We start from the raw sequence: 115,343 nt of genomic DNA on the forward strand, positions 1-115,343 counted from the left end.
TTTCCATGGTTTTAAGTGTACGGCTCAAGTTACTGGTGTGTCGCCCACTTAAGCGAGCAAGTTCACCAAGAGTTTCTGGGTGATGCTCGTTGATTAGTTTTAATAATCGGATATTGTTATCACTTAATACTTCTCCAAGTGATTTCATAGAGCTAAACCATATTTTTGGATCCTCACGCTTGGGTGTGATTTTTCCTGCCGCAATATCAAGAATCCTGCGTTGAAATTCATCTCTGGGCATAATGCCAATTTTTAACTTACTCATTGTGCAACCTCGCTTAAAATTCGGTTAACCTCGGTGAAAAAATCATTTAACAATTGTTGTGCACTGGAAAATATATAAGGCGTACCTTTGTCGACCGCTGATTTATGTAGGTGATCGTATGCGATAATCCGCCCCTTAAATCTACCTTTCTTTCTTGATTTTACAGCATGCGCGTTATCGAACCCCATAATCCGCTTATTATGATTATTGTGTAGCGTCAGGTTATAGCGGATCCCGTGAGGAATTTCCTTACTAGGCTCAACCTCCCACGCTTCTATTTTGTACCAATAGCTATTATCTTCGGTATATTCTGTGCCATGAAGCTCCAACAATACATCCGGCCCAGGATCTTTTTCCATATGTTATTTTTTCTCTGCTTTCTATTATCACCTGATGATAATAAGCTTATCAGGCTAATAGCAATTTGTCATCTCTATTACAGTAATTAAAACGGTCGTTTTCTTGGTTCATTATATTTTGACGATAATATGCCGAAAAACAACCAATAAACCCATTGTTTTAAACTATGCAAGATTGTAGTATGAATTTTATCTTTATTGGCTCAAGTTTGTCTTATGTTTATCGGTTATGCTCGCGTTTCAAAATCAGACGGCTCTCAAGTGCCGGATTTACAGATAGATGCACTTATTCAAGCAGGAGTAGATAATAATAGGATTTATCACGATCATGCATCCAGTCGCAAGGATTCACGCCCTGGATTAGAAGCTTGTCTTAAAGCACTGCAACCAGGCAACACTCTTATTGTCTGGAAGCCGGATCGATTAGGGAGAGATATGAAAGATCTTGTCTCTTTAGTTGATGACTTGGAAAGCAAAAAAATAAATTTTAAAGTGCTTACGGGAACTGGTGCAGAAATTGACACTACAACGGCCAATGGACGACTAATTTTTGGTATTTTCGCTGCATTAGCAGAATATGAACGCGAATTAATACGTGAACGTACAAATGCAGGTTTAGCTGCGGCTCGTGCGAGAGGTCGTAAGGGAGGACGTCCGCCAAAAATGGATAAATCTACATTAAAGATGGCAATGACTGCAATGTCAGATAAAAATGCAGTCTCATTGGATATTGCCAAACGCCTAGGCATGACCACAACTACCTTATATAAATATGTTAACGGTGACGGAACATTAAAAGCTGAAGGTGAGCATTTAATGAATAAATAAAGGAGTATGTACTTTGGCCATCAACAACAGCCTTAACATTTTAACGAGTGAAGAAATTGATGAACTTTACGAAATTCCCAAAATAGATGCGGAAGATAGAGAGCTGCTCTTTGAGATCACAGTAGAAGATGAAGTTTATCTTGAGCAACAGAAGAGTATTTATAATAAAATTAACTATATTCTCCAATCAGGATATTTTCGAGCATCCCGACAATTTTATAACTTTGCATTTTCAGATGTTCGAGATGATACCTGGTTTATCATTAATCGTTATTTCCCACACACTCACTTTCCAAAAAAGCTAACATCCAAAGGTAAGCATTACGCAGCCCAAAAAGCGATTTTAAGTATCTACAGTTATAAGCGTTACGAGGCATCATTTGGCATAGAGGTGAGCCGACAAGCTAAACGCTTATCAAAAAGAGATATATCCCCACGCTTTATATTTGATGAATTATTAAATTTTTTCGAAAAGCATCAAATTGTACGACCTAAATATTCGACTTTACAAGACCTGGTATCATTGGCTATACAGCGTGAAGAAAAACGTTTAGCGAAAAAACTTGGCACTTTACTAGATAAAACATCTCGGGATACATTAGATGGACTGTTGGCAGATGAACAAACAATCACTGGTTTGACGCTCTTAAAACAAGATCCTAAGAGTTTTGCCACAAATGAAATGCGTAAAGAACTCAAAAAGCAGCAAAAAATAGTTGAGATTTTTCAACAGTCAAAATCTATTATTTCCAAGTGGCAATATCCCGACAAAATATCCAGTATTATGCCGACATATGTGATTTTTATGATGTCTATCAACTCAAACGATTCGAACTCATGAAGTCCCGATTATGTATGATGTGTTTTGTTTGGCAGCGATTCATCAAATTGAATGATCATTTAACAACGTATTTGGTACATAAAATTCAAGGCTACGAAAAGCATGCCGAAGTTGATGCAGGAGAAAAAATACTTGAGGCAAAATTGGGTGTAGGTGAAGATCGAAAATTAGCAAGTCAAATGCTCAAAGTTGTTAATAATCAAAATATACACCAAGATCAAATTCGGCCAAAATGTTATGCGATCATCAAAAAAGACAACTTTGATGAATTCACTAATAAATTGGCTGAGCCTGAAGTTAATAACAAAAAATATGAGTGGGAATATTACAGCAAAGAGCATAATGCAATAAAAACCAATTTGCGTAGTACCTTTATGGCGATTGATTTTAGCTGTGGTAATAATCATCACCTTAACAATGCCATTAATTTTATTAAGAAATTAATGTTATCCAAAGATAAAATGGATGATAGGTTAGCTTCAGAAGTACCTACCGACTTCATTTCTACCGCGCAACTAAAGTATATTACCTATAAAGGCTCAGTAAAATTCACGCAGGGATCTAAAGATGATGACCACGATGTAAAGTTTGTTAATATCAAGCGATATGAAGTCATGTTATACCGCTCTCTTGCACAAACAATTAAATCAGGAAGCACTTTTATTTCAGACAGTGTCAATTATCGTCATTTGGAGGATGATTTGATTTCCCTTGAAAGATGGAATAAGGATAAAGCTAAAATATTAAATGAGCTTTCTGACTGCCTTAATCTCAAATCAATTGTGGAATTACTCCAGGAGAAAGAGATTGAATTAGAATCTCTATATAAGATGGTTAATGCACGTATAAAGTCAAAAGAAAATAAAGAAATAAAAATCAATGAAAACAACCTATCCTGGACACTGCCGTACAAAAGGGCAGAAGATAAAGCTAACAATCCTTTTTACCAGGATATTGAAACGAAAAGTATCTCAAAAGTTATCGATTACACAGCTAAACATACAGGTTTTTTTGATAGTTTCACCCACATACTCAATAAAGGATCTAAATCAAAAGCCCAACCTGATTACCTGAAAGCATATTTTGTTGCACAAGGCACATCAATAGGGAACAAGCGTATCGCTGAATCATCAGATGTAAGCTTGGAAAACTTAAAAAATATTGCGGGTAAATTTATCCGAATTGATTCTATGATTGATGCCAGTGATCAAATCATTAATAAAACAGCCCAACTTCCGATATTCAATAATTATAATTTGTCTGATTATGGCATTCATGCCAGTTTAGATGGACAAAAGCTCGAAACAAGATATCAAACAGTACAGTCAAGATACTCAACAAAATATTTTGGCTATGGTAAAGGTGTTGTATCTTATAGTTTAATTGCTAATCATTTGCCTGTTAATACCAAGATAATTGGTGCTAATGAACACGAGAGTCACTATGTATTAGATATCGTATATAATAATACTAGCGATCTTAATATCACGTCAGTTTCTGGAGACATGCATTCGATCAATCGCGTTAATTTTGCTTTGATGAATTTATTTGGCTATGACTTCATGCCAAGATTTACTCAATTAAATATGAAAGCTGAGAAAAATTTAGTTGCATTCAATAAACCAAGTGAATACTCAGAATTGTTGATTAAACCATCGAGCCAGGTTAATAAACAACTTATTATTGATGAATGGGACAACATATTACGAATCCTTGCCTCATTAGCGCTAAAAGAAACCGGCCCAAAGTACCATCATCAGAAAATTATCATCATATTCAAAGAAAAACCCTACGTTAAAGGCACTTATCGAGTTTGATAAAATGACTATGAGCATATATATGCTTAACTACATTAATGATATCGATTTGAGAAGACGAGTAAGTAGAGCATTAAACAGAGGTGAGGCATTTCATCAATTACGAGCCGGAATTCTTCAAATTAGCGGCAAAAAACTATTAGGTAAAACTGACAAGGCGTATGAGATAAGCAATCAATGCAACAAAATATTAGCTTGCTGTATTATTTACTACAACACATCGATACTTTCCGAGTTATTAGCAAAGGCTGAAGCTGCTAATGATGAAGTGTTATGTAGTCAAATTAAGCGTTTTTCACCTGTAGCTTGGCAGCACATTAACTTACTCGGAAATTTTGAATTTAGGCATACAGATAATGTTATTGATATTCAAGATGTTACTAAATTTGCAGTTGAAAACAGTATAAACACAAAAACGACTGAAAGCCCTTTAAATTAAGGGCTGTAGACTTTCATGAATACAAACCAGTGCTATGTGGAATTACCCCCTAACAAGAATAATTAGGCTTTAAATCCATTGCACGGAATAAATCGATACCGTGATTAAGCCCATGTTCTTTTTGTGCTGCCGGCTCATTAATTAATGTTGGGTAACTCAAGTGATAACCTTGCAAGTAATCGGCACCGCTTTTTTTAGCTATCGCTAACAAGTCTTCGTTTTCCACACCTTCAACGATGCACTTTGCGCCAATTTCATGAACGAATGAAACGATACTATTTAGAATATGATTATTACGCTTGGTATGACTCGATAAGTTTAATATGCTTCGGTCTAACTTCACAATATGAGGACGGAGCATGATAATACGCTCAAAATTGGAATAACCAGATCCGAAATCGTCAATAGCAATTAAATGTCCCTTGCGTCGTGCAAGCGCAACATTATGTAAAAAGGCTTCATTGTTTTCTTTTTCAAAAGCTAATTCAGTTACTTCAATGATCACGGTATTGGCGCTGATAGCGTTGTCGTCAAACCATCTAAGCGCATGAATAAAATCAGGTGATGCTATTTGAGAGGGCGTAAAGTTAACGAAATACATTGAATATTCGTAAGTGTCATAGAGTGACTTAATAGCTAACGCTTTATCTTTAACCAGTGCATCTAAATGTAAAACAAATAAATGGGGTTCTTCCAAGAAGTTATTAAGTGTTTTTTCTTTCATTCCTCTAAATAATATCTCACAAGCGACTGGTTTTAAGCATTGGTTGTCACAAATTGATTGATGGGCAAATGCCGCCTGAGTGCCTGCAGTGTTTTGTAAGTTCATAAAGTCGATCTTAATAGTGGATGATAGAACATGAGGTGATTATATTATTTCTCAAAAAAGAGCAGGGTAGTTAGAGGCGGTTAATATTCGCCTCTAATCTTTAATGATGATTATTTTTACAATAAAACCTCTTTAATTAAGGCGACTTCCATGTCTTTGACTTTTTCATAACCTTCGGTTATCTGGGTGTTAAATTCTTCTTTGGATGTTTTGATAATAAGCGTACCTATTCTACGGTCACGTTCAATATCAAACATCGGTTTATCAAACACTAAACACCATGGCTCGCCAGGTATGTTTGAATGGTACATTAGTTTTTTCGTTACGGTATCAACGCGAATACTGCGCTTAAAAAGTGGTAACACTAAAGCTAAAACAACAAAAACATGAAAGAAAGCCGGCGTAACACCTCCGTACAAAAAAAGTGTCGAAGCGTCATAGATATATCAATCACAGCCCAAAATAGCGCAAAATAATACCCACCTTTATAAACAGGGTGGTGTATAGCAGGTCTATAATTAAAAATACTCATAAAATAATAAATAACCGTGTTTTAGATTAAAAGTAAGCTTACCTGTCTTCTTGTGTAAAAGTATTTATTAGAGGAGCTAAAATTGCCTTTCTAACAAATCACGATTAATAAAGTTATTGCTTAAGTAAAGAATTTTATCAGTATCCCCTCTTGTTTTACTATATAACGTGCATGTGGTATAATTTTTTTGTTACCAACTGAACTAAACAACATTACTCTATATAGACAACATTAAATAACGGTATTTACTTATGATTATTAATGATATGTCAGCAAAATACTCTCGCGGTGCTCCAAAGTTAGATTTTGAAGATGCTGCAGCAAAATTATACCTAATGGGAGTAACTAAGCGGCAGCATTTTAAAAATTTGAGTCGAGAAAAAAACGACCTAAAGATATCCCCTCTTCACCTCATACGTATTATGCTGAATTCACGACATGGCCAGAAATGGTAGCGATAGGAAGAGAAGCAGCTAAACGTGGCAAAGGTAAAACCGAATTGTTACCTCCGTATAAAGAGTTAAAAGCACTAGCTCGTAGATATTCGATCACGACACAGCAAAAATATAAGGAAGTGCTAAATACTGGAAAGTTAGGGGAATTTGCACCAAAAAATCCTGAACTTTGTTATGAAGATGAATTTGAGGGATGGGATAATTTTCTTGCACCCAAAAACCGTTTTGTTGATTTTGAAACAGCGAGGTCGCTCTGTCGCGGTTATGGTTTGAAGACATCAACTGACTGGGTTGTTTTTTGCCGTGAAGGTTGTCGTCCTAGCTTTATTCCTGCTATGCCTAACCGTGATTACCCTGAATTTATATCGTGGAAAGATTTTCTCATTGGTCCTGATAGCGAGTAACTAAAACAAAAAAGACAGTGCGTAACGCCTGTCTTTTTTTGCTTTAAAACCCTGTTATTTTTTCGGTTTGATGTAGCACAAAACTGGGTGAATCATCTTGTGGGGTTCAGTCACAAATCGTTCATCATTGTGGTGCTCGATAAAGAAGTCTTTTTTGTAATCATTAAGCAATAAATACTTTGGCGACATTCCATTAGGAAAGCAAATAGTAGGTATCTTCTCTTTGTAGGCGGCTTTACGGTCGGGGCTGTTTTCCCAATAATCCCTCATTTCCTTTGCTAACGCGCGGTCTTTTTTGACAAACACAGAAAAATATACTTTTTCATCATCCAAAGAAGTTACTTCAATCTCAACACGTTCAAGCAACGGTTCTAGGTAACGTTTATTATAATATCGATAACTATTTGCTAAAAATTCTTGTTTGGCCAATACAGATGAAGCAATACTATCTCTAATTAACGCGCCGCCTTTTACACTCATAATACGATCATAGACATCAGAAAAGTCACTACTCGATACGCTTTTATCGTTAGCTAGCTTATCTAGTGCTAAATAGAGATTTTTCAGCTTTTTTTGTAGGGCCAAGTTATTACGGATGCCATCAACCATTTCTAGTGAGGCTTTTGGTTAAGGCTCACTTGAGCGGTCAAGGTAAAAACCCCTTTTTTTCTATCCCACTCTTCACGCAACGTTAGCACATCAACTTCACCGACCAGATACGCTTTAATATTAGTCGTAAAGTCTTTATCAATTAATTGCTCATGCCCTGACATTACGACAGGTAATCGCTCTATACCGTATTGCGCCTTAATACGGGCGTTTTGACGTACAACACTGTCACGTTGCTCTGCAATATCTTCAGTCACCGTCACGGTAACAGGAGAGGCGACCGTAAGAAAAGCTGTAAGGGTGAATACTGCTACCACTATAATTCGGTTAAACATTGAAATGCCTTTTTTAGTAAATGATAATACGTTATATCAGTTAAATTATTTCTCGCAACAAAGTAAAAACCCGACAATTGCCGGGTTTTTTCCTCACACTACGAGTTAGAATATTTTCCTCATCGTACTAAATTGGTCGAGATAATATTCTTCACCAGTAAATGAATTAGTGTATCCCATGCCCATTGTTTCACCTTCTTCGTTGGTGTACATATTGGTTTCCTGGAAACTTTCATTTCCTATATCTATTTTACCATCGGCTCCTGTATCGAGGCGAGGGAAATCATCTATGTTAGATCCTAGATAATTAGCCGGTACTGTTTGGCTACTATTTGCGCTGTAGTCTCCCAGTGATGCATTACCGGTATTGCTACTGTTAGAGCCGAAAACACCGCCGCAAAGTTTGTTGCATCCTCGACAACATGACCGGCTGCACTAGCAATCGTACTGCCAACTATAGGTGAAAGAAAAGATGTGGTCGCTTCATTATTGTTGTCAGCTACGGTGTTGTAAGCTGAGTTTTCTGTTCCTGTTCGCGCTATAAAATCACTACCACTTGGTTGCGTGTATGATATTCCCTGGCTATCTGTGTAGGTGTTGTAGTTTGAATTAGCGTTACCATCATTGCTTAATGTGTATGTTTCACCACCCGCACTAAAACTTTGCCCTAAAGAGCCATCGTCTTGAACTGAACTGTAAACAGGATCAGGACTGATAATGTTACCGTCCTGTGTACCTTGCCTCATGGCTTCCACATTTGCGATAGTATGCGGGTCTTGAGCAGCGCTTGAGAATACATCACCATACTTAGCGCCGCCTAAAGCAAGCTCGTTATCGCTAGACAAGCTAAGCACACCTGCAAGCATAGCAAACGGCGAATCACCTCCTCGCCCTAAATCGTATGCTTCCTCCGGCGTTGTTGATGGGTTAGACAATTTAGCTGCCAAGTTTGCAGCATCGGTGAGAGAACCGCCATTAGCAGAGCCGTTATAATTTAGATCTGGATTCGTACTGTCAGTATTAGCTAAATTAATAGCCGTCACTTGATCGGCTACGCGTTTGGCGTAAGGGTCAGATATAGCATAAGCACTAAATGAATCATCCACCCCTGCCATAATGCCATCCGAACGAGATTGTGAACCGTTATATATACCATTAGCATGGCTTCTTTCTTCATCGGTTGCGTTAACTGCTAAGTAGGCCATATTTTTTGCCATGTGATCTTTTTGGGTTTCACCTATACCGTTATAAAGTTCAGGGTTATCTTTAAGGTATTTTTCTGCCACAAGTGCATCAGTTCTATCTTGTGAAGACATACCTTTATAGTCACTATTAATCAACGCATCCATACCGTGATAAATTGACGGCAAATTAGTACCGTTATTAACTGCATGTTCATTAGTTGAATGAGGAATATTTCCATCATCCCAACCATGATTTTTATCAAGAAAAGCGGTAAGAGACTGACCTTTTTCAAGCATTTCAGTGCTTATTGAATTATCCATTAAATCTCTCTGTGCTTGTATTTGTTCAGCATTAGGACCAACAAAACCTTGTGCATCTTTTTGGTTTTTAAGCGCTATATTATCGGTATTGTCGTCTAACTCAGCGCTTTGAGCAGCCATAATAGCGCCTTGAGCATTGTTTTGTATTTGTTGAGATTTATCTTCTGATAAGCCATAGTTAGCATTATCAATCTGTTTCACATCATTTGCTAATTTATCGTAAGTATTAGCCGCCACCATAAATCCAGTGGCACGATCTACATCCCCTATTGAGTTACCAATAGAGCGCATTAGGCCGGCCGCAATACCCTTATCCTGAGCATCCAATCCAAGGTTTTTATCTCCACCTTTAAGTGTTTCTTCAATATTTCTCGCTGTTTTGAACGCGCTAGAGGAATCATGATACTCGGTAGGAGAACCCAACCTTTCTTTATCCGATGCGGATAACTTATCATACCACGCATCGTAATGACCCCAAGTAAACATCTTATCAGCAGTCGCATTATCGAGCTGTAATGTGTCTGTCTTAGAATCTATATTACTCATAGAGTTGCCAAGCGCCATTGATTTAGCTTCAGCTAACTGGTAAGCCTCCAATGCTGTTTTCGCTTTTTGTGATGATTCATTGTCACTAAACATTTTTGTATCGCTCGTTTTTTCTGATGAACCACTAGAGCTACCGTTGGATGTTACTGTGCCACCAGACTCTTGAAAACCTCTAGCTTTGTCTACCATTTCTTGATAGGTCGTGCTTTCTAGTTGAGCTGTATTAAGGTCAATCCCCGCAGATACTTTTCCTACCGGAAGGCCGGCTGGCAGCGCCGCCTTTAATTGCCATCTGTGCTCTTTCTTCATTAGAAAAGCTTTCATTGGCTCTTGTTGTGTTTGCAAGTGTTGATAGTTTAGTGTCGGTATTCATTTCGCTCCAATTTTGAGCGTTTACCTTGTCAACACTGCTTGCTGATCCCATTCCGCTTACTACCGCTTGGCTAAGTGCTTGGCTATATGAACCTTGTGAAGAGGTCACTTCACTTTGAACAGTTTGCATAGATGCACTTCTACCAGAGGATTGTATGTCACTTATTGACGAGGAGCCTACAGATAGGTTACTAGATAGTGTATGGTTAGTAGTATAAGCACCTGTTGACGTACCAAATATCTTTCCTTCGTCACCCATTTTTAGTGCGCCACCGTTCATGTTAGAGCTAATAGTCGGCGCTCCCATATTTCCATCAACACTACCTGACGCTACATTTCGCATCACGCCCATCATAGAATGAACACCACCGTACAATAAGAACATGGCCAACATAGGAATAGAGGCAGTCAGTGCGGCTGCAGTAGCTAAAAAGCCTTCAACCTCAAGAATTGTGTCGGGCAGGGAATCAAAGCTGAAAGGGTCAAATCCAGATGCAGCACCAAGCGCGTTTTCAACCGATATTGCGGTATACAAATTGACAAAAATACTAATAAAACTCCAGAGATTAACAAATAAAATCAGCATCATGTATTTTTTTATCATGGCAAATCCAAGACCACCTAGTACGGCAAGCAACATCATAATTGGAGCCATATAAAACGCAAAACATTCAAGAGCTGTAATCACGGGTATAGCTATTTGGTTGAATAACGCACGTTCGCCCGCTTTTTCATAGACACGCTTACGCATACCTTGGAATACCATTTGATCGGTGTAATTTTCTAATGAGGTATTTTTAAGTCCATCTCTGATCATGTAACTTTGGAACATACCTAGTTGAATGTCATAAGGACTTGGGCCAATACCATAAGAACCATAAATCATCGCTGAAGCATTTCGTAATGCCTCTCTTGAAACCCCTTTTTTCTCATAAAAGTCAGTTAAATTATTTTCTAATGTTGTATTGTTAAGCGCACTCATTATTGCTGAATGAGCATCAGGGCAGGCCATTTGTGTACCAAAATGACTACCGCCTGCGGTTAAATACACATCGGTTTGCAGAAAATCATAAGTTACCTTAAGTGCTTGAAACAAGCTTTGGCTGATAGTTGTTGTACGTAGTAATTCAATAGACATTGTTGGATCACGACCAGTAAGTTCATGGTCAACAACATAACAATTTTGAACATACTCTGTTATCGTTTTCCCTAAATCATATCCTTTATTATTGCTTTTAAACTGCATAGAAGTTGGTGGCCTTTGATCGTACATTTTAACTAAAGCACTTAAAGGGTCTGCCTCTTTGTCGCCGGAAGAGAATGTTACCGGGGCGAAACTAACCTCCATAATCTCTCGAATACCCGAGAAAAAATTCGACGCAATAGCGCTTGGCACTGCCGCGATAAAGGGAACATCATTAATAACAGTAAATCGGTGTGCATCACGAATAGACGTTAATTCCACATCGTATTTTGGTGACATGGGGGAGGCGAATACTATCCACCCAATAAGGCCCATTAAAAATTCCCTAAATGGGAAGGGCGCTTTATCGGGGTTCATGATATGACCAATAGATGCCCACAAAAGCAGTAGCATTAACAAAATACCGCTTGCTGTATTAAAAACACCATCTTGATTATAGACTCGCGCTACGCCATGTATTATTTGTTCGATAAAGTCAAAGTCACCTAGTACTCTAATTTCAACTGACGACATAATTATTACCCTTTATTCTGTTCAGATAGATCTTTATTAGCATTGATGATTTGAAGAGCTGACTTATATGCTAACCTTCTCTTGTCTATTTTTTCATTTAGGGCTTTTAATCTCACATCGAAAGTGTTTATTAATGCTTCACCTTGAGGTTTTAATGTTTGTTTGGTAGATGATGATGCCGCAAGTAGTGAGTGGGCAATAACGCCACGCATAGCAATACCAATATCATTAATTTGTTGTTGAGCGATAGTGAGCGCAAGCCATTCAGCAAGCCCGTCAGATGCCGAGCCTTTAAAAGCCACAGCCATTTTGACCCAAGGGTAGCGGTAACTGTTAATAAATTTCACCTGCTCAGTGTCGTTTAACATATCTTTTCGCTGAATTTTTTGAAACACACCATTAACGCCCTTTAAATAACCCGTATAAATTTCAAAAAGTCCTTTAAAATTTGCCTGGGCGACTGGTGCGACAGATGTACAATCAGGATCGACGCTTTCTGTTTTAGTGCAAGTTAATATTTTGCCATCTTTATGGCTGCTTGATGTGCCTGCAGGGACACCGAAAACAAAAGACTCCAACTTCATGGTTGCTTCTTCATGTATTGTCGTTAAGCATTCTTTGTCGTTAGCTTTACTTGTACTACATTCAGAGCCAGTAGTTGCTTGTGTTATTACAGTACCAAAAATGGATTGGATTAATTCAGCAGAGTCCCTTATCCCGGTTATGTCTAACGTTGGTAGGGTTATGTTTGAATAAGAGCCTTTTAAAGCGGTATAAACAAGGTTTTGATCTGCGATGAGTTTTGCTGTGCTTACAGATAAGCCGGCAGTACTGCCACCAGTTCCCCAGTCACCTAAATTGTTATCAAACCAACTATCAATGTTACCCGCTTTTGCTTCAATCGACATACCCATTGAACTGGACCAAACTTTTAACTTTTGCTGAGGCATCTACTGTATCATCCGCAAATTTAATCGCGTTCTCACACGAATTACGCCCCCATTGGTTAAGTTGCTCGATTTTTTTTGATATGTTATCCATCACCTCTTTACACGATGGACAAACTGAGCTCATAGCTAAGTTGAAAAAATATAACGACGCCCCTTGAGCTGCACCACGCGCCACTTGCACTAGTTCATCTCCTGACACCAAACCAAACGAACCCGCAAACATATCAATACCATTGCAGCCAGATTTCATTGAAGGGGGCTAAACCTTGTTATATCCACCCCTGTTTGTTGTACTCTTCCTGTGAACGAGCCACCATGCCAATAACGACCTTGAGAGGTATCGTAAGCTCCAGAAGATCCTTGACTGTAGCTATTAAAGATATCTTTTGGGTCAACGGCTTGTGCTGACTGTTGTATGTAGGGCATAGCAAGAATGCCGATTAAGGCTAATTTTGATAGTCGGTTCATAAGTTTAGTCCTGGTTTTCAGAAGGTTGGTTAGGTGTAGAGCCAAAATTAGCGACTCCTTTAAGCTTTGCACGAAGCAGATCAGCTAAATGGCCGGGGTCATTTTCAAGGCGTTCTTTGTTAGCTGTGATTTCGCCATCGCTATTTTTAAACACGTTAACTTCACGTACAGATTGTGCGCGTTGATATTCTTCAGTAGTAATAATTTCAGCATCACGCGAAACCAATAAGAGTCGTTTTTCAATTTCAGGTAAAGTATGTAGTCCTTGTGTCAGAGGGATAAACCTTTTCCCATCATTTTGAGCAACAAACATAGTTGGTGTAACCGTCACATTAAACTGCTTTGTCACATTACCGCTGTTATCATAAACCACGTCAAAATCTTCCATGCCTGGTAATGTTCCACCGTCCATAGAAATGGCGAGTATTTTTACGCCATATCGATAAGAAAATTCTTTTAATACTGGGATTTGTTTCATGCAGTAAGAACACGTTGTTTTATAGAAAAACCACACATGGTTGTTTTCTTTTACCTTGTCCATAATATTGGTAAGGGCATTTCGTGTTTCATGAGAAAAAGACGCTAAGGCCATTGAAGTTGTCGGACGACGTTTGGATTCATCAAGCAGAGTTTCAATTTCCATAAACTCCATCATTTTGCTTGAAAAACGCGTACTCAAATCCAAGATAAGACGCTGTGCATAAGCGTAAGCAGCTAAGTTCTCAGGGGTAGGCTTGTTAATGGCATCATCGCGGATACCATCTAAGTTTTTTCTAAGCCAGTCAACATCGAGCGTAACGCGCTCCTCAGACTTTTCACTATTAACCGTGTTGTTTTTTGGTATTCAGTTTCTTCAGGTTGCTCGGGTTCTGTTTCATGCCAAAACCAACCACGCTGTTTGTCGGAATAGAAGTCAGGCTGTTCAGATTGAGCTGATGCAAAAAAACAAATAGAAGCAAGGGCGGCAATAAATAAGCGCATAGTACACCTCAATAAAATTATAGAAGCGTATTATGGAATGATAAGAGGGTTGTTTTATTTGTTAGAGGGCTGTTTTTCACCCCTCTAACATTTAGAAGAGATTTATTTTTTTTATTATTTTTAGAAACTTTTGCTGTGCGATAAGCTCATACGTATCCACATCAAGAGAATACGTCAAATAATTTTCTTTTGAGTATTCAGAGTTGGTACATTTAAACATAACCGACTCGTCTGAATTTTGAATAGATTGAACCATTCCAAAGAAAAGGAATAGAAGAAGTTTTATCGTTTAACGTTCCAAACTCAATCGCAAAAGAGTCACCCGAAAGAGATAGGTTTTTAAGGTAGTTTCTAGGGCCGCCAACTGAGATCATTAGCGTGTATTTATTTTGTTTTTTTTGTATAACGATAATATTTTCAAGGTGGCCATCACAGATACCTTGAAGTTCTCTTTCAACAATTTCTGCTGATAAAGTTACTGTAGATGAAAGGGCTAACAAAGCCAAAGTCATTAATTTTGATTTTACATTTTTCATAAAAGTCACCTTTGTTTTATTGCGGTGACAACAAATAGCAAAAGAGATAATACAATAACCATATCATACTGTCAATCGTACAGTGTATGGTAGTTATATTAACCACCAACTGCCTTTTGTTTGATGTTGTTTTTTTCTTTCAAAGAAAGTGATTCACGCTCTATCGCTACGCATAGATTGCATACTTTCTTTATATCATATGGATGAAAAACAAACGGTTGATTGCAACATTTACATGAAGGGGCTACAAAAACTTGCTCAGAACGCATATCTTTCACCCAGTAATGGATGCGATTTACTGACATGATATCTCGTGGATAAAGCATTTTGTAAGTAGTGAAAAAATCGTGTAACTCTAAAATACCGAACTTTCTTGAACAAAAGCTTGGGTTGTCGGAAAACATACGTGTGTATAATCGGTATAATCTATCTGCAGTGTAAGCGAGCGGAGATGATGAACGTAGCCAAGCGTTACCATCTCTATGCTTATATTCTGGGCCGCGAGGGTCGCTTGCAAAATGAGGGTTGATGGTGGCTGTATTAGAATAATAGCAAGCTATGACGGATTTCTGTGCGCCATAACTTGCAAGTTCGATTGCGGCATTGAGATACTTAACTTTGGGTAAAACATTCATATCCATGCACTCTTTTTAAGCAGCGGTTACTCTATCCAACTCAAGATCAGATAGTAGAGAAGACGATGGTAATGAATCAAGTAGTCGCTTAAATCCATCATTTTTTGAACGAATAGTTAAAATTGGTAGATTGTTTGGTGTGTCATTTAATTGCAGCAACTCAGTGTGAGTAATTGAACTTAATGTCTCAACTGTCTTGTCACTGTAACCAAACACCCCTTTAAGTATTCTTGGAGAAGACATTGCTATATCTCTTTTCAACATCAGGATGGCAATTTCCATCCTCCTAAGTTCTTTTAGATTTTTTTCTATGTCTATATGTGAATTCATTTTAACCTACCTAATTATTATGAAGTAGGTAATTATAAACACTCGCTGACAATACAGTCAAATTTTTTAACAAAATTTTATGTTATTTTACCTTTTTTTATTTATCGTTTTGCGTGAAGGAAATTGAGTGATGAATCAAAAGCCATCGCCTTACTGAATAGCGAGACGATGTTTTACTGAGTTACATTTGTGTAATATCCATACCAAAATCAACAGGTTTTATATCTTCCTTTTTTTCATTAGTAACGCTATTTTCGTTGGAAGCTATATTGCTATGAGAAACATTTATATCGCTATTAACGCTTGACACATTGAGATTAAAAACGCCTTTCTCCATCAGTAATCCATTCGTGGCCAAACGAACAAGTTCAAAATTTCTAGCTTTAGGGGAAAGATCTTTGAGATATTCACACAAAATAGTATCGGGTATTTTAATTTTAAAACTATTCATACATTAAGCTGCCGTGTTTTTGAGTTGGGTAGCTGCGTAGTATTGAAGCCCACCGTAATACATTCCAGTACAAATGGCGGTAAGGGGGTTTTTGACTACGGTGATTTCGTGTGCAGGATAAGCTTCTTTAACCGCGTTCAAAAATACTTCATGAGGACCACCCATAAGTAAAATTAAATCTATATCACCACCAAGACCCACCTTATTTTGAGTGCTAGTTAACGCTGAGCCTGTTACGTTTGAAATAGCAGAGCGAACATCAAAATGAATATCAACATCTTTACCACTCATATCTTTACCAACACAAACAGGAAACGGGTATTTTCTACCTGCAATACGAATGTGATCTTTGTGTTTGTAAAATGCTTCATCAATTTGCTCTATTGGGATAGAGCCAAGATCAGGAAAGGCAACCTTTAAAACACGTGCAACCGAAGCAAGTACAGCACTCATTCCTTGATCTACACCACCACTTCTACTGTTGTTTATGATAAGCCCTTTGCTACATATGAAATCCCAAGTCCCGAACCCCGGATCTAATGATAAGATAGTTTTTTCGCGCATCTCACTGAATGCCGCTTGGCCTGAGTCATTTGCATGAGACAAAAGACCGCCCATTGGTTGCACAATAACCCAACAATCTTTTATATTATATTTTTTCCCGTTTACTTCATGACAACCAATAACTAGATCTTTCAGCTCTTGTTTACGGTGCCAGTTCTCGACCGGAAGACCCAAAACCAACAAATCTATTTCAGTTTCATTCATATAAACAAGTGATCCAAAAAGGAGAGCTTGGTATTGATCAGAAGTAATATATTTATTATTTAGGACGCGGCCATTTGTTTTGTCTGAGCCAAGAGATGCATCAATACCGATCTCATATTTTGAACCTTTAATATCAACCAAAACAGTATTTCTATCATTTAGTCCCGCACCAAGATCACTTTTACTTGGGTCAACCTGCGAAACAATGGAAGGAAATGTAAGAATTTTTGGCGAACCATTTTCATTAACGCCTGTAACAAGGCTAGTCGAACCAAAGCCCAATTCTAATGCTCTTATTGTTGCCACTGTTATTACCTCTATTATGTTGTGAACATCTTTTTGAGAAAACCCCAAAACTATAAAACGTATAATAAACCTGTTCAAAAAGAAGTGATTTATTAGACACGAGTATTTTGCCTGTCTAACAATAAATAATTAAAAAGTTCGTCATGACACCCAATAGTTACCCGAACGGAACTAAAAAGTGTAGTTGGAAATTTGTACGTAAATAACTTGTTATACAGTCACCCTATTGGTGCCATAAAAGCCCCAGAAAGACACTTGTACTCTCCTGTACACTCCTTTTGTTACGGAAGTGATCCTAAAAGTTCCTAAAGGTTCCTGAAGTAGATAGCAAGGTCATTGGCAATCAAAGTAAATGGATTGGATTAAATAGCGCCTTTGAATACCACCTCTAAGGAAAAACCCGAATAAACTGCTGCACCACGCACCAATTGCAACAAATAATACTGCATCACAACAAATAACCTGTATTTTATTTGTAAAAAAACCAATGGTATCTATGTTAATCCCAAGCAAAACCTCAACAACGCAGAAAAATATAAAATATTGCACACGCAGTTATAATGAAAATAAAATACTGCAAAATAGGTAATATAACGAAGCAAAAACAGAATTATACAAGTCAACATAACTAACCTACAAATCACCACCCTTCAAGCTCTTGGGAAAAAGATCTTTCTAGCCTGGTAATTGCAACTAAAGGCTCGCTTCGTGCAAAAAACAGGCGACATTTACTGATTCAAGATCGGCAGAGTCAAATATAATCGTTTTTTTACTGCCCTCACTTAATAAAGTGCGGTAAAGATAATTTATACCCTACTTTGTGTATATGTTCTTTTTCTAAAAAAAAGTTGCAGCGTGCAAACGGATGTAATTTTGCGGAATGTATATTTACAGTCGTTGATAAATAAAATCACTAGAGAGGCAAATTCAGGGCCTCTAATAAAACATGGTTCAAAAAATAGCGATAGAATTCCTTAACCAATAAAGGAGGTTTAGTCATGGCGGTAGTAGAGCTAGACATGAGTGATTGGTCTGACGGTGATATCCGTATCTTTAATACTGTTGTCAATGCAGAAATAGAAGAGATTGATAGAGCCAGGCGAATAGTTGATAAGTACTGGGTTGGCTTTGAGCGTTCAAACAGAGCCATCTTAAATGACAAAAAAATAGGTGTAGATAGTAAAAGGAAGACGAGTGTTTTAGCTCCTGTAATAGAAAAGGTTGAAACATCTGGTCGCAATTCAGCAAGAATTATTTGGTGTTTGTTTGAGTGGAAAGGATTTCAAAAACGAAATAGAAACGCGTGGAAGCGGGTGCCTTTTTCTAAAGGGCATTACGAATATACGTACAACCCTTCGGTTTTAGTAAAGCATTCCGTTGGGTGGGATTCTATCTCAATACTTGAAACTGAGGCTCAACTTGAACCCATACGATTAACACTTAAAAACTATCAAAGAATGATTGTATCAATGTCGGCTAAATACCGACGCGTTAGTAAATTAACCCAAAAGAGAGAGTTTATTTATGGCTAATAATAAAGTAACGAGAAAAAGAGAAGCACAACTAAACCCAACAACACGACTAGTGGATAAAGTTGTGACTATGAAGTTACCTGTCAGTTATGAGAGTACTATTCTTCACGAATATCTTACTTACTCACAAGGCACAATGCTTGCCATGTTCGAGCGTTTAGGTGGTCTTCTGAGAATGTTAAGTAAAGATGCAAAACTCACCGAGTCTGTTCGTGTTTGGCAGACGTTAAATTTAGACATCTGTAAAAAGCAGTTGTCGGAAATCACCACTAGACGCGAAATGCCGGTAATGGGTATGGATATAGAATTACCTGAAATAAACACGCCTGACAGTTACAAGGTAGATTTTATTGCATCTCACCCGATTGCTCATGACATGGTTAAATTAATTAAATCAGTTAGTGATGAGTTAAGGGAAAACGAAGCTCTTTACATGGGTGGGGTTATTGATGATTCGGATTACGAAAGCTTAAAAGCGCAAGCTGTGAAGGTGTTAAGTGGTGTTGTTGATAGGATTGCAAAAGCCACATTCCCTGGCAAGCGCGATGGTGGCGGTTACAGTCCAGAGTTATTGGCTAAATATATTCGCAATGGAAACAGACTTGAGTTTGCAGACGTTCCGCCGAATGTAAGAGATATTATTTCCGAGTATGCGCAGGCAACGAACCAGGCAGAGAGCAGTCCTGATACACAAAAGGTTATTGAGAGTGGTCCTGATACACAAAAGGTTGTTGAGAGCAGTCCTGATACACAAAAGGTTATTGAGAGCAGTCCTGATACACAAAAGGTTATTGAGAGCAGTCCTGATAAACAAAAGGTTGTTGAAGAACCCAAAACTAAAAAAGCTGTAGTGAAAAAATCATCAGCAAAAGGTAAAAGCGAAACCCCTAAAGTGGAGGCTGCTTAGATGGCATCGTCCGTTGCGTCAAGAATCAAGGCCGCACTTGCGGTCTTGGTAAAAGGTGATAACAAAAGCAAAGAGCTATCGGTTAAAAGTGGTGTGCTGTACGACATATACGGACGAGAAATACTAGATGGGAGTGACTATTTTCATCCAAACCAAGTAAAGGGTATCCCGGTGTTCGATACTGACTCAGTGTTAGAGCAGCACAGAGGGTACGTAAAAGAAATAGAGCGTATTTGTGGTGTTGGGGATCACAGAAAAACAAATGATGGTAAAGAGTTAAGAAAAGAGTTGTTTGAGATGGTTGTTAGGCGTTTCATAGAATACGTTCATCTTCTTCCTGCTTCAGAGTCACATCATCATAGTGTACCAGGTGGGATGTTAATACATGCCCTTGAAACAAGTTCTTGGTCATTGCGCTCCGCTAAAAATGTAAGACCGGCAACATCAGGAAGGCTTGATGTAGATAAGATGCTTGAGCCATCTTATCGATATGCTGCTTGGGTGGGTGGTTTAATGCACGACATAGGTAAATTAACATCAGACATGAATGTGTTTGCGGTATCAACCTATGACAAGGAAACCAAAACCAACAAGAAAGTTTCTGACATTATTCCACATTGGCACCCTGAGAAGGAGTCGTTAATTACTTGGGCGAAGCGCTATGACATTGCGACTTATTCAGTGTCATTCAAGGGAGATAGAATACATAATCAACATAACTCAGTAACATCGTCTTTGATGTCTCCGATATTGGGAGACGGCGTTGCCTTGGACAGATTACTAACTTCCCTATTAACGTTCACCATGAGTTAAGTAAGGTGTTAAACGGCACTGACAGTAAGTGTGACTATCTGAGAAAAGCAATTCGCGTTGGTGACAATAAGAGCACAGGCGAAAATCTAAAAGTATTTCAGCATTTAAAAATGGGACCAGGCAAATTATCCAGAGCAGCGATGATATTCAGAGCTATTCAGTGGAGCCGGCCAAATTGGTTGATCAACAAGCCTAACGGTCACGCGTGGGTAATAGGTGATGATATATATCTAAGATATACCAGTGCTTTCGACATCATCCAAAAAGAAGCAGAAAAAAACAGCTATCAAGTGACAAGTGAAAGTCAAGGACTGTTAGAGGTCATGGTAGAAAACAACATGATTGAAAAATACAGCGAAAGCAGTTGGTCGGTGAAATATCTTTGGCGGAATCTTTACAGAGAATGACATTTCAGAAATACGTTCAGGTAAAAAGACAATAGGTTGGGAGTCAGTAGTAAAAGTGATATGGAGAGGGGTTGTGTTTGGCTCGGACCCAGTACCAGATTGCGCACCAGGAGTAATGTTATTACCTGACAATGAGCTAATGATATTAGTAAGGACTGACGGCACAACACAAGAATTTCGGCGCCAAACACAAAGGATGTAAATAAAAGCCCTCAACAAACTAAAGCTAAAGTCAGCGACACACAACAGAAGCAAGGCGTTATTATCGAACATGAAAAGCCACTTCCTACGGATGTAAAATCACTTAATGCCAATACGGAAGCTGAGAAAAAAGTAAAAAACAAAACAAAATCTAAGGCCAAAAAAAAGAATCCAAAGACTAGATAAAAAGGAAGATAAAACAAAAGAGAATCCAGTTAAATCTAATAAAGGACTTGTGTTTAAGAATGCACCTAAAAAATCGCCGACTACTGCAGTCGAGTCGTTACCATCAGAAGTTGTTGAGTTTTGGTGTCAGGCTGTGTTTGTCAAGAGGCCACCCAAGGGAATGAACTTAATCAACCTTAATGATAGTGCAAAAGTGTTTGGTATGTCGGCACCCGAGCCGGCAACCAAAGCAAAGAATGATGGTGTTGTTATCCCTAATCCATCAGCACCATTGAAGGTAGTCACCATCTATGAAAATGAGCCATGTTTGAATGTTCTAGTGTCTGCGGCAGTTATTGAAAGCGAAGGTGAAGCTGAAGTTAAAAAGATAGACCCTCTGTTATCCACTGCGCCCATTCAAGATGATAAAAGTAAAAAAGAAGATGATGTCAATGAATGTGATAGTAACGACATATGGGTAACGGCAAAGGCCAATGAAAGTGATCATGAATTAAAAATACTTACGAGTGCAGCGACCAAAAAACACAGTTTGGGTTATGCATTGTCAGTTGTCATAGAAGCAGGTTCAGAGAGTGATTGCTTGATTCAAACAGAGAATGGTTTGTTGTTAGATGTCGGCTTAGTTGCTAAAGCAATACAAGATTCAGGTAAGTATGTGACACGAGCTAGAACAATTTGTACAGCATTAGTTTCATCGGGGTTAGTAGGTAAAGGTAGGTATGAGGAATTATTTCTTGTTCCTTACGAGCAAATAAACGAGATTAAATTAAGAATGAGAGCGTGTAATGGAAAGAACTAATCCGAGTTATACAGAGCATTTATTTAGACCTGTCTATGAGTTGAATACAGCGGTTACTTGGGTAGGGGGCGCGATAGGTACTCCATTTTTAAGTTACTGGCATTCAGGTTCAGGTGTATTAGGGGTTTCATTGGCAATTTCAGGTGTTATGGCTACGGTCGGCTGTTATTTTGCAGGCCAAGCTTACCCACTATTATCAAGACAGTTGAGATTAACGAGTAACAAAAAGACTTTTATGGATGTAAATGAGTTACGTGACATTAACCAATTAAGAATACGTCATGAAAAGCCAAAGAAAGATAAAAGACGTACCTATATTGGTGAGGGTTTTGTTTGGGGTTCAGAGCACGCTCAACGAGCCTATCAAGTAATGGATATGGACTCGACGCTATCTGACGTTAAGCTGCCGTTTTTTTTAAAGCCAAGCAGAAATGATGATGCGCGAAGAGACAGAAAAGCTCGGTGGAGCTCCTTGGATTCATGGTATGGGTAAAGACAAGCCGATTACAACCTCAGAAGAGGCTTGGTATGGGCATACTTTAATCACAGGGAATGTTGGTACAGGTAAAACGACCTTGTTGCGTTTGATGTCATTGAACGCGCTTCATTTAGGTAACGTATTAGTTGTTGTTGACCCAAAGGACGATGAAGATTGGCAAAAATCAATTAAAGAAGAAATGAATTACTTAGGGATTGGTGATAAATTTTTTCATTTACATCCGGCTAAACAAAACACATCTGCTCGCATCCCGTTGTTAAAGAATTTTACGCGAATTACAGAGATAGCCGACAGGGTGGCTCCGTTAATGGGTTCTGGCGGCTCAAGTAAGCCATTCCAAGATTTTGCATACGGGATAATTTATCACACAGCCAATGCGTTGGATTTTTTGGGTGAGCCTATACGTTTAACATCAATACAAAAGATTATTGCTAGTGATCGTAAAGGGTCGGCGTTGAGAGTCTTGCGTAAACATTTCACTGACACGATTGGTGAGGAGTGGGAGGTTAAGTATGCCAATGCACTTGATAAGTTAGACCCTGATCCTTTAACTGCAATAGCTATGTTCTACAACAATGGTAGCAGAGTGAAGAGCAAGGTTGTTGAAGGTATGATTGAATTTGCGTTACATGATGAAGGTCACTACGCCAAAATGGTTGTGAGTTTACGCCCTGTATTAACGGCACTGACAGCAGCACCACTTGATGATTTATTATCACCGCTTGACGATGAAGTTGACGAAGATGAAAGGCCAATGGTGGATTTGGCAGACATTATGGAATCAGGTGGTTGTATTTATGTGTCATTGGATTCATTAACTGACTCTACATCTGCAGGTTTTATATCAAGGTTGCTGTTGGCAGAGATGGCAGCGATAGCGGGTGAGCGCTATAACAATGGTGTAGGTGATTCACGCAGAGTAACAATAGCAAATGACGAAGTACACGCATCACTGGAGAACAATGATGCGTTGTTAAATATCTTAGCGCAAGGCCGTGCAGCCAAAATGCAAATGCTACTGGCCACTCAAACTGTTGCGGATTTAGAGGCTAAATCAGACGCGGCAACCGCAAGCAGGTTCTTAGGTTTGTGTAACAACTTTATGAGTATGCGAACGACCGACCCTAAAACACAGGAGTATGTTGCAAGCCAATTTTCTAAAAGCTCGGTAGCACAATCACAAGTGCAAACAGCAACGAGCAGCGACACGAGTACTTCAATTTTTGAATTTGGTGCAAATCATGGTGAGCGGTTAATGAAGCAACGAGAAGATATGTTTCAAAGCAGAATTACTTGGTCAGTTACCAACATTACAATATGTAGCGAGGTCGGCTGACGGCAGAAAGATGAAAATGAGACTTCCAATCATAACCAGTGACGACACAAGGGAGATTGCCCCATGGATATAGTGCAAACGAACGAACCTGAACAGAATGTGATAAAAATTAACTTCAACAGAAAGAATATTACCAACCTAACCAAAAGACAAGCAATGGCGATGATATGTACAAGCAATGTTTGTCATATTGAGCAGGCGGGACAGCACCATGGTGGCGTACCAGAATTAGCATACCGACTAGCGCAATATGTAGGAAATATATTACCTTTTGGTGAAGCAAATCTCTTGGACTATATTCTATCGGATGCGCTTACAGCGTGGGACTCGGTTTATGAAGAGCAAGGTGCTCGTGTCGCTTACCAATCATACTGTATGACAATAAGAGAGTTGCTGCCATTAGTCTTTAATTATCGTGTTAGCTCCAAGAAACGATTAATGCCATATAGTGCTGCTATTTGGAATTGTGTGACTCAAGGTATTTTTGAATGGTTAAATGATTGCCAACTAAATGATGTAGAGATTGAGATGGGTAGTTATGATTCCACGTTAACACCAAAGGAGATGTCATTACTTGTGAGTCATAAAGTGTTTTCACGCATAGATATGATGCACTGGGGATTACCGCCAGAAGGATTTATTGATACAAAAAAAGAAGGGGGATTTTAATGTGTCAACAGTCATAGCAAATAAAAAAATTTCTCGGCTTCAAATTTATAATGTTATTTTTGCTTCTTTGGTTTTCTATGTTTTTACTATGTTAATTCTAAAAGACGAAGCCACTTATCAAGAGCAATTAATCACAGAGTCGGGTATATAGAAGCTCATGCAAGCGATGGTGTGTGGTTATCTATTGATAAGAGAGCGCGAGATAGGCATCAGAAATATTTATATAGCAGCGGTGCATATGGCGTGATCAAGAAATGGTTTTTACCCAAAGAAAGTGACAGTCCGGTGAATAATACATTTAGCGGCAAATGGAATTATCGCGCAGTAACAAATATTCAAGTATTGCACTTTCAGGTTATGCATAGATTTAGCGCAATGGAGCATTGGGCTGTTGAATTGTTTTTCTTTAGTGTGGCCATGATTGCTTGGGGTTACAACCAGTGGAGAGCAGGGAAGTACCGATTGGGTGGGGCTTCGGTTAACCGGGTTCGCTTGTGGCTAAAATTGTTGTGGCTCACCGTGGGCATGATCCTCACTTTTGTAGTGTCACCGAATATTTTTGGGGAGTATACATATTACGCCCCAAACAGTATTTATCATAGTACTGTCTTTTGCAGTATCAAAGTTAATTCAATCGTTTAACAAATCATTTTAGTGGAGGGTGTTTTATGAATTTATTTAAGAAGAAAGACAAGGAACAACAATCAATGGAAATAGGCGCTGTAGCTGATAGACATTTGAGTACATATGTTCGCTTGGCCAATACAACTAACGCCATGAAAGTCGGATTAATGGGTGTTGGTATTATAGGAATGACATCGACATGGTTATTTGGTGATATGGTGTCGTCGAACGACCCTGAAATAGCTCTTATTCAGATCAAAGGAAATATTAGCGCTGACAACGCAACGGGTAATGGTGCCAAGATAGCAAAGGCATTAGAGGATGCGATTAAAGGTGTAAATACCAAGGCTGTTATTATATCAGCGAATAGCGGCGGTGGCTCCCCGGTGCAAGGAGAAATAATTAACGAAGCAATTAAAGATATTAAGTCACGTCGCGGCGAATTAGATGATGAAGGGAATGCCACACCAGATATACCGATTATTGTTTCCATTGAAGATGTGTGTGCTTCAGCGTGCTTATTGTCAATATTAAACGCGGATAAAATTTACTCTCACAGAAATAGTTTGGTTGGTTCTATTGGTGTTCGTATTGATGGTTATGCTATAGATGATGCTCTGAAAAATATTGGTGTTGAACGTAGGGTACTGACATCAGGCGTTAATAAAGCATTACTTGACCCCTACTCAAATTGGAGTGATCAACAAGAAGAAAAAGTAAAAACGGCATTAATAGACCCTCTTTACCAAAGAATTTGTTAATGATGTTAAGGAAGCTAGAAAAGATAAGCTTGATACGAGTAACAGCGAATTATTCTCGGGTATGGTCTGGACAGGTCAACAAGGAGTGGACATAGGGTTGGTGGACGAAATAAAAACAAGCCATGACATTAAGCGCTTCTTGATGGACAAGTACGATACAGAAAAAGTGAAGACGTATAATAGAGAAGGGTTCTCTCTCAGTAAAATGATGACAGCTTCCTTTACGGATGCAATTACCGCAACACTAAAACAAGCAGTAAAAATAGATAGTTAAGTAGTGGTGCTGTAAAACAATAAAAAAAAGTCGTTATACGGCTTTTTTTTTGCCCAAAATAACACGTTTAAAAATTAGGAAGCGAAAATTTCCCCCTCTATCAAAACTAAAGCACCTAGAACTACGGTTAAATAGCATCAGGTTGATTGAGTTATACATAAACAAACATTTGGAGAATTTAAACATGAGCTTCCTACCAAAAATTAAAGCTGCGTTAAACATCAAAACAGTTAAAACATTATTACTAATTTCAATTGCTACCTTGTTCGGCATTAACATGGCTATTCTTGGCTCTGGTGGTGAAGCGTTCTTACCTATTTATTCAGAGATTGAAGGTTGGTTGGATGGTGTACCGGGTAAAATTGTTGCTATCTTAGCGTTTGGTGCTGCGATGGTTAACGTATTAAAACAAAACTACTTAGCAGCTTTAGGTGCATTTGTTGGCTGTATGTTGATGGCTAACGCTGTAAGCATCATTAACTTCTTCTTAGGTCTTGGTATCTAATACCACCCCCACCTTGAAGAAGCAAAAAACCCATGCGTAGCGTGGGTTTTTTGCTTCTGACGAACTATTTTTTAGTTTGTGGCGCTGTTGAGTTTATTTGTTATTGTTATTGTTATTATTATATAGGGATAATTATGCTTAGACCTTTTTTAAAGTATCCGGGTTGCAAGTATAGGTTGATGAACAGGATTAACGATATGTTACCCCAGGGCAAAGTGCTGTGTGATTTTTTTGTGGGCAGTGGTGTGACTATGCTTAACACAGATTTTGAACGTTATATTTTAAGCGACATTAATCCGCACTTAATTCGTTTATATAAAACGCTTCAGGAAAGACCGGGTGAATTAATTGACTTAGTTGATAGTGCATTCACACAGCGCAACAATGAATCAGATGTTTATTATCAAGCCCGAAAAGAATTTAACCGGCACACAGATATAAGCGACCCTACTGGTATGCTACGTTCTTCATTGTTAGTATGGTTAAATCGTCACGGTTATAATGGGTTAATGCGCCTCAATGGTAAGGGTGAATTAAACGTACCCTTTGGCTCATATAAGGCAGTGCACGCCCCGTTAAGTGAGATGGAAGTGTTTGCCCAAAAAGCTAAACGAGCAACGTTCTATTGTCGTGATTATGCACAATCCTTTATAGCTACTCGTCATTTGAAAAGCCATACAGTGTACCTAGACCCTCCTTATGCAGAGGAAAACAAGAAAAAGAAAGTGTTTACAGGTTACGCGGGTAATCGTTTTGATTTAAAAGATCAGGTACGTTTAACCGGGTTCGCAAAGCGTCGCGGGATTAAAACTGGGGGTGGTGTAGTGATAAGTAACCACGACACTGAGGTAACACGAGCGTTATATAAAGATGCAGTTGAGTTAGCGTCGTTTACAGTACATCGTTCGATTAGTTGTAATACAAAAGGCAGGGTTAAAGCAAACGAATTATTGGCGAGGTTTGGTTGATAAAAAGCTGTTTACACTGCGCTTAGGCAGTGCAAACAGTTTAGAGTGTATTATTGTCAAATAAGTCGTCTGGGTAATCAAAAAAACTAAAACTTCTGTTAAGATCATCTTCTTTGTCAGCCTCGAACGCTTCTGCGATAAAGTCTGTTGAGTGCTCTTGTGACTTACTGTTACCAGTGCATATAAATAAAAAAGCAACTGCGATAACAAGGAAAAATAAGAACATATTGTTTACTCCACTTCATTGATTGAGTAGTTATTATACTAATATTTTATCATACCACCATAAAGCTGCTTTCAAAACAGTTAGTGTCAATAATCAACAATCAACACAACTCATTTAATGTCATGGCGTGACAATAAATACCCTTTCGAAAATAAATAAAAAAATATAACAGTGCAAAAAATTAAGGAAACTTCCTTATACGGATGTTTTTTTAAGGTGTGTTCTATTCAAGGTAGATGCCGTAGTCATGGCGTATTTTATCTAAATCTAGCTCGCAAAAATTAGAACACAATTTATTATAGCTTGATTATAAGGTGATTTGTTAGAGAGCGAAATAAAGCCTCTCTAAGAACACTGCCCCTCTATTTTTTCCTGTCTAATACTTTCACTGACAAATATCTTTTATAAGGCTTACCAATGGATGAAAACCCTAACGAATACAGAAATCCAAAACGAATCAATGAACCCCTAACATTAATACTTTGGCCCATGCACCACATACTTCCACCGCTAATGATGTTGGGTTTAGGTTTGGTTTTTGGTAACCCTATTCTTTTGGTACTTATTGGAATGATTTGGTTCTACCTCATTCGTTTTATCGAGTCAAAATATCCTAGAGGCTATTTGTTGCATTACTGGTGGTATAACGGTTTGAGCGCTTGGGCTTTTAAAGGAAACAAGAAGTGTGCCTGATCCGTACAAACGCAAATTTTATTAGTAGGAAAGAAGATGAAAAAAGAAAATAGTTTAGTCGGCATGGCATACACCGATATGCTCAATACCCGAAAGTACATGGTGATTACTATCACTGTCTTATCGTTCGTTGTTGCTGTTTTGTTGTTAGCGCTGATATTTAAAAGCTCAGAATACATTGTCACGCCACCAAGTTACACAAAAGCGTTGCATATTAAAAACGGTGCGGGAAATCAAGAGTATCAGCAACAGTTTGCACTTTCTATTGCATTGATGATGGGTAACATTGATTCACGTAATGTTGAATTTGTGACTGACGAAGTATTAAAGCTGATGTCGCCACAGTTACGTAGTCAAACATCGTTAACGCTAAAGCGTGAAGCACAATTATTGAAAGTACGTAAAGCATCACAAACATTCATTGTTGAAGATATGATGTTTAGCCAAAAAAACGACGTAGTGTGGGTATGGGGTCGCAAGATATTAACCAATCGTAGTGGCGATAAAGATTCACGTCGTTATACGTATGAATTTCGTATCGAGCCTATTAATGGCTACCCGCGTATCACTTACTTTCCGGCTACGATGGGCAGCCGAAGAAAAAAGATTCTAAATATGTCGTGCCAGTTAATCCTTACTTGTCAGAAGAGTTAGATGAAGTAATACGTACAACAAAACCTGAGAATGCAACTTACACTAATGCGGCTCCAACTGCTGCACCAACAACACAAAAAACAGAGGCAACTAATGTTGAATAGTCATATTAAGAAGTACACGTTAATTGCTGCAACGATAATGGCGGTAGCCGGAGTGCAAGCACAAGAGCAATTATTACCTATCGAACCCGTAAACAGTGGAAGAATAAGTGATTCTCAAGCTGATGCGCTTTTAGCTGAATTGAGTGGTACTGATCAGGTGCCTGCACTAAAACAGAACAACAATGCAGGTGCGCAAGCAACACAAAACCGACTGCAACGTATGGATAACCCGGACGCTGCGGCAATTCTTGAACAGTACAACTCTGTCATGGCCGCACCTGTTCGAGAAAACCCCATTATAGCGAAAGCGAAGAAAAACTATAAACCTACACAAGAATATACATTGAAACCATTTGACAATATTTTAGTCCCGGTGGGGCAAGGGTTAATGAATAGTATTGCGACAAATTTCAATATGGTTGCTGTACGCACATCTGATAAAAATGCAATTCTGGAAGTGGTTGATGGTTATATTTATGCGACATTGAACTCTAACGAACCCGTTGGATTAATTATGTATGAAGAAGGCGTATTAAGCTCTCAAGTATCTGTGACACTTATCCCTATTGCTGCGCCACCTGTTATTGTTGATTTAACAATTGATTTGACGAGAAAAATGAAGGCTGATGCACAAGCGTACTTAGACAAAATTCAGCGTGAAAAAGAAGATGAAGTGGCATTGGAAGTGGCTGACTCTTATAGCTCAGAGCACAACAAACGCATTGTTGAGCTGTTAAAGCCTGTTGCACGTGGTGATTTACCTCGTGGTTTCTCATTAACAAATGACACACCTAATTGGTTAGTAAAACCGTGTCAAACTCCTATTTACCAATATGCAGGACAACGATTAACTGGCGGGAAAGAAGTAATCGATGTTGTATTGTTAAAGAATGACACCAACAGGGTTTACCAGGTGCGTGAAGAGATGTGTTTATCTAATGACGTCATTGCCGTCGCTTTGTTTTCAAAGAGCTATCTTGAGCCAGGTGACGAAACGGAAATGTACATTTTACGTAATCGACATTATACACAAGAAAGAAAGCGCGAACACCGCCGTCCTCGTTTAACTACAGAGAGTAATTAAGATGTCAGATAATATATGGAAAAATAAAAATGTACGTATAGCTGTAATGGCTGCGTGTGGTTTGTGTGTAATGTACTTTATTGCAAGTGGATTAGCATCTGACTCTTCACCAACTGAACGTCGTCAGGGGCAACAAGCACCAGAGTCAATCTTTGGTGTTACAAACGCCGCTTCAAACATTCAAACACAAGAAGTAGATGATATTATCAATGAGCTACAACAACAGTACTATCAAAAAGAACAAGATTTATCGATACGTGAAAAAGCGCAAGCGAAAGAGTTAGAGGAAGTTAAAAAGCAACTACAAGCATTGCAATCAAGTACGTTTGAAATGAACAATATGATGAAAGCAATGGCAAAAGGTGGTGGTCGAAATGTGAAAAATGCGAATGACATAGCCAAGAACACTCAACCGCAACAGCGCCAAGGTTATGTTGATGGTGAAAGTCAGCCAGTGAATTTGGTTGATAGCCACCCTGGTCTAGTACGTCGCCCTCAAACTGAAATTGTTACTGGCGCGCCACCAAAGTATAAAGACAATATTATTCGTACCATTACTCAACGTACAGTACGTGAAGTGAAGCGCTCAGGTGTCGTAGAAGAACGCGAGATAACGAACACAAGTTTAAGTGCAAATTCTCAACGTGTTGAACGTTCAGGACAAAAAACCAAGCAAACTAACCGCAAAGAAACAACGCAATCAGAGCAAAGTGCTTCATACACATTGACGATGGGTTCTATTGTAAGTGGAACCGCACTAAATGGTGTTGCTGCTCCTACTGGTGTTAATAGTGCTAATGAACCAATTCCAGTTTTAATGCGAGTTAAAAAAGAAGCGGTGATGCCAAATCACTTTACGTTAGATATTCGTGAATGTCACATGCTTGGTTCAGCCAAAGGCAGTTTAAGTGATGAACGTGTTTACATTCGTGCTGAAGCAATTAGCTGTATCACAGAAAGCGGGCAAGCCATTGAAAAAAACATTACAGCGTACGCAGTATCAAGCGTTGACGGTATGGTCGGCATCAAAGGCGAGGTTGTCTTTAAAAGCAACGACATGATTGCTAACTCAATGATCGCCGGTTTTATCGGTGGCTTTGCTGAGTCGGCTGCACCTAAACAAGTACAGTCACTTAATACGAATCCGCAAGCGTCAACGTTATGGGAATCTCAAAATTTAGATACATATCCGGCGCAGGTATTTTAAACGGGGCATCCTCAGCGGCAAACAAGATAGCAGATTACTACTTGCAAATGGCTGAAAGCACATGGCCTGTTGTTGAACTATTACCAGGAGTACAGATTGACTTTATTGTTCAAAAGGGAATGACTATGCAATTAGACGGCGATAAAGACATGAGGACAGAATAATGAAGATAAATATAACTGAAAGCTTAATCGCAGGCTTAGTATTTGTAGCTGTAATCATAGGCATTAATATGACAATCACAAACACAATAATTGACAATGCTATCGAGAGCTACGCCAAGAGTGTTCCTGCAGCACCAAAAATTATGGTGGTGAATATGGATTTGATTGTTAAAAATTTAACTAGCCAAGACGTTGAACCTATTGATGTGTTGTTATATACCCAAACATTAAATGCACTGCCGGTTAAAGAAGGGTACTTGGTTCTTGATAGTCAGAGCGTGTTATCGTATCACCCACGTTATGTATTCACAAATACCAAGTGAAAAATTGTTTGAAGCAGCAGAAAAGGCAGGAATTAATCTTGGTGATGATATCCGCGCCAAAATGGAAGGTGCGCTAGCTGAAGGTAAGAAAAAAATAGACGATTTACTTAATTTAAAATAATTCTCTGACAGTGAAAAACCTAGTATAGCAATGTACTGGGTTTTTTATGCCTGAGTTTTAGGTATAAAAGCCACTTATTTCTAAGTGGCAAAGGGAGAGTTATCTCGGTTGTTAGGAATAGTGTTAAGCAGCTTTCTTCGGATGTGTTTCTTTGTCTTTTTGATCGTTTAGAATAGCGCAGCATGACATATAGAAACTGTGGCGCTGATCTAACATGAATTCTTGAGAAGCGCGATCAGTGGCCCTGTTGAATTCTTTGGTATACCGGTTATAGCTATCAACCCGCCTATCGCAAAACGTTATCTTGGTGTGAATGCAAGCTAAGTCGCCATAGTTGATCATCTTTTGTTTTTCTTGGTCACGAAACGTTCTTTTATAATTAATGCTCTTTTAATTACCTATATGTTGCTTTGGGTGTATTTAATGAAGCGCTGAGGTAAATACTCTTCAAAAATACCTGCACATTCTTCAAATTCCACATCAGAAATTAACTTTGCCGCCTGTATGCCTTTTAAGAAGAAAAACAAGCGTTCCCCCCATCCTTCGAATATCTGTATAGCATCGTTTTCCAACGCTCGAATCATCGGACTTAACACAGTAAAATCAGCATTTTTAAGTTTGTGCTCTAACTTACTAAATTTCATCTCGATTTCACGCTCTCTAAAATAAGCCTGTTTTGGAGTCATGTTTAATTCGTGTATTTGTGACATTGAAATTATCCTTATTAAATTTTTAACTTGATTTACTGTAACACCCAATACTAATCGTGCAATAAAAGGGAGGTCAGGCATTTACAGCGTTAGACTTGAACACTAAAGTTTCCTATATTTAGATTTCGCTATTAAGTTGATTAGCCATATCAACACCACTTGCAGTTAGAGAGCCTACAAAGTTATTCCACGACTTACCACAAACCCAAAGCCTACCAAATGCTTGCGATTGATAACCGTTTGAATGTTCGTAAGAAACAGTACCAACAACCAGCCCTAACTTAACTAACTTTACCGCGCTATTAAACTCACGTTTTTTCTCTAAAGAGTTGGCATAAACCTTACAATAAGTGAAACCTTTGTTGTTTATTGCTTTTAATAATACTTTTTTGTCTGTTGCGAATAACTGCATTTTGCTGCACTCAACTACTTAATTATTTAACTTGAAATCCATGTTACTACACTTAAAAATACGCGCATCAAACCACGCAAATCTCCTACATTAGTTTAGTTATTTCTTAATTTGACGCTCAAAAACATCACCTTCGATCACAACAAGTATCAAGTTTTCATGTTTATCCCAAACACCGATAGGGTTAGTTCCCATATTACAAGAATGGCAAATTGCCGCATCGAGAGCATCACACAATGAATCAAAGTCATCATCTTCATGCTCGTACCCTATCTCTCCATATGAATACATTAAAAATTTCCTATATAAAGATTAAGGGTGAAAAATGAAATTCACCCTTAACAATTAACCTTTAACGTTAACCACTTGTCGAAGTCTAAAAAGAACCTCAACAAGATCGGATTGTGCATCCATTACCGCACCAATATCTTTATAGGCCGCCGGACTTTCATCTAAGACCTCTGCATCTAATCGAGCCTCAATACCATTCATTGCATGCGCATGTTGCTCTAAAGATATTTCCTTTTTAGCTTGTCCTCTAGACATTACACGACCAAGACCATGCGAACAGCTACAAAAAGATTGTTCGTTTCCAAGACCTTTAACAATAAAAGAACCTGTCCCCATAGAACCAGGGATAATACCAAGCTCATCTTTTCTTGCTCGTACAGCGCCTTTGCGAGTCACCCATACATTAGATTTAAAGTGATTCTCTTTAGATATATAGTTATGGTGACAATTAACAGCCATATCAGTGATGGTAAACGCCTTGGTATGCTTATTTAAAGCAAGTAAAACAGATTCCATCATTGACTCTCTATTTTGCAAGGCAAACTCTTGCGCCCACTCAACAGCACCTACATAATCATCAAATACTTCTGTGTTTTCGACTAAATATGACAAATCCTTATCTGCCAAGTAATCACCAATAAAGTATTTTTCCATTTCCAGTTTGGCTTTTTCAATAAAATACATTCCAATTTTATTGCCAACACCACGAGAACCCGAATGAAGCATAACCCAAACGGTATCGTGCTCATCCAAGCAAATTTCTATAAAATGATTACCCGTACCTAATGTACCTAAATGCTGATAAGTGTTAAAAGCTTTTGCCTTTGGATGCTTAGCAATTATTTCGCTATATCTCGGTTCAAGTGATTTCCATCGAGCCTCGTTATTAGCGTTTAATTGAGAAAATGCGCCCCTGTCATTTCTTCCCCCATTATCAGTACGACCATGAGGGATTAAAGATTCAATATCACAACGTAGGGCATGTAAGTTATCAGGAAGATCTTTAGCCGTCAGAGATGTTTGATAGGCCATCATTCCACAACCTATATCAACACCTACAGCCGCAGGAACAATCGCTCCTTTAGTAGCTATAACCGATCCAATAGTTGCTCCCATTCCCCAATGCACATCAGGCATTGCCGCTACGTGCTTATGGATGAACGGCAAAGATGCTATATTATGTAATTGCATACGTGCTTTTTCGTCAAGCAACACTCCTTTTGTCCAGTGCTTAATAGGTGAGCCTTTTGTCTCTTCAAAATTAAACATTTTCATTTGCCTCCTACATTTTTAGTTGTTTTATAATATTACAAAGCATTGATCACGCAAGTCTGGTTATGCTGTCTACCAATGATTTTCCTACTTAAAATAATTATATATACCAATCAATCTTAGGGAGCTTTTCAGCCCATTTGTGTAATGCTAGTGACAACCTTGTATTGATAAAGGATATGAAAAGACACAACAACAGTAAGAATAATTCAAAAACGGCCATCAAAGGCAATAAAACTATCTGTGGCTTTATTAACATGTTGACAATTCCTCAATCAACAACTGCCTAATTGTTTCTTCGTCTTTTCTTGGTACCTCAATCAATAACAGCATCCTATCAAGCGACCACTTAGAGTCGTCGCCTTTTTCGGTAAAGGCTTTAAACTTAACGCTTAGTACTGTTAAGATATCTTTAACTTTACGTTCACTGTGAGGGAATACCTCGACGGTAAACTCATAGCAATCATCACAAGTGATATCGAAAGGCATCATCTCGCCTTGGCACTTAGGGCATATTTCATTAAAATTGTTCATGGCGTTAAAGCTCCTTAAATTCAATTTTATGACTTTTAAAGTCACCGTTACCGCTTGCATGAAGGGAAAGTGTTAAGCCGGTATCGGTTTTCACTTCAGCATAAGAGCCATCGAGAAATAATACTGTCCATGATTCATCCATGTGGTAGTCAAGATAGTCAAGCATGGTGAAATCATTTGTTGACAATTCTTCTTCTGTTTCCCACAAGTAATCGTTCATTGCTTTTCTCTACACCGCGTTAAGTTAAACTTATTATCAGGCATATTAAATATCTCGCCACTTTTCAGTGGTTGGTAGGGTATGCACTTTATTTCACGCAAAAAAAAGCCGACCCATTAGGGGTTCGGCAAAGGTTAGGAACACACGACAATGACAAAATTATTACATACAATAACAGCGAGTGATTTGGTGGAGCGTGTTTTTTTGCGCCTCTAATCTTTGTTTAGAAGTTATTTTTCACTATGGTGTGAAACACACGCCTCTTTTGTCTCAAACACTAATTCTCTTCCTGTCAAAGACAGCTTAATGGACAACCTCTTGGCCAGTTGAACAAATTGATTGTCAACGCCGTTAATCAGCATGTGACCCGCGCATTGTAAGTGCTGTTTTTTATGGCAGACAAAAGAAGGTTGTTCAACTATCTCAGTCATACGACTTGCGCCTAGCCAACCCTTTTGTGTGTCTTTGCGAAAAGGGCAGTCTGCGCAAGGTTTCTTAATGTTAGGTAGTGAAATCATAGTTTTATCTCAGTTGTTTTTAAGGTGATAGATGTTAATCAAGGCGTTATCTCTAAAACGCTTTTCCATTAACACTCATTGACCTTAAAAGTGATTATAAAAACGAGTCCTGGAGGCAAAACCTACCGTTCAACTTGTAGGTGCGAAGCAGGAGGGGACACGCGAGGCAATGAAATGTTTAGGTTAATTGTCTAAGCCGTCTTTTGCCGGGTTAACACACTCTTTTTTGCACTTACCATTGTTTAATACGATGATATTTTGAATGCGTAATTCAAAACCAAGATGATGAACTTTATTTCTACTTACCCACTTTGTTCCTTTGTAAGCAGCCTTTAAATGCACCTGTGTACCTTTTTGGCATAATCGTTGAACAACCTTAGCAATCTCACCAATAGCATGGCATTTAAACCATTCAGTGCGATCTTGGTGATCGCCATTGCCATCCTTATAGCATTCAGTAATTGCAATGCTAAAGTTGGCCACTAGATCACCCGAAGGCATTTTACTCATTGTGGGATCTGACCCCAAATGGCCTATTGCTGTAATCTCAAATAATCCGCGCATAATGATATATAACCTTCTTTGTTTAATGAAATGTTTTTAAGTGGTTATATGGTCGCAGACAATTAAAATCCGGCTACAAAGCGGCTTAAATAGCCCAGTGTAGTTACCTATGTTTACAAGGGTCGAATCGATTTGGGTGACTGATAACAGAGATTTACAATGGCTATGTAAAATTAATAAACGCCGTGCTTTCTTTTGCGGATGTGAAAAAAGATCAGTACTTGTTTAGGTGGATTCATGTCGTTGTGTTGTCGCTTTTGTATTCTTTGTACTTATGCCTGATAGAAATCAATAGTAGCAGCTCAATGGCCGCAATTAAGTTTCCTTCTCCTGTGAAAATATCGCCAGATATTATTTTTATTTGGGTAAAATTCAATTTGTCGTTATAAAATTATGACTCTATATTATTAGCAACAATATGGTTATTGCCTATCGTTAATGCCGGTATATCAAGCATTTTTATCACCTCCACCTTTTTTGTTAATCATTTGAGGCACAAGAACCCCGTCACGCATTCGATAATAACCGTCAGTGATCATAAACGCACAGACAATCACACCAAAACCAAAATAGCTTGAAGAATAACACCAAACAAAAAACTATAATTCCAATTCATGTTTTTTTACCTTACCTCACAATTTCATAGGCATAACCAAGCCTACACCTTCATTGAATTTAACAGCAAACATTTGCCAATCTTCTCGCCATGCGATTTTACATCCAAGAAGCTCTCTAAACTGTCTAGCATACTGACTATTGAAACCAAGATGGCTATTTCCTAATCCTTGGGCAATTGACATCCTCCCTCCACTAAATCAGGCAAGCTGATTATAGTGGGGGATTCCTACTGCTAGACGGCCATGCCCGACCGCGAGAATGTTATTGCCAATATGTTTTATATTGATGGCCGCGTTTATATCACGATCATGAGTGACACCGCACTCGCAAGTCCATTCTCTTATTCGTAATCCTTCCTGACCACGAGGGCCAGTGCGCTTTTTACAGCAACTACAGGTTACGGTGGTGTACGATTCGTTAACTTCTTCAAAAACAATACCTGCGTGAGCGCATTTATATTCCAATAGTGTTTTTAATGTAGACCGGCCACCGTCTAAAACAGACTTTGCCATTTTAGTTTTAACCAGTTTTTGGCTACTAACGTTACCAACGAAAATTGCCGCATTTTCATTCACGAGTTTACGGCTGTATTTGTGCAAGGTATCAGCCCTGCGGTTTTTAATTTTTGCATGAATAGCTTTGATGCGCTGTTTGTTCTTGGCGCGTTGAGCAGTGGCTAGTTTTGCTTCAAGCTTGCGGTACTCACGGCCTTTGATTTTGTGACCTGTGCTGTCCGTTGCCGTTTCTTTGCAACCCAAATCTATGCCGACACTGGCTGTGCCAGTACCTTGTTTAGTTTCAACTTCAACCACAATATTGAAATACCGGCGACCGCTAGCGTCCTCATTGAATGAGCCACTTTTGAACGTGTAATCATCTAACCCGTAGCTATCCCATATTTTGAAATAATGTCGGTTATGGTAAACACAACCTTTCTTGAAGCTAATGCAATCTTTTCTAACAGGAACCCGACCTAGTGAGCGCTTAGAGCCGCCAGATTTACGCCATTCAAGGCGAGATTTTTTAAATTGCTTGCGCCTTATAACGTATTCATGCCCGACCATTTGAACGGTTGCAGAATTAAGTCCAAGCTCTTTATTTGCACCTTTTGTGTAGTTTTGTAGATCGTAACCAGATAGCCATTTTTGGCGCTCTCTGATGCTTCTATAGGCAATCTCGTTGCAATAATTCCACACTTGATTGACAGCATAAGCCATCGCATTAAGCATTTTTATATGCTTATCGCGTACTCGCAATTTCAATGTTTTAGTGTGGATGGTGTTTTTCATAGTAATTAGAGTAACATAAAACAGTTCCCATGTGAATTTATACAGTGCTTTGTTGGTGGGCTATCCATCTCCACCCAAGCAAAGAAATGCTATGAATGGAGAATTTCGCCCAGACCGTTAAATTAATATCTCATTAATTACGGTTTGTGTTGCTTAACCAATGCCTTTGATTTTGTCTAATTGTGAAGACACTAAACGCAACTGCTCATAAAGATAACTTAGTTTTCTTCTTGAGTGCTTGCCGCGTTTAAGTTGGCTTTTTAAGCTTTCTAAGCGAGTTTCTAACGAATGTTCTTGTAAACTAATAGGTGGATGTGACATAAAAGTAATACCTCTTGATTGCTCAATTAATTAACTTAAATGCAGTATCTCATTAAGAATTATTTCGGCTACAAAGCAGGTATAGACAAAAGCTCAACACGAACAACCAGTGCCTAATACCCCTTGCTTTTACTTATATTAAAGATAATTGCTCACCTGATATATCACGGTTTTCAATGTCATTGAATGTCGACATGACCTTTGAAAAACTCTTCGCCATACTCACGTTTGATCATGCGATCAAGTAACGGGTTTTTCTTTGCTTGACTTATGATCCCATGCACAACTTCGTCGCCATCGTGCATTTCAAAGCACGTACATAAATCACGTTCACCAAGGTTGTGTTTATCGAACAACTCATAGCTATTTAGCGCTTCTTTAAGCCCTGACACTATCGCAACACAAAAAAAAGCTATACGCGCTTCAAGTCCTGACTGACCTTGCTTACCGATATTTTTTTTAAGTGTTTTAAGTTGTTTGATGACATAAGCCTTATTGTTCATATTACACCCTGTTAGCGTGATGTTGTTTCAGTAGAGACATAATAATTAATCGCCTAATTCTTGCCACAAAGCAGCAACAAGGCTGCATTTATCGGTTGCAGATCTATTTTTTTGAGTGAATAGTGCCTACCACCTTGTATCCTTTACGCTCCCAAGGGCCACATACCACATCCCTATCGAAATCCCACTCTTCTGAAATAGGGCAATAAACGAACTTAGCGTATTTTTCACTATATCGAACGACGCATTGATGAACGGAATTATCAATGAGGCGCTTAGAAACAATATCCCCCTCATAAATACTATTGCCGCTACAATCCTTTTCTCCAATGAATTGACCAAGAGTTTTCCTATCAACCTCTATTTGTTCACCATCACCAAAAATAATACAGGGCGCATCGCAGCCACTTTCGATATATTGACCTTGAACGAAATCACCGACTTTAATGTTGTTATGAATATCATTAACAATCGCTTTTGCTCTAAATTTTATTTCTCGCATTTCAAATCAACTCGTTGTGTGTTTTAGTGAACACATCATAACCAAGAAATTAAGCCTCGCCACAAAGCAATCCTTGTCAGTTGAATTCCTTTTGACTAATGAACATACCCGTACATTGACCATGTTTCTTTATTTGCGTGAATTGGCGCACAAGCACCTGTTTTTAGGCTCAACGATACACCTTGGTAATCTACCTTTCCGTATCGAATTAACTGCCATAAAAATTGAATGGAATGTGAGGCAATCATGTCATTAATACCAAAACACTGTTTATTAATTGCATCTAAGGCGCTACAAGAATCTTTGTTGTTATCAACATGGTTTTCTATTTGTTCTTTATAAAGATCGACAACCGATGGTAGGTAAGTTAATTCCTTATCCACACGCGCTGACATTCCCATAATGACATTGCCGCTATCTTTGTCGTTACAAGACATCTATCCAAAGGCAATTATCAGTAGTGGTAAAGGCATTGTGAATGGCTTTTCGTCCAAAGAACATTATCTACGCAACCAAAGACCACCACACCATTGTAACTATGCTCCAGTGAATCTTTATCGAAGCGTTCATTGTGATAGCTCCAGTTCACACTACCAAAAGCGTTGAACCGTTCAACAAGGCACTGTGCTTTGGGTCTATGTAAATCGAACGGGTAGAAAGCTTGCCTCCCAATGTTACTCTGTGACACGACATCATCATCATAAACAGTGACACGCAAACCGTTCCCTGAAAGTGCAACCAACGTATTGTGCAGTTGAAACAACTTACCTAGCAGCGCACTACCTGTGCCGCCAAGACCAACAACCACCACTTTTAATGATTGAGTTCCTTGAGTGGCAAATTTAGTTAAAAAATCAGGGCTAATTATCGTGGTCATGTTATTTTTCCATCGCATTGATTATGTCAGACAGCGTGTGTTTCATAGGGGTTAAGTCGGCTTTTTTCGGGCGCTCATTACGTTTTGCAAAGTCCTGCCAAATGGTCAAATGCTCTTTGTTGGTGATTGTGTCTCCGTGTTTTTTAGAAAATGTATGCGCTTGGTTAGTGTGTGTAAATACACTATCGAAAATGGCATTTTCTGTGCCTGAAATCATTTCGGTTGCTTCCATTAATCCAACGGGAACAGTGGCACTACCAAGACAAAACGCGCCTTGTTCGCCCGTATTAAAAAGCGGTGCATGATAAAGTTTGGTTTCAGGGGTAGGGCGTTGATTGCCCGTACAAGCAAAAACACGGGTAGTACTGGCGTTTTTACTACGAATAAAAATCAAGGTGGGTAATTTAGCGCAAACCTCAATACTTGGGTAATTATCAAACCTAAACCATAGCGAGGTATTGGTTGTGTCTGCCTGACGATACCAAACAAGGTGACTATCGTTTTCAAAAATAATGCGACTGTCTATCCGACCTGATACAACACGTTTTTTCTCAACTAAGGTGTTTACCAACTGGGCTGCATCAGTGGGGTCAATAGGGTGACCTACACCGATTTTTCCATCAGTAATATCATGGTGTGCAACAATGCACTCGTCATTAACTTGCGAGAACGTCAAAGCGATAGATGAAGTAATCTTGAATTGGCCGGTACGCTTACCGCTGAAATACCTGTTTGTGAAAGCATGGTGTTTTTCCTGTCACTAAATAATAGAGCTAGGATCACACGTTTTCATTATCTCGCAACGAATCGGATTCTCGCAACGAATCGGATATAGCGGTAATGGCAACAAATGTAATCGTTAACGCTAATATCATTTCTTGTAGATGATCTAGCCAATCATCACAGCTTACATCGATGCTATACGCCTCACAGTCCTCTCCTGCATTGCAAAAATGCTCAAATTGTTTCTGACTGATAGAGTCGAGTACGCTTTCTTCTACGCTGTTTTTCAAAACAAACGCAAGATTACTAATATTATCTTCATCAAGTTCAAGACTAAAAGGAATATGACCATTTAAGTGAGTTTTACAAGCTTCGCGTAAAGCCCTAATTTGCATCCCAACATTGTTGGTAGGGCATTCATCAAAAGTGTAGGGTTCTTTCAATATACAGTGCAGTTGATTCGTTCTGTGGTTAACGTTAACCTGCCCCTTTAATTCTGTGAGTAACCATGCCTTATATTCGTCGGGTTCAACTTCTTCACCACAAAAAGCCATGTCTTCAATTTCATCAATACACTCTATTAGATTTTTAGTACAGGGTAATTCTCTGTGTTTATCTACCACAAGTGCTACTTGTTCGGTGGCGTATTTTTAAGCTCGACTAATAACTTTTCGGCTGCTGTTATTTGGATTTCTTGGGTTGCTGACCATTGCTCTGGATATGATAAATGCACGACATTTTCTTGCCAAATGCCTCCGTATATTACCGTATAATCTAAAAGCGCTTTGTAAGCTGCTTGTAGTTTTTTATCTTTGATGGCAAAAAGCTCAGTATCAACATGACAAAAAAAATCGGTATTGGTCAGTTTTAAATCACACGCTTGACCACTATGGTTTTGTTCAATACTCAGATTGTAAAACCCGTATTTCTCATTGATTTGTGAAAGTATGCTATCAATACCCTCTACATCTTTTAGTGCCGTTTTGGTGTGGTCGTTAATTGTGATTAACAGGTTTTGCATGGCGTTATTGATAAAGTCATTCCATGACAGCTCAATGAGATCACAATCCTCTGATTTAAGTGCATTCGTTAGTGTTTTAGCTTTTTCAGCATCAGCTAAACCTTTAGCTAAGAATGATTCAATAATCACACCGCTTTCTTTGATTTGGCGAGTAAAATGTAACTGTCGGGATTTGGCGATTGCGGCTTTTGCATTGTCAATCAGTGACGATTCGATATTCACTGATTGACCTCTTAATGCAAATAAAGCTAGAGAATGGGTGGGGCAATGTGGCTGATTGAGCGCGATGTTGGCTTTAGCTGTTGGATTGAACGGCAAAAACGCGTTAGTCGCTCTTTCTTGATTCCCTTGTATTCGCATGGTGGACTCTCTGTACTTGCTTCATTAGATAGGGATAATTCTATCGCCTGAGACATATCACGCCACAAAGTAGAACTACCCATTGGCTTTCATTGGCGGTAAAACCAACTCATACGTTAAGCTGCCATCATCTTCGATTTGAGCATCAGACTCTAAAATCGTTGTCCAACGAAATTGCGGAAAATTCATCGCCAATTGCTTTACGTTAGCTTCAAGGTTTTGATCGGGTAAAGGTGCATCAATTGTTCTTGCGCCCACTTTAAATTGTATTTTAGCCATGACAACTCTCCTTATAGTGAATCTAATTCTTTTTCCCAGCCTATGCTCTACCACCTGTGGTTCTTCTTCAACCTCAGTAACGGCTTTTGGCTTGCTCTGTGATTTAGTTTTCTTGCTAGACTTTACGGCTGTCTTTTCTTGTGGTTTTTTTGCCGTGCTTGTCACGTTGTCTGTCGCTTGCTCAACAAGGGCTGATACGTCCATCGCTGATAACACTTTAGCGCCCGCACAAAAACTTTCACTGACATTAACAAGTGTTTGTTCGATAGCGGCTTCAAGCCCCTCACCTGTATCAACCGCTAATAATGGAGAGACTAACGCGCTTCTAAGGGCATAAAACCGATCAAGTTCATCGTTGTTTTTGTTATCAACGATTGCATTGGCTTCGTTGCTCCCAACAGGTAAGAGAAAGGTTAATACTGCGGCTGACGTACCGTTAGGCATTGGTTTGATGTTGATATTACAACCTGAAAACTGACCTTTTTTTATAATTTCTTCGATAGATGAAAACATGAAATAACTCCGTAATAAATGTAACGCTATTGTGTGATAAAAGAGAAGTGGCGCAACAAAGCTGCGCCTGAACAGTTTAAGCTTTTGGCAATAATGCTTGGTAGCCCATAGGCGCAAAATTAGACCAATCAAACGGGGTTTCTAAGATAGCTGTTAGTAGCACATCTTTTTTGCCTTTGCTTAACTTGGTGAATGAATCAGGGGTTTGTTTTTCCATCGCTTCACTAAAGCCACTTAACTTACATACTGAAATCAACTGTGCGGTTGTATAATTTTTCAATACATCTTTAGTCGGTGTCCATTGCGCGATAAGCTCACCTAATCCCTCTGGCTCAACACAAGCGCTATGGGCAAGTAAATTACTTGCGCCTTTGATGTCACCACCACCAAAGCTTTCTGATTTGATAGCCGCAAATAACACAATACCATCGATCATATTGGTTAGTTCTTCTTCGCTTTTCTTCATTAGTTTTGCAACAGAGGTATCGATGTTTGAGATCAGTTTATATGAGGTAAACTTCATTAAAGACACAACTTGTAACGCTAATGAGAATTTCTTATTGTCTTGAAGCTGACGACCAAGAATGTGACGTAATTCTTTTGTATGCGCTTCAACGGCAGGGTTAGATATTTTGCCTGTAGCAACGACTTTTTTAGCTTGCGCTTTTTCAGTGTTTTTTACTGGGTTCGCGCTCTCGCCATTGCCAGTATCATTGGCTGACACTGTGTTTTCTTGTACTGGCGTGGTTTCTACTGGCGCTTGGCTTGCTGTTATGTGAGCTTTAGCGCATTTAGTAAAACACTTGATGTTAATGCACTGACTTTCTGCGATACGACCAAGCACTGCCCGTTATACTATCGTCCATAATGGCTACGCGGTCGGTACACGCTTCACAGCTTTCATTGTATTGTGTTTCACCAACAACGGTAGCTGATACTGTTTTTCTATCGGCTTTGTTTGTTTCTGTTAGTAACAACACTGTACCAAAGCGTTCTTGAGCTTCACTAAGCTGCACTTCCATATATGCTTTATTCTTAGCCTTAAAACACGTATTGTTAGAGCATTTAGCATCAACATCACCATTGTCAAATAAACCGCTTTGGCGCACTGAGTTATGAGGACAGGTATTACACTCGGTTAAATCAAATTTTGCAATGGATAACGGGATCTGAACTTGATTAGCTTTAGCCTTGGTTTCCTTTACTGTCCACTTTTCCTTGATAACCTTTGATAATGTATTGTTTTGAATAGTTTCATTGAACACACTCAATGTCAGGGCGTGACCACTTTAATCACACCATCATCAAGCGCATCTAATACATCAGGTGTACAGGTTAACAACTCTAATCGGGAGCTTAGTTTACTCACTTCCCAACCAAGTGCTTGAGCGGCTGATTGGCGGTCGCCATGATGCAAGCTGATATAGCGTTTCGCAAATTCAACTTCGTCAACTATCGTTACGTCTTCGCGGTCTTGGTTTTCAGCTAAATGTATCTCTAAAGCAGTCTGATCGTCAACAACACGAATAAGCACAGGTACTTCATCTAAGCCAATAGCCAGAGCCGCATCTCGTCTACCATAGCCACCAAGTAACTCTAACTGGCTTTCATTACCCTCAATAGGTCTAGCAACAACAGGTTGAATAATTCCTTGTGCTTTAATTTTTGCTTTGAATTCTTCAAAATTACGTCTTTTGCGACGAATGTTGCCGCCTAATGCCATATCAATTAATGCGCTAGGTGTAACAGAAATTAAAGCATTGTCTTGAAGTTGGTTAAACATAATACTTCTCACTTGTTAGATAGTTTGTTGGTTAAGTGGTTCTATTAAAACGCGTTAACAAAATGACGCAACAAAGTGGTTTTGTTGGTGTGAACAACCTAACGGATGCAGGTTTACTTTTCACTTTGGTTTTATATTATGGGGGTGATTATGGCCATTTGCTTTTGCCTAGCCCGTTCTTGATGTGCTTTCTTTTCTCAATTGAAATAAAATCAAAGCTCGTCACTTAATTATAAACAGGGTAGAACAGTAAATTATGCTTTGCTAATGCTATTTCTATAGCTTTTGTTTCAACGTAAATATTACTTAATATACTTGCCATATAGTTAGCCCTATTATTCAATCAGATTTGTTGGGAGCACAGATTCGGTCACATGATGCTCTACAACACTTAAAATCTGTTCAGTTTTCTGAAAATGCCGTATACTGTAATTATATACAGTTGCATTTGAGGTGTGATCATGCAAGTTCTTCCTATTTATTGTGATTGCGGCATCACTGGCTTTGAATCGCTTGACAGCAGAATACCGTGAAATGGGTTTGTCTCTTGATGAACTATTAATAAGTAATCCCAACGCTACTTTCGTCGGTTTAGCCTCTGGTGATTCTATGCAAAAGGTTGGTATTTTTTCTGGTGACTTATTGATAGTTGATAGGGCTAAAGATGTTAAAAATGGCTCGGTAATCGTGGCAAATTTCAACGGTAACTTTATTTGTAAAATACTTGATAAAAAGAATAATTGTTTATTATCAGCGTCAGATGATCATCAACCTGTTTATATTTCGGAAAGTGATATTTTTCAGTTAGAGGGTAAGGTGACTTATAACGTCAGAAAGTTTGATGAAACCTTTAATTTATTGGCATTTAATAAATGATAATGCAAGGTTTGACCGATGCTAGCGGCTGTTTTGCTAGTATTGAAAAAGTTAATGATCCTAGTATTCGTTTTAGGCCAGTGGTTGTTTTAAGTAACAATGACGGCTGCATAGTCGCTATTTGTCCTATTGCTAAAAAACTAGGTATTCCTAAGTTTCAACCCTATTTTAAAGTTAAGTGGTTGCTACAAAAACATAAGGTAGTTATACGCTCTAGCAACTATGAATTATATGGTGATATCAGCGATAAAATGATGGCTGTGATTGCACGTTTTAGTGATAACACCTACCAGTATTCTATCGATGAAGCGTTTTCAAAGTTTGTAAATTATGAAGGCATTATCAAAGATTGGTACAAGTACGGTCATGAAATAAGACGTGCTGTTTGGCGTGAAACAAGAATGCCTGTAGGTGTGGGCTTTGGTCATACACTAACACTTGCTAAAGCTGCTAACCATGCGAGTAAAAAATTACCTGACAGTGATGGAGTAGCGGTAATTGATGATGACTATTCACGAAAACATATTCTCGAACAAATGAAGCTCGATGACATTTGGGGTATAGGCCGTAAACTAGGTCAAAAGTTAAGCTTGTTAGGACTTAAAACTGGTTATGATTTAGCCAATCGTTCACCTAAATCTATGCGGCAGCAATTCGGTGTTACTGTAGAGCGAACCGTCGAAGAATTAAACGGGGTTAAGTGCTTATCTTGGGATGATGTGAAATCACCCAAAAAAGAAATATTTTCGACTCGTTCACATGGTCAAAGAATAGTTAATTATCATGACTTACGTAAAGCGTTAACCTCTCATGCTGTTAAGGTCTGTAATAAAGTAAGACTGCAACACTCGCTAATTAAGAAGCTCTATATTTTTGCTTCTAGCTCACCTCACGATGAAAGATATGTTAAAAAAGGCATTATGTATGATTTTCCTTTAGCAACCGACAATGTTTGCTTTGTGGCTTCTGCCATTGAACAAGTACTACATGCGTTGTACGTGGAAGGATTGCCTTATTATCGTTGTGGGGTTGGTGCTATTGAGCTAGAAAGTCGAGACTTTCAGCAGCAAGACTTATTTTTATCTCGTGAAAACCCTGCGTTGATGAATTGCTACAGTCAGATAAATCAAAAGTTTGGTCGAGGTTCATTACAACTTGGCAGTGAATCAAGACAAGAAAAATGGGCTATGCGAAGAGAATTTTTATCTCCCCGTTGGACTACAAGATGGTCAGATATTCCTAAAATCTTTTGTTGAAAAAGCTGATGATTGCAGCGACAATAATTGTTAATGCCGGTTATCAAAATCATGATGTTTCAGACCTCGATGATTATGAGAAAAACGAGCTTAAAAAAATCAATAACCTTGATGGTATTTCGCTACAAGGTTTATAGAGGGAAATGAAAATGGATGAACACCCTGATGTAATCGCTTCAAAGCTCAACAGAGCAAAAGCGATTGAAATAATTCCTATCAAATTAAAAACTCAGGAAGAAAAACTGTTTGATAAAGTAAAAAAAGCAAAAGAAACTTAACAGAACAACTAGTTAACTTGTATGAATTTATGGGGAAGATATCAACAAGCTTTAGTCATCTAACGCCATGTAAAAAAGGGTGTTCTTACTGTTGTGAGATCAGAGTTGATGTATCTGAAATAGAGTTGTCATTGATAAAATCAAAAGCCAAAAAAGCATATAACAACGCAACAAAAGACCTTGTGATAGGTGAGCCTTGTCCTTTTCTAAAAAATAACTCGTGTTCAGTTTACGAAGTAAGGCCATTTTTATGTCGAAGACATCAAGTGTTCACCCCAACTAATGATTTATGCGTTAATAACGATGATCTTGGTCAAGAACTGCTTTCGTTTAGTGAAGTTGAGCGTTCTTATATTCATATTTTATCAAAAAGTAATTTTGAAAAGCCGAAGGATATTAGAGAGTATTTCCAGAGCGATAATAATGTTATTTAACACAGGGGGAATTGAAAGTGGAAGAAGTAATATACAAGGAAGTAGATCTCGATGAAAAAATTGGCACTCCTGAACAGGTGGTTCTTTATATGAAAAAACACAAAATTAACTAGAGGGAATATGGATGGAACTAAAACCAGATAAAAGTAAGCTAGAAAAGCAAATGATAAATATTATAGAAAGAATATTTCATTCATATTACTTAAATCTTGACGGGGTTCATTATTCAGTTGTTGAACTTAAAGAAAAAATCAGCAACTTAACAAGTGTTCAAAAAAACAACATTATTCTTAAGAGTGTTAGCCTGAAAAGCTGCCCTCCTAGTGAAGTAACTATTGAAAAAATTAGATATTACATTGGTAACTATCTTAAATAAAAACGCAGGGAAAATATGGAAGACGATAAAGAACCAATTTGGGGTTACATTTACCATCACTGCATGATTAGTTAGTAAAAACACAGAGTAAATAGCCTTGAATTGAATAGTATGGAAAACGATTAATTGGAAGAGCATAAGATATTTACAAAAATGAATATACGTTATCAAAAATGGTGTAGTAACAATACATGGCGGATTATCAGAGCATATCTATATCTTATTGTCTCTGTATTAAGTTTAATCGCAGCTTACCAAGGGTGGTTTTATTACGGCGATGATCACGCCTCATGGTTCGGAAGAAGCGGTGCTCTTGTAGCAATTTGGGCGACTATGAGCGAATCATTACTACTTGCCTACGGATTTGGCAGTATATTTCAGGGGATAGGAGAAACTAATACCATTAAGTTTCGCCAGGATAACAAATGGTTAATTATGGCTTGTCAGAGTGTTCTTGGTTTCATGATTGTTCTAGGGACAATGACTTGGGCGTATGGTGATATATTTTACAATCTTTATTTAGCGTAAAAAAGATCTCATTTAATTAAGACAAACACTAAAGGTACACAAGGGAATTTAAAGCTACCCTAGATTGATAAGTCTGGAAATGTGTGATGGTTAAAGTTTTCTCATTTTCTTTACGTCAATAAGTCTGGTTGTTATTGCACTCTTAAATGAAGCACCGCGACTGATAGCAAGTGCCGCATATAGAGCACACCTAGCGTCGATATGAGGCAAGTCGTATTCGACCATACATTTTTCAGCTACCAACTCTACGTCAATGAGGCTGTTTAAATCTTTCACCAACGAAGCTATTTTTTTAAAATCAGAGCGCTTCAAATCTTCATATCTGTTTTTGTTGTTCGCACCCGTTTTTCTTAACTTACAAAATAATGAAGACAACATTTTTTCAGCTTCAATCCCTTTTTTTTGAGTTGCTGTCACAATATTCATCATGTTTTTTTCCTTTGTGTTAATTTGATACGCTGTTAGTTGTTTAATAGGATTGAGGATGACGGCCTAGCACCATGATCTTCTATATGCTTTTTGATAAAACTTTTTAAATCATTCGCCAAGTTAAAAGTTCGCGTTTCATTACCGCTAACTACTTCAAATAAAACACCCTCGATAGGGTAATCAACATCATAATCAGGTGAGCTTGCATCATTACCAACACAAGTAACAAGAAGCACTTCCAAGTGCGCTATTTGGTCAATGTGAGACTTGAATACGCCTGACGTTTGTAGTCTATCTGTTGCGCCTAATAAACGATTAAGTTTAAAACGTGGCATATCGGAATTGTTGCTGTTGGTCATGTTAAAATCTCTCTCTTGTTAAGTTGTAACCATAATAAGATGAAAGACAAATGCCGCCACAAACCTGACATAAGAGGGGAGATAAATTGATGGACGCACAATATCAATCACTGACATTGTGCGTAAGTATTATAGCGCCAAGGAAAATTGGTTGGTGGTGGGTTCGATTGACATTGTAATAGGCTCAATCGCATCTTGTGTGCGAGATTCAATAATCGCCATCATTGCTTTTTTATCTACGCTATTATCACGTATAGCGTCAGGGGTTGGTTTCTTATTACTCCATTGCAGAATATTTAATGCTTGGCATCTTTTAGTATCCTCGTGAAGCTTTGCGATACTTCCTTTTGTGATCTGAACCACGCCAGATTCAATCAAGTGCTTTAACATTACCGATGAACATTTATTTAAAAGGTGTCCTTCCTCGACAAGCATAGGATAATAATCTTCAACGAAGTCCATCGCCAAACCATCTTTAGTCACAACCGAGAAAAGCCGGCTCTCATTATAGCGGATCACTTGTTGGTCTTTTCCATTACGGCTGTAATGTGCTTTAGCATCTTTAAACTGATCATTTAACCCCTCGTCATCTAGGCCGATAGGGTTTTCATCGTCAAGTAGTGACTGTAAATCAAAATAGCGATCCGTTGGCGTTTTGCCTTTTTCAATTTTTTTAATAGTCGGTATTGGATAATATTGTTCACCGGTTGTGACTATCTCATGCCAGATTTTTAATGCCGTGCCGGGTTCAGGCTCCCCTTCCCGTGACCAGTAATATTGGATAGCCAACAACTGCTCATAGTCAATTAAGTCAATCGCGTGGTACCCATATTTATCAAGTGCATCTACTTGCATACTAAGGACGTATCGTAAGAGATCCATTCTGTACTCAATACTGTAGTGATTAATCGCAACTTTTATGAACCCATCTTTCATCGTGCGCCCTTCGATGGATCTATTTCCATAGTCATAGAGGCCATTTAGCATAAACTCGCGCAATTCATTTAATGGCTTCATAAATCCATACGTTTTTGGGTCTGTTTCTATCTGTGCTTCTAGGCCGGAATCACTATCTCCATTCACGCAGCAGAGGGTACAGCCAAAACGGGAGCCGCATGATTTTGATTTTGAAGCGTTTTTTGTGTCTCCGGCGAACAAATCGCAGACCCCATTATTCGCTGAAGAATAATGTTTTTTCATACGGTCAAACCTGTCGCTGTAGCTTTCAATGTCACCATCATCAATTAACTTAAATAATTGCCATACGTCATTTAGCGTCCAATCTTTTATAATAGGTTGGCTCCAACCAAGATCAGTTGATACCATCTCAGTTGCACTTTCTGAGCGTTTAGCTAGGCTTTTTGAGCGTGCTAACGACTCACTTTCTCTTGAGCCTGATATTGAAACAATCTTAGTGGTTTTATATTGCTTTTGAAGTGATTTTAAAAAGCGCTTCATTGGAATTATTTTCCAATCGATAGCACAATCTCTACCATTATTGGACGTAGCTGCGGTTCTCAGTAACTTACCTTTTCCAATATACTCGACCATTGGGGACTTGCTTAAAGAAGGTTTAAGCTCATGCGTAAAGATAGGAAGATTGTTTTCTTGCCCGTAATGTCGCATATCTTCATGCAGTTGCATCATGTAATCATGAAGCACCATGTTGTCTAGCGTGGTGTTTGTAGTAACAACATGAAGTGCACCACCATGCTCAGGATTAACCGCTGTAGCTCGAAGTAACCCCTCTACAATACAAACGCCGGCAGCACCGCTGTCTTTACCTGAGAGGCCTAAAGAAACTTTCCATCCATCTAAAAACAACGCCTTTGCTCGCTCTACCGTTTCTTCAAATTTTGGGTGTTGGTGACTGATATTTTGGATAGGTGTTTCAATTTGTACGCCGTATGCTGACATGATGGCTCTCCACTTGGTTAATGGAGTTATCTTAATAGAGAAGGGTGATGGCGCAACAAAGTGGTTCAGCTATTTTGCAATGTTTGGCAAACACGTCTACCGAACCCACTTTTTTAGCAATTATTGTTGAGCTAAAGAGCCTAATCTTTGGGTTAACGACATGATATTCACCATCATTAAGGTAAATTAGATCTTTGTCTACTAATTGATTGATTGTTTTTTTTGCTGACCCCGTTGGGATACCTGAAAGTTTAATAAATTCATTAGAAGTAATTTGTTTCGTTGGATGTATAGCTATCGCTTTGAGCGCTTTTTTTTCATTTGATTTTAAGTTTAGGATCATGCTTTTATTTTCATTTAATTCTTCATCAACAATTTTTTTCCACGCGTCATTGGCATTATCTATCGTTGGAGGATTATCACTTAACCAAAGCTCTGAGAATATATAATTTACATAATAAGGGTGTCTCTGTGTTACTTGCATAGCGTATTCAAAAACAGACATATCAAATGTTTTATTGTATTGTTTTTCCCAAATCGGTTTAATGTGTTTGAGATAACATTTTTGACTAATTCTTTCAATTTCAAATCTATAAGTATGCTTGTATAAAGGTCTTTTCTGATCAGCCATTGCTTGTTGCATTAGATTTCTTTCTGAACCACAAAACACATAAGTAACATTGGTTGACAATTCAAGGTGGTGCCGAATTTCACCTTCAATATCAAATGATTTATTATCGACTTTGGAAAGTTGTTGAAATTCATCGATCATAAATACAATACGAATATTGTGCTCTTTACCAAGTTCATTTAATTTCTTTAAAGTTTCCCCCATCATTTCCAATGATGCTTCTTTTCCGAAAGCCATTGAAGGTTGCCCACGATCAAGAGAAAAACTAGGAGCATATCGAGTAAATAAGTTTTGCAGTCTTTGACCGATAATTGAGAGCTTATTGCTTTCATTGATCTCTTTTGCAGTAGACATAGTTTCAATGATTAATTTACTGGCTGTTTGACAAAGCTTTTTCAGGGCAGAGGGACGGTCGGTGGTAAAAGCTAAATCGACACGCTGAAATAGAACATGTTGATCTTCAGTTTTCAGATCGTTTAGCGCTTGCAATATTAAGGACGTTTTACCGTGTCGTCTGTGTGCTTGTAACCATAAATGTTGGCCTGTTAAAATCAGTTTTTTAAGTTTATCTCTTTCTGTAGTTCGGTTGCAAAATGCTTTACCTGATGCAATTCTGAGAGGGAATGAGTTGGTGTTCATTACTATTTATCCTAAAAAGTATGATGCGAAAAGTATAATACAAAAAGGTATAATACAAAAGGTATAATACAAAAGGTATAATACAAAGGGTATAATGACCTCTTTGCTAATTCAATACCCTCTATATGTTTTGAAAAGAAGACGTTTATCTACAATTAGCACATCAGGCATCCCTGATAAGTGCTTATTTCCAGACCTAACTATCTGGGGTATCATGAATTTCCTATATTAATTTATGATCGTTTAACAGACAAATTAGCCATAGTTCCTTGCCTAGTCATTGCATCATCAGCAAGCTTTTTAAAATGAGCGTGAGGAGCTTTAATATCTTCTCTGTGTACAGCCCAATCACATTCCGAACATTCGACACCACAGCGACCGTCACTTTGGTAATTATTAGTAATTGTTTGCTTAATTAATTTACCTGACTTGCTGATTACAAAATTTACTGTCGCATCTAAATCAGCCCACGCATTTACTGGTGAACCGCATTGAGGGCATCCATACTTCATATTTTTTACCTTTGTTAAAGCCATGTAGGTCGATTAAAGCGTCAATAGTACTAAAGTTTCTTAATATCCATATATGACCACAAGAACATTGCGCTTCAACTTTGCCACTGCGCTCTGGTTGTTCTAATTCCGATTCAATTTCAATTGCTTTTTCTTCGAAATGATAATTAAATCCTGTGTGCTGTACCCCTGTTTTATTAGGGTGCATGTATTGGCCTGCTTCATCAAATTTATTGTTAGTTAAATCAAAACGAATGGCAGTTGTCGCAAGCTCCCTATAAGAGCAAGGAGAACAGCCACACTCGGAACATTTTGGTAACGCTTTGCTCATGGTGCAAATTTCCTATATAGGTTAATTTATTAATTTAAAAGCAGGAAATTCAAAACTTCTATCATTAGGCCAAACACCATAACGAACAATAGAGCGTTTATCTGTTGAAACGAAGCTAGCAAATTGTTCCTCACTTGATTTAAACATCATTAAAAACATGCACTGTTTAGATTCATGCGTATCTTCGATAACACAACCATACTGTTCACCTAAGTCAAATTCCTTTATTAATGTTTCATACCCTAAAGAGCCAGATAAAGTTAAGTTTTCACCTTTTAGGCTAGATTCAAGCTGATGTTTATTAAGCGAGTCCATGCTAAATTGAAAACCTACTGCACAGAAAAACATGACGAATAAAAAGCTTATACCCGACCAAAACTGTCTATCTTGCTTCTTTACACAAACCCTGTGCAACTCAACACCAACTGAAAGGAGTATGATTACTCCAAAGATTCCGACCAAGATGTAACTAAAAAAGCCTATGTTTTGCATAATTCCGAATGTCATATTTGTGTACCTATTCTTTAATTAAACTTATTTTTATAGTTATGAGTTATGACTCGCAACGGCCATAAAACAAAGAAAAGCTGCCATAAGCAACCAGAGTGGAGCAAAAGTAAATGTATGTAAAATATCTTGGATTTGAGTAAACAGTTCTAAGGTTTCAAATGAGTGAAACATAATAAGCATTAACCCTATATACAAAATAGCAAGGCAACCGTACATGGTCGTTAAAGCCGTTTCTGTAAATGCATTATTGTATTTTATATTACAACAAGTCACGTAAATCGCAGTCATCATTGGTAAATATATTGCTGAAAAGAGATAGTTTAGATTAATGTATTCCACTCGAAGAAATTCACCAATTATAGCTTGGTTTAAATCAATCAAAATATATAATTGCACTAAAAAAAATAGACATGTAGTAACAATTAGCGTTGGTAGCAAGCATGTTTTAATCGATGTATTAAATGAAAACTCTGGTTTAACCTCTGAAATATCATTATTATCTTGCGTAGTCATTTCAACTCCTTAATAGTTATTTTGATTAGCGAGTTAAGTGAGTTACAGCTCATTTAGCTCGCGTTAATTTATATTCTCAATTTCCCATAAGGCTAAAAGCCTACTTTTAAAGTAAGCGATCAATTTAGGCCGTATTCCATCTCTAGCTAAATCATCTAAAGTAATGCCATTATTTACTAACCGAGAAAAACAATGGCAAATATTCGACGGACTCACGAGCAATGGCAACAAATCTTCAAGCAGCATGCATCAAGCGGTTTGCAAATAGCAGCCTTTTGTAAGCAACAAAAACTAAACCCTTCCGGCTTTTTATGCTTGGCGTAAACGCTTAGCGAGTCAATTACCACTTTCTGTTGTCGAAAATACACCTGTATTAGCCGAAACTCAACAGGACGATTGGGTCGGTATCACCCAAGAGCCAATTGCCACGCCCTCATCTTGGGATATCGAATTGGCACTACCTAACGGCGTAGTACTGCGCATGATGAATCACTAATGTTACTGCAAGATCCCAACTTATCGGTATGGCTTTACGCACATCCGGTTGATATGCGTAATTATGTAGAGTGTTCAGTTGAACTGAACCGCTTCGCGGAGAGTTACAGCTCCCTGACATTTCACTGTATTCCAACCACACTTAACTTGAACTTGCTACTCAACCCTTTTTGGAGGCAAGTTATGACACCACTCAGACAACAGTTACTTGACTGTATGCAAGTACGACACTTTTCAATTAGAACACAGCAAACCTATGTTCGTTGGGTTTACGACTTGGCGAAGCATACCCATCGCTCCCCTGACACATTGCAAGACAGTGAGTTAAAAAAGTACCTTTGGTCGTTGACCCTAGAGCGCCATTTATCGTCAAGCACATGTGCACAGGCTTTTCATGCGCTGAACTTTTTTTATGGTCAGGTGCTTGGCCGTACGTTCAGTGAGCAGTTGTTACCACCGATGAAGCGGCAACAGAAGATCCCTGAGCTATTAAGTATCTCTGAAGTGAAACGGATCATTGATATCTGCCGCAATCCTAAATATAAGATGATGATCATGTTGTGCTATGGCTGCGGTTTACGTCTTAGTGAAGTATGCACGCTCAAAGTGAAAAATATAGCGGGTGAACAAAAGGTTATACATCTTCAACAAGGCAAAGGTGCTAAGGATAGGTGTATCCCCGTATCCGACACCTTACTGCACGAGTTACGACTTTATTGGCAGCGTTTTCACCCCATCGTTTACCTGTTTTTTAAAAGGGTAGAAGATAAACCGTTACATCAATCGTCATTACAAAAAGCGTATTACAAAGCTAAAAATGATGCAGGTATATTGAAGCAAGGTGGCATACATGCCTTACGTCATGCTTTTGCCACACATCAATTAATGGCGGGAATGCCACTCCCCGAGTTACAGCACATTCTAGGGCATAAAGACATTCGAACCACAGTGCGTTATACCCATTGGCTACCCCATTATCAAGCGGTGGATGGTGCACAATTTGATTTACTAAAACAACTGGAGCAACACCCATGAACGGCTCATTGTTTCAGCAAATTATCGCACAAGGACTGCCATACCTTGAGAAGAAAGCCATCACGCCAAGACAATGGCAAGTGCTGCATCACCTTCAAGATTGTCGAACGCAAGCGATGGGCAGTTATCAATGGCATTGCAATCACTGCGAGCAAAATACTCTGTGGTATTGCTCTTGTCGTGACCGACATTGTCCGGTGTGCCAAGGTCAATCACGAGAGCAATGGTTACGTAAACGACAAGCGGATGTACTCCCTGTTGCCTATCATCATGTGGTATTCACTTTACCGCATCAATTTAATGGTTGGGCAACATTACATCCTAATGTGCTGTATAAAGCGTTATTCAAGGCGGTTTGGCAAACCTTAAGTGAATTTGCAACCCCAAGACACCACATGGATGGACAGTTGGGTATGTTGGCAGTGTTGCACACTTGGGGTCAAAGCTTATGTCGGCATATTCATTTACACTGCCTTATACCCAGTGGTGTGCTAACCAAGGATAATCAATGGTGTGGCAGCCGTAAAGCGGGTTACTTATTTCCGGTGAAAGCATTGTCGGTGAAGTTTAGAGGCAAGATGCTTCATTATTTAGAGGAGCAAGCTAACTCAGGTGAGCTTCATCAAGTCGAGCAATCAATGGTTTCACAGACCTTGAATGAAGCCGCGAAGTTGAAATGGAATGTGTATAGCAAACCAACCATTGGTCATACCGATGCAGTTGTTAACTATTTAGCGCGTTACTGCAACCGCGTAGGCATTAGCGAAAGTCGTTTATCCTTAAAAGGTGATAATAATGTATTAATGCGCTACAAGGACTACCGTACCAATGAGACAACGCATATGGAATTATCTGCGGGAGAGTTGATAAGGCGATTTTTATTACATGTTCTCCCCAAAGGCTTTATGCGGCTGCGTTATTACGGATTCATGGCTAATTCAATAAGGCGTAAATCGTTAACCCTCATTAGGAAAAGCTTAGATACAGAATTTGAGAAGGTTAAAAAAGTTATCACAGAGAAGGTAAAGGATAAAATAGGGCCTGAATGTCCGAGTTGTCATCATGTCGGGATGGTGTTGATAGGAATTATGTTGCCCAACAAACAGTTAGTTCGGTTTCGAACGATCTAGTTGAGTGATGTAAACGGTTAATAATGCGTTGAAAAAAACGATAGTAGAGGCTTCGTTTGTCTTGAAAAAAGTCCCTGATAAGGTAAACTGGCTTGATAAAGTTGAGCAAAATAGCGTAAGGAAACGATTGAAAATTCAATTTATGGATAATCACCTTCCTACTACTGAAATAACTCAATAAACAAAAACCATATAGACTGTGCCTAGCGGCTCAGTCCAACAGGGCATTTATCTCTCATGCTTCGACAAGAGATAAATGCTTAATTGTTATGTGCAGTTATTGTGCTAAATGGCAATACCTATTCCATTTTTTCTCAGATCACAGCACATAATATCTGGTCATTATTTCTTTGTTTGTAACATTGCCATTAGCTTATCAGGTGCCTTGAATTTCCCTTTTTTGATGTTTGGTGGTATCACCGCCAATAGCGACTCTAGTTTTTCTTCAGGATCGGCTCTTAGATAAATACCTGTACTTCGTAAGTCGGCATGACCTAGCCACAATGAAACTTTTCGGATGTCGTGCGTTGCTTTTAGTGTCTGCATTGCACAACTGTGCCGCAACACATGGGGAGATATTCGCTTTTTTTCCAATGATGGTAGCTTCTGCACAGCACTGTTTGCATGCTTTGACAAGATATACCTAAACCCTGAGCGTGTCATAGCTCTTCCTTGGCTATTTAGAAATAACTCGGGTGTTGTTGAATTATTTGGCCTGATAGCAATCCATGCCTTTAGCGTTTCGACTGTTTCTGTTCATTGTGGCAAGATCCGTTCTTTACGTCCCTTTCCAATAACATGAATGGTGGTTTGAGAGCCCAATTCAAGTTGATTTAGGCGAAGTCCAATAAGCTCTGATACTCGTTATCCTGCAGCAAAACAAAGATAGATCATTGCTCTATCGCGTATACCTGTTGAAGTATGGATGTCTGGCATATCCAGTAAAACCTGCATTTCTCCTGTTGTTAGAAAATTAACCAACCTATCATCAGTTTTTTTGACTGGTATTGCACTTATTTGGCGGCACTGCTCTAAAGCGGCTACGTTGCGATATTCAAGGTATTTGAAGAATGCCTTAATCGCAGCACATCGCGCATTGCGTGTACGAGCAGTATTTCCTCGTTCAGTTTCCAGAAAGTTCAAGAAATCTACAATGGGGTCTACATTCAATTGATCCAGTGTGAGCTGTGACGGCGAAATACTAAACTGTTTGGCAGCATAATTCACAAGAAGTTGGAATGTATAAGCATAGGTTTCACTGGTATGTAAACTCGCTCGTCGCTCCAGTGGCAAATATTCTCGCAAAAATGCACTAAGAAATTGGGCTAGATTTGTCATTTTACCTCCCTCAGAAAACAGTTTTCCTGCGCAGCTGATATTTGAGCCATCAGTAAAGGGGTGGCCTGCAAGTACCAATATGTATCTGATACATGTGCATGTCCCATGTAAGTACTTAATGCCGTAATTTTCCGAGAGATCTCAATCCGTGTTCCACAACATTGCTCTAATGATCTTACTGCAAAACTATGACGTAAATCATGTAGACATGGCCCAGGGATACCGGCTTTAGCACGCAAACCAATGCTTCTCATTAACTGTAGGTAAATGCTTATAATCGTTGAGTAGGTCAACCTAGAGCCATTATTTGAAACGAAAAATGCGGACTCTAGCGCACTAAACTGTTTTCGTTTGTTCAAATATTCCTTAAGCGCTTGACGAGTAGAAGAATGTATCGGCACTAAACGGTCTTTTCTAAATTTAGTGGCTCTGATCATTAACCCATCGATAGTTAGATCATCAATATTTAACCTGATTGCTTCACAACTTCGTAATCCCGTCGATGAAAGCAATGCAAATAAAGTCGTGTATGTTATAGGCCTTATCGTCTCTTTTGGCTTTAGTTGTGACGCAGCAACGAGCAATCGACTAATATCTTCAGAAGAAAATAGATGTCTAATTTTACGCTTCGCACATTCATGTCCAAAAACATCTGCTAGAGGGATCTCGTATTGAGCATTTTCAGATTGCACAGCAAGAGCAAATCGACGTACCGTGAGCAATCGGTTTCTTTTTTGAGCGACTGAAGGCGCCATTCCGCCCATTCAATAACGGATTTTGTACAAACCATGGTTTCTCCGTTTTGCTCTGCAAATCGTGCAAAGTGCTGTAACAAGGTGTTCTGCACCCTAAATTTAAACCCCATTGCCTGTTGTATTTCCACAAATGAATTAACTTCATCTTTTAACATGACGTTACCCTCGCAGGCCAAGGTTGCATAATAGTTTCCAACATGGGGATATCAACTTTTGCATAATATGCCGTCATATCGAGGGAGCGGTGACGAAGAATTGATGATACCGTTTCTAAAGTAGCACCTGTTCGTAACATCTGGGTGGCTGCAGAGTGGCGTAACAAATGAGCACCACATGAAGCCGGAGTAGCAATTCCAGAACGTTTTATGGCACTGGCAACAAGTGATGAAACAGCAGCCGAGGAACTAAAAGGCCTATGTGGGGCATTGATGCAGAGAAATATTTCAGCTATTTTTACGGGTGGTCGTGCATTTTCGATATAATCTAGGATGGCATCACCTGCATCCTGTGGTAAAGGAAGACAATCTTCTCTATTCATCTTACCCAAAAGACGTACAGAGCCGTTATGCCAATCGATATGATCTAGCTTCATATCAACAATATCTCCTGCTCGCAATCCGATGCGCGACAACAACAGAATAATTGCACGGTCACGCAATCCTTTTGGAGTCTTTATATCACAAGAGTTTATAACCTGTTCAATTTCTTCTGCAACAATATATTTAGGTATTGAAGAAAGTGACCAATTAGCCACAGCAGGCACCGCTCTGTCTAAATCTGGCGCGCATAGCCCTTTCACCGCTAAGAATCGCAAATAACTTCGCAATGCTGTTGTTAAACTTTTGAGTCTTGCCAGAGAATACTGTTTGGAAAGTTGTAACACGGTTCGTTTAATGTTTTTTGCATCATAATCTTGGGACTCTTGTCCCAGTAAGGGTAAAATAACATTAATAGAGTCAGAGTAATGTTTTACCGTTATTGACAATAATCCACGATATTTCAAAAACTCACAAAAATGAGCGTTTGGTATCGGTAAAGAATGTTCTAGAGGCGTGTAGCTAGGTATCCCCCCGTGTTTACAAACAAAAACAATGAATTTTCGAACGCGATTAGCATATTTTATAGAGACAAACGTTTTTTTTCGACTTCCTGGACAATGACAACGATGTTTAGCAAATCGTTCCACAACTTCTACATCAATATCCTTTATTGAAACTTCATTAATAGTTAGCCATGTACCAAAATGCGAGACGGAATCGATGTAACCTCTAACAGATAAGTTCGTATAACCTTGCTCTGATAGGTGTTGAGCGTAGATTAAAAGATAAGGTTCTAATTCACCCGGCAAGAGAAAATCATTAAATTTATTGACATATTGCGTGATTTGATTCATTAGTGCTAGCTCCCAAAGTGATTCGGGGTGTTAGACAATTGAGGTGTAATTATGTGCTCTTTTTATTCAACTGAAGTCCTATATACTGCAGCTTTTTGATGGTTGCGGCACATAACTGAACACTCTACATAATTGCGCTTATGTGCTGCAGCACATAAGCGTAAGCAATTTGATGGTTTAGCGGCACTAGCACAATCAAAACTCAAGCGACCGGCAAGCAGTGGTGAGTTATTTGTTTTTATTAATAAGCGCCGTACTTACATCAAAATCCTTTACTACAGTCGTGGCGGGTATTGTTTATGGAGCAAACGCCTTGAACAAGGGCAGTTTCATCGGGTGAATAGTGATGAGGATAAAATGTCACTCAATTGGGCGCAATTACAGTGTTTAATCGAAGGCATTAATTGGCAAAAAGCACCACAAAACAAGCGCTATACTAGGTAGGTTTTGTTATAATTTTCGCATGAAAACGAGCGAAACAAACACATCTCAACAAGATAAAATTCAATCACTTGAAGAGCGTAATGCTGTGCTTGAACAGCAGCTAGATTGGTTCAAGCGTCAACTCTTTGGTCGTAAATCAGAAAAACAATTACTTGATGAAGCAAGTGCCCAAGGCTCGCTGTTTGCTACCAACAAAGGCGCTCCATCAATTGATACATCTACCGATATCAAAGCCCACAAACGTAAATCCAATAAACAACTCAATGGCGATGAAGTCAATGACACGGGCTTGCGTTTTGATGCGAGTGTTCCCACTAAAGTTATCGACATTCCAAGACCAGAGCTACAAGGTGAAGACGCAGATAACTATGAAATCATCGGTTACAAAGAAACTAACCGCTTAGCTCAACAGCCAGGCAGTTATACGATATTAATCTACCGTCGCCCTGTGGTTCGTCATAAAAGTAAACAAACAGTGAAAACCACATCGACGCCAAGCAATGTGCTTGAGGGTTGTTATGCAGATGTTTCTCTTATTGCAGGCTTAATGGTAGATAAAGGCGTGTATCACTTGCCACTTTATCGACAACATCAACGGATGATTGATTCTGGTGTTCATATCAGCCGAGCTACCTTGATTAACTGGATTCAAAAAGGTATCGAACTATTAAGACCTATCTACCAAGCACAGCTAAAATCAATCATCAACAGTAAAACCCTTGCGATGGATGAGGTGCCGATAAAAGCGGGTAGAAAAAGTAAAGGCAAGATGAAGCAAACCTACTTCTGGCCAATGTATGGTGACAACAATGAAATAGCGTTTACTTGGTCGAATAACCGAGGCTTTTTGCATGCCCAACATCAACTTGAAGGATTCACAGGCACATTGCTGACCGATGGTTATGCGGCTTACAGCAAAACCGTAGCAAAACTGAATGAAAAAGAAGATACCGTGACTCATGCGACTTTCGGGTACACGCGCGTCGTTACTTTGACAGAGCATTACAGATTGAGCCAATAGCGGCACAAACTGCCATTGACCAAATTGCCTTGCTTTATAAAAATGAAAAACACATCAAAAATAACATTATTGAGGCTAGCGAGGCATTAGCCTACCGACAAAAGCACAGTGAGCCACTGGTTACTGAATTTTTTAACTGGGTTTATGAGCAACGACAGCGAGTCGACTTAACCCCTAAAAACCAACTCACAAAAGCCTTAAATTACGTGAATGAGCGGCAAGTTGAATTAAAAGTGTTTCTGGCGAATCCTGATGTCGCCATGGATACCAATCATTTAGAACGGGCTTTGCGTGTTATCCCCAAGGGGCGAAAAAATTATCTATTTTGTTGGAGCGAACTCGGTGCAGAGCAGTTAGGTATTTTACAAAGTTTACTGGTTACCTGCCGCTTACAAGAAATCAATCCCTACCATTACCTTGTTGATGTATTGCAACGTGTCAGCATTCATCCTGCATCAAAAGTTGAAGAGCTTACGCCTAAAATGTGGAAAGAAAAGTTCGGGGATAATTTTTTAACGTCAGATCTGGCATGAATGGGGTGATCTAACCCCAGAATGATCGCTTACTTATCTAATATTAGCGCTAACAATAGCGTTATTAAACTAGCATACACAGGTAGTGCTGTTAGGATTTGCTGATAGATGTTTTCAAACAATGTCGGCATTACGTTCGTGCTCTTATTTCACTAATTAATGAATTAATTGAAAGCGGTTGTTATGTGCATAAGTTAATTGTAATAAACACCCATTGTCGAATAATTGATAAGCATTACCCGTTGAGATATTGCCTAACTTGGCTAATGAACAACGCAATGCTTCACCATGAAAAATAACGAGTAAGTTTTTATTTTGATAGCGTTGCGCTAATGACTTAAGTGCTTGATAAATACGCTCTCCACAAGTTAAAGCACTTTCACCACCAACAGGAGCTAGTTGCGTAAATTGATGCAATATTTCATGATAGTTTTTATCCTTTTTAATATCCGCCATATGCTGACCTTGCCACTCTCCCAAATCTCGTTCAAGTAAACCATCATCATAAATAATAGGAGCAGTTAATTGTTCCGGCATATTTGCGCACCCGCTGCCGCCCTTCCCAATGGAGATGAAACAATTAAATCAATATTTTTATGGGTTAGCTGTAACGCAATTTTTTCTGATTGTTGCTTACCTAATGACGTCAAGTCACTGTCAAGTCGGCCTTGATAACGTTGAATTTTATTCCATTGGGTTTGTCCATGGCGAGCTAAATATAGATTTACTGTCATAGAGTGATTTTATGCTTTCGTATTTGTGATGACACGTTTAATGAGGGGAGGAGAATAACGAAATCATTAACTTGGTTCAATGCAAATATGAGAAGAGTACAAAATTTCTAATTGAATGAAAGGTTTTAGCTATAAGTCATGTTAATTCTTGAATAACTGCTATGCATGTCGTAATATCTGCGCTGATTTAGGTGTCTTGTGTTATTCCTTACCAGATAAAAACTATCTGACAGGTTAACTTATGAAGATGAAACGTGAAACTGGTGAGATACCAGTACTGCCCCCGCAACGGTAACTGTGAGCAGCAACAAAACCACTGTATTGAATCACATTGTCGGTAACGACATCAGTGAAAGTATGGGAAGGTGTTGCAAATGCGATGATCAGAAGTCCGGAGACCGGCCTGATCATATTTATTAATAGTCACTTTATTAATATATATGTTAATCCCATATATATTAATAACGATATCTTCTATTGATGAATATTACTCGACAACTGCGGTGGGCGGTAATTCAGAGAAAAGTACACGGTCTGTCTTATTGCTCCATAAATTAATGATGTTTTATTGTAATAACTAAAACACTTTACTTATTAGCTGCATACCCTACACCGTTTACCTACTTTGATTCCCTACGCCGTTAATATTATTAATATTTTAGACAGCGGGATCGTTATGAAATCAATCAATCAAAAATCACCTATTAGTTTGCTTCTTGTTGTATTTGCAGTGTTAACTTTGCTTATGCTTGCTACGCGAACACATCACTTTGCCACTTTCAATAGTTTACCAAGCGCATCAATCGCTATATTTTTCCTCGCGGGAATGTACTTACGTAATATGAAAGCCTTTTGGTTTTTTTATGTGTTAAGCGTAACGATAGATCTGGGTTCATCCTATTATCGCGGTCAGTTTGGAAGTTGCATCACGACCTCATACCCGGCATTAGTATTGAGTTATGGTGTTATGTTTGCCGCAGGCTTTTATGCTCGACCTAACTGGCAGAAAAAAGGTTGGCAGTTAAACATTATTAAAGTGGCACTAGGTCTGTTTGTTGCGAGTTCAATCGCTTTCTTTATTTCAAATGGTAGCTATTACACTTTATCGGGTAAGTTTCCTGATTTATCTTGGGCTGAATACGCTACCCGTGTAGACAAGTACTTCTTCAGATCTATTTCTAATCCTACGTTCTATGTTATTTCTGCAATCGTTATTGATTTCACTGTAAGTCACTTCTTTGCTGATAAAACCATCAACAGCAAAATTAATACTAATAATAAATTTTAGTATTGATTTGAGTTGCAAACAATAACTTGGCCTACATCGAAGGAATAGCCTAATGGCATCAGACAATAAGATATTTCAAAATAAACCCGATCATAAAATGGCTAGCGGGGTTATGTGTCCGGCATTGATTATTGCAGCTCCGCATTCTGGCTCAGGTAAAACAACGGTAACGGCTGCATTGGCGCGCTATCATCGCAATCAAGGTCGCAAGGTTACCGTGTTTAAAGTAGGTCCCGACTTTATTGACCCGATGATACTCAGACAAGCCAGTGGTGAATTGGTTTATCAATTAGATTTGTGGTTAGTTGGAGAGTCGGGCTGCCAAGAATTATTGTATCGTGCAGCGCTAGAGTCAGACCTTATATTAATTGAAGGAGTGATGGGGTTATTTGATGGCACACCGAGCAGTGCAGATTTAGCCCAATATTTTAATATTCCTGTTCTGGGTGTCATTGATGCAAAAGCAATGGCGCAAACTTTCGCTGCAGTTACTTTTGGTTTAGCCAAGTTTCGTGAAAATCTGCCCTTTTCTGGGGTTATCGCTAATAGAGTGAATAGCGAACGTCACGCCGACATACTCCGTAATAGTTTGCCAGAGGAGTTCTGTTTTTACGGACGTATGCCAAAAGATGAAAGCATTACGCTTCCAGAACGTCATTTAGGCTTGGTGCAAGCACAAGAATTAGCCGATATAGATACTCAGTTAGATCAGGCTGCAAGTCATATTGCCAATACAAAATTAACTGAATTACCGGCAAAAACTGAGTTTTATGACATCAACGACGAGAATAACCACAGTACCGAAGAACAAGCCTTGGTTGATACGCGTATCATCATTGTGCGTGACAATGCTTTTAGTTTTATTTATGCAGCTAACATTTCCTTTTTAGAGCAAGCAGGAGCCACTATTATTTATTGCTCGGCACTTAACGACGAGCACTTACCTGATGGCGATATATTATATATTCCGGGTGGTTACCCCGAATTGTATGCTCAACAATTAATGAATAATGTCAGTTTTTTAAATGATGTAAGAACTTTTTCTGATACCAATAAGCCGATAATTGCTGAATGTGGTGGGATGTTATATTTACTTGACCAACTTACTGATATGTCTGAAAAAAAGTTTTCGATGCTTGGATTAATGCCGGGTAAAGCGGTAATGCAGAAAAAGCTTGCTTCAATAGGATCTCAGCGGGTTGATTTGTCTCAGTTATATCAATCAGAAGCACCACAATCAGATGAAAATGCAACTGAGAACGTCACTGATAACGTAAGTGAAGATGACGCTGCCCATGTGATGCGCGGTCACAGTTTTCATTACTCTAGTGCTGAAGTCGATTTAGAACCCATTGCCCAGACTAAACATCACCCTAGTGAACGTATAGGCGAGTTTGTTTATCAGCATAACAATATTCTTGCCTCTTATATGCATTGGTATCTACCTAGTAACCCCTCTTTATCATTACGAATGTTTGATAAAACACGTTGTTTCAAGCATAACTAGCGCGTCATTACTTGAACCATTATTACTAAAATAATGACTAAAAGCATCACTAAAAAATAGCTAATACCTGTATTTATCATGTTTATTCATTATTGCCTTATTAACACTTTTATCAGAGAACTCATGTCACGCTTCATTCTGAGTAAAAAAAATATAAAGCCTTATAGCAAAGCTTTAACCATTAAAAATAACGTTACCACTTACTTTCAACGATTACTTTTTTCTGTTTTATTTGTCAGCTGTTTTGCAGTACATGCAGCCGATTTTAAAATGCTAGCATTGGTTTCAGATCGTTCTGCAGCGAGTATGGTTTCAGGTGCGCATCAATTTCTGTCTAAGCAAGTTACAGTGACACAAGATCTAACGAGCAACATTACTATTCGCAGCGTTAGTCAACTTAATCGACTCAGTAATAAGCAAATACAACAGCTGATAAATGAACATCAAGCTTTGGTGATTGCCGGTGTTTTTGGTGAATCCGTAGAGCGTTTATTGTCTTTGCAATATCAAACACAGCAAACCCGTTTAATACTCAATGCTGATCGGCGGTTAATGGTTTTACATCAAGATAGCCAACAGGGAAAAATCGCCAATTTACCTAAAGAGCAACTTCAAGTATTGATGGCGTCTTTAGACAAAAATAATTACCTACAAGCATTAGCAGTAAAGCAAAAGCAATGGCCTCAATTTAGCTACTGGTTACAAGCCCGTGCTTATTGGCAAAATAGAGGTAAGGAAAATCTAGGTTATTTATTTGAATGGATAAAGGAAATATCACTGGCTACTCAAGCTAACAGTGACTTAAGCAGTGGCTTCAGAAGTGACTTAATAAGTGATAACACCAAAGGCTTATTAGCTGATGCTCCCAAAATATTACCATTGCAACCTATACGCTTTTATTGGCAAGAACAACTCATTAGCACCGCGGTTCTGCAGCGAAGAATAGCCGAAAACATAGCTTTAAAGACAAATAAACCTATTGTATTTATTATTGACCATGACACAGGCGATCAACCCGGACAATGGCAATTACATCAACAGTTATGTAAGCCTCAATGGCAATGTGTGTCTGTGTTAGCGGGATGGGGACAAGCCAGTGAGCAGGCTGTTGAAGTTATTCTCAACTTAAAAGGCACTCAAAGTATAAATGCGAATCAAGGTATAAAAACATCACAGCCTTTTGCCTTAATCGCCTTACAAGACTTTGTTATTGGTGGCGGCGAAGGCCGAGAGTCGGTTACAACTAAATTTTCCAAATTGAATGTCCCTGTATTTAAGGGTATCAGAGTGACAGAACTAAGCGCTTTAGAATATCAATTATCGCCAACCGGTTTACCGAGCGACAGCGTACATTACCGAGTAGCTATGCCTGAATTACAAGGTGTTTCTCAGCCACATGTTTTAGCCTTAGCATCGAGTGCAAAATTAGATACCTTAACGGGAGCTAGCTTATCTATTAGCCAAGTTTTAACAGAGGAAGTAACACGTTTACAGCAACGAATCAGTGCTTGGTTAGCACTTAGCACTATCGACAATTCAGCAAAGAAAGTAGCTATTGTTTATTATAACCATCCTCCGGGACGCCATAATATTGGAGCCGATAACCTTGATGTGCAGCAATCACTGTGGCAAATACTTCAACAACTAAAGGCCGAAGGTTATGACCTTGGTCCAGAAAAAGACTTCCCTAATTCAGCCGAAGTATTACTTGATCTTCTACAGTTAAAAGCAGTTAACTTACCGCAAGATGCCACTGCGCTTAATAAAATGTCAGCATTGATAAATACGATGTCAGTCAATGACTATCAAACCTATTTTGATACGTTACCTGACATAGTTAAAGCTGAAATGATTGAGGGGCCACTAGGTTACTTGCATGCTCAGGTAAACACTTACCTTTATGGACAAGGCGAAATTGAACTAAACAAACTTTCTAACGTTGAGAGCAGTTCCGTATTAAAGGCTTTACTCAATAAGGTAGAGAGTACCTCGGTAGATTTACATCACGCTCTTGATGGTATTCGTCACAAAGGTCGTGCTCGTGCGTTAGATTTACTTGCGCAGTTAACAGATGAATATACCCAATTAATTACCGTAAAACTTAATAACAACGATGTTAATACTGGGCAATGGCAAACGGCTGAAGAACTCAAACAAGCGTTAATCGATATGCAAATTGAAGGCATACGTGGTTGGGGGAAAGTACCAGGGAAAACAATGGTATGGAATAATAAAATTCTTTTACCGGGGGTACAATTTGGCAACGTATTTTTAGGTCCACAACCACCAAGAGGTTGGGAGCTAAACGAAGAGTTATTACATGCCAATATGACCTTTCCGCCACCGCATCAATATTTGGCATTCTATTATCATTTACGTGATGTATTTAAAGCCAATGCCATTGTTCATCTAGGCCGCCATTCTACTTATGAGTTTTTACCAAAGCGTGCGGTAGGTTTATCAGCAAGTGATTATCCGTCGTTAATTATTGAAAGTATCCCGAGTATTTATCCTTATATTGTTGATGGCGTAGGTGAAGGGATTCAAGCTAAACGTCGTGGTATTGCCGTTATGTTAGATCATTTATCACCACCGTTAGCAACTACAGAATTATATGATGGCTTGTTGCAATTACGACAGTTAATTGAAAGTGCTGAGGCGGCGTCAAACCAAGACACTAAGAAAAAAGCCATTAAAGCGTTACGACATAAAATTAAAGTACTGAACCTAACCGATGAACTTGTTGCCAGTATGGACGAAGAGTTACAGGTGCGAGGTATTGGTTTTGGTGAAGTAGATGATGATTTTTTACTACATGAAGTCGGGCATTACTTAACAAAATTACAAGAAGACTTTATGCCTTTGGGCTTACATGTTTATGGTCAAGATTGGCAGCCTAACGCCATTGAAACAATGATGACGTCCATTGAAAAAGGTGAATTGGACTTTAGTGATAGTCAATATAGCACCATTAAACAAAATCTGATTAAGTCACCTAAAAGTGAAATGTCGGCATTTATAAATGCGTTAAATGGTGGTTTTGTTGCACCAGGAAAAGGTAACGATCCAATTAGAACACCTGACGCATTACCTACTGGCCGTAACTTTTATGCGTTAGATGGTAGTTTAATTCCTTCACAATTAGGTTTTGCTACCGGTCAACAATTAGCAAGTAAAGCAAGAAGTGAAAACCCTGTTATTGATAACACGCATAAAGAAGCGGTAATTTTATGGGCTTCTGACGCGGTGCGCGATGAAGGCGCGATGATAGCGTTTGGCATGGATATGTTAGGCGTTAAGCCGGTATGGAATCGTCGTGGTATTTTAAAATCATTACAGTTAATGCCCCTTGATAACGAGCGACTTAAGCGCCGAGATATTGTGTTTACTACCTCTGGGTTATTTAGAGATTTATATGCTCAGCAGCTAGCATGGCTTGACCGCTCGGTATTATTAGCGCTTGCCGCCAGTAAAAATACCATTGAACGCGATCACCCTGCTCTTATCAGTGCGTTACATTCAGCGCTTCAGCCGGTAGAACATATGTTAGCGCAACAAAAGCATTCATTTAATGAAAGCTTAATCGATAATATGGTTGCGAATAACTGGTTACTTGAAGCACAAGCATTATTGCGTGCTAACGCCAATATAAGCCCTGAATTACTTGGACGTCAGGCAAGTTATCGTATTTTTGGTACCGCTCCCGGTGCTTATGGCGCGGGTATTAATCGCTTAGCTGAGCGTTCTGGTGCATGGCAAGAACGAAAACAATTAGGCGAAGCTTATATAAAACGCATGAGCCATGCCTATGGTGTACCGAACGATAACGTTGCCATGGGCAGCAATGTTCAATCACTTTTTCGTCAGCAATTATCAAAGGTGAACAGTACCTACCTAGGCCGCGCAAGTAACCTATATGGTTTGATCGATAATAATGATGCCTATGATTATCTCGGTGGCTTAAATTTAGCGATTGAAACGATAAAAGGTAAACAACCAGACAGCTTTGTTATTTCCCATGCTAACAGCAAGCAATTATCCATAGACCCATTACAAACAGCTTTATTGTCTGAGCTGCGCGGACGATTTTTAAATCGACAGTGGATCGACCCTTAATGAAACAAGGCTATCTTTGGCGCAAGAACCATGGGCAGTGAATTTATTGAAAACCTGTGGGGATGGCAAGCAACGAGTCCAGAGATTATTCGCTCTTGGGTGTGGGAAGATTTAAAAGCCATTTATATTGATGATAGTTTGAATATTGGTTTAGATGATTTTTTACAAGAAAAACATAATGTTCATGTACAGAGCAACATACTCGCAGTGATGTTAGTCGCCATCGAAAAAGGCTTTTGGCAAGCAAGTCAACAAACTCAAACTGAGCTTGCAGTAAAATTTACTAAAAACATTGTCGAACATGGTATTCCCGGCAGTGGACATACCCATGCTAATCATCCCATTTATGAATTTATTAAACCTATGTTGTCACTTGAGTTAAAGCGTCAATTGGCAGAAGTACTGGCATCGGCAAATCATAACCCTGTGGGAGAAGTCGCTTCAGGTGTTCAACATATCCAAGAAATTAGCACCGAAATACAACAGAAAAATACTCTCGATTCGACTCAGGACTCTACTCAGAATCCTAAATCCTCAGAGAAAAAAGAGACAACTAGCGAAGAAAATGAGAGTGAAAACAACAATGAAAAATCTACTCAACAAGAGTACTTATTACTTGGCTTAATTATTGGCATTTTATTGTTAGTGTTAGCCGGATATTGCCGTTCTCGTCGTCAACTACCAAAACCACCGCTAATGCCAAGAAAGGAAGGTTAATATGTTATATGGTTTCTCTTTAGATTTAATGCACTTAATCACCTCATGGTTATTACAACCGGTAATTTGGGGCTTATTGTTTTTTACCGCATTAGCCGTGTATGAATTTGGATTGGCTATTGGTGAACGCTTTTCTGTTATTCCTGCTTTAATTGCGGCAAAACAAAAGCAGCAGTTAATAGAACAAGGTAAGAAGCGCATTGAACGCGCTGACTTTATTACACGTATTGCGCCTATGTTAGGTTTAATGGGGACATTAATCCCCTTAGGTCCGGGTTTGTCAGCCTTAGGAACAGGTGATATTAGTATTTTAACGACCGCAATGACCGTAGCCTTTGATACCACCATTATAGGTCTACTCGGCATTATGGGCTTCGTTTTAGGGCGAATGCGTAGACGTTGGTATGACAATGCGATGCAACGTTTAGACGACATTGTGATAGAAATAGAGTCAGCAGTAGCTATAAAACTTTCTGATGAAATCGTTTTAGCTAAAAGTGCTTAAGGTAAGTCCATAATATGAATGATGCATGGCGAAGTAGCCAATTTGATAGTCAAGAACAAGAGCCACTTGGTCCTCTTGCTAACTTGATTGATATCATGCTTGTTTTTGCTTGTGGTTTAATTGCCGCATTAGTGGCGCTTAGTCCTGAATTAGAGGAGCACTTTCAAGTAAGCAAAGAAGTAAATAAACAACAAAGTGCCGCGCAAATCCAACCAGTAAATACAGTAGGTAAAGAATTATCCTCAGCACCAAAAACATTGATGAATAAACTGGAGAGTCAGGATGGTTATCAGTCAATGGGCCAAGTATATAAAGATCCTAAAACTGGTAAGTTGATCCTGATTAGTAATGAATAGTCAGCTACGAAAAATAAGTAATAAATAGTGAGAAAAACATGAGCGATATTATTAAGAAGAGTGCATCCGAAGAAGATAAAGCACAGTTAAAAGAGAATAAACATATTGAACGACAGAAGAAAATTAAAAAAGCTGTTGATGAACGTGTTGCCAACGCAACAGAAGAACGTGGTGTTTTTGTAGTTATAACAGGTAATGGTAAAGGTAAAAGTACATCAGGCTTTGGCACGGTATTACGGGCTATTGGTCACGGTCAAAAGGCGGCATTGTTCAATTTATCAAAGGCTCTAAATGGGAATGCGGTGAAATGAATATTTTAAAACAATTTTCAATTCAACATCATGTTATGGGGACTGGCTTTACTTGGGAAACACAAAGTACCGACACAGACATCGCCGCGGCGACAGTTGCATGGCAAAAAAGTAAAGAGATGCTGAGCGATGAAACCCTTGATATTGTATTGCTTGATGAAATGACTTACATGGTTAAGTATGGCTACATTGAACTAGATGATATTATCGAAGCTTTAAATAATCGACCTAAAATGCAACACGTATTAATTACTGGGCGAGCATGTCACCGACGATTAATCGAATTGGCGGATACAGTGTCAGAAGTTCAGCCAATAAAGCATGCTTTTAAAGCGGGTGTAAAAGCTCAAAAAGGTCTGGATTGGTAACTGCTAGATTACTAAAAAATCAATAGGCTTCTATATCTATTGAGGAGCGAAACCGCCTTAGACTAAACAACCACCGTCTAAAGACGGGGGTTTAAACCAATTCCTGCGGACGAATTAATACTCTAATTTCATGCGCATCAAGGACAATACTAATGTCCGCTTTTTAGATTAGATACATAATTGAACGCAAAATTTCGAGTTAATATTTTATTCTAACTGTCTTTCCGCACCTAAAAACATAATAAAAAAGCTTGACGCAGATCGCCATATTTGATCTATTACTTATCTTTGGGTGATGGAAAAATAATGGCGTCATATTCAACAAAAGGTCTTGATCATTTAGGTTTGGTTGCCGGCATGAACAAAGAGCTTGGTATTGCCAAGTTAATTGATAAATCTCTTCCAGAGCAAAGTGATGATAAACTTATTTCTTATGGTCAGCTTGTTGAAGCGATGATTTTAAACGGGCTTGGTTTTGTTGGTCGTACCTTGCACATGTATCCGCAATACATCAAAGAACGCCCTGTTGATGTGAATTACAACCCTTCTAACGACTAAACAACGATATTTTGTACTACATCATTATTTTGTACTGGGAACTTATCAAATAATGGCGGGAATATTCCAAGGATTAAGGAATTTCCGGCCGATGATCGCTATTGGAGAATAGACTGGTTTGGTGCTATCGAGCGAAATCCACATATACCTTCAGAGCCCTTCGTTCAAATCGTAATAAGCCCGCTTTTTCAAAACGAGGACATACACTCCTCTGCTAAGAAACTCACCTCTACTCATGTTACAGACTATAAAGAGCAATGCGTTATAAAGATAGGTGTAGGCCAATTGCCATTGGTCAGTATAGGCTCAATCTGGCTAAATGGTTACTGCCAGACTGTCAAAGCAGGTAAGCAGGAACGCTTTTACAATCTCATAATAAACAACAAAAGTATTCGAACGCTTCCAAGCAACCACAAGGAAGAAGACAAAAACCTAATACCCTACGACGGCTATCGAACTGGAAAAGGTTTTATGGCCAATTTAGTAGCTGTTGAGAGAGATAATGATCCCTTCGGACTACTGATTCCGGCAATGGAATTAATTCGTTTTTATTACGCTGTATCAACAGACATGGCGCATGTTATTTTTTCAGGTGACCTGAAGCACCAACCAAATAATGTTCTCAATCCTGAAAAGTGTGGTTTTTTAGAAGAAGAGAATCGATGCATACTACACTTACGACAACATCTTTCAAATGAAGATGGTTTGGTGATCGGCAGGATACTCTCTAGCGATGAAGCTTGGCAGGGGGCAACGCTTCCTCATGACGCTATGATGCGCGACTCTCTGAACTCCAAATTTTCGCATCCTGAAAGTGGGTTTCCTTTCTTCGGCATTACCAATCTAAAAGTTAGAGGGAAATACATAAAAGCTCAAGATAGTCATTCTAAAAGCGGTTGGCGTTATTTGGTACTGAGTATAGAACATTGCTCAGCCCCGTTTCCATTTGAAAATCTCACCGCAGGAAGAGACAACGACGCAGGCCAATCAGAAGGTGAAGATGAACTTAGCGATAAAGAAAAGGCAACAGCATTTCCAGTGTCGAGGCATAAAACATCTGACGGTAAAAAATCATTTCAAAATACAGATGAACCAGATCAAGCAAAAACCAATGAGCACATTCCTCTACCCACCGACAGGTTTGGCGCTATTACAGGGAAAAAAGTCGATAGACCGGAAAAAGAACAGTGTCGCTATATTAGCAGACTACGTAACGCTCCAAAGAAAGATGAACCAAAAAACCTAGGAACTGGGCAAGGAAACTCTGATGGTTCAGAAACTGGTCGAGGCCACGTAGATCAAACCCGAACACGCCGAAAAGCTCTCCCTGCAAGCTTTGAAGCCTTCAAAGAGGCCATAGAGCTGCTAAACCAGATTGAAGGAATTCAGGCCTGTATACGTCCAGAAGAAGAAGCTATCGAGTATATCCCGCTGACAACACCGGCCAATAAAAGACAATGGTCGTATCTTGACTCAAGCACACGAACCAGACGACAGGTAATTATTGCAGATATCTATTTTCAACATAGGTGGTATTCGTTAATTGAATTTGAATTACGGAAAAGTGACAAATGTAAAGTAGCATTGATATCTAACAGTAATGGGGAATATTACTCTAACTATCAAATAAATTACCTGCTATTTCAGCTCGCAAATGAAAAAGGTATTTGGAAAAATTGCCGCATATTTGCAGGAAAAGCTATTAATATTATTACTATGAAGCATACATGGCCATCAGAAGTCCAATTCTGTAAAGCTATCTATTCTAAGGTAAATTTTAACAGTGTAAGTACTTAATATTTCTCTTACTCAACAAAGGTACAAATTGACTCATTCATCAATTTCTGGCAACTCAACTAGTGGTCTAAATATACGAGGTAAATATTTACTTTCACAATACAACTCTTGATCCAAAGCTCGATTGTGGCAACGTTCGATGATTATTGAGCTAATCGGCTGTTTATATTGTATATTTTTTTGACCTTCCTTCTCAAAGATTCGGTGGTATGGATGCCCTTGAGTACTAACATCATCAAGCATATCTACATAAATTGAGGATAGCTTAAGTTGATGAATATTTTTTTGTAGTGATTCAAATATAGAAAGACCTGCTTTATCTAGATCTCCCCAAAAAATAACCAAAGACTTGATCAATATTGCTTTCAAATCCGGTTGAGGCTGATTATCTGTTGGGCAAGCAATTATTGAGTTACTTGTGATTTTATCAGCAAAGTTCTCTAATGTAAGTCCGTAGCCATATGACGATATTATTAGAGTATTGTATTTATGAGCGTACGGTTTCAGATAATTAAACACTCGAGGGTTCTCTACAAATAAAACCTGTGAAGAAGTAGGCTGACCTGCTGTTAATATATAATAAGTAGATTCGTCATGAGGCAGCGAAATACCTAATTCTTTTGTTAACCGTGAAATGTTATCTAGAGCTTTTGAACTACCAAGTAAATGACGAGCACTAAAAATATACCTGTCATGGCTATGCATCACTCCCGATCCTTTAATTGCCAACAAACCTTTTAAAATTTTCGCTATATCCTGTTCATTAAAGCCATCAAAATATTTATGATGCTTTATAAATATATTACGGATTTGTTGGTCATTCGTTACTTCATCAACCACACTCTCAACTAGTTTTCGGCTTTCGGAAACAGGCTGATGTCTGATATCTGTCCAAGCAACTTTTTTTACAGGAATGCCACGAACGTTTATTCCAGTAATAAGTCCTGCTTTTGATAACTGTAATAATGCTTGTTGCACATCTATTGAGCTTAAACTCGTTTTATCTATTAGTCGCTTAATTAAAGTTCCTGGGTTAAGTTGTTTGGTACCAGGCTCGCCAATGAACTTGATTAACTCAATTTTAATTATGTCTATAGCTTCAGGCATCACATTCTTCCGACTCTAATTGCAATGTCATTGATGCCATTTGAGTACTTTCATCAGGTTTTATTTGACTGGCATGTAATAATACACCTTTTCGATTTCTTTGGAGATATATTGTAAAAACGAGGGAATATATCAAAGTTGTTCTTGTAATATGGGTTATGTAACCATCCTATAATCTGGAATTCATCCTTAATATTCATCACAGTTTCCAACGAATCGTTAATCATTTTTCTATCTGATAAATTGGAAAATAATCCATCAATAAGCACAACTTTATCTGCAATAGGGCTACGTTTTACACGATTTAAAGTCTTTGGTGTTGTTTACTCGTTCTGAGTTAAATGCTGCAAGTTTTACTAATAGCAACAAACCAATCGCAGCTTTTTGACCAACAGAAAACATTTCAGATAATGGAACTAACCTATCTGCTGTTAGTCTAGGATGAATGACTTTAATCGAAGGAAGGTTGTTATTTTTATCGTCACTACCCACAAAAACTGAACGATTGAATTCTAGTTTCAGTTTTTCTTGTAACTGTGCAATATGCTGACTTTCAGTTTTGCTGACTAACCTATCGGCATTTATTAAATCACTTTGAAAGCGCTCTTCCTCAATTCTCACTGAGGTTATCATTTTGTCTATTTGATCTTGTATTTGCTCATCAGAGATAACGTTTGAGTCAAGGATAAACCCGGCTTGACCGCTTCCTTTACCTAAAGAAGATTTCATTAACTTTAAGTTTTCCTTCAATGTATTAGTAAGCAATACCATATTATTTGCTAAGGTTTGCTTTTGGTTTCTAACATCTTCCGCTGTCCGCTCTACTATTTTTTCCTTATCAATGGCTGTTTGTTCGATATGTGGCTTTAACTTGTTTACTGCTAATACAATACGGCTAATGTCGCCATGAATTAATTCCTGACGCTCAGCTTCACGAATGACTTTATCTGTTTCAAGATTTCTTTTGATAGTTCCTACTATATCGTTTTGTTTACTATTCATGGTTTTAGTGAGAGCTGATATTTCTTCATGTGCAACTTCCAAGCCTAAGCCTTCAATTGCATCAAAAAGATTAAGGTATAATTCCGCAGTTTGATTAAGATCTCTTTTCTGATCTTCTCTAATCTCAGCTTCAATATTGATGGCATACTTAGTGAACGAGTTTAACTCTGTTGCTTCAAATGTTATTTCAAGTTCTGTTTGTAGGTAGGACGTTAATTCTGAGGCCAGATGATACATACGCATGAATTTCACATATTCCTCTTGATATTCCTTAGCCTTGAAAGCTTTATCTGGAATTTTCTCCTGATTATTCTCTATATCATCAGTTATCTTTTGTATAAGTTCATCGTTATTTATAATAGTTTCATTAATAGACTGAATTTTGCTAATTAATGTAGTGTTGTAATTTTCATCACCTTTTATATCAACGTATGCCTGCGCTTGTTCAAAGTTGAATTTTAATTTACGTTCTAATAGACGTTTTTCTTCAATTAACTTAGATTTCTCACTTGTATAAGATTGATCAAATACTGGGCCGGCCTCTTTCACAAACAAAGCGGCCTGTATTAATGGTGTTTTCCACTCTGAGTATTTACCATTAGCCCGAGTGTAGTTTTCGGATAAATCTAATACATTTTGAGAAAGCTTCCTGCATTCTATTCCTTCATTCTCTACATGTTGACTAAGTGATTTTATTTTGGGTTTAATTTCGGCTAACTTTCTACCTAGAGTGTTTATTACAGATAGCCCCCCTCATGAACGAACAACTGAGCACTAGCTAAACGAGCATAACACTGTATTTCTTTATTATTGAGTACGACAACTTCAGCATTGAGTTGCTCTTGCTTCAACTCAATGTCGTTTAAATCGGTTTCAAGTTGCTTTAACTTATCTACACCTCCTAAAGCAATAAACCTTATAGAATTTTGAAAACGTACTATGTTTTTGTCAGTTAAAACACTATTTAACTCATCTCTCTCCACAGCTAACCCTATTAACAAGGTTTCAGTATTAATCAGTTGTTCAATAGTCGAATTTAATTTCTCGTCACCACCTATTTGATCATAGTACTGTGCAACTTTAATTAAAAGAAACTCTCTAGAGGCTTTTACACTACTTAAACGCTTATATTCCTTAGCTGTTTCATCTACACGCTCACTACAGGCAATAAGTTTCCTCGGTGTATCTTGGCGAAATGCTTGCTTTACACGTTGTAGCCATACATATTGTTCACTTTCTGGCGAGATTGCTTGTATTTCAATTTCAGTATCATTTATTTCTTGTTTTAATTCGCTTATTTGTACTTCTAAGCGCAACAACAGCTCAGGCAGGTAATTACTATCTTTCAGAACCTTTACATGAAGAGATTCATACGATAATAACGCAGAAGTGTTGTTACTATCTTTGCAATATGCAATGAGTTTTTCACGATAAAACACAGGATAATCCATCCCTACTTCAATAAGATGCTCTAACATTTCAGTAGCTTGTAGATTTGTTTCAACAACAGGTGCATGAAGAACACTAGAGAACTCAGCAAGACACCTGGCTAATTGTTTTTCCGATAGACCCATTCCAGATATCACTTGATGCACAGTTTCTCCTGAAAATTCCAGTTCAGAGAGGATCTCATTCACAAGGTTGCTTGGTGTCAATTCACCGTTTTGTTTCAAATCTTTGGTATTGCGTATTAACTGATATCAGCTCTTGCCTTTTTCGCCCTAAAATTGCAGATTTGTTTCCGTATTCAGTATTTATCTGAGTAATTACCGAGTCAATATCCTTGTCATATTTACTTTCAAATTGTTCGATAGCAGATAGTAACTCAAACTGTTCGCTCCATTCTTTATCTAGTTCAAACAATTGAGCTTTGGCCTCACTCAACTTCTTCTCAATACAGTTTTCAATATCACCTAAATCTACCTCTGAAAATAGGTTACCAAAGTAATTCTCAACAACCCCAAAAGAGTTACTCGCTGCCGGCAACCTTTTGAATTCTTCATCAAGTTGCGCCTTAACTGTTTCGTGTTTGCTTATTTGTGCGGTCAGCTCATTTTTTCTTGTTTGCTTATTGGTTAAAAATTGTTGTGGGTTGTCACAATTGAATTTACTAGTCACAAAATGATAATCGTCTACAACTAATTCTAACTGTTCATGTTTGTTAGCAAGAGTTTGAGAAAATTGTTTTGCAGCGTCCAATTCTTGACTTTTTGCATCCACCTCTTTTTTAAGGTTCTTCTGGAGGTTTTCGGTAGTAGCAAGTTCGCCATCCGTATAATGATCTTTAACAGCATTGTAATCATTTTGTTTAGAGATCATCTCGTTTAATTTCACTTGCTGACTTTCAGCCTCTTGACCGAGGTTAGTTAAAGTCCTCCTATCTGTATCAAGCTGCTCACTCCTATCATTTAACTCTTTTTCTAACTCTTCTTTTTTAGCCTTTAATTCAGTTGATTTTTTTTCTAACTCTTCAAGCTGAGAGGAGTAATCTTCTAACTCCCCGAACATACTTTTTGCACAATTATAGTGCTCCCGAAACGGTGACAATGCAGCGTTTCGGTCATGAAGCGCTTCATATCGAGCATCATTAGCATTTTTACTTTTTTCGATGATTACAAGCGTTTCTCTAGGCGTTTCAAGCTCCTCCTTTGTAAAGTCAGGTGATTCACACATTGCGATATAAGCTTGTTCATTTAACTCATATTTTTCAATACTGTCTTGAAGTGCTTTTCGCTGTACTCCAAGTTGCTTATTTTCTTCCTGAAATTCTTTCTGCTCTAGTTTTTGCTTCTCAATATGATATTTAAACTGACATAGCTCGTCGTATATAGGATTAGGAGATGGGAGTTTATTTCTAATATCAAAGCCATAATTTATACAACGCAACAAATGCTCTTTTCCACCTTCGACAACCACTCGGTTATCCCCGATATAACTCAGCAATGTAACTGCTTCCTCGATAGTGAAATAGTGATTACGATGCCCCCCCGTATTTTTTACACAAGCAAGATCCATAGATATTCCAATAACTTGTGATGATTTTATTTTTTTGGAAGGAATAGATTTAGATAAACATGTTTCATTTACACGAGAAACGGACATATTCAGATATTTTGCTAAAACCATATCACTAATCAGCCATTGTCCTTCGTGAAAAGAAAGTCTGGTTGGCAATCGAGTTTTTGCTTACTTGGTTATCTTCTAATAATTCTTCATCAATTTGAGCAACCAGTCTTTCAAGAGGTTCTTTGCAAGTAATGCGATTAATCATCGCTAATTGATGGTTAAGCAGGTTTACTTGTTTATGAAGCAGAGCTTTATCATCTTGGTAATCTTCGATCAATGTATTAGCTTCAGACAGCCAATCAAATAAATCGTTGTAAGCATCTCTATCTTGCTCAGCCTTTTCCTGCTTGATTTCAACGGCTATAACTTTGCGAGAAGACTTAACCAATGTATCAACAAAGTGTTTTTCATCTTCTTCAGCAAAGCTACCCATAACATCCATCAATAAGTGTGGTGCTATGTGCTCATAAAAAAAAGATGTGCTGAAATCTTCTCCTTTAGGGTGAGAATTTTGCAGTGAAAAGAAATTTCCAGTGCCATCTCCCCCTCCTGATTTTTGATAATTCAATTGCTGTTGAAGAAAGCCCATGTCGAACAACAAACTTATTGCTTCAATGTACTCACTACGATTACGATTTTGGTAACCTTTTTGATTTTTAAGCACCTCTTTGAATTGCTTATCTGTAACTAATTCGATTTGTTTACTTTCATCTTCATTTCGAACAAAGGCAACAGGACAATCAGACAGCCTTCCCTGATAGAGGTAAAATGTAATGTCTTTGTCATAACATCCGTATAACCCCATCACATAATGTTCAACACCGCTTTCGAAAAGCTCTCTTCCTGTTGTTATTTGTTGTTTTACTTCAATACGAATATGACTAGAGATCCCCTTTTTCGATGGTGCAAGCAGTCTCTTAGTTTCTGCATGTAGGGTTCTATCTCTTGTTAATATGGTAAATATTGCATTACATAGGCGTGTTTTTCCTCGCCCATTATCAACGCGTCCTATTGCATTTTCACCATCAAAATCTAAGCATAGGTGTGGCCAATGTGCTTTCCATGCAGGATCCCAAGGATCTACTCGTTCAGTATTAAGAAAGTTAGATACTTCTACCTGAGTGATTAATGCCATTAGTTACTCCGAAAATGATTTAATATTATTGGTACTGGGCAAGGTAAGTACCAATGAGGCATTACGATAAAAGTTTCTAGCTATATCAACAGCCGACCAAAGTGTTTGGGTATATATGTACTTTTCCGACTCTTGAAAATTAAACCCTGCTTCTTTAGCTGTTAGCTTTTCTAAAACGTTAAAGCGCTCCATTGCAGAGAAAAAACGAGATACGCGCTTACTAATATCAGTTACTTTGGCATCAGTAAGTACATCAGCTATAGTTTTCTGCTCATCACCAGAAGATTCTTCATTCCTCATTCCTTCAATCCCTTCAATTACACGTGTTGTGAAATCATCCTCCGAAATCCATGTGTCTTTGAAAGTACTAATTGCTTGGATCGGTCGATTTTCTTGAGTATATAGCGCATACAAAAGATGAAGATAAAGATAAGATGTCCATACCACTGAAATGTATTTATTTTCATTACGTGCGCCATCTTTAACGGCATCCCACAATTCTTTAGTACGAAGATGAGTTGGAAGTATTTCAGTATCAGAGTGGCTAGGTATTAATACAAAAGCATTACCCTGATCACCTAAGTTATATGCTTGAGCATCTAATATTTCTAATTTAAGCTGTTGTGAATAAAGAAAAGATTGAAGATCTGATATTGAATCAATATTTCTCTCCAATAATGCTCCAATATATCTTTCATCACTTCCAATATTTTTGGCTTTGTAACTTCTAGCAATCCGTTTTTTAAGTAGAAAACTATAAGTGTGTCCAATTTCTTCCAGTGTCATATCATATTCCTTATAGATAGCATAACTTCAGATAGCAATATCTTGCTGCCATTGACCAGTGTCAACGAGTGCTGACTGTCACTATTAACCCGAACGGTGATATCTTCAATTAGCTTCTGTTCATCGAAGCTTGTAGTAAATAGATCATAAATATCATCCATTTCTGACAAATTCTGCTCTTGATTAAAATGATTAATAAGCCAATGTAATTGTTTTGGCCCTGATTCCAGGTGTGTTAATAACTCTTTGCGATTCTGCTCAACCCAAGTGAATATCGGGTCGTTACCATCGTCAAAATCTACAGAGATAACTTTTGGTGTATCGTCTTTATTAGGAAGCACTAGTGCACCTGAAAAATCGATAACAGAATGGATATGAAGCGGTAGCTGCCACCGAAATGAGAGTTTGTCCAGTCCAATAATACTTCTTCACTAATTGTTGATTTAGCGAAATCATCAGCCTGACTGCTAAAATCAATAACTCCTAATCGATAATCGCGTGGTTTTTGCAGGATATTAATTAGTTGGCTAAAATTTCGACTAAGTGCTTCAATCGCTGCAATTAGTTCGTTTATATGCGCGAGCAAACGCCTGGTTGTAATGTCTGCCTCTGGGTTTGTGTTTCGTAAGTGATCTATATCTGCTCTAACTTCATCGCTTGATAGCATAAGTATGGCAGTTCTTGCTGCTTCTTGTGATAAGGAAAGCGTTTCTTGATAAACATGCCTACGATTCAAATAGGATTCGGTAAGTTCATCATAGTCAGATGACTCGTACATTCGTGTTATTTCTTCGTTTAGTGAACGAAACATCACAATATTGCTTTCTACTAATGAAGGTATTCGATGAAATTCTCCCGTTTTTATTGCTCTAGCAATCTTTTCTACTTCTTTATCTTCAAACATCCAATCTTTGAAGTTACTCGTGACTCGATAAAGAAGCCTTGAGGCAGTTGTTAACCTAACCCTGTCAGAACGGATCTGATAATCTAACAGCTTGGTAAGTTTGCGTGTTGAATTCGTCTGGCCATTATCAATGTCATAAAAAAACTCACCATCTTGAGCTAAAAACTTAGCTGTTAATTTTAACTCATCAATATCAATTGAATTGTGATTAGCGTTTAACTGCTGACATATTAACGCAAGGCTTATATATCCTGTATCCCCAGACACCGCTCTATCTGCCAAAGATTCCAGTAACTTTTGAGCAATGTAAATATACTTACCATTGAGTTGCTTAGTAGTAATTGGCTGAAGCACGCCAGAATGTTTCGTATAGCTAGTACTTTGCAATTGCACTATTCTTGACGTTGCCGCACAAATTGCAATGAATGGGTTGTCGGTATCAAAATTTAACATTATACGTAGTATTTTACTATGGGTGTAAAAATTGTACGATCTTAAAACCTATCTGTAAAGACCCCGTAGCATTTTACTATGGATAATGTTTATAATGTCGCGTAATCATTTAATTTGATATCTAAAATATGCCTGACAAAAAACAAATATACCTTTTACCAAACAAGATAGAGTTTAATGATCTTATTAATGAATTAGATGAGCCTTTTATTCGAAAAGAAAGACTCCGTTTTATTGATGCACATTTGTTTTGGACAGGTAGATTACGTAGGGAAGATATCTGCAAACAGTTTGATTTGCATGAAACAAACGCCAGTAAAGATATATCTATTTACATCAAATTGAGAGAGAACAATGTCCTGTATGATCGTAAAGAAAAAATGTATAAGGCAACCCCTCTGTTTCAACCTGTAGGAAGAAAGCAATCACTCAATACGTTACTATCCTATAGCTCTCTCAATATGCAATGGAGTGGCAATGCTCCCGATTACCTATACACTCCTCCAGTGATAGATCGACAGCCTGACTTATCAACAATCCGTAATCTTGTGATTTGTGCTGAACAAAAACTTGGTATTCAAATTAAATATCACAGCATGAAAAATCCAGAAGGAAATACTAGAATTATTTTCCCACAATACTTGATTTTTGATGGTCTTCGTTGGCATACAAGGGCATTTTGCATGTTAAGAAAAGGTTACAGAGATTTTGTAGTCTCACGCATGGCGTTAAAGAAAAACCTAACGACCAACACTGATTTACCAAATGACGAACTTTGGGAAAATATCATTGAATTAAAGATACAGCCTCATAGAAAACTAACACCAAAGACAACAAAAATTAGTAAGTATGGATTTCAATATGAGCAATGGTCAGTTAAACATAAAAATGCGACAACCGTTAGCTTATTACATTGTTAGAAATCTATATTTAGATTCAGATTTAGAGCCGCCAAGACAGTTAATTGAATGCCCTAATTGGCAAGATGTTTTGTTATGACATAAAAATAACATTTGATTATAAATTTATATTATCAATAATGAAAAAGAAGAGTTTTATGGCAAATAAAAAAGATGGATTTATGATAAATATTAATGAGTTAAAAGATCTAGACTCACATTTATCAGGTCAGCTCTCACTCAGTGAAATGCTCAATAAAGAAATAAAACAATTCATGTTCCCCACATTTAATGATTATATAAATCAACATGAATCAAATATGGATAAAATACTAGGACACAATGCAATATCATCAATCAATAATATTGAAGGTATAACAGGCTCAATAGCGTTAGAAATGGCTGACTTAACAAATAGTTTTGGTAAGGATTCTTTTCAAAATATAGCTGAAAGTACACTAGAAGAATATGAAAGATATTCAAACTTATTTTCAACGCACCCGACTAGTGAGTTAAATGATTACTTTAATAACTTAATCTCTAATACCTTAGGTAATGTATGTATTGATGAATTTTCATCAATTAACGAGCAAATAAGACTGCTTAATAAAGACTCAGTCTTATCGTCTTTGGAAGCTGAATTAAATCTAACAGAACACCACCAACATTTATTTTCTAATTTATTTGAAACTCCAAGCTGTTAAATCAAGTTCAATCACTCAATAATAGCTTAAAACAAGCACAGTCAATGATTGAACCGTACCATGACTTACATGAGTCGGTATCTTCTATAATTATGAAAAATGTGGAAACTGAGGCAGAACAGTTATTAAAAAGTATAGAGGGAACATATAACCCAACGGCTTTTGAATTACTTGAGCAGCAAGCAGCAAGCATTGGAGAAATTTTTAATGATACCGTTATTGAAACTGCTAAAAAAGAAGGTGAAAAACTACAAAAGTTATTTGACAGTACTTTAAATAGTTTCGGCTTAATGAAAGATGTTTCACTAAATACCTTAATTAATAGCTCCATTTTGGGTATTTCAGAAATTAAAAGCAGTCAATTACAAGAAGTACTAGATCTGGAAAGCATAGCCGGTGTTCATGGTTTAGAAGAAATGTTGAAACTTGCTACTTCTAACGCATTTGATATTGCCTCAAGCTACTTTGCAGAATATGCTGACAATTCACACACTAGCGAAGAAACTTTAAATGAATTTGAAGAGTTAATTAACAAGCCAAAGACTAATTTAACCTCTGAAAATTACATATTTTTCTATATTTCAACTATCTTATCTCTTTTAATGTTTGTGTATTCTATACACTCTAGTAAGCAAAGTGATAAAGAGCGACAAGCTAGCATCAATGCACTTGAAACAACGGTAATAAGTCAATTCATGATTCTTAATAGTAATACTGTTGAGATTAATAAAAAATTAAAGAAACAAACTATCGATAGCAAACCTACAGAGTACGTAGTAGAAAGAACTGTAAACCTCAGAACTAAAAATAGTACAAGCAAAGAGTCCATAATAATAACAAGCCTATATCCAAATCAAAAAGTTGAATTGTTAAAACGAGAAGGTAAATGGATTTATATTTGTTATTTTGATCATATCGAACAAGTACCAATAACTGGTCGGGTTTATAAAAAATATTTAAAGATGCTGAAGTAAAAAATAATGCATGAACTTTTCGAAACGCTTAGCCGACCAAATCTAGACTGGTCTTTAGATTTCAATACAAAAAAAGACTTTCAAGAAGTAAAGTCGATAGAACCCGAAATTCCTAGAGATATAAACACTGTTAATAGACTACAAGATTATCTACAGAATAGGATAAAAGATATCCTGACTGGTTCTAGTTGTACTGATAAACAATATGAAGAAGTATCAAACCAAATTTCGTTACTCTATTTCTGTGACGGCAAACATTTTCATCTGTTTAAGTTTGTTGCCAAGCTACGAAGCTTTTTAAATCATCTACCATCATATAGCACTGATTTAGTAAACTGGAAAAGTGCGCATAGGTTTATTCAGCTTTATTTATATACATGGAATTACCGTTTAAATTCTCTTGATTTATACAAAGAAAATGAAACTATCGCAAAAGCAGTAAAAAAGCTTCGAAAAAAACATTTTAAAGTAACCATTCATGATGGAGAGGCACAATTAGATGAAAAAAGCTTTCAAAGGTTGCTTGACGGGATAGAATATAGAAAAGAGCAGTTAGGTTCACTATTAAACGATGCTGTACTCAACATAGCTGATACGACTTTTAATAATAGGACTGGTCGTTATTATCTACGAAAGGAAATCAATATTGGTGAGGTTGAACCACAAACACCGTTAGGCTACTTATATAATTTATCACTCACCAATTTAAAAAATGTCAAGCGTAGCAATAAATCTAAAGCACAGCTTAAAGAAATTATAGAACTATCTAGAGACTTAATGACAATAGGTAGATTCCAAAGGCTCAATTATTTTGAAAGTATATTTTCTTCAGAAAATAATATTTTAACTTACTTAAGAAAAAACCTTATATATGATCAAGCTTTTACAATCCCTCAAATAAGCAACAAAAATGCTAATAAGATAATATATGGGTTATTCAACAACAAAATAATCAAAAATCTGGAAGTTGACTTATCAATTTATTTGGATATTTATAATGAATTTTATAGCCGTAATGCCATGTCTAAATTATTATTTACGCCGAATGAAATTTATCTATCTTTACTTCCCCAATATACTAAAAAGTCAGTTGAAGCAGCCGTTAATACCCTAACTTTCGATGAAAAAACTATTAACAGAGACTACATAGACCCTTTTAAAACTCAAAGTATTAACTATTTTAATAAACCTTTCATTAAATCTTTTGAAAACTATTTTTATCTCAACCCAAACTTCCATGTTACTGGTTTTATAACGACCATATATGAAAAACTAATAAATACTCTTAAAAAGCAAAAACGCAAACCTAAAGAAATAGCTCAGATATATGGAGATTTATCCGAGTTATTTGTTGCAAACCTGTTTAAACAAAGAAATATAGAATACAGGCAAGGGCTAGAATATAAACTGCAAAAGGGAGAGTTATCAGAGATTAATCATCAAGCTACAGGAGGAGAATGCGACTTCATTATAGAAACACCTGATAAAATAATATTAATTGAGCAAAAGACACAAACACTTACGTCTAAATCAAGAGAAGGAGATGTTGTAACAGGCCTTTTAAACCTAGCTCGCTCTCTGCTTAGTTCATTAGAGCAAGCAGGTCGACATGAATATATTCTCAGAACCAAAGGTTTTCTTAAATTTACCGACGGTAGCATCCTTGAATTAAAAGGTAGAAAAATTGAAAAAGTAGCTTTAACACTATTTGATTTTCTTAGCTTATCAGACGTTAGTAGTATTCGAGGAATTTTGATGTTTTTGATGAATAAAGAAATATCGTATTCAGGTGATAGTAGAGGTGTTACAGCCTCAGTAAAAGAAATTAACTCAACAATGGAGAAAATTAGAAACCAATATCGAAGTCAAGTATTTAGAAATGAATATCTAATGGATAATAACTTCCTTGTAACTCAGGATAACTTATTTCTAAGTGCTAATCAGCTGATTACTTTATTAGATGCATGTAAAAATAACCAAGATTTCTCCAATTTATTGGGGAGAACTAAATGCATAGCCAATAATACCCAAGATTGGTTTGTGATTTTTGACAAGTTAATCATGCGCTTCCATGAACAAAGCTAAATATATGTTCATTAAAATTCTATTGCTCAGTCATCTTTAAAGCTAACATTAATAAAGCAGCCACAGAGAGCACAACAACGGTTTTTATAAAAAAAACATGGATTTAGGTGTCCACCACCTTGAAATCATTTATTAACACCGGTTCTGATGAATCCCTATACAAATAATTACTTTTAACAACTTTTTTATTTATAGATTCCTCTAACTTTCTTGGCGTGTTACCAATTAACCACCAAGCAAGTTTTAAAATATAATGACGTTCATTAACGTCATATTGTTCAAAATATCGATTATCAGTAATGATACGATATAACAGATTCGATTTGTCACATATATAGCGTTGAATATCAGGATTAAAGCGCTTAGATGAGATAATTTTGCATAACTGATGCAACAAAATTAATCGGTCGTAATTTACAGGCCCTGAATTAACAAAACCTCTTTGAATAGCTCCTAGCACTCTATTCCATAGACTAAAAATAGCTTTAGGTTCAAGCTCAAGTAACTCTGCTGATGGTTCGCTTAATTTATTACCACATTGCCAAGCATTCATCGAGTGCAGCTACATCAATAATGTTAACTTTACCAAGTTCAATTCGATGAAAATTGACGCTTGCCCCACACTCGCAACGATCTTTCATCATTACCTTATGAATGGGGCAAAAAGTAAATAAGGAAAGACGCCAAGCAATGCGAAAATGCGGTTCTTTATCTTCAGATAAACATATCGGACAATACTGCATACCATAAGCCGTATGCTTTCTATGATGCAGCACTAAGGGATTGATCCATCTTAATATTCCCGATGGTTTTATTTTTGGAAATAGACGATTTACATATAGGTTCAGGGTTGTTTTAGCAGCTAACTTTAGTGATATACCTGAACGCTTAGCCATAGTTTGCAAAACAAAGTTTGGCGCTAATTTATCAATATCTCTATTCCAAATCTGATTGTGTTTACCAAACGATAAATCGGAAAATGTTTGAACTTTTAAACCATTATGATGAGCTGTTCTTACTATCCATGAAGATAAGCACTCTCCTGAATATGGGTGAGGATGAGTGGCCATAACTCACCTGATAACATTTTACATTGCTCGGTCTAGTTGTCGCTTCCGCTGCGAAGGAGTGATCCAATCAATTTTATCTAATACAGATGGTGTAATGACCTCAATGTTATTTTTAACGGCGTATACAGCCGCATCGTTTAGCAATCGCGATAATTCGCCAATATAGCCCTCACTCATTGAAAAAAGGCGCATGGCTAAGCTTTTAGCGTGTAAATTAGAGGGGTGCTTTAACGGTAACATACGCTCAAAGCTAACCAGTAACCTTAAAAAGTCCTGATTAAATTCCCAACGAGGCAGTAAAACAGGTTCAAACCGATTAGACAGTTGTGGATCAGATTGCAAAGCACGAAACGCATCTTTAGTTCCAACACCTACAATTGAAATTTGTAATTCGTTTCCTAAGTATTTAAGCACATTAAGAAAAGCACGTTGTCGATTTAGATTTCGGCTAAAATGTGGTGAATTTCATCAATAACTAATATTTTAGTCCCTATATATCTCAATAACTTTATTACCTGAAATTGCTTTTTATCAACCCGTTCACTTGGTCTATAGGGTGCGAATAATAGTTCTAGAATAGCATTATAAAAACGTCCCTCATCTGGCACTGGTGGTGCTTGAACAAGTAAAACAGGAGCAATAATGCCATCACCATCAGGATTATCTTCTGCGGGATATTGTTTTAAGAATCGCTTTGTTAACATCGTTTTACCGTTGTTGGTATCCCCAACGATTAACATATTTGGCATACGTTCTGTACGAGGGTAAGACAGTAAATCATCTAATTTAGTTAAAACAGTTTTAGCTTTTGGGTAACCAATCCAACGATCAGAACGAATTTTCTCAATTCTATCCTTATCATTAAGTAATAATTGTTCAATAGCTTGTTCATTTAAATGTTTATAGCTACTCATGACCAATCATCCATTTCTTCAAACGGTTCAATATCAAATTCGGCAATATCATCATCAAGTTGAACTTCATTGATTGTAGAGGGAGCCGGTATTGGTTTTTCCACTTTTCCATGTACCTTTCTTCGTTGCACTGAGCGACGAGCAGCCTTAGTCTTATGCACTGATTCCTGCTCAATTTCCCTCATTTTTTCGTAAGCTTCAAAAATCACATGCTCATTTAATGTTTTTTTACCCTCGGCTTCTGCTCTAGCAATCGCTTCTCTTAGTTCCCATATACTAATTGGGTGTGAGGTGTCTCTATATGGGATAGCAAAGTGAGTATGTAATTCAGGATCATAAAACCATATTTGGCTTATATCACGTGGGTCTCTTCTGAAAATAAATTTACGTTTCTTTCTTGAGTCACTTTGATCTGGTGCATTAATCCATGGACGTAATACATCGTGATAATAATGAACCTTATCAATGACAACACCATAGTCTTGTATTGAACGAAGCTCATACGGCATAAAATCAAATTTTAAGCGTTCCTCATCTTTAATTTTTGCAGGTAAGCCACAGCCTGGGTTGTGCTCATCACCTAAAATACCTTGCTTATATTTGGCTAGTGGTGTCATACCGATCATTGAATGGATTTTTTGGTGATATACATTAACAACATAATTAGCTAGCCAATGTTCGAATTCAGTTAACGTCAGAGAGGCTTTTGACTCTGAATCATAATCACCTTTTTCTGTAATATTGGCAAAAGTTGAACCTGGCAGTGCGTGTATTTCTTTTGAAAAAGTACCGAGCACACGTTCTACGTGAGCACCAAAATTTGGTCTAGCAACAGGTCTCCACTCAATATCGATATTGTACTGCTCACATGCTTTTTGAAGCATATTGCCTCGAAATTCTTTAGCATTGTCCACATGAACTTTAGCCGGTAGCCCCCAAAGCGGCCATTCACCATTAATATCGTACTTAGCCAACCACCTCTCTTTAGGTAAAATTGAATGAATTAGACATAAGCCTGTAGTCATTGCACTAGGAGGATCGAAAGAAACGTAAAAACCAGTAACCATTCGACTATAAACATCAAAAGCTAAAGTGATCCAAGGTCTACCAATCGCTTTACGGTAATGGTCATCAACTAAAATAATATCTAGCTTAGTATGGTCGATTTGAACTGCTGCTAATGGCCAATCTGCCCCTGGAAATTTACCTTTAATTGGTCGGTAGGTATTGTCAGAAACTTTACGCCCTTGTCTACGGGAAGCAAATAACTCTGGCGATAACGCCTTTATTCTATTCCTAATGGTATTATCGTGAGGTGGTGTTAAGTTTTGCTTTCTGCATAACTTTTTAACTTCATCAATCACCATTCGTTGTAATTTTTTTTGCTTAGTTAGATATTCAGTTGCGATCGCTTGTTTAATTAATTCTTCAATTTCATCATCAAACTTAGTAGAGCCACGATCTCGCCTAACCTTTGGTAACAAAGATGATAATAAGCCAGATGATTCGTATAACTTTAACCATCCATATAATGTATTAGTATGCATATTATTTTCAGCTGCGACTTTTGCAACATCAGCTCGACTACGCTTATCTAAATTCAATAGCGGTTTTATGGCTTGTAAACGTGATTTAGCAATAGCCCATGATTCATCGGTTATATTTAATAGTTCTTCAGAAGGAGCCAATATTTCAGTTTTATCGAGTTCAATATCTGCAATCGATACATTGTGTGAATCACCAGTGACTTCATCCACTATTACAACTTGAGACAAATCAAGAAGCTCAGCAACTCGATAATTCGTTCCTTTATATGAAATTTTTTTACCTGGTTCTATTTTAACTAACGTTGCAGATTCCATATAAATTATCTCTTCCAGATTTTACTAGTCATGGTGATTTTTGAAGCTAAATCAATTTGAATTTGCCTAGTACCGATTAAATACCATAACGTTGGTAACAGTGCTGCTTGGTTCCATTCATCATTGTAAATTGATGCTAAAATCGCTTTAGGTGAAGTAGTGCCTAACTCTAAAATTTTATCGTCTAAGATCATCATATCATTTTCGTTAGCAGCACCTTGTCGAACAAACGGCAACAAGAACTTCACTGACTCTAGGTATGTAGATCTGATTTCAGTTTCAGTTATTAATTTAAACTTCCAGTTATTTTCTTTGCAGAAGCGAATGGCGGCTTTAAATTTCGGCTTCAATACACTCCAATTTTTATTAATATCGTCTCGATACTTAACTTCAAAGAGTGTTGTAAATTTCTTACCTTTACCGTAATAAACTAATACATCCGGAGTGTATGAACGAGGCTTACCTAATTCATTCATCCATTCCAGTTTAATTGGCTGAACTTCAAAGCGTTCAACATTTCTGTCAAATTCTAAGAGCATTAAAAAATCGCGTTCTAAGGTTGACTCAAACATAGCTTGGCCATCCGCTTTTGAATGCGCGGCAATGCCCGTTACATTGCTATAATTTTTGGGGATCTTTCTGATAGGCATAATAAACTTACTTATATGGACTATCTGGTGAACCAATCTCTAATCCTACAGGACCACCTAGTTCACCTTGTAGTTTCCTTTTTCGGCACCAGGCGATCGCTATTTTATCGAAGGTTTCAGCCGGAATAGCAACGGTAAGCTGTTCACTAGACTCAGTTTTTGCAATGCTAAATTCTTCAGGATTATTCGATTGAATAACGGCGGGGTTGTTGTTGTCATCATCAAACGTTATTTCTTGATAACAGCCTATATCAGGATTATCTTGTTCGTAAATCCACTCTTTTGTGCTCATGACGTATCCCTATAAATAAAATCAACATTCAATCCAGTGCATTTTATTGATGTAATTGGTTATAAAATTTAATAATCACTTTATGTCAGTAGCCTAAAGTGATGTAAAAATGAATGTAAATATTAATTATAGTACAACAGAACGTTGTAATTCACAGTTGAACGCCTTATAGGTGAAGGGATCAAGGCTGAATACATTAATGATGATGCCTTGGGACGTTGTCTAGACCAACTGTATGAAGCAGGCGTGTCAGGTATTTATCAAACGTTATCCGCGAGTGTTGTTAAACACCTAAAACTCCTTTGCGAAGGCGTTAATTTAGACTCAACCAACATTCATGTTGATGGCAATTATGAGCATGACATCGACAGTAAAGCCGTTAAGTTGGTGCGAGGGTACAGTCGTGACCATCGCCCGGAATTGAATCAAGTTGTGCTTAACCTGATCACTGAAAACAAGGCAGGTATCCCCGTTTACATGCAGGCCGCCAGTGGTAACATTAACGACAATGAAGGTTTCAAAAATATTGTTAAACACCATATTAGCAGTTTGAAAGCGGCTCAAGATAGCCAATACTTTATTGCCGATGCCCTCTTTATACAGCAGAAACCATTCAATCCCTTGACGAACAAAAACAGTTATTTATTTCTCGTGCCCCACAAAAATTAAAGCAAGTAAAAGAAGCCATAGCCCAGAAAAACACGTTAGATTTTAAATCGCTTGATAATGGCTACAGCGCCGCATGGCTCGAATCTGACTATGGCGAAGTAAAACAACGTTGGCTATTAATAGAGAGCGAACAAGCGAAAAGACGTGAGCAACATACCCTAGATAAACGTATGGAAAAAGAGTCTGATGCAGCCCTGAAATCGTTCAAAAAGCTGAGTCGCCAACGTTTTTCTTGCTCTCTAGATGCAGAGAAAGCATTAAAGTTATGGTTAAAATCACATCCAGAGCTTGCTATAAGTGATAGTGAAACACTCAAGCTAGCTGTATTCAAGCAAAGTGGCCGCCCTAAGCTAAATCAACAACCTGATAGTTATGAGTACCAAATAACAGGTCAACTGTATTGGTCACTGAAAAATCGAGCACAACGGTTGCAGGAAAAAGGTATGTTTATGTTAGCGACCAATGATGTAAGCGACACCTTAACGATGGGGAAAATGCTTGAGCTATACAAGTCACAACAAAGTGTAGAAAAAGGTTTTCGTTTTCTAAAAAGCCCTGATTTTTTAACCTCATCACTATATTTGAAAAAGCCAGAAAGAATTGAGGCACTACTGATGGTAATGACGTGCTGTTTAATGGTTTACGCAACATTAGAGCATAAAATTAGAAGAGAGTTAAAGGCTCAATCGGTATATTTCCCAAACTTAAAATACAAACCGTGCCAAAATCCAACAGCTCGTTGGGTATTCTTTTACTTTCAAGGTATTGACGTCTTAACAATTAGTGATAAACAGCAGCTAGTACTAAATATTGAGGATAGGCACAAAGTTATTATTGATTGTATGGGCAATATTTATGATAAAATTTATTCCTAAAAGTGGTGCGGAATGTCGGTTCTAAATATGTCAAAATATTTAAAATTGGAATGTCAGCAAGGCTCATTGTGACTACTAGATATAGTGATTTTGGCTCGAATGTTATGACAGTTTACTGCCTCACAGCTGTCGTTAGCATATTTGATGCGCTTATGACTTCAGCTCGTTAAAAGTAGACCTTAACTGTTTACTTTTTGTTGCGATATTTATATCACATAGATGCTAAAACTTGGTGTTGATAAAAATACGATTGATGTTTAAGACTAAATGGAATTAGGCCGTGAGTCTGAGTTGGATGCTTGAGCTGATAATGAAGATTAGTTTTGTTGTTTAAGTGATTTTTCAATGCTAAAGTCTCGCCGATTAATTAATATAAAATTGATTAAATAACAATTTTTCAGGTGCCTCATATAAAAAGTGAGGAGAATAGGGAAATCGGTGAAAGTCCGATACGTGCCCAACGCTGTAATGGTGCTCAACTCGAATAATATATTCATTTATTGTGAATTCAACCACTGGCTTTTCAATAAGCTTCGGGAAGGTATCGAGTCTATAGTGATTTAATTGCTATGAACCAAAGTCAGAAGACCTGCCTGAAAAAGAATAAAGAGCGAAAGGCCGAGCGCTTTTTTATTCATTATCATTAAGGGGAATACCATGGAATCAAAACAACTAGATTCAGAGATCATCCAAAAGAACGAAGCAGCATTTAGTGAACAGGAACGTCATGGCTTTTATAAAACTTTATTTAATCGTCGGGATGTAAGAGGGCAGTTTTTACCGAAACAAATTCCTGATGATGTCCTAAGTCGCATATTATATGCTGCGCATCATGCACCATCGGTAGGCTTCATGCAGCCTTGGAACTTTATGGTGATCCGTTCACCAGAAATCAAACAAAAAGTTCAGCAAGATTTTGCTCTTGCGCACCAAGAAGCTGAATTGATGTTTGAAGAAGAAAAACGTGACACCTATAAGAGCCTAAAGTTAGAAGGTATTTTAGAGTCACCCATCAATATTTGTATTACCTGTGATAGAGAACGTACCGGACCAACGGTGATTGGCCGTACTCATATGAAAGAAATGGATCTTTATAGCTCGGTATGTGCAGTGCAAAATTTTTGGTTAGCAGCAAGAGCTGAAGGACTAGGAGTCGGTTGGGTTTCTATTCTTCACCACCAAACATTACGTGAAACATTAAAATTACCCGCTAATGTAGTACCAATTGCCTACCTTTGCTTAGGTTATGTGAGCAAATTTTTTAAAAAACCAGAGCCGGAAACTGCCAATTGGTTACCAAGAACTCCTTTAGAAGAACTGGTGAGTTTTGACTCTTGGGGGAGTGATGAGCATGGAGATGATCCTCTTATTGCGCAAATTAAAAAAGATAAAAATTTTCCTCGCGCTTTTTAAGGGAAAAGCGGTGGGGTGTTAATGAGGGGGTCGGCTTTTGCCACAGGCTGTGTGAAAACTACTGGATTTTACTAGGCTGCGGGATGGCAACACACTTAATGGTTAAAAAGCACATATTGTTACTAATTCAATCTCCACTTTAGTCGTGGATTGAGTGGTTTATGATGTATTTAACCCCACTACTTTCAATCAAAAAGAGTTTTTACACAGCCTGGCCACAAAGCGGAAGTTAGCATGAGAAGGATAAAAGCTGATTAGGATTAGATTTTGTATCGGTAACCGCCGCATTAAGCGGACTAAAATTGTTGGTTATAATGTGAAGCGAAGCGGAACCTAACCAACTGTTTTAGTTCCGTTTAAATACCTTAAATTTCTAGCATATGGTTTGCACCATTACCTGATCTACCATTATTTAAAGTCACTAAACCAGAACCATCATTGAATGCGTAAAATACTGAATACTTTTGTAAAATTTCTTTTAGCTCTTCTAACTCGCTAGGGATAGTGGGCGCAACTACCCTTATTGATGCTTTTATATAAGCAGGATCTGTTCTGTTTATGGTACAGCAATAAGTAAAGTCGGCTAGTTTATCAATTAGTGGACGAAACCCACCGATTTTTATGTTTCTATTTGCGATCTGTGCTTCAAAAGAAACTACCATTGCCATTTTAGAATAATCAAGATCATTTATGTCAATATCATCAGAGTTTGAATAACTAACTTTATATTGCCCATCTGGAAAGTTATCTGGCGCAGTTTCCATGACATGTGACAAAGCCTGAGGAGTTGGAAACTTAAACTCCATATTTTGAGCTGCCCCTATTAATGCGACAGATGTAAGAACCACACCTGACCGTATTTTTTGCCCACTTTTTAAGTTTATCTTTTGTGGTAAACGTTTTAGTTTGCATGAGATGCTCCAAAATTGAGGGAAATTTAACGCTTTGCTAAGCGGCTATAATAGCGAGGAACGTATATGGACTCCTCTTGCATAGCAAGCCGTTTATAATAAATATCAAATGTATGTAGCAAGTTCACGTATATTCGGTTTCTGATGGGGAGCTACCCCGAACCTTAATGGCTTAATCCACTGACAAAGCTCCTTAACGAGTACAAGGTATTAAATTACCGTCGTTCCTCACAGGTTTTGCTTTGCGTGCGTTGATACACTTTACATTATTATTTTACGATTGCTTATACTCGGTTAACTTGGTTACTTTTTCAAGGTTTATCAAACACTACTGAGCTAAAGGTGTTCGATAATCTTCGCCACTCTTCAAAATAGCCCATGCCATTCTGACGAGCTTATTGGCGTAAGCAACCGCAGTTTTGTTTAAATGATTCTTTGATAATTGCTCTCTTATCCAAAGAACTTAATCCATCTTGCTTATCTTTAATTCTACTAACAACTGAACGTGCTCCATGAACAAGTAAGGAGCGTAAACACCTATCACCTCGTTTCGTTATCCCTAATAACTTATTATTTCCACCTGTTCCTGAATGGGCAGGCACCACACCAACGCTTGCGCCGGCATCACGCCCACATTTATAGGCTGAGCCATCTCCCAATCTTGCGCAAAGTGCACTGGCAATTATCCAAGCAACACCAGGTAACGCTATCAATCGAGTACAAACAGGTACCTCCTTAGCTCGAGAAACTAACCTATTCGTTGCCTCTTCAACCTGACCATCTAGCAACAGAAGCTGGTCTAGTAAATTTCTTAGGATAAATCGGCTTGATGTTGTCAATTAATTCTCGGCATCTTCAAGAAAACAAGGTAAATGTTTACGTATCTTAGCAATACCTTGAGGGATTTTAACACCATATTCGAGACCTAAACCTCTTACTCTGTTCGCTGTTTGAGTACGTTGTTTTACATAACCCTGTCGTAGTTTTAGTAAACTCGCTAGGTCTTTCGGTCAAGGTTTTTTACTTGAACAAAATAAGTCTTAGGTCGCTTTATTGACTCATAGATAGCGAGAGCATCGTTAGCATCATTTTTATTACCTGTGCGGTATTTAGCTGCAATGTGTGCAGGAACAAGCAATACTTTATGACCAAGCTGTTGAAAGCGACGCCCCCAATAATGAGCAGTTCCACAAGCTTCCATACAAATTATTGCTTCTGGGTGTTGGGCGATGAACTGAACCATTTTAGCTTGGCTCATTTTATTATTAGATTTTAGAACGCCATATTTATTAACTCAAGTTTCGGGATTCAAAACGACCAATAAAAACCAAGTAACTTGATGATTTTGAAGAGGTTGATGTCTCATTGTGGTAAAATACTTGTTGTCTAGACAAAATACAAAACAACAAGAGACATCGAATGAATTCTGCCATAAACACTTTGAAATCACCATCATTAACGGCTGATTTTCTGAATCAAGCAAACCTTAATATTGACAATACGTTTAATTCAACATGGAAGAGTCTTGGCTTTAATGCCATGTTACGTCAAGCTAAGTTTTCTAAGCGCTCAGGTACACCTGCCAGTTGTGTTGTCTACCTCTTAATGCTTTGGGTTTGGCTAAAAGTAGACTCGGTTGCCATGTTTTCAAGGGATGCTTTGTTAAGTTTTTCTGCGGCCAAAAAGAATGCATTATATGACCTACTTAACCGAGAAGATTTAGATTGGCGAAAGCTACAGCTATTGACGGCTAAAAAAGTACTCAAGGCTAACAATAAAAATAAACTCAGCGCCTTTGTTGTTGATGACTCAGTAAAAACAAGGCGTGGTAAAAAGATGCCTGGTGTATCGAGTCATTTTGATCATTTAACAGCTCTCTGCGTTATGGGACAGCAAATAGTAACACTAGGTGTTGCCAATGATGAGCTGTTTGTCCCTGTAGACAATGAAATATTTATCAGTAAACGCAAAGAGCAAGCATTGGATAACAAGTTCAATGATGGTCGCAGTATTGCCGCCAAACGGTACCAAAAATCAAAGCTGCAAACTAAGCCAGAAATGGTGTGTGACATGATAGGGCGAGCGATTCGCGGCGGCATTAATGCCGATTATTTTTTAGCAGATGCATGGTTTGCCACCAAACACATGCTTAGAATGACAATAACCCAATCACTTATTGCCATTGTAAGAATGAAAAAGAATAAGATGAAATATCGCTTAAGCGTAGACGGTGTTAGCCACTTACTCTGTGCCACAGAGTTATTCAAGCAGCATGTCAAAGGACAGTGGCAAACACTTCACAATCTACCTTACCAAAGTAAGTCTATTGTTGTTGAGTTAAATCTTACTAGCTCAGATAAAGAGCCCGCCCAATGGGTCAAAGTTAAATTACTGTTTGTACGCTCAGTAAATGAAGCCAAGCAACAAGCAAGCAAACATGACTGGGCGTTATTTTTAACGACAGATAGTCAACTTGAAGATGAAAAAATACTTGAGGTCTATGCACTGAGATGGGGAATTGAAGTATATTTCAAAGAAGCCAAACAAAAACTCGGATTTTTAAAAGAGCAAAGCCGTCATTACAGTGCTTATATTGCATCAATACACCTGACAAGTTTAAGGTTTTGCTTGTTGCTGTTTGCCAAACAAGAAGAAGGAGCGGCACGGCTTAGTGAGGTAAGAAATGATTTTGAAGAAAGTTTGAGTTGCCTGAACTTTGCCAGTAAATTGTGGGGATTATTTAAAGCTCTGATCGGTGCTGTGCATGAGGTCGTCAATTTGACTGCTCAAGATAAATCCAATGTAATGGAGAAAATAGAACAGAGCGTGGTTGATTTTTTTACACAAGTCATGCAAATGGATAGTTTCACCTTACGGCAAGAAGCGATAGAATGAGGAAACGTTCACTTTTACTGGCTAAAAATGAACTCCGAAACTTGAGTTATAATAGAAATAAAATTACCTTTATATTATCAGTATATCAAGTGTTTATTGACTTCTTTTAATGCACTTTTGGAGAAAGCGTGTTTTTATTTCATTTGCTCTGGTGAAAGCGTGCAAAAAAGCATTAGAAAATATATAGCAAAATTTTTATTACTAACGTCCGTTTAGCGCACTGAAAAGCCGTTAGGGTATTTTTATAAATATTGAGTTTCTAAAGTTAAACTCAAAGTTCATGCACTGAACTGCTCTAAGGGCAGTAGCTGCCACTTTGCTGTCCTTAGCTTGAATACAGTGATACTTGTTTTACATTAGATTTAGTATTGAAAGATCACCATAGTCTCTTGTTAGCAGTTTACGGGAAATTCTTAATTACCTTATATGTAATGCTGCTGTTATCAGCTTTAATTACTTCTATAGACGCTCCTTTATAACCGATTAAATTTGATGAAGATAAATCATATTCCACATCATTATTAAATGCAGGTCTTGCGCTATTGTTACTAAACTCCCTATAACCTACATTAATTTTAGGGGTTTGAAGTCCAACGGTAGTAACCAAGTCTACATCGGTTTTAGCTAATTTTTCAGTTAGCTTTTTCCCAATGTATCCTTTATCCGCATAAAGTTTTCCGCTGAGATTTTTACATAATTCTGGTATTGGCGTTCTATCATTAGTGTTGCCAGGTGTAATCTTCAAGGAAATGATTTCACCAACGTGATTAATCAATAAATGTAATTTAAAGCCGTAAGACCAACCTATTGTTCCTTTTCCTCGTTTTGCAACACCATCAAACACTCGGTTACGTGGGATACGAATGTTAGGGCACACTTTAAGGCTTGTAGAGTCGACAAAAGCAATTCCCGTAGGCTTTCCTTTAACGGTTTGAAAGTAAGCACACATAGGAACAAGTAGAACATACATTTTATGTAAGAAACGCGTATAACTCAATAAGTTTGGGAAATATTCTCGCCAATACTTTTGAACTAAACCAATGTAGAAGTTCTTGAAATCTCGATGATTATATTGATGAAAAGCAATTACAATAGTCATGCACTCGCTTGTAGACATCTTTGATTGACGTCTTCGTTTTTTAGTACCGTTAGCGATCAGTTCAGCTTCCCATACAGGTAAAAACTTATAACAAAAATCATCGACATCGCAAAATATATCTATTAACTTATTCATCTGCCCACCTTTATTGCTTTCAAATCGTTTTTAGTCGAAAGATCTGATCGCAAGGTGGGCAATTAGTTCAATCCTTATCCAGTTTTCAGGTTAAGTATGATAAATTGCTTCTATATTTATTTTGACAAAGGTAATATGCCCGAAACGTCAATATTAGTGAAAGATAATGCCAGAAAGTTATGCTAGCCTTGTTTATAGCAACAGAGTACCCGATTGCCTGAAGGATAACGGTATTTCTTCGCCGATTCGAGTTTACCCTGATCGTATTGGTGAAGTTCAGAATGAGCCAGACAGAACTTCATTTTCAGTTACAAATCACAGAAAACTAGGATACTGTGTTGTTGTCAATATTCATTTTCAGGCAGGTCAGCAGATTGCAAAGCTACCTGAGCTAGAAATATTTTCGAATCATGATTTACATACTGTGCAGTCCGGTTCAAACCAAAGATATTTATGATCCGTGGTTTGCGGGTTTAATTTCACACTCATGTAATCCTAATATCTACTTTGAACAGTCTGAGCGTGCTTTTTATGCTATTGCACCCATCTACCCAGGTGATGTTATAACACAGGACTATGAACTGACAGAAGATGTTCTGTTCAGAGAATTCTATTGTTGTTGCGGACATATTGGATGCAGAGGGAAGATCAGAGGAAAGCTGTTTTTAAGTCGATGATTCGAAAATGTGAAATATAGAGATAACACAGGTCTATTTTATCGATATCTTAAATCAAACTCACCGTTTAAATAGCTAATGTTACACTACATTTTTCCTCTGTCTTCTTTGGGCGACTTTTTCGTATGATTTTTCCGTCTTCCATTTCGATCAATTGATCAGCTAAATTGAAATATCGGTCATCGTGGGTGATTACAACAACTGCTTTATCGTCTTTTTTTAGTGGGGTAAAATTAAATTATAAAAAATTGATTTAAATTCGGGATCCTGATCTGCGGCCCATTCATCAAATAGATATAGTGATCTATTGTCCAGACAGGAAACCAGAAGAGCAAGGCGTTTTCTTTGTCCGTCAGATAGAGACAGGGTACTGAATCGATTTTCTGAGATACTAACTTTTTCTGATAAGCCCAAGTTATGTATAAGTGATTCGATTTCACTTAATTCTGTATTTGTCTCTCCTAGCAATCGATTAAATAGGTAGTAGTCTGAGTAAATGGCTGAAATATATTGCCGGGCGGCACCGAGATTTTTATGGTCAATTCGTTCTTCATCAAAAAAAACCTCACCGGTTTGTGCTTGATAGTGTAACGTCAGTAATTTTCCTGTAGTGGATTTTCCTGAACCATTTCCACCTACAATAAAGGTAACATCTCCTTTTTTTATTGAAAAGTTCAGAGGTCCAACTATGAAATTTTTATTATTATCTGACGAATTTAGCTCGGATGGTTTGTACTGAAAGCAAATGTTTTTGAAGTGAATCGAATCCCATGATGGAAGATGTAAGACATTCCCTTCGTCTTCTTCTGGCAAAAGTTGCAGGGATTCATTTATTCTTTTTAGGGATATTTTTGCTATGGCAAGTCGGGGGATGGCATTCATGATTGTGCCTATCGGGCTGCCGATATAAAGTAAAATCATAGTGATGCTAATTAATTCAGTTGTTGTAATCGCACTATAATTAACAAAAATAAATGCAACGCAGCCTATCACAAAGAAGATTATCAACTCACCGTAATTATTTGTCGCAATGTGAATTGTTTTAGCTCTTCTGTCGGCACGAATAACATTGTCTTCACATGCCATCAAGTCTTTGAGCAGAAAATCACTTCTTTTTTTCCAGTCTAGCTTTAGCTCCTTGGCACCATAAATTAATCCATGAATATTCCCATATAGCAAGTCGATTTCATTTCTGGATTTACGCATGAATATATTACCGATATGTGCAGGTAACTGATAGGTTATTGTTCCAATAACGACAGATATAATAACTAACCAAAAGACATCTATGTTAAGGAAGAATAAAAAAGCTAGTGCACCCGATAATGTGACGGAGTTTATCATCAGATCCGGCAGTGCTCTGGCTCCCATACTTATATTTCCTATATCCGTTGATAACATTGCAATAATTCGAGTACTGCCAAAATTTTCTATCCGGAAATGGGGGCACTTAATATCCGATGATAAATATCTGTTCTTATTTTTTTCGCAATATTTAGAGATATCCGCATGAAGATCACTTGTGAGCAGGTACGCATTATTAAGACACACATACATAACAACATAAATGTCGTAGCCATTTTTATGTGTGCAATTTCAATATTCCAAATCATAACCTGGTTACTTGAAACTGTTTCTAAGTTCAACGGATCCGGTGTATAAACCAGTAATATGAGAGGAATTACAAGAGAATAGGCTAAGCCGGCCCCTAATCCAGTTAGTACTGACAAAAAAATGGAGAGGGGTGAGTACTGGCCAAATAGCGAAAATAGTGATGTATACTTCATTTTATCGCTCAGGGTGTAATTGATAATGACTGAGTGTATTTTCTGGTTTGTCTGGCAGACTGTAGTAACTGACGGTATTGAATGGTCGGATCATATCATCGTAATGGCGGCTAAAAATATTTCCCGACTGCCCAGTTGAATTCATGTACAGATGTTGAAAATTGTTCGTCCCGCCCATCATTATTTGACGAAAGCTAGAGCCGAACCTATTGACCGACCCTTCCGATTTTACAAAGATGGATGGAGCGATATTGATACTATGTCCGCCACCGCCGTTAGGTATTTTTCGTGTGAAAATTCTGTCTAACAACCTGACTTGGCTAAAGGGCATGTGTTCGTAGGAAGTATGCTGAGCTGCCTCTAAGCTCCATTGACCAATGTCTTTTCCCAGTAGTTTATCCGACTTGCTTAATGATATTTCAAAAGATCTATTTAAAATATCTGTACAACCTTCACTGTGAGATGTCGTTACATTATCACACCAGTCGGCCTGTGTTTCTCCGTGAAGTATCTTTAATGTTAAAGTATAAGGCATCGTCGGGAGCATTGAACGTAACTGCTCTGTTTGCTTTGCCTGTAGGTAGCTGCGACTGAATTCATCGTCAAATAACATTTTGTTTAACTCGGAAACCCAAACAGCGATAAGCAATGCGGAGACGTTGCCCCGACGCATATATCCGTCCCAGTTCTTTAGATCAGATATGAGAATCTGTTGTCTGGGTGTGCTCGTTTCGACAAGGCTAAGTATATCTTTCAGTGCGTATAAACTGGCATCGTATTGATCAGACTGAATTGTTTTATGAAGTTGCATATCAGTAGTCCCCTGTGTATGCAAAGCAACAGTAAGAAGGGATTTAATTCTTTGTGCTCTGAGTGGTAATGCCCATTCATTTGAAATGTAATACGGATAATCCTTTGGGCCTGGGTCATTATTAGCTGAAATAATCATGCCAGAAGAAGGATTATATTCTTGCGGCATATCTTTTGGAGGGATATATCCTTTCCAATGGTATAGGGGGTCCCATCCGGGACTAGGCATTGCGCCATTGCCTCTCTTACGGACAGGAACCATTCCCGCTCCGATATAGCCGATATTTTTCCTATCGGCGTAAAGCAAATTTAAAACCGGTGATCTTAATTCTGAAGCTGCCGATTTAAACTGATCCCAATCTTTAGCATGTGTTATAGAAAAAAAGGCTTCGTAGGTTGTATCTTTGGGCAGTAAAGCTGTCCATTTAAAGCTTAATGTTGTCTTGAGTGTTTCATCAAAATCACTAATGATTGGTCCATTTTCTGTATAGCGAATATCGATAGATACTGGTTTTAGTGGCTCTCTCAAAATCGCCGGGAATCTAGCTTTCACTTTGATTTTTTTAGTGATGATTTTGATTTTCTTCCATGAACCATCATGGGATAAATATAGATTTGGATTTTGAGGGTTAATCTTTTCAATATACAAATCCTGAATATCAGCCGGCATATTCGTTCCTCCCCAAAGGATATCTGTGTTTCTTCCGAATATAACTAAAGGCAGTCCGACCATACTCATTCCTGAGGCCTGAAATTTTGGCGATGATTGATGAACGACGTACCACAAAGATGGAATTTGTAGACCCAAATGAGGATCATTTGCTAAAATAGGAAAACCTGATCGAGATAGCTTACCTGATATTGCCCGGCTGTTACTGCCGACATTCATGCCTCCATTCTTTAAAATGGATTCATTGAACCACTTTAAAGAAAGAAATGATGGAAATAATTTAGCGATATCCTGGCTTTCTAAATAGGCATTAGAAGAGTCAAAAGATTCAGGATATATGTCATTAAAGTTGGCGTCTGGAAGCATGAGTTTAGTAGCCGCACGGGTCAATTCACTAAACATATTCCCCGATAGATTGAGGGCAAACATTTTACCCCATGCTAGAGAATCAATAGGAGTCCAGGGATCAGGCGTAATTGACAACGCTGCAAACTCTATAGGTAATTGTTTCTGACTAGATAACCATGCATTGATTCCTGCACTGTAAGCTGTCAATGAAGCTTGTGCATCGTTAGACAGGGCCGTCCATGCACTCTCAGCGGATTTTTCAAGATCTAGTGTTTTCATCCATATATCCTGGCGGAGAAATTCACTTCCGAAGATTTCACTGAGCTGTCCTTTGACGAGCCGACGTTGCATTTCCAGTTGCCACAAACGATCTGAAGCATGGGCGAAACCCATTGCAAAATAAATATCCTGCTCAGACATAGCTTTAATGTAGGCAACACCATGTTCATCACGCTTGATGTCGACATCGCCTAGCAAAGCCGGAAAAGAAAGTGTGGCTTCCATTTGGGGTAAACTGCGAGTCAACTTTAAGTAGAAAGCAGTACTGACAATAACCAGAGGAAGGATAAGAAAGACAATGATTTTGGAGCTGATGGGAAAGCGATGAAATAACTTCATGACGATTGCTGAACCTCTGCATTGCGATCTGAATAAAGATTCATCATAATGGTATTTTACACCAAAGAGAATGCATTATCGTTCATTTTATTGAGTTTTTATTGTAACATGAACAAAAGATCCTTAAAATATTTTCAATACACCTTAACATTCAGAGGCAAATTATAAGGAAGCATAATAAGTTTAATTGTACTTTTATTTATAGATATTTATCAGTTAAGTAGCGCTTGTACGGTTAAATAAACAGGTTTTTGGACCGTTTCATATAATGTTGATAATTTTTTATTAAACATACACTCTCTATTTTTAGTTGGTGGGCTATGAAGAATATAAATGAAAGGATTGCGAAGCTGCCACCAGAAAAAAGAGCGCTTTTTGAACAAAAAATGAAGGCCGGTGGAATCGAATTTGACTTTATGCCTATTCCCCGCTGCGATAACAACGATTCGAATCTCCTGTCTTATGGTCAACAACGTATTTGGTATCAGCAGCAATTGGCTCCGGCAAGTAACTATTACAATGAGCCGACACTGGCGATAAATATTGAAAATGAGTTATCTATTTCAATATTGCGTCAGGCCATCGAATGTATTGTTGAACGACACGAGGTTTTACGAACTGGCTTCCCATCGATTGCCGGCCAACCGATAACCGTTGTAAACCCTGTAGAACCCATACCTTTCAAAGTAAGGGACCTCTCTCATTTGTCAGAGTCGATGCAGGAAGATGTTATTCAGGATATCCTACAAGAAGAAGAGTCCCGTATGTTTGATCTGTCACAAGGAACGTTCCTTTTTACCACCCTGATTCGTCGTTCGCGCCAACAATATTTACTGCCGGTTTCTACTCATCATATTGTTTTTGATGGTCGGGTCGCTAAGGGTTTTCTTGAACGAGTTACAGACGATTTATGTCAATCTTATTCAGAAAGGCACTGCCGGTATGCAACCACTCCTGATTCAATACAGCGATTATACCCAATGGCAACATGCTCGTCTGACGGGTAAATATCTTGAGCGGTTGACGACTTATTGGACGACTACAATCAGGAATACGGAGCCGGCTGACAAAAATGCCAGATTGCCAACTAAATATTCAGGATGCTCTCTTAAATTTTCTTTGAATGTCGAGATGACCGAACGGATACAATTCATGTGCCGGAAAGAAAACTGCACGCTCTTTATGTTGCTTCATGCAGTTTTCAGCCTGTTTATCTATCGTCGCTTCAATATATCCAGTTTTAATATCGGTATTCCCGTTTCAGGAAGGAACCATCCAGATATTGAAGGCTTGATAGGTTTTTTCGTAAACACACTGGTTATTGGGCATTCCATCGATAGTAGTATGAGTTTTCGCTTGTTGCTTGAAGTGGTCCGTCAACGAATTTTGCAAGCCTTCGAACATGATGAACTTCCTTTTGATCTCTTGGTTCGGGCTCTGAAAGTTGAGCGATTACCTGGGGGAAGGCAACCACTGTTTCGTTTTATGCATGTGCATCACAATTATCGTCATGGTCATTATCAGCAGCACCAGAAACCGGCAAGTATCAATAGCTTAGAAATGTCAGGAGATGACAAATTTCCGATAATGAAGCGGATGGATTTACCGAGCACCCAAGCAAAGTTCGAGCTAACTTTTATTAGTGATGATTCATCTACCGAGGAGTTCCTACTGGAATTTAATTATGATAGGAGCCTTTTTCAGCATGATGAAGTAAAGGAAATGAAAGACAGTTTTATGGAAATTTTGCTTCAGGCTCTGGTCTTTCCAGAAAAAACATTAATGATATAATTGTTTTTTAAGTAATAAATTAAGAAACCGTCATTACTATTTCGGGGCGGGCTTATTATCAGGACAGTGTAAAAATGGAGGAAGGATTATGACAAAAGCTTTATTAATGGTTCCACATTTTTGGGATCCTGTTTGTGTTCCTCTTGGTGTCTCTTCATTAAAGGCCTGGGCTGAATTGTATGGCCATACGGTTGATCTGTTTGATTTCAATACTGTTGCTAGTGTATTCGATGCACAACGCCAGTATTTTGAAGAAGGAAAGCGACAATTCCCCGAATGGAACCTGTGGAATATAGAGCGTAATGGCACCGAAATGCTTGCCCAAGATCAGATGGTCTATCTATTCGCCCGGCATCGTAATAACTATCAGGAGCTTGTTGCCGAAGTGGTGAACTTGAGTGGTTTACCCCTTACTGATGTATTGGACCGCCTGAATACGGAGCGTTTTGACCATATCTTCGCCAAACTATACAGTCGTGTCAGAAAAATTGTTGAAATATTGATGACAAAATCGAAGCCGCAAGTGGTCGGGTGCTCTCTGTATAATTCTACTTGGCCTGCTACTCTATTTATTTTGCGGGCTATCAAGGAGATCTCTCCCGAGACGCGAACAGTTGTCGGTGGTCCTGGCCCTTTAATGGGGATTACAGCTGTGAAAACTGAAGTCGTTGATTTTGTAAACGCTAATTATTTTATCGATTATTTCATCATCGGTGAAGGCGAAGCTGCTTTTACACATTTATTGGATAACCCTGATTTACCGTATGGGATCATTGTTTCTAAAGACCTGACGAGTGGGGATAAACCTATAAAAATGGCTGAACTCCCTCTACCAGATTATTCGGGATTGAGTGTTGATAAATATTTGCAATTATCTGTTGCTAGTTCGCGAGGGTGTCCTTTTGAGTGCTCATTCTGCGCAGAAACTATTTTCTGGGACAAATTCAGGCCTGCAGATAGCTCGTTGCTGACAGAACAAATTCTGACTCTAAAAGCAAAATATGGAAGAGATTCGTTTTATTTATGTGACTCGCTTGCCAATCCCATAATCACTGGATTAACAGCGGAGCTCAGCCGTCTTGGAGAAAGTGTTCGACTCGATAGCTATTTGCGTGCTGATAATAGTTGCACTAGCTTCCGGCGGACCCGAAAATGGCGTGAAGGTGGACTGATTCGGGCCAGGTTGGGAATGGAGTCAGCCAGTCAGAGGCTACTCGATCAGATGGTTAAAATGACAAATGTTGATCAGATGGCTGCAAGTCTGCGGTCGCTGTCTGCCGATATTATGACTAGTACTTTATGGATTGTCGGATATCCGAGCGAGACTGACGAAGAATTCGATATGACGCTAAAGTTCATCCATGAAAACCGAAATTATATCTATCAATCGGATGCCTGGTTGTTTCAATATCACCCTGAAGGTCTGGCAGGCTCCGAACAATTCCAACAAAAGAGCAAAAAAAAATATCGTTTTAGTGATGAACTTAATCAGTTATTTGCAGTATCACCTTATCAGTTAGAGCAAGGGCTTTCTTTAGGGGAAAAATTTGACCGTTTGGAAAGATTTGTTAGGGCGATGGAAAATAGTAAAATCCCCAACCCGTATACTATGCATGAGTGGCATTTCGCTAGCAATCGCCGGGAAACTTTACCGAAAGGTAGGAAATGGGCAAGTAAAAATATCGCAAGCTTTAATACTTAACTATTCAGAACTGTGGTCAGCAATAAATCCAAATATTTTCTTGCGTAAGGTTGACTACATTATCAGCGCTCAATTAACTAATTTTTCTGAGGATTTATATGTTCTATCCAGATACTGATCATCTCCCGACTCTTTTGCAGCGTCTTATCTGCCATGCTGAGGAGCGCCCGACTCAAATTGCGTATCGCTTTTTATCGGAAAAAGGAGAAGAAGCAGGACATCTGACATATGCCTCCCTGCTACGTCAGGCGATGGATTCAGCCTGGTTGATTCACCAATTTAGTGAGCCGGGGGATCGGATACTGTTACTGCTGCCCACCGGACGGGATTATATCGTGTCGCTGTGGGCATGTGTTTTTGCCGGAGTTACGGCTGTGCCTTTATATCGTCCGACGGGAAAACGTATGCTTCACCGTTTAAAAAACATTGCAGCAGATACCCGGCCAAGCCTGATTTTATCAGAAGAGAAATGGTCACAGAGTTTGTTTGAATTAAGTCAGCAAAGTCCAAAGAATAGCGTTAGCACGTAGGATTACCACCGAGCAGTTGAAAGCTCACTGCGAAGAACAACAAACTGACAGTCCCCAGAGGGATTATATGGGGCACCTTCCCGAAATATCTACGGATATGCCGGCGATTATTCAATATAGTTCGGGAACAACCGGAGTTGAAAAAGGGGTTGTTTTGACGCATCGGAATATTGCTGTCAATCAGTACCAGATCTTCCAGAACTTTAGAATTTCGCCAAAAGAAAAGATAGTTTCTTGGTTGCCGTTACATCACGACATGGGTCTAATGGGATGTGTTTTTCAGTCTTTGTATGCCGGAGCTACCTGTATTCTGCTCTCTCCGGAAAGCTTCAGTAAGCGACCAAGACTCTGGTTGCAGGTGATTTCTGATTTTCAGGCTTCAATTTCAGGCGCGCCGGATTTTGCCTATCGGTTGTGTCTTTCATTGCAGGCAGCACAAATAGAAAAGCTTGATCTATCAAGCCGGCGAATTGCATTTAATGGTGCGGAACCTGTACGTCACGATACGCTGACCCTATTTTCCCAGTATTTTGCTCCCCAAGGTTTTCAACAGACGGCATTCGCCCCCTGTTATGGATTGGCTGAAGCAACTTTATTGGTCTCAATTGATGTCTCCGAAGGTGGATTTCACACATTACAAGTTGATAGAGCGGCGTTGCAGCAGAATCAGGTCATTATTCGTCGCAATGAAAATATGCATGGGAACAGGGGCGTTTCACCGCAGAATATCGATGATAATAGTTGCTCTGAGCACTACGATATCGGCTATGACGAGGAAATCGCATTTAATGATATTGTAAGTTGCGGAGCGATATGTGAACAACTGGATCTTCAGATAGTAGTACCGGGAACCTTAATATCGTGTAGGGAATTTGAAGTTGGAGAGGTTTTAATTCCGGGAATAATGTGACCGGGGGATATTGGGGAGATAAATACACCGGGCTGAAGAGTATTTCTCATAATAGAGATAATGAAAAGATATACCTCAGAACTGGTGATCTGGGATTTGTTTATCCGGAGAACTGTATATTACCGGGAGGGTGAAAGATCTAATAATCATTCGCGGGCAAAATTACTATCCGGTAGACATAGAGTACACATTAACTCAACAAATTGTTTCGGTTGTGAAAGCGGCTGTCTGGTGCGAGTCTTCGATCACAGATAGAGGGGGTGATGTATCGATACGACCGTGCAGTGACTACGATGCATTGACTGTACTTATAGAATCTCCCCGGAAACACGCTCATACCGATGAGTTGTTTTCACAGGTGAAGCGTGTTATTGGTATGCAGTATGAGCTCAATGTAGCAAGAGTAATTCTTGTCCGCAAAGGAGGGATCCCGATGACAACCCGGTAAAGTTAAACGCCGGCAATGTCGTGAATGGCTTGCTCAGGAGCGCTTTAAAGTTATCGCAGATAGCCGAGATAGTTTATCCGTACTTCTCCCTTCTGAGATAAAGGCAGAGCAGGCCGCATCAATGGACTTTATTGATCAGGCTGTAAATGAGGTGCTGCAACATATACTTGAGACATCTTCGATTGATAGTGAGCAACATTTCTTTGAGATGGGCGGAACATCGCTAAAAGCTTCGATGGTTGCTGCGGCATTGGAAAAAAAACTAGATCAGACCATTCATGCCGAATGGCTCATCAGTAGTGGCTCAATTCAGGATTTTGTTGCAAAAGTCAGACAGCACAGGCAGACATCTTCTTATCAGGCTTTCCGTATAACTGATGTGGCCCAGAGTCACTCTGCTGATGAGGATGCGAAGAAGCGTTATCCGTTATCGCTTGCACAAAAACGAATGTGGGTATTGGAACAGCTTTATCCTGGAAATCCATTCTACATTATGGCGACAGAAACCACACTTAACCAACCGCTACACTATCACAGTTTTCGTCAGGCGGGACAAATATTGCTGCAAAGACACGAAATTTTGAGAGCAAGATTTTACGATGAACCAGATTGCCTGAGCGGCATTGCAAACCAGTCGTTTTCAATCCATGCAGAATTTGATTGTTCGCTAATCAGATTAGATAGTTGTCACCAGGATGTCCAGGCAGAGGCCCTAGAGATGATTGTCAAGTCTAAGGTATTGAAACCTTTTGACTTTTTGCACGAAGAAGCTTTTCGCGCTGTAGTTGTCATGCTTGCAGAAGAGCATTACATGATTTATCTGGTTACTCATCATATGGTGTGTGACGGATATGCTCTAGGACTTATATTTCAGGAACTTAGGTTTTGGTATCAGAAACTTGTTGATACCAAAGTGGAGACGGAAAAATTAGGGGTGACCGAAAATGACTCGCATGACAGCTCTGAACTACTACCTGAAATTGTACCGTCGCCGATTCAGTACCGTAACTATGTTCAGTGGCAACAGCTTGAGATGCAGCGGGAAGAGTTTCTCTCGGAGCATGAAAAGTACTGGCATGCCTGTTATGAGCGACCTCTACCTGAGCCGAACAGCATTGCAGACTTCCCATTATCAGAAAGTGAACGAATTCAGGCAGGGCCATTTTCTCCAGGAAAAGAATTCACCATTATGTTACCCGAACATTTAAGCAAAAGTTTAAGCGTGTTTGCCCGTGAGCGTAAGGTCAGCTTATTCACTCTCATGTTGACTGCCTTGCAAGTGCTTGTTCATCAACGTACTGGGCAGCAGGATTTTGTTATCGGTACGGCTGTTTCCGGTCGGGATCAGGCTGAGTTGTCAGAGCTAATAGGGTGTTTTATCAATTTTCTTCCGTTCCGAAGTAACCTGAGTCCGACAGATACATGGGATGAACTTCTTAATAAAGTCAACGCGACAGTGGGCGATGGTATCAAGCATCAGGCATATCCTTACGAAAAGTTGAACGAATATATCCGGCAGAATAATTATGGTATGTACAGCCAGGGGGAGGTTTGCCTGTTTATCGAGTCGGGCTGTGGTTTCATGATTATTTAATCCGACCACTGTTCCGTGATAGTCAGTCGAGACTTATTTCGACTGACTCGGCGAGCCTGGATTTAAGAGTCATCGTAATTGATAGCGGAAAAGGCATAGATCTGACATTCGAATATATTCCTAGTATGTTTAAAAAACATACAGTGGAAACTTTATCTGCAACATATATTGAATTGCTGAGAAAACTCATTCATCAGCCGTATCAACCTTTTAATGAGTCTGCACAAGATAATTTGACTCCTAGCGTTGCAGATAAACAGCCGGCCGGGAGGACGATACATCTTTTTTCCGGCTTTAATGCAACACCTATAGGTAAAATATTACCCTATATTTTTAGTCAAATACGGCCGGATGTAGGGGTAAAATTACATCCTTCTCCATTTTTGTTTGATCAGATTTTGAATCATCGCCATTCATTGGTTCAGAAAACCGGAGATATCAACGTTTTCCTGTTTAGGCCAGAAGATTGGCTTGATGGACAACAGGTTAAGGAGTTGGATGTATCTACCCTAATTGAACAGTCGGAAGTAATGACGGGACAATTTATCTCTGCATTGACTGCGTTTGCCGAAACGGTTCCAACACCAGTTTATGTCGGTCTAGGCCAACCAGTCATTCCGTCACTGGTACAGCATGTCCAGTGGCAGCGATACATCCGTAGGGTTCGGACACAACTGATGAATAACTCTGGCTTGAATCTCCTTCCGCTTCATGTAGTCAAGGAGGAGAACATTGCCGATGAAATAGATTACGCAGAAGCGTCTGATGAGACCGGGTTACCGTTATTTCCTTATGTGAACAGACACTATGCTGATATCAGTAAAGTGATCGCCCGAAACATTTATACAGTGTTTAAATCGTCGCGTAAAGTCATTGTAGTTGATTGCGACAATACATTATGGGATGGCAATTGTGCTGAAGATGGGTGGGAGAATATCCAAATCACCCCGGACAGAGTACGGATACAAACGTTTCTCCTCGAGATGAAACAGCGTGGTTATTTGCTAGCCATTTGCAGCCATAACTTGTTCGATGATGTCAAACGAGTGTTTGAACGTCGTCATGAGATGCGACTGTCTTGCCGGAATGATTTTGTTTCAACCCGGATTGACTGGCAGCCAAAATCATCAGGTCTGCTTTCTCTGGCAGACGAATTAAATTTGGGAATAGATACTTTTATTTTGATTGACGACTCTCCGGTGAATTGTGCCCTGGTCCGAGAGCGGTGCCAGGAAGTATTTGTTCTCGAATTGCCGGAAGAAGGGCATCAGGCAGCAGATTTACTACTTGGCTCCTGGGAGTTTGATAACGCAGACAGGCTTGGAGAAAATGACTCTCGTCGAACGCAGCAATATCGTGAAAATAGGAAGCGGGTCACACTAAAAGATCAGACTGCAACATTAGATGATTTTTTGAACAGGATAGAGCAATGTATTGACATTTCTGAGGTCGATGATCTGCATCGTCCGCATCAGCTCACTTTGCGAGTGAATCAGTTTAATGCAAGTTATCAACGGTTTTCGATCAGTCAGTTACAGGCGATGGCTGCATCTCCTCATTATATCTTGAAAAAAGTCAGTGTTTCTGATCGGTTTGGAGATTTGGGCGAAGTTGGTTTCTGGCTTGCCAAGAAACAAGAAAGGCAACTTATTATCGAATCCTTTTTGCTGAGTTGCCGGGCTTTGGGAAGAGCGGTTGAAGTCGCTATCTTTGGAAGATTTACTGGAGATCGCCACGGTACGAGGTGTAGAAACATTGACATTGCGACTGGCCGTGAAAGCGCGAAATGAACCGACCAGAACATTCGCAGCATCCTATTTCGGATTGAATGAAACTATGGTTTCTGCCTCACAGGGTGAAGGTGAACCACTAATCGAGCTCACTCGGACGCTCAGACAGATTCGTACAAGTTTGACCAAAGCA

The 115,343-nt window shown here is 38.4% G+C and carries 129 protein-coding genes, 9 pseudogenes and 2 riboswitches (2 of these 140 running past the window's edge); of the genes and pseudogenes, 63 read left to right on the top strand and 75 right to left on the bottom strand.

The genetic code is table 11. The features are described 5' to 3' along the window. On the bottom strand, window positions 1-265 hold the 5' portion of the coding sequence (locus L3081_RS24715) for an HVO_A0114 family putative DNA-binding protein (RefSeq protein ID WP_182253893.1). It extends 92 nt beyond the left edge of the window; 265 of the gene's 357 nt are visible here — the first part of the coding sequence; its start codon is at window positions 263-265; the stop codon falls past the left edge of the window. Continuing rightward, entirely contained in the window at window positions 262-624 is a 363-nt protein-coding gene (locus L3081_RS24720; RefSeq protein WP_242289137.1) for a toxin-antitoxin system TumE family protein, read from the bottom strand. Before L3081_RS24720 ends, L3081_RS24715 begins: the two co-directional genes overlap by 4 nt. A 216-nt stretch (window positions 625-840) precedes the next feature. Between L3081_RS24720 and L3081_RS24725 the strand changes: the two genes are divergently transcribed. The 4 genes from L3081_RS24725 to L3081_RS27570 are packed head-to-tail and all read left to right on the top strand — an operon-like array spanning window position 841 to window position 4,549. Beyond that, window positions 841-1,452: a recombinase family protein gene (locus L3081_RS24725; RefSeq protein ID WP_242282667.1), complete on the top strand. Its 612-nt coding sequence runs from the start codon at window positions 841-843 to the stop codon at window positions 1,450-1,452. 13 nt (window positions 1,453-1,465) lie between these two features. Next, window positions 1,466-2,293 carry a DUF4158 domain-containing protein gene (locus tag L3081_RS24730; protein ID WP_242289138.1) on the top strand — a complete coding sequence of 276 codons (828 nt, stop codon included), beginning with the start codon at window positions 1,466-1,468 and terminating at the stop codon, window positions 2,291-2,293. Beyond that, window positions 2,290-4,110, top strand: coding sequence for a Tn3 family transposase (locus tag L3081_RS28785; RefSeq protein ID WP_338027494.1), 1,821 nt, complete (start codon window positions 2,290-2,292; stop codon window positions 4,108-4,110). Before L3081_RS24730 ends, L3081_RS28785 begins: the two co-directional genes overlap by 4 nt. Continuing rightward, complete coding sequence (locus L3081_RS27570) at window positions 4,049-4,549, top strand: transposase (protein ID WP_242288891.1); 501 nt, start codon at window positions 4,049-4,051, stop codon at window positions 4,547-4,549. The genes L3081_RS28785 and L3081_RS27570 overlap by 62 nt, the downstream gene beginning before the upstream one ends. A gap of 49 nt (window positions 4,550-4,598) precedes the next feature. On the opposite strand, the gene L3081_RS24740 is transcribed toward L3081_RS27570, so the two are convergent. Together L3081_RS24740 and L3081_RS24745 are read right to left on the bottom strand one after the other, a co-directional pair. After that, on the bottom strand, window positions 4,599-5,378 hold the full coding sequence (locus L3081_RS24740) for an EAL domain-containing protein (protein ID WP_242289139.1): 780 nt from the start codon (window positions 5,376-5,378) through the stop codon (window positions 4,599-4,601). A gap of 116 nt (window positions 5,379-5,494) precedes the next feature. Next, on the bottom strand, window positions 5,495-5,797 hold the full coding sequence (locus tag L3081_RS24745) for a hypothetical protein (RefSeq protein ID WP_242289140.1): 303 nt from the start codon (window positions 5,795-5,797) through the stop codon (window positions 5,495-5,497). A gap of 561 nt (window positions 5,798-6,358) precedes the next feature. On the opposite strand from L3081_RS24745, the gene L3081_RS24750 reads away from it, so the two are divergent. Next, window positions 6,359-6,769 carry a hypothetical protein gene (locus L3081_RS24750; protein ID WP_242289142.1) on the top strand — a complete coding sequence of 137 codons (411 nt, stop codon included), beginning with the start codon at window positions 6,359-6,361 and terminating at the stop codon, window positions 6,767-6,769. A 54-nt stretch (window positions 6,770-6,823) separates the two neighbouring features. Here L3081_RS24750 and L3081_RS24755 read toward each other — a convergent pair whose 3' ends face one another. From L3081_RS24755 to L3081_RS24820, 14 genes are all read right to left on the bottom strand, one after another. Continuing rightward, the gene (locus L3081_RS24755; protein ID WP_242289144.1) at window positions 6,824-7,378 is read right to left on the bottom strand and encodes a hypothetical protein; all 555 of its coding nucleotides are present in this window, start codon (window positions 7,376-7,378) and stop codon (window positions 6,824-6,826) included. 2 nt (window positions 7,379-7,380) lie between these two features. After that, window positions 7,381-7,713 (bottom strand): hypothetical protein, encoded by a 333-nt coding sequence (locus L3081_RS24760; RefSeq protein ID WP_242289146.1) that lies wholly within the window; start codon window positions 7,711-7,713, stop codon window positions 7,381-7,383. Window positions 7,714-8,012: 299 nt separating this feature from the next. After that, a complete protein-coding gene (locus L3081_RS24765) occupies window positions 8,013-10,073 on the bottom strand; it encodes a hypothetical protein (protein ID WP_242289147.1) in 2,061 nt (686 codons plus the stop codon). Next, window positions 9,994-11,853 (bottom strand): conjugal transfer protein TraG N-terminal domain-containing protein, encoded by a 1,860-nt coding sequence (locus L3081_RS24770; RefSeq protein ID WP_242289149.1) that lies wholly within the window; start codon window positions 11,851-11,853, stop codon window positions 9,994-9,996. Before L3081_RS24770 ends, L3081_RS24765 begins: the two co-directional genes overlap by 80 nt. A gap of 5 nt (window positions 11,854-11,858) precedes the next feature. Further along, the gene (locus L3081_RS24775; protein WP_242289171.1) at window positions 11,859-12,767 is read right to left on the bottom strand and encodes a conjugal transfer protein TraH; all 909 of its coding nucleotides are present in this window, start codon (window positions 12,765-12,767) and stop codon (window positions 11,859-11,861) included. Next, the gene (locus L3081_RS24780; RefSeq protein ID WP_242289173.1) at window positions 12,751-13,053 is read right to left on the bottom strand and encodes a conjugal transfer protein TraH; all 303 of its coding nucleotides are present in this window, start codon (window positions 13,051-13,053) and stop codon (window positions 12,751-12,753) included. The genes L3081_RS24775 and L3081_RS24780 overlap by 17 nt, the downstream gene beginning before the upstream one ends. Then, the gene (locus tag L3081_RS24785) at window positions 13,050-13,271 is read right to left on the bottom strand and encodes a hypothetical protein (RefSeq protein ID WP_242289175.1); all 222 of its coding nucleotides are present in this window, start codon (window positions 13,269-13,271) and stop codon (window positions 13,050-13,052) included. Before L3081_RS24785 ends, L3081_RS24780 begins: the two co-directional genes overlap by 4 nt. Window positions 13,272-13,275: 4 nt before the next feature. Further along, complete coding sequence (gene traF, locus L3081_RS24790) at window positions 13,276-14,115, bottom strand: conjugal transfer protein TraF (RefSeq protein WP_242289499.1); 840 nt, start codon at window positions 14,113-14,115, stop codon at window positions 13,276-13,278. Next, window positions 14,034-14,252, bottom strand: coding sequence for a hypothetical protein (locus L3081_RS24795; protein ID WP_242289178.1), 219 nt, complete (start codon window positions 14,250-14,252; stop codon window positions 14,034-14,036). The genes traF and L3081_RS24795 overlap by 82 nt, the downstream gene beginning before the upstream one ends. 212 nt (window positions 14,253-14,464) lie before the next feature. After that, window positions 14,465-14,788, bottom strand: a complete 324-nt coding sequence (locus L3081_RS24800) for a hypothetical protein (RefSeq protein WP_242289180.1) — start codon at window positions 14,786-14,788, stop codon at window positions 14,465-14,467. Window positions 14,789-14,886: 98 nt separating this feature from the next. After that, a complete protein-coding gene (locus L3081_RS24805; protein ID WP_242289182.1) occupies window positions 14,887-15,423 on the bottom strand; it encodes a hypothetical protein in 537 nt (178 codons plus the stop codon). A 15-nt stretch (window positions 15,424-15,438) separates the two neighbouring features. Next, window positions 15,439-15,666 carry a hypothetical protein gene (locus tag L3081_RS24810; protein WP_242289184.1) on the bottom strand — a complete coding sequence of 76 codons (228 nt, stop codon included), beginning with the start codon at window positions 15,664-15,666 and terminating at the stop codon, window positions 15,439-15,441. Window positions 15,667-15,934: 268 nt separating this feature from the next. Next, window positions 15,935-16,204 carry a hypothetical protein gene (locus L3081_RS24815; RefSeq protein ID WP_242289193.1) on the bottom strand — a complete coding sequence of 90 codons (270 nt, stop codon included), beginning with the start codon at window positions 16,202-16,204 and terminating at the stop codon, window positions 15,935-15,937. 3 nt (window positions 16,205-16,207) lie between these two features. Continuing rightward, on the bottom strand, window positions 16,208-17,278 hold the full coding sequence (locus L3081_RS24820) for a ParM/StbA family protein (RefSeq protein ID WP_242289195.1): 1,071 nt from the start codon (window positions 17,276-17,278) through the stop codon (window positions 16,208-16,210). A gap of 998 nt (window positions 17,279-18,276) precedes the next feature. Between L3081_RS24820 and mobI the strand changes: the two genes are divergently transcribed. The 15 genes and pseudogenes from mobI to L3081_RS24885 all read left to right on the top strand — a co-directional run bounded on the left by mobI (window position 18,277) and on the right by L3081_RS24885 (window position 27,759). Further along, on the top strand, window positions 18,277-18,810 hold the full coding sequence (gene mobI, locus L3081_RS24825; RefSeq protein WP_242289197.1) for a conjugative transfer protein MobI(A/C): 534 nt from the start codon (window positions 18,277-18,279) through the stop codon (window positions 18,808-18,810). Continuing rightward, window positions 18,803-19,717: a hypothetical protein gene (locus tag L3081_RS24830; protein ID WP_242289199.1), complete on the top strand. Its 915-nt coding sequence runs from the start codon at window positions 18,803-18,805 to the stop codon at window positions 19,715-19,717. The genes mobI and L3081_RS24830 overlap by 8 nt, the downstream gene beginning before the upstream one ends. Then, the gene (locus tag L3081_RS24835) at window positions 19,718-20,530 is read left to right on the top strand and encodes a TraI domain-containing protein (RefSeq protein ID WP_242289201.1); all 813 of its coding nucleotides are present in this window, start codon (window positions 19,718-19,720) and stop codon (window positions 20,528-20,530) included. A 5-nt stretch (window positions 20,531-20,535) separates the two neighbouring features. Continuing rightward, window positions 20,536-20,937, top strand: a complete 402-nt coding sequence (locus L3081_RS24840; RefSeq protein ID WP_242289203.1) for a hypothetical protein — start codon at window positions 20,536-20,538, stop codon at window positions 20,935-20,937. Between the two features lie 73 nt (window positions 20,938-21,010). Continuing rightward, window positions 21,011-21,139, top strand: coding sequence for a hypothetical protein (locus tag L3081_RS27575; RefSeq protein ID WP_274620748.1), 129 nt, complete (start codon window positions 21,011-21,013; stop codon window positions 21,137-21,139). A 234-nt stretch (window positions 21,140-21,373) separates the two neighbouring features. Further along, on the top strand, window positions 21,374-22,123 hold the full coding sequence (locus L3081_RS24845; protein ID WP_242289205.1) for a hypothetical protein: 750 nt from the start codon (window positions 21,374-21,376) through the stop codon (window positions 22,121-22,123). Further along, window positions 22,110-22,616, top strand: a complete 507-nt coding sequence (locus tag L3081_RS24850) for a hypothetical protein (protein ID WP_242289207.1) — start codon at window positions 22,110-22,112, stop codon at window positions 22,614-22,616. The genes L3081_RS24845 and L3081_RS24850 overlap by 14 nt, the downstream gene beginning before the upstream one ends. Next, window positions 22,555-23,958, top strand: a complete 1,404-nt coding sequence (gene traD / locus L3081_RS24855) for a conjugative transfer system coupling protein TraD (RefSeq protein ID WP_242289209.1) — start codon at window positions 22,555-22,557, stop codon at window positions 23,956-23,958. The genes L3081_RS24850 and traD overlap by 62 nt, the downstream gene beginning before the upstream one ends. A gap of 63 nt (window positions 23,959-24,021) precedes the next feature. After that, the gene (locus L3081_RS24860; RefSeq protein WP_242289219.1) at window positions 24,022-24,627 is read left to right on the top strand and encodes a hypothetical protein; all 606 of its coding nucleotides are present in this window, start codon (window positions 24,022-24,024) and stop codon (window positions 24,625-24,627) included. A 1-nt stretch (window position 24,628) separates the two neighbouring features. Continuing rightward, window positions 24,629-24,778 (top strand): hypothetical protein, encoded by a 150-nt coding sequence (locus L3081_RS24865; RefSeq protein WP_242289221.1) that lies wholly within the window; start codon window positions 24,629-24,631, stop codon window positions 24,776-24,778. A 92-nt stretch (window positions 24,779-24,870) separates the two neighbouring features. Further along, on the top strand, window positions 24,871-25,269 hold the full coding sequence (locus L3081_RS24870; protein ID WP_242289223.1) for a hypothetical protein: 399 nt from the start codon (window positions 24,871-24,873) through the stop codon (window positions 25,267-25,269). A 26-nt stretch (window positions 25,270-25,295) separates the two neighbouring features. After that, window positions 25,296-26,012 (top strand): S49 family peptidase, encoded by a 717-nt coding sequence (locus tag L3081_RS27580; protein WP_274620749.1) that lies wholly within the window; start codon window positions 25,296-25,298, stop codon window positions 26,010-26,012. A 46-nt stretch (window positions 26,013-26,058) separates the two neighbouring features. Next, window positions 26,059-26,286 (top strand): annotated as a pseudogene (locus tag L3081_RS27585) (hypothetical protein); the annotation flags it as partial. Window positions 26,287-26,470: 184 nt separating this feature from the next. Continuing rightward, the gene (locus L3081_RS24880) at window positions 26,471-26,791 is read left to right on the top strand and encodes a hypothetical protein (RefSeq protein ID WP_242289225.1); all 321 of its coding nucleotides are present in this window, start codon (window positions 26,471-26,473) and stop codon (window positions 26,789-26,791) included. A 134-nt stretch (window positions 26,792-26,925) separates the two neighbouring features. Then, the gene (locus tag L3081_RS24885; protein WP_274620750.1) at window positions 26,926-27,759 is read left to right on the top strand and encodes a Dam family site-specific DNA-(adenine-N6)-methyltransferase; all 834 of its coding nucleotides are present in this window, start codon (window positions 26,926-26,928) and stop codon (window positions 27,757-27,759) included. A gap of 40 nt (window positions 27,760-27,799) precedes the next feature. Here L3081_RS24885 and L3081_RS24890 read toward each other — a convergent pair whose 3' ends face one another. Beyond that, on the bottom strand, window positions 27,800-27,985 hold the full coding sequence (locus L3081_RS24890) for a hypothetical protein (protein WP_242289229.1): 186 nt from the start codon (window positions 27,983-27,985) through the stop codon (window positions 27,800-27,802). A 417-nt stretch (window positions 27,986-28,402) separates the two neighbouring features. On the opposite strand from L3081_RS24890, the gene traL reads away from it, so the two are divergent. The 5 genes from traL to L3081_RS24915 all read left to right on the top strand — a co-directional run bounded on the left by traL (window position 28,403) and on the right by L3081_RS24915 (window position 32,214). Then, complete coding sequence (gene traL / locus L3081_RS24895; protein ID WP_242289240.1) at window positions 28,403-28,678, top strand: type IV conjugative transfer system protein TraL; 276 nt, start codon at window positions 28,403-28,405, stop codon at window positions 28,676-28,678. A gap of 36 nt (window positions 28,679-28,714) precedes the next feature. Further along, entirely contained in the window at window positions 28,715-29,332 is a 618-nt protein-coding gene (locus L3081_RS24900) for a type IV conjugative transfer system protein TraE (protein ID WP_242289242.1), read from the top strand. A 93-nt stretch (window positions 29,333-29,425) separates the two neighbouring features. After that, on the top strand, window positions 29,426-30,520 hold the full coding sequence (locus L3081_RS24905) for a TraK domain-containing protein (RefSeq protein ID WP_242289243.1): 1,095 nt from the start codon (window positions 29,426-29,428) through the stop codon (window positions 30,518-30,520). 1 nt (window position 30,521) lies between these two features. After that, on the top strand, window positions 30,522-31,727 hold the full coding sequence (locus L3081_RS24910) for a TraB/TrbI/VirB10 family type IV secretion system protein (protein ID WP_242289245.1): 1,206 nt from the start codon (window positions 30,522-30,524) through the stop codon (window positions 31,725-31,727). Window positions 31,728-31,890: 163 nt separating this feature from the next. Then, a complete protein-coding gene (locus L3081_RS24915; protein ID WP_242289247.1) occupies window positions 31,891-32,214 on the top strand; it encodes a hypothetical protein in 324 nt (107 codons plus the stop codon). 519 nt (window positions 32,215-32,733) lie between these two features. On the opposite strand, the gene L3081_RS24920 is transcribed toward L3081_RS24915, so the two are convergent. From L3081_RS24920 to L3081_RS25025, 22 genes are all read right to left on the bottom strand, one after another. After that, window positions 32,734-33,045, bottom strand: a complete 312-nt coding sequence (locus L3081_RS24920; protein ID WP_242289249.1) for a hypothetical protein — start codon at window positions 33,043-33,045, stop codon at window positions 32,734-32,736. Between the two features lie 118 nt (window positions 33,046-33,163). Further along, a complete protein-coding gene (locus L3081_RS24925; protein ID WP_242289250.1) occupies window positions 33,164-33,457 on the bottom strand; it encodes a hypothetical protein in 294 nt (97 codons plus the stop codon). 99 nt (window positions 33,458-33,556) lie between these two features. Further along, complete coding sequence (locus L3081_RS24930; protein ID WP_242289257.1) at window positions 33,557-33,748, bottom strand: hypothetical protein; 192 nt, start codon at window positions 33,746-33,748, stop codon at window positions 33,557-33,559. A 54-nt stretch (window positions 33,749-33,802) separates the two neighbouring features. Continuing rightward, the gene (locus L3081_RS24935) at window positions 33,803-35,023 is read right to left on the bottom strand and encodes an RtcB family protein (protein ID WP_274620751.1); all 1,221 of its coding nucleotides are present in this window, start codon (window positions 35,021-35,023) and stop codon (window positions 33,803-33,805) included. 249 nt (window positions 35,024-35,272) lie between these two features. Next, a complete protein-coding gene (locus tag L3081_RS24940; protein WP_242289259.1) occupies window positions 35,273-35,554 on the bottom strand; it encodes a hypothetical protein in 282 nt (93 codons plus the stop codon). Between the two features lie 4 nt (window positions 35,555-35,558). After that, window positions 35,559-35,774, bottom strand: coding sequence for a hypothetical protein (locus L3081_RS24945; RefSeq protein WP_242289261.1), 216 nt, complete (start codon window positions 35,772-35,774; stop codon window positions 35,559-35,561). Window positions 35,775-36,004: 230 nt separating this feature from the next. Continuing rightward, the gene (locus L3081_RS24950; RefSeq protein ID WP_242289263.1) at window positions 36,005-36,292 is read right to left on the bottom strand and encodes a hypothetical protein; all 288 of its coding nucleotides are present in this window, start codon (window positions 36,290-36,292) and stop codon (window positions 36,005-36,007) included. 183 nt (window positions 36,293-36,475) lie between these two features. Continuing rightward, window positions 36,476-36,856, bottom strand: a complete 381-nt coding sequence (ssb, locus tag L3081_RS24955) for a single-stranded DNA-binding protein (RefSeq protein ID WP_242289266.1) — start codon at window positions 36,854-36,856, stop codon at window positions 36,476-36,478. 632 nt (window positions 36,857-37,488) lie between these two features. Further along, complete coding sequence (locus L3081_RS24960) at window positions 37,489-37,656, bottom strand: hypothetical protein (protein ID WP_242289268.1); 168 nt, start codon at window positions 37,654-37,656, stop codon at window positions 37,489-37,491. A gap of 15 nt (window positions 37,657-37,671) precedes the next feature. Beyond that, window positions 37,672-38,763, bottom strand: a complete 1,092-nt coding sequence (locus tag L3081_RS24965) for an RNA-guided endonuclease InsQ/TnpB family protein (protein ID WP_242289270.1) — start codon at window positions 38,761-38,763, stop codon at window positions 37,672-37,674. 153 nt (window positions 38,764-38,916) lie between these two features. Continuing rightward, window positions 38,917-39,084, bottom strand: coding sequence for a hypothetical protein (locus L3081_RS24970; protein WP_242289272.1), 168 nt, complete (start codon window positions 39,082-39,084; stop codon window positions 38,917-38,919). A 179-nt stretch (window positions 39,085-39,263) separates the two neighbouring features. After that, window positions 39,264-39,587 (bottom strand): hypothetical protein, encoded by a 324-nt coding sequence (locus L3081_RS24975; protein ID WP_242289274.1) that lies wholly within the window; start codon window positions 39,585-39,587, stop codon window positions 39,264-39,266. A 103-nt stretch (window positions 39,588-39,690) separates the two neighbouring features. After that, entirely contained in the window at window positions 39,691-40,089 is a 399-nt protein-coding gene (locus L3081_RS24980) for a YopX family protein (protein ID WP_242289276.1), read from the bottom strand. A 95-nt stretch (window positions 40,090-40,184) separates the two neighbouring features. Beyond that, entirely contained in the window at window positions 40,185-40,526 is a 342-nt protein-coding gene (locus tag L3081_RS24985) for a ubiquitin-activating E1 family protein (protein WP_242289277.1), read from the bottom strand. A 17-nt stretch (window positions 40,527-40,543) separates the two neighbouring features. After that, window positions 40,544-40,966: a ThiF family adenylyltransferase gene (locus tag L3081_RS24990; protein WP_242289278.1), complete on the bottom strand. Its 423-nt coding sequence runs from the start codon at window positions 40,964-40,966 to the stop codon at window positions 40,544-40,546. 1 nt (window position 40,967) lies between these two features. Continuing rightward, complete coding sequence (locus L3081_RS24995) at window positions 40,968-41,642, bottom strand: hypothetical protein (protein WP_242289279.1); 675 nt, start codon at window positions 41,640-41,642, stop codon at window positions 40,968-40,970. 103 nt (window positions 41,643-41,745) lie between these two features. Beyond that, window positions 41,746-42,312, bottom strand: coding sequence for a hypothetical protein (locus L3081_RS25000; RefSeq protein WP_242289281.1), 567 nt, complete (start codon window positions 42,310-42,312; stop codon window positions 41,746-41,748). 5 nt (window positions 42,313-42,317) lie between these two features. Then, entirely contained in the window at window positions 42,318-43,070 is a 753-nt protein-coding gene (locus L3081_RS25005; RefSeq protein ID WP_242289282.1) for a hypothetical protein, read from the bottom strand. Between the two features lie 75 nt (window positions 43,071-43,145). After that, window positions 43,146-43,862 (bottom strand): hypothetical protein, encoded by a 717-nt coding sequence (locus tag L3081_RS25010; RefSeq protein ID WP_242289283.1) that lies wholly within the window; start codon window positions 43,860-43,862, stop codon window positions 43,146-43,148. Between the two features lie 76 nt (window positions 43,863-43,938). Further along, window positions 43,939-44,706, bottom strand: coding sequence for a hypothetical protein (locus L3081_RS25015; protein WP_242289284.1), 768 nt, complete (start codon window positions 44,704-44,706; stop codon window positions 43,939-43,941). Continuing rightward, on the bottom strand, window positions 44,672-45,127 hold the full coding sequence (locus L3081_RS25020) for a hypothetical protein (RefSeq protein ID WP_242289285.1): 456 nt from the start codon (window positions 45,125-45,127) through the stop codon (window positions 44,672-44,674). Before L3081_RS25020 ends, L3081_RS25015 begins: the two co-directional genes overlap by 35 nt. 8 nt (window positions 45,128-45,135) lie before the next feature. Then, window positions 45,136-45,645, bottom strand: a complete 510-nt coding sequence (locus L3081_RS25025) for a ParB/RepB/Spo0J family partition protein (protein WP_242289286.1) — start codon at window positions 45,643-45,645, stop codon at window positions 45,136-45,138. A 461-nt stretch (window positions 45,646-46,106) separates the two neighbouring features. Here L3081_RS25025 and L3081_RS25030 point away from each other — a divergent pair. From L3081_RS25030 to L3081_RS25050, 7 genes and pseudogenes are all read left to right on the top strand, one after another. Continuing rightward, window positions 46,107-46,521, top strand: a pseudogene (locus L3081_RS25030) (LexA family protein). 2 nt (window positions 46,522-46,523) lie between these two features. Next, a complete protein-coding gene (locus tag L3081_RS25035; protein WP_242289504.1) occupies window positions 46,524-47,777 on the top strand; it encodes a Y-family DNA polymerase in 1,254 nt (417 codons plus the stop codon). Between the two features lie 8 nt (window positions 47,778-47,785). Beyond that, window positions 47,786-47,914 (top strand): hypothetical protein, encoded by a 129-nt coding sequence (locus L3081_RS27590; protein ID WP_274620752.1) that lies wholly within the window; start codon window positions 47,786-47,788, stop codon window positions 47,912-47,914. A gap of 12 nt (window positions 47,915-47,926) precedes the next feature. Next, window positions 47,927-48,055: a hypothetical protein gene (locus L3081_RS27595; RefSeq protein WP_274620753.1), complete on the top strand. Its 129-nt coding sequence runs from the start codon at window positions 47,927-47,929 to the stop codon at window positions 48,053-48,055. 29 nt (window positions 48,056-48,084) lie between these two features. Next, complete coding sequence (locus L3081_RS25040; RefSeq protein WP_242289287.1) at window positions 48,085-48,489, top strand: YkgJ family cysteine cluster protein; 405 nt, start codon at window positions 48,085-48,087, stop codon at window positions 48,487-48,489. A gap of 124 nt (window positions 48,490-48,613) precedes the next feature. Then, window positions 48,614-48,865 (top strand): hypothetical protein, encoded by a 252-nt coding sequence (locus L3081_RS25045; RefSeq protein WP_242289288.1) that lies wholly within the window; start codon window positions 48,614-48,616, stop codon window positions 48,863-48,865. 126 nt (window positions 48,866-48,991) lie between these two features. Further along, window positions 48,992-49,393, top strand: coding sequence for a hypothetical protein (locus tag L3081_RS25050; protein ID WP_242289289.1), 402 nt, complete (start codon window positions 48,992-48,994; stop codon window positions 49,391-49,393). A gap of 90 nt (window positions 49,394-49,483) precedes the next feature. Here L3081_RS25050 and L3081_RS25055 read toward each other — a convergent pair whose 3' ends face one another. The 8 genes from L3081_RS25055 to L3081_RS25090 form a co-directional block, all read right to left on the bottom strand. Then, window positions 49,484-49,822, bottom strand: coding sequence for a hypothetical protein (locus L3081_RS25055; protein ID WP_242289290.1), 339 nt, complete (start codon window positions 49,820-49,822; stop codon window positions 49,484-49,486). 32 nt (window positions 49,823-49,854) lie between these two features. Continuing rightward, on the bottom strand, window positions 49,855-50,181 hold the full coding sequence (locus L3081_RS25060; protein ID WP_242289292.1) for a hypothetical protein: 327 nt from the start codon (window positions 50,179-50,181) through the stop codon (window positions 49,855-49,857). Between the two features lie 129 nt (window positions 50,182-50,310). Then, a complete protein-coding gene (locus L3081_RS25065; RefSeq protein ID WP_242289294.1) occupies window positions 50,311-52,098 on the bottom strand; it encodes an adenine nucleotide alpha hydrolase family protein in 1,788 nt (595 codons plus the stop codon). Between the two features lie 31 nt (window positions 52,099-52,129). Further along, a complete protein-coding gene (locus tag L3081_RS25070; protein ID WP_242289296.1) occupies window positions 52,130-53,368 on the bottom strand; it encodes an AAA family ATPase in 1,239 nt (412 codons plus the stop codon). 233 nt (window positions 53,369-53,601) lie between these two features. Further along, the gene (locus tag L3081_RS25075) at window positions 53,602-53,880 is read right to left on the bottom strand and encodes a hypothetical protein (RefSeq protein ID WP_242289297.1); all 279 of its coding nucleotides are present in this window, start codon (window positions 53,878-53,880) and stop codon (window positions 53,602-53,604) included. Next, window positions 53,831-54,211 carry a hypothetical protein gene (locus L3081_RS25080; RefSeq protein ID WP_242289299.1) on the bottom strand — a complete coding sequence of 127 codons (381 nt, stop codon included), beginning with the start codon at window positions 54,209-54,211 and terminating at the stop codon, window positions 53,831-53,833. The genes L3081_RS25075 and L3081_RS25080 overlap by 50 nt, the downstream gene beginning before the upstream one ends. Before the next feature lie 21 nt (window positions 54,212-54,232). Continuing rightward, window positions 54,233-54,718, bottom strand: coding sequence for a hypothetical protein (locus L3081_RS25085; RefSeq protein ID WP_242289301.1), 486 nt, complete (start codon window positions 54,716-54,718; stop codon window positions 54,233-54,235). A 39-nt stretch (window positions 54,719-54,757) separates the two neighbouring features. Continuing rightward, window positions 54,758-55,234, bottom strand: coding sequence for a hypothetical protein (locus L3081_RS25090; protein ID WP_242289303.1), 477 nt, complete (start codon window positions 55,232-55,234; stop codon window positions 54,758-54,760). Between the two features lie 192 nt (window positions 55,235-55,426). Here L3081_RS25090 and tnpA point away from each other — a divergent pair, with 192 nt between their 5' ends. From tnpA to L3081_RS25100, 3 genes are all read left to right on the top strand, one after another. Next, on the top strand, window positions 55,427-55,558 hold the full coding sequence (gene tnpA, locus L3081_RS29295; protein ID WP_420839790.1) for an IS66 family insertion sequence element accessory protein TnpA: 132 nt from the start codon (window positions 55,427-55,429) through the stop codon (window positions 55,556-55,558). Window positions 55,559-55,912: 354 nt separating this feature from the next. Then, complete coding sequence (locus L3081_RS25095) at window positions 55,913-56,764, top strand: tyrosine-type recombinase/integrase (protein WP_242289305.1); 852 nt, start codon at window positions 55,913-55,915, stop codon at window positions 56,762-56,764. Beyond that, window positions 56,761-57,894, top strand: coding sequence for an IS91 family transposase (locus tag L3081_RS25100; protein WP_242289307.1), 1,134 nt, complete (start codon window positions 56,761-56,763; stop codon window positions 57,892-57,894). Before L3081_RS25095 ends, L3081_RS25100 begins: the two co-directional genes overlap by 4 nt. A gap of 342 nt (window positions 57,895-58,236) precedes the next feature. On the opposite strand, the pseudogene L3081_RS25105 reads toward L3081_RS25100, so the two are convergent. From L3081_RS25105 to L3081_RS25120, 4 genes and pseudogenes are all read right to left on the bottom strand, one after another. Beyond that, window positions 58,237-58,635 (bottom strand): annotated as a pseudogene (locus tag L3081_RS25105) (tyrosine-type recombinase/integrase); the annotation flags it as partial. 123 nt (window positions 58,636-58,758) lie between these two features. Then, a complete protein-coding gene (locus L3081_RS25110; RefSeq protein WP_242289309.1) occupies window positions 58,759-59,232 on the bottom strand; it encodes a tyrosine-type recombinase/integrase in 474 nt (157 codons plus the stop codon). Further along, entirely contained in the window at window positions 59,229-59,987 is a 759-nt protein-coding gene (locus tag L3081_RS25115) for a tyrosine-type recombinase/integrase (protein WP_242289311.1), read from the bottom strand. Before L3081_RS25115 ends, L3081_RS25110 begins: the two co-directional genes overlap by 4 nt. 148 nt (window positions 59,988-60,135) lie before the next feature. After that, window positions 60,136-61,380 carry a tyrosine-type recombinase/integrase gene (locus tag L3081_RS25120; protein WP_242289313.1) on the bottom strand — a complete coding sequence of 415 codons (1,245 nt, stop codon included), beginning with the start codon at window positions 61,378-61,380 and terminating at the stop codon, window positions 60,136-60,138. Window positions 61,381-61,512: 132 nt separating this feature from the next. Between L3081_RS25120 and tnpB the strand changes: the two genes are divergently transcribed. From tnpB to L3081_RS28790, 3 genes are read left to right on the top strand one after another with little or no spacing between them, the layout of a single operon-like run. Beyond that, a complete protein-coding gene (tnpB, locus tag L3081_RS25125) occupies window positions 61,513-61,824 on the top strand; it encodes an IS66 family insertion sequence element accessory protein TnpB (protein ID WP_242289314.1) in 312 nt (103 codons plus the stop codon). Window positions 61,825-61,843: 19 nt separating this feature from the next. Next, complete coding sequence (locus tag L3081_RS25130) at window positions 61,844-62,845, top strand: IS66 family transposase (RefSeq protein WP_274620754.1); 1,002 nt, start codon at window positions 61,844-61,846, stop codon at window positions 62,843-62,845. Continuing rightward, the gene (locus L3081_RS28790) at window positions 62,842-63,378 is read left to right on the top strand and encodes an IS66 family transposase (RefSeq protein ID WP_338027502.1); all 537 of its coding nucleotides are present in this window, start codon (window positions 62,842-62,844) and stop codon (window positions 63,376-63,378) included. The genes L3081_RS25130 and L3081_RS28790 overlap by 4 nt, the downstream gene beginning before the upstream one ends. 156 nt (window positions 63,379-63,534) lie before the next feature. On the opposite strand, the pseudogene L3081_RS25140 reads toward L3081_RS28790, so the two are convergent. Continuing rightward, window positions 63,535-64,112 (bottom strand): annotated as a pseudogene (locus tag L3081_RS25140) (histidine phosphatase family protein). Between the two features lie 214 nt (window positions 64,113-64,326). Then, window positions 64,327-64,534: riboswitch (cobalamin riboswitch) on the top strand. 254 nt (window positions 64,535-64,788) lie between these two features. Here L3081_RS25140 and L3081_RS25150 point away from each other — a divergent pair. The 8 genes and pseudogenes from L3081_RS25150 (at window position 64,789) to L3081_RS25185 (ending at window position 75,635) form a co-directional block, all read left to right on the top strand. Then, on the top strand, window positions 64,789-65,400 hold the full coding sequence (locus tag L3081_RS25150) for a hypothetical protein (RefSeq protein ID WP_242289320.1): 612 nt from the start codon (window positions 64,789-64,791) through the stop codon (window positions 65,398-65,400). 52 nt (window positions 65,401-65,452) lie between these two features. After that, on the top strand, window positions 65,453-66,907 hold the full coding sequence (locus L3081_RS25155) for a cobyrinic acid a,c-diamide synthase CobB (protein WP_242289322.1): 1,455 nt from the start codon (window positions 65,453-65,455) through the stop codon (window positions 66,905-66,907). A gap of 621 nt (window positions 66,908-67,528) precedes the next feature. Further along, window positions 67,529-71,740: pseudogene (locus tag L3081_RS25160) on the top strand (cobaltochelatase subunit CobN). A 1-nt stretch (window position 71,741) separates the two neighbouring features. Continuing rightward, complete coding sequence (locus L3081_RS25165; protein ID WP_242289323.1) at window positions 71,742-72,245, top strand: MotA/TolQ/ExbB proton channel family protein; 504 nt, start codon at window positions 71,742-71,744, stop codon at window positions 72,243-72,245. A gap of 14 nt (window positions 72,246-72,259) precedes the next feature. Then, window positions 72,260-72,601, top strand: a complete 342-nt coding sequence (locus tag L3081_RS25170) for a DUF2149 domain-containing protein (RefSeq protein ID WP_242289325.1) — start codon at window positions 72,260-72,262, stop codon at window positions 72,599-72,601. Window positions 72,602-72,639: 38 nt separating this feature from the next. After that, window positions 72,640-73,280 (top strand): annotated as a pseudogene (gene cobO / locus L3081_RS25175) (cob(I)yrinic acid a,c-diamide adenosyltransferase). A gap of 306 nt (window positions 73,281-73,586) precedes the next feature. Then, window positions 73,587-73,811: pseudogene (locus L3081_RS25180) on the top strand (DUF4277 domain-containing protein); the annotation flags it as partial. Between the two features lie 312 nt (window positions 73,812-74,123). Beyond that, window positions 74,124-75,635 (top strand): hypothetical protein, encoded by a 1,512-nt coding sequence (locus tag L3081_RS25185; RefSeq protein WP_242289327.1) that lies wholly within the window; start codon window positions 74,124-74,126, stop codon window positions 75,633-75,635. 33 nt (window positions 75,636-75,668) lie between these two features. Here the strand turns inward: L3081_RS25185 and L3081_RS25190 are convergent, their stop codons facing one another. From L3081_RS25190 to L3081_RS25225, 8 genes are all read right to left on the bottom strand, one after another. Continuing rightward, window positions 75,669-76,742 carry a Wadjet anti-phage system protein JetD domain-containing protein gene (locus L3081_RS25190; RefSeq protein ID WP_242289329.1) on the bottom strand — a complete coding sequence of 358 codons (1,074 nt, stop codon included), beginning with the start codon at window positions 76,740-76,742 and terminating at the stop codon, window positions 75,669-75,671. Between the two features lie 288 nt (window positions 76,743-77,030). Then, window positions 77,031-78,293, bottom strand: coding sequence for a hypothetical protein (locus L3081_RS25195; RefSeq protein ID WP_242289331.1), 1,263 nt, complete (start codon window positions 78,291-78,293; stop codon window positions 77,031-77,033). A 188-nt stretch (window positions 78,294-78,481) separates the two neighbouring features. Then, window positions 78,482-79,417, bottom strand: coding sequence for a hypothetical protein (locus L3081_RS25200; protein WP_242289332.1), 936 nt, complete (start codon window positions 79,415-79,417; stop codon window positions 78,482-78,484). Then, a complete protein-coding gene (locus L3081_RS25205; protein ID WP_242289333.1) occupies window positions 79,401-80,918 on the bottom strand; it encodes a coiled-coil domain-containing protein in 1,518 nt (505 codons plus the stop codon). Before L3081_RS25205 ends, L3081_RS25200 begins: the two co-directional genes overlap by 17 nt. Then, the gene (locus tag L3081_RS25210) at window positions 80,875-81,945 is read right to left on the bottom strand and encodes a hypothetical protein (protein ID WP_242289334.1); all 1,071 of its coding nucleotides are present in this window, start codon (window positions 81,943-81,945) and stop codon (window positions 80,875-80,877) included. Before L3081_RS25210 ends, L3081_RS25205 begins: the two co-directional genes overlap by 44 nt. Before the next feature lie 3 nt (window positions 81,946-81,948). Then, on the bottom strand, window positions 81,949-82,731 hold the full coding sequence (locus tag L3081_RS25215) for a hypothetical protein (protein ID WP_242289335.1): 783 nt from the start codon (window positions 82,729-82,731) through the stop codon (window positions 81,949-81,951). Then, window positions 82,728-83,072 (bottom strand): hypothetical protein, encoded by a 345-nt coding sequence (locus L3081_RS25220; protein ID WP_242289336.1) that lies wholly within the window; start codon window positions 83,070-83,072, stop codon window positions 82,728-82,730. The genes L3081_RS25215 and L3081_RS25220 overlap by 4 nt, the downstream gene beginning before the upstream one ends. Next, window positions 83,072-84,088: a hypothetical protein gene (locus L3081_RS25225; RefSeq protein WP_242289338.1), complete on the bottom strand. Its 1,017-nt coding sequence runs from the start codon at window positions 84,086-84,088 to the stop codon at window positions 83,072-83,074. The genes L3081_RS25220 and L3081_RS25225 overlap by 1 nt, the downstream gene beginning before the upstream one ends. A 128-nt stretch (window positions 84,089-84,216) precedes the next feature. Here L3081_RS25225 and L3081_RS25230 point away from each other — a divergent pair, with 128 nt between their 5' ends. The 5 genes from L3081_RS25230 to L3081_RS25245 are packed head-to-tail and all read left to right on the top strand — an operon-like array spanning window position 84,217 to window position 88,750. Continuing rightward, the gene (locus tag L3081_RS25230; protein WP_242289339.1) at window positions 84,217-85,008 is read left to right on the top strand and encodes a BrxR family helix-turn-helix transcriptional regulator; all 792 of its coding nucleotides are present in this window, start codon (window positions 84,217-84,219) and stop codon (window positions 85,006-85,008) included. Beyond that, on the top strand, window positions 84,950-85,087 hold the full coding sequence (locus L3081_RS29445) for a BrxR family transcriptional regulator (RefSeq protein WP_476728560.1): 138 nt from the start codon (window positions 84,950-84,952) through the stop codon (window positions 85,085-85,087). The genes L3081_RS25230 and L3081_RS29445 overlap by 59 nt, the downstream gene beginning before the upstream one ends. 58 nt (window positions 85,088-85,145) lie before the next feature. Further along, the gene (locus tag L3081_RS25235) at window positions 85,146-85,691 is read left to right on the top strand and encodes a hypothetical protein (protein WP_242289341.1); all 546 of its coding nucleotides are present in this window, start codon (window positions 85,146-85,148) and stop codon (window positions 85,689-85,691) included. A gap of 44 nt (window positions 85,692-85,735) precedes the next feature. Continuing rightward, window positions 85,736-86,665: an SH3 domain-containing protein gene (locus L3081_RS25240; RefSeq protein WP_242289345.1), complete on the top strand. Its 930-nt coding sequence runs from the start codon at window positions 85,736-85,738 to the stop codon at window positions 86,663-86,665. A 6-nt stretch (window positions 86,666-86,671) separates the two neighbouring features. Continuing rightward, complete coding sequence (locus tag L3081_RS25245) at window positions 86,672-88,750, top strand: hypothetical protein (RefSeq protein WP_242289347.1); 2,079 nt, start codon at window positions 86,672-86,674, stop codon at window positions 88,748-88,750. Window positions 88,751-88,853: 103 nt separating this feature from the next. Here the strand turns inward: L3081_RS25245 and L3081_RS25250 are convergent, their stop codons facing one another. The 7 genes from L3081_RS25250 to L3081_RS25275 are packed head-to-tail and all read right to left on the bottom strand — an operon-like array spanning window position 88,854 to window position 93,538. Beyond that, a complete protein-coding gene (locus tag L3081_RS25250; RefSeq protein WP_242289362.1) occupies window positions 88,854-89,303 on the bottom strand; it encodes a hypothetical protein in 450 nt (149 codons plus the stop codon). Next, window positions 89,281-89,820 (bottom strand): TniQ family protein, encoded by a 540-nt coding sequence (locus L3081_RS25255; protein WP_242289365.1) that lies wholly within the window; start codon window positions 89,818-89,820, stop codon window positions 89,281-89,283. The genes L3081_RS25250 and L3081_RS25255 overlap by 23 nt, the downstream gene beginning before the upstream one ends. Window positions 89,821-89,838: 18 nt before the next feature. Beyond that, the gene (locus L3081_RS27605; protein WP_338027496.1) at window positions 89,839-90,234 is read right to left on the bottom strand and encodes a TniB family NTP-binding protein; all 396 of its coding nucleotides are present in this window, start codon (window positions 90,232-90,234) and stop codon (window positions 89,839-89,841) included. Window positions 90,235-90,257: 23 nt separating this feature from the next. After that, window positions 90,258-90,734: a TniB family NTP-binding protein gene (locus L3081_RS27610; RefSeq protein WP_274620755.1), complete on the bottom strand. Its 477-nt coding sequence runs from the start codon at window positions 90,732-90,734 to the stop codon at window positions 90,258-90,260. Continuing rightward, on the bottom strand, window positions 90,731-92,596 hold the full coding sequence (locus tag L3081_RS25265) for a Mu transposase C-terminal domain-containing protein (protein WP_242289368.1): 1,866 nt from the start codon (window positions 92,594-92,596) through the stop codon (window positions 90,731-90,733). Before L3081_RS25265 ends, L3081_RS27610 begins: the two co-directional genes overlap by 4 nt. Before the next feature lie 5 nt (window positions 92,597-92,601). Then, window positions 92,602-93,246 (bottom strand): TnsA endonuclease N-terminal domain-containing protein, encoded by a 645-nt coding sequence (locus L3081_RS25270; protein WP_242289372.1) that lies wholly within the window; start codon window positions 93,244-93,246, stop codon window positions 92,602-92,604. A gap of 7 nt (window positions 93,247-93,253) precedes the next feature. After that, window positions 93,254-93,538, bottom strand: coding sequence for a hypothetical protein (locus tag L3081_RS25275; protein ID WP_242289373.1), 285 nt, complete (start codon window positions 93,536-93,538; stop codon window positions 93,254-93,256). Window positions 93,539-93,694: 156 nt separating this feature from the next. Between L3081_RS25275 and L3081_RS25280 the strand changes: the two are divergent. Together L3081_RS25280 and bluB are read left to right on the top strand one after the other, a co-directional pair. Continuing rightward, window positions 93,695-95,082: pseudogene (locus L3081_RS25280) on the top strand (IS1634 family transposase); the annotation flags it as partial. A 382-nt stretch (window positions 95,083-95,464) separates the two neighbouring features. After that, window positions 95,465-95,693: riboswitch (cobalamin riboswitch) on the top strand. Window positions 95,694-95,739: 46 nt separating this feature from the next. Further along, window positions 95,740-96,495, top strand: a complete 756-nt coding sequence (gene bluB, locus L3081_RS25285) for a 5,6-dimethylbenzimidazole synthase (RefSeq protein WP_242289376.1) — start codon at window positions 95,740-95,742, stop codon at window positions 96,493-96,495. Between the two features lie 365 nt (window positions 96,496-96,860). Here the strand turns inward: bluB and L3081_RS25290 are convergent, their stop codons facing one another. The 3 genes from L3081_RS25290 to L3081_RS25300 form a co-directional block, all read right to left on the bottom strand. Further along, window positions 96,861-97,301, bottom strand: coding sequence for a hypothetical protein (locus tag L3081_RS25290; RefSeq protein ID WP_242289379.1), 441 nt, complete (start codon window positions 97,299-97,301; stop codon window positions 96,861-96,863). A gap of 500 nt (window positions 97,302-97,801) precedes the next feature. After that, window positions 97,802-98,194: a transposase gene (locus L3081_RS25295; RefSeq protein ID WP_242289383.1), complete on the bottom strand. Its 393-nt coding sequence runs from the start codon at window positions 98,192-98,194 to the stop codon at window positions 97,802-97,804. A 209-nt stretch (window positions 98,195-98,403) separates the two neighbouring features. After that, window positions 98,404-98,664 carry a hypothetical protein gene (locus L3081_RS25300; protein ID WP_242289386.1) on the bottom strand — a complete coding sequence of 87 codons (261 nt, stop codon included), beginning with the start codon at window positions 98,662-98,664 and terminating at the stop codon, window positions 98,404-98,406. Window positions 98,665-98,825: 161 nt separating this feature from the next. Here L3081_RS25300 and L3081_RS25305 point away from each other — a divergent pair, with 161 nt between their 5' ends. Then, on the top strand, window positions 98,826-100,301 hold the full coding sequence (locus L3081_RS25305) for an IS4 family transposase (protein WP_242289389.1): 1,476 nt from the start codon (window positions 98,826-98,828) through the stop codon (window positions 100,299-100,301). Window positions 100,302-100,896: 595 nt separating this feature from the next. On the opposite strand, the pseudogene L3081_RS25310 reads toward L3081_RS25305, so the two are convergent. After that, window positions 100,897-101,535, bottom strand: a pseudogene (locus L3081_RS25310) (IS982 family transposase); the annotation flags it as partial. 166 nt (window positions 101,536-101,701) lie between these two features. Here L3081_RS25310 and L3081_RS25315 point away from each other — a divergent pair. Then, complete coding sequence (locus L3081_RS25315; RefSeq protein WP_242289394.1) at window positions 101,702-101,992, top strand: hypothetical protein; 291 nt, start codon at window positions 101,702-101,704, stop codon at window positions 101,990-101,992. 439 nt (window positions 101,993-102,431) lie between these two features. On the opposite strand, the gene L3081_RS25320 is transcribed toward L3081_RS25315, so the two are convergent. Next, a complete protein-coding gene (locus L3081_RS25320) occupies window positions 102,432-103,769 on the bottom strand; it encodes a cyclic peptide export ABC transporter (protein WP_274620756.1) in 1,338 nt (445 codons plus the stop codon). A gap of 231 nt (window positions 103,770-104,000) precedes the next feature. Further along, window positions 104,001-106,445 (bottom strand): penicillin acylase family protein, encoded by a 2,445-nt coding sequence (locus L3081_RS25325; RefSeq protein ID WP_242289399.1) that lies wholly within the window; start codon window positions 106,443-106,445, stop codon window positions 104,001-104,003. Between the two features lie 386 nt (window positions 106,446-106,831). Here L3081_RS25325 and L3081_RS27615 point away from each other — a divergent pair, with 386 nt between their 5' ends. From L3081_RS27615 to L3081_RS25355, 8 genes are all read left to right on the top strand, one after another. Continuing rightward, on the top strand, window positions 106,832-107,452 hold the full coding sequence (locus L3081_RS27615; protein WP_274620757.1) for a condensation domain-containing protein: 621 nt from the start codon (window positions 106,832-106,834) through the stop codon (window positions 107,450-107,452). Beyond that, window positions 107,334-108,236: a condensation domain-containing protein gene (locus tag L3081_RS25330; RefSeq protein WP_274620758.1), complete on the top strand. Its 903-nt coding sequence runs from the start codon at window positions 107,334-107,336 to the stop codon at window positions 108,234-108,236. The genes L3081_RS27615 and L3081_RS25330 overlap by 119 nt, the downstream gene beginning before the upstream one ends. Window positions 108,237-108,324: 88 nt before the next feature. Beyond that, window positions 108,325-109,938, top strand: coding sequence for a B12-binding domain-containing radical SAM protein (locus L3081_RS25335; protein WP_242289401.1), 1,614 nt, complete (start codon window positions 108,325-108,327; stop codon window positions 109,936-109,938). Between the two features lie 98 nt (window positions 109,939-110,036). Then, window positions 110,037-110,468 carry an AMP-binding protein gene (locus L3081_RS27620; RefSeq protein WP_274620759.1) on the top strand — a complete coding sequence of 144 codons (432 nt, stop codon included), beginning with the start codon at window positions 110,037-110,039 and terminating at the stop codon, window positions 110,466-110,468. Window positions 110,469-110,484: 16 nt separating this feature from the next. Continuing rightward, window positions 110,485-111,378 (top strand): AMP-binding protein, encoded by an 894-nt coding sequence (locus tag L3081_RS25340; RefSeq protein ID WP_274620760.1) that lies wholly within the window; start codon window positions 110,485-110,487, stop codon window positions 111,376-111,378. Between the two features lie 569 nt (window positions 111,379-111,947). Continuing rightward, window positions 111,948-113,420 (top strand): condensation domain-containing protein, encoded by a 1,473-nt coding sequence (locus tag L3081_RS25345; RefSeq protein WP_242289403.1) that lies wholly within the window; start codon window positions 111,948-111,950, stop codon window positions 113,418-113,420. Next, window positions 113,378-115,210, top strand: a complete 1,833-nt coding sequence (locus L3081_RS25350; RefSeq protein WP_242289404.1) for an HAD-IIIC family phosphatase — start codon at window positions 113,378-113,380, stop codon at window positions 115,208-115,210. The genes L3081_RS25345 and L3081_RS25350 overlap by 43 nt, the downstream gene beginning before the upstream one ends. Beyond that, a protein-coding gene (locus L3081_RS25355; protein WP_242289406.1) for a phosphopantetheine-binding protein crosses the window boundary here: on the top strand, window positions 115,131-115,343 show its 5' portion. The gene runs 558 nt beyond the window's last position; only the first 213 of its 771 coding nucleotides appear in the window; its start codon is at window positions 115,131-115,133; its stop codon lies off the right edge, out of view. Before L3081_RS25350 ends, L3081_RS25355 begins: the two co-directional genes overlap by 80 nt.

Origin of the sequence: Colwellia maritima (assembly GCF_022669015.1) — a bacterium.
Taxonomy (GTDB): Bacteria; Pseudomonadota; Gammaproteobacteria; order Enterobacterales; family Alteromonadaceae; genus Colwellia; species Colwellia maritima.

Bases quoted from the DNA above. Each gene is read 5' to 3' on its own strand.
- L3081_RS24720 (WP_242289137.1), bottom strand. From the start codon at position 624: ATGGAAAAAGATCCTGGGCCGGATGTATTGTTGGAGCTTCATGGCACA.
- L3081_RS24725 (WP_242282667.1), top strand. From the start codon at position 841: ATGTTTATCGGTTATGCTCGCGTTTCAAAATCAGACGGCTCTCAAGTG.
- L3081_RS28785 (WP_338027494.1), top strand. From the start codon at position 2,290: ATGAAGTCCCGATTATGTATGATGTGTTTTGTTTGGCAGCGATTCATC.
- L3081_RS24740 (WP_242289139.1), bottom strand. From the start codon at position 5,378: ATGAACTTACAAAACACTGCAGGCACTCAGGCGGCATTTGCCCATCAA.
- L3081_RS24750 (WP_242289142.1), top strand. From the start codon at position 6,359: ATGGTAGCGATAGGAAGAGAAGCAGCTAAACGTGGCAAAGGTAAAACC.
- L3081_RS24755 (WP_242289144.1), bottom strand. From the start codon at position 7,378: ATGGTTGATGGCATCCGTAATAACTTGGCCCTACAAAAAAAGCTGAAA.
- L3081_RS24760 (WP_242289146.1), bottom strand. From the start codon at position 7,713: ATGTTTAACCGAATTATAGTGGTAGCAGTATTCACCCTTACAGCTTTT.
- L3081_RS24765 (WP_242289147.1), bottom strand. From the start codon at position 10,073: ATGAAGAAAGAGCACAGATGGCAATTAAAGGCGGCGCTGCCAGCCGGC.
- L3081_RS24770 (WP_242289149.1), bottom strand. From the start codon at position 11,853: ATGTCGTCAGTTGAAATTAGAGTACTAGGTGACTTTGACTTTATCGAA.
- L3081_RS24775 (WP_242289171.1), bottom strand. From the start codon at position 12,767: ATGGGTATGTCGATTGAAGCAAAAGCGGGTAACATTGATAGTTGGTTT.
- L3081_RS24780 (WP_242289173.1), bottom strand. From the start codon at position 13,053: ATGAAATCTGGCTGCAATGGTATTGATATGTTTGCGGGTTCGTTTGGT.
- L3081_RS24785 (WP_242289175.1), bottom strand. From the start codon at position 13,271: ATGAACCGACTATCAAAATTAGCCTTAATCGGCATTCTTGCTATGCCC.
- L3081_RS24795 (WP_242289178.1), bottom strand. From the start codon at position 14,252: ATGCGCTTATTTATTGCCGCCCTTGCTTCTATTTGTTTTTTTGCATCA.
- L3081_RS24800 (WP_242289180.1), bottom strand. From the start codon at position 14,788: ATGAAAAATGTAAAATCAAAATTAATGACTTTGGCTTTGTTAGCCCTT.
- L3081_RS24805 (WP_242289182.1), bottom strand. From the start codon at position 15,423: ATGAATGTTTTACCCAAAGTTAAGTATCTCAATGCCGCAATCGAACTT.
- L3081_RS24810 (WP_242289184.1), bottom strand. From the start codon at position 15,666: ATGTCTTCTCCAAGAATACTTAAAGGGGTGTTTGGTTACAGTGACAAG.
- L3081_RS24815 (WP_242289193.1), bottom strand. From the start codon at position 16,204: ATGAATAGTTTTAAAATTAAAATACCCGATACTATTTTGTGTGAATAT.
- mobI (WP_242289197.1), top strand. From the start codon at position 18,277: ATGGCGGTAGTAGAGCTAGACATGAGTGATTGGTCTGACGGTGATATC.
- L3081_RS24830 (WP_242289199.1), top strand. From the start codon at position 18,803: ATGGCTAATAATAAAGTAACGAGAAAAAGAGAAGCACAACTAAACCCA.
- L3081_RS24835 (WP_242289201.1), top strand. From the start codon at position 19,718: ATGGCATCGTCCGTTGCGTCAAGAATCAAGGCCGCACTTGCGGTCTTG.
- L3081_RS24850 (WP_242289207.1), top strand. From the start codon at position 22,110: ATGGAAAGAACTAATCCGAGTTATACAGAGCATTTATTTAGACCTGTC.
- traD (WP_242289209.1), top strand. From the start codon at position 22,555: ATGATGATGCGCGAAGAGACAGAAAAGCTCGGTGGAGCTCCTTGGATT.
- L3081_RS24860 (WP_242289219.1), top strand. From the start codon at position 24,022: ATGGATATAGTGCAAACGAACGAACCTGAACAGAATGTGATAAAAATT.
- L3081_RS27580 (WP_274620749.1), top strand. From the start codon at position 25,296: ATGAATTTATTTAAGAAGAAAGACAAGGAACAACAATCAATGGAAATA.
- L3081_RS24880 (WP_242289225.1), top strand. From the start codon at position 26,471: ATGAGCTTCCTACCAAAAATTAAAGCTGCGTTAAACATCAAAACAGTT.
- L3081_RS24885 (WP_274620750.1), top strand. From the start codon at position 26,926: ATGCTTAGACCTTTTTTAAAGTATCCGGGTTGCAAGTATAGGTTGATG.
- L3081_RS24890 (WP_242289229.1), bottom strand. From the start codon at position 27,985: ATGTTCTTATTTTTCCTTGTTATCGCAGTTGCTTTTTTATTTATATGC.
- traL (WP_242289240.1), top strand. From the start codon at position 28,403: ATGGATGAAAACCCTAACGAATACAGAAATCCAAAACGAATCAATGAA.
- L3081_RS24900 (WP_242289242.1), top strand. From the start codon at position 28,715: ATGAAAAAAGAAAATAGTTTAGTCGGCATGGCATACACCGATATGCTC.
- L3081_RS24905 (WP_242289243.1), top strand. From the start codon at position 29,426: ATGTTGAATAGTCATATTAAGAAGTACACGTTAATTGCTGCAACGATA.
- L3081_RS24910 (WP_242289245.1), top strand. From the start codon at position 30,522: ATGTCAGATAATATATGGAAAAATAAAAATGTACGTATAGCTGTAATG.
- L3081_RS24915 (WP_242289247.1), top strand. From the start codon at position 31,891: ATGAAGATAAATATAACTGAAAGCTTAATCGCAGGCTTAGTATTTGTA.
- L3081_RS24920 (WP_242289249.1), bottom strand. From the start codon at position 33,045: ATGTCACAAATACACGAATTAAACATGACTCCAAAACAGGCTTATTTT.
- L3081_RS24925 (WP_242289250.1), bottom strand. From the start codon at position 33,457: ATGCAGTTATTCGCAACAGACAAAAAAGTATTATTAAAAGCAATAAAC.
- L3081_RS24930 (WP_242289257.1), bottom strand. From the start codon at position 33,748: ATGTATTCATATGGAGAGATAGGGTACGAGCATGAAGATGATGACTTT.
- L3081_RS24935 (WP_274620751.1), bottom strand. From the start codon at position 35,023: ATGAAAATGTTTAATTTTGAAGAGACAAAAGGCTCACCTATTAAGCAC.
- L3081_RS24940 (WP_242289259.1), bottom strand. From the start codon at position 35,554: ATGAACAATTTTAATGAAATATGCCCTAAGTGCCAAGGCGAGATGATG.
- L3081_RS24945 (WP_242289261.1), bottom strand. From the start codon at position 35,774: ATGAACGATTACTTGTGGGAAACAGAAGAAGAATTGTCAACAAATGAT.
- L3081_RS24950 (WP_242289263.1), bottom strand. From the start codon at position 36,292: ATGATTTCACTACCTAACATTAAGAAACCTTGCGCAGACTGCCCTTTT.
- ssb (WP_242289266.1), bottom strand. From the start codon at position 36,856: ATGCGCGGATTATTTGAGATTACAGCAATAGGCCATTTGGGGTCAGAT.
- L3081_RS24960 (WP_242289268.1), bottom strand. From the start codon at position 37,656: ATGTCAATTGCCCAAGGATTAGGAAATAGCCATCTTGGTTTCAATAGT.
- L3081_RS24965 (WP_242289270.1), bottom strand. From the start codon at position 38,763: ATGAAAAACACCATCCACACTAAAACATTGAAATTGCGAGTACGCGAT.
- L3081_RS24970 (WP_242289272.1), bottom strand. From the start codon at position 39,084: ATGTCACATCCACCTATTAGTTTACAAGAACATTCGTTAGAAACTCGC.
- L3081_RS24975 (WP_242289274.1), bottom strand. From the start codon at position 39,587: ATGAACAATAAGGCTTATGTCATCAAACAACTTAAAACACTTAAAAAA.
- L3081_RS24980 (WP_242289276.1), bottom strand. From the start codon at position 40,089: ATGCGAGAAATAAAATTTAGAGCAAAAGCGATTGTTAATGATATTCAT.
- L3081_RS24985 (WP_242289277.1), bottom strand. From the start codon at position 40,526: ATGTCTTGTAACGACAAAGATAGCGGCAATGTCATTATGGGAATGTCA.
- L3081_RS24990 (WP_242289278.1), bottom strand. From the start codon at position 40,966: ATGACCACGATAATTAGCCCTGATTTTTTAACTAAATTTGCCACTCAA.
- L3081_RS25005 (WP_242289282.1), bottom strand. From the start codon at position 43,070: ATGCGAATACAAGGGAATCAAGAAAGAGCGACTAACGCGTTTTTGCCG.
- L3081_RS25010 (WP_242289283.1), bottom strand. From the start codon at position 43,862: ATGTTTTCATCTATCGAAGAAATTATAAAAAAAGGTCAGTTTTCAGGT.
- L3081_RS25025 (WP_242289286.1), bottom strand. From the start codon at position 45,645: ATGTTTAACCAACTTCAAGACAATGCTTTAATTTCTGTTACACCTAGC.
- L3081_RS25035 (WP_242289504.1), top strand. From the start codon at position 46,524: ATGCAAGGTTTGACCGATGCTAGCGGCTGTTTTGCTAGTATTGAAAAA.
- L3081_RS27590 (WP_274620752.1), top strand. From the start codon at position 47,786: ATGATTGCAGCGACAATAATTGTTAATGCCGGTTATCAAAATCATGAT.
- L3081_RS27595 (WP_274620753.1), top strand. From the start codon at position 47,927: ATGGATGAACACCCTGATGTAATCGCTTCAAAGCTCAACAGAGCAAAA.
- L3081_RS25040 (WP_242289287.1), top strand. From the start codon at position 48,085: ATGGGGAAGATATCAACAAGCTTTAGTCATCTAACGCCATGTAAAAAA.
- L3081_RS25045 (WP_242289288.1), top strand. From the start codon at position 48,614: ATGGAACTAAAACCAGATAAAAGTAAGCTAGAAAAGCAAATGATAAAT.
- L3081_RS25055 (WP_242289290.1), bottom strand. From the start codon at position 49,822: ATGATGAATATTGTGACAGCAACTCAAAAAAAAGGGATTGAAGCTGAA.
- L3081_RS25060 (WP_242289292.1), bottom strand. From the start codon at position 50,181: ATGACCAACAGCAACAATTCCGATATGCCACGTTTTAAACTTAATCGT.
- L3081_RS25065 (WP_242289294.1), bottom strand. From the start codon at position 52,098: ATGTCAGCATACGGCGTACAAATTGAAACACCTATCCAAAATATCAGT.
- L3081_RS25070 (WP_242289296.1), bottom strand. From the start codon at position 53,368: ATGAACACCAACTCATTCCCTCTCAGAATTGCATCAGGTAAAGCATTT.
- L3081_RS25075 (WP_242289297.1), bottom strand. From the start codon at position 53,880: ATGAAGTATGGATGCCCTCAATGCGGTTCACCAGTAAATGCGTGGGCT.
- L3081_RS25080 (WP_242289299.1), bottom strand. From the start codon at position 54,211: ATGAGCAAAGCGTTACCAAAATGTTCCGAGTGTGGCTGTTCTCCTTGC.
- L3081_RS25085 (WP_242289301.1), bottom strand. From the start codon at position 54,718: ATGACATTCGGAATTATGCAAAACATAGGCTTTTTTAGTTACATCTTG.
- L3081_RS25090 (WP_242289303.1), bottom strand. From the start codon at position 55,234: ATGACTACGCAAGATAATAATGATATTTCAGAGGTTAAACCAGAGTTT.
- tnpA (WP_420839790.1), top strand. From the start codon at position 55,427: ATGGCAAATATTCGACGGACTCACGAGCAATGGCAACAAATCTTCAAG.
- L3081_RS25095 (WP_242289305.1), top strand. From the start codon at position 55,913: ATGACACCACTCAGACAACAGTTACTTGACTGTATGCAAGTACGACAC.
- L3081_RS25100 (WP_242289307.1), top strand. From the start codon at position 56,761: ATGAACGGCTCATTGTTTCAGCAAATTATCGCACAAGGACTGCCATAC.
- L3081_RS25110 (WP_242289309.1), bottom strand. From the start codon at position 59,232: ATGACAAATCTAGCCCAATTTCTTAGTGCATTTTTGCGAGAATATTTG.
- L3081_RS25115 (WP_242289311.1), bottom strand. From the start codon at position 59,987: ATGGCGCCTTCAGTCGCTCAAAAAAGAAACCGATTGCTCACGGTACGT.
- L3081_RS25120 (WP_242289313.1), bottom strand. From the start codon at position 61,380: ATGAATCAAATCACGCAATATGTCAATAAATTTAATGATTTTCTCTTG.
- L3081_RS25130 (WP_274620754.1), top strand. From the start codon at position 61,844: ATGAAAACGAGCGAAACAAACACATCTCAACAAGATAAAATTCAATCA.
- L3081_RS25150 (WP_242289320.1), top strand. From the start codon at position 64,789: ATGAAATCAATCAATCAAAAATCACCTATTAGTTTGCTTCTTGTTGTA.
- L3081_RS25155 (WP_242289322.1), top strand. From the start codon at position 65,453: ATGGCATCAGACAATAAGATATTTCAAAATAAACCCGATCATAAAATG.
- L3081_RS25165 (WP_242289323.1), top strand. From the start codon at position 71,742: ATGTTATATGGTTTCTCTTTAGATTTAATGCACTTAATCACCTCATGG.
- L3081_RS25170 (WP_242289325.1), top strand. From the start codon at position 72,260: ATGAATGATGCATGGCGAAGTAGCCAATTTGATAGTCAAGAACAAGAG.
- L3081_RS25190 (WP_242289329.1), bottom strand. From the start codon at position 76,742: ATGCCTGAAGCTATAGACATAATTAAAATTGAGTTAATCAAGTTCATT.
- L3081_RS25210 (WP_242289334.1), bottom strand. From the start codon at position 81,945: ATGGCATTAATCACTCAGGTAGAAGTATCTAACTTTCTTAATACTGAA.
- L3081_RS25215 (WP_242289335.1), bottom strand. From the start codon at position 82,731: ATGACACTGGAAGAAATTGGACACACTTATAGTTTTCTACTTAAAAAA.
- L3081_RS25225 (WP_242289338.1), bottom strand. From the start codon at position 84,088: ATGTTAAATTTTGATACCGACAACCCATTCATTGCAATTTGTGCGGCA.
- L3081_RS25230 (WP_242289339.1), top strand. From the start codon at position 84,217: ATGCCTGACAAAAAACAAATATACCTTTTACCAAACAAGATAGAGTTT.
- L3081_RS29445 (WP_476728560.1), top strand. From the start codon at position 84,950: ATGAGCAATGGTCAGTTAAACATAAAAATGCGACAACCGTTAGCTTAT.
- L3081_RS25235 (WP_242289341.1), top strand. From the start codon at position 85,146: ATGGCAAATAAAAAAGATGGATTTATGATAAATATTAATGAGTTAAAA.
- L3081_RS25240 (WP_242289345.1), top strand. From the start codon at position 85,736: ATGATTGAACCGTACCATGACTTACATGAGTCGGTATCTTCTATAATT.
- L3081_RS25245 (WP_242289347.1), top strand. From the start codon at position 86,672: ATGCATGAACTTTTCGAAACGCTTAGCCGACCAAATCTAGACTGGTCT.
- L3081_RS25250 (WP_242289362.1), bottom strand. From the start codon at position 89,303: ATGAATGCTTGGCAATGTGGTAATAAATTAAGCGAACCATCAGCAGAG.
- L3081_RS25255 (WP_242289365.1), bottom strand. From the start codon at position 89,820: ATGGCCACTCATCCTCACCCATATTCAGGAGAGTGCTTATCTTCATGG.
- L3081_RS27610 (WP_274620755.1), bottom strand. From the start codon at position 90,734: ATGAGTAGCTATAAACATTTAAATGAACAAGCTATTGAACAATTATTA.
- L3081_RS25265 (WP_242289368.1), bottom strand. From the start codon at position 92,596: ATGGAATCTGCAACGTTAGTTAAAATAGAACCAGGTAAAAAAATTTCA.
- L3081_RS25270 (WP_242289372.1), bottom strand. From the start codon at position 93,246: ATGCCTATCAGAAAGATCCCCAAAAATTATAGCAATGTAACGGGCATT.
- L3081_RS25275 (WP_242289373.1), bottom strand. From the start codon at position 93,538: ATGAGCACAAAAGAGTGGATTTACGAACAAGATAATCCTGATATAGGC.
- bluB (WP_242289376.1), top strand. From the start codon at position 95,740: ATGGAATCAAAACAACTAGATTCAGAGATCATCCAAAAGAACGAAGCA.
- L3081_RS25290 (WP_242289379.1), bottom strand. From the start codon at position 97,301: ATGGAGTTTAAGTTTCCAACTCCTCAGGCTTTGTCACATGTCATGGAA.
- L3081_RS25300 (WP_242289386.1), bottom strand. From the start codon at position 98,664: ATGAGCCAAGCTAAAATGGTTCAGTTCATCGCCCAACACCCAGAAGCA.
- L3081_RS25305 (WP_242289389.1), top strand. From the start codon at position 98,826: ATGAATTCTGCCATAAACACTTTGAAATCACCATCATTAACGGCTGAT.
- L3081_RS25315 (WP_242289394.1), top strand. From the start codon at position 101,702: ATGCCAGAAAGTTATGCTAGCCTTGTTTATAGCAACAGAGTACCCGAT.
- L3081_RS25320 (WP_274620756.1), bottom strand. From the start codon at position 103,769: ATGTATGTGTGTCTTAATAATGCGTACCTGCTCACAAGTGATCTTCAT.
- L3081_RS25325 (WP_242289399.1), bottom strand. From the start codon at position 106,445: ATGAAGTTATTTCATCGCTTTCCCATCAGCTCCAAAATCATTGTCTTT.
- L3081_RS27615 (WP_274620757.1), top strand. From the start codon at position 106,832: ATGAAGGCCGGTGGAATCGAATTTGACTTTATGCCTATTCCCCGCTGC.
- L3081_RS25335 (WP_242289401.1), top strand. From the start codon at position 108,325: ATGACAAAAGCTTTATTAATGGTTCCACATTTTTGGGATCCTGTTTGT.
- L3081_RS27620 (WP_274620759.1), top strand. From the start codon at position 110,037: ATGTTCTATCCAGATACTGATCATCTCCCGACTCTTTTGCAGCGTCTT.
- L3081_RS25345 (WP_242289403.1), top strand. From the start codon at position 111,948: ATGGACTTTATTGATCAGGCTGTAAATGAGGTGCTGCAACATATACTT.